The organism is Ruegeria sp. CH11 (assembly GCF_056537105.1).
The window spans coordinates 1-108,321 of record NZ_JBQFQX010000013.1; the positions used below are offsets into that span (position 1 = coordinate 1).

A 108,321-nucleotide genomic window follows, 5' to 3' on the forward strand; every position below is an offset into this window, starting at 1 on the left:
GGCGAGCCCTTCCGCCGCGACGCCATGAAAAAACCCGTCGCCGTCGCAGGTATCGAAGCTTCCGACATGACACCCCAAGTCGAGGCGTAAGCGCGTGAAGCCACTGCGCACAATTCTCGGAACTGCTGGCAGTTCCGACAAGATCATCGCCCTCGCCGAGGGCGATGATCCACGTGTTGTTGAAGGTGCTTTGAAAGCCCGCGAGGAAGGTGTTGCACGCATTATCCTGGTCGGCGACAAGGCAAGAGTAACGGCCCGACTGACCGAGCAGAACGGGCAGGATGTCGACGGGATCGACATACACGATCCGAACGGCTCTCCGCATGCCGATGCCTTTGCCGCCGAACTTCACGAACGGCGCAAGCACAAGGGCATGACGCCAGAAAAAGCCGCCCAGCAGATCACCCACCGTTTGAACTATGCGGCGATGCTGGTGCATATGGGCCTGGCCGACGGAACCGTTGGCGGCGCTGTTGAAACCACCGGCGACACCGTCCGCGCAGCGCTGCAAATCATCGGCAAAGCCCCCGGTGCGGCGATGGTATCCAGCTTTTTCCTGATGCTGTATTGCCGGGATCACCATACGGTTCAGGGCGCGCATATCTTTGCCGATTGCGGACTGGTCGTTGATCCGAACGCGCAGGAACTGGCGGAGATCGCGCGCGCCTCGGCCGCGTCTTTCCGATCGCTGACATCGGAAACTCCGCGCGTTGCAATGTTGTCCTTTTCCACCAGCGGCAGCGCCAGCCACCCGAATGTCAGCAAGGTTACCGAGGCCACCGAGATAGCTAAATCGGCCGATCCCGATCTGCTGATCGACGGCGAGTTGCAGTTCGACGCCGCTTTTGTACCGGAAGTCGCCGCCAAGAAAGCCAAGGACTCACCCCTGCGCGGAGAGGCGAACGTCTTTGTGTTCCCGAACCTCGACGCGGGCAATCTGGGCTACAAGATCGCCCAACGCATCGGCGGCGCCGAAGCAATCGGACCGGTCCTGCAAGGTTTGGCCAAACCCGCAAATGACCTGTCCCGTGGTTGCTCGGCGCAGGATGTCCTGCACATGATTGCGGTCACCGCCGTTCAGGCCCAAAACTCGGCGCCGTAGCCCGGCAGAGACGACCCACCGGGCCCGGCGTCGCGCCAATGCCCAGACCTCACAGGCCGGGCTTGTTCGGCAAAGACAAAGGATTAATGTCCCAGAGATGCCGGTAACGTTGACACCGCGATATCCAAAGAACCTACGCTCCGCGCAAACAGTCGGAACGCGGTTTACGGGTATCGCCGTTTCCGGCATCGTTGCAGCAAACGCCCAGATACTGGCCGACCACGATGCGAGCCCTGAATTGCGGCTCATCAATAGGGACATGATTGCAATAATAACAATGAAAACACTAACGATCGCAGGTCTGATCCTGACAGGGACACACGTTTTGACCTGACGCAAAAATACTAAGGGAGGCCAGATGACATTCCAGCAACCCAAGGTCGAGACCTCACCCAAGGTCTCGGACGAGGTCCGTAGAACCACATGTTACATGTGCGCCTGTCGCTGTGGCATCAACGTGCACATGAAGGATGGCAAGGTCGCCTATATCGAGGGCAACCGGGATCACCCCGTGAACAAGGGCGTTCTCTGCGCCAAAGGCTCGGCGGGGATCATGCAGGTCAACGCGCCTTCGCGTCTGCGCAAACCGCTGCGCCGGGTCGGCCCGCGCGGATCAGGTGAGTTCCGCGAGATCGAATGGGATGAGGCGATCAGCACCGCCGTTGGCTGGCTGAACGAGCTGCATGAGACCGCGCCGCAAAAGCTGGCCTTTTTCACCGGTCGCGATCAGAGCCAAAGCTTCACATCGTTTTGGGCCCAGAACTTCGGCACTCCCAACTACGCGGCCCATGGCGGGTTCTGTTCGGTCAATATGGCTGCGGGCGGCATCTACACGATGGGTGGGGCGTTTTGGGAGTTCGGCCAGCCCGACTGGGAACACACCAAACTGTTCATGTTGTTCGGCGTGGCCGAGGATCACGACAGCAACCCGATCAAGATGGGCATCGGCAAGATCAAGGCCCGCGGTGCGCGTGTGATCGGGGTAAACCCGATCCGATCCGGCTACAACGCGGTGGCCGATGACTGGGTGGGCATCACGCCCGGCACGGATGGGCTGTTTATCCTGTCGCTGATCCATGTGCTGATGAAGGCGGGCAAGATCGATCTGGATTACCTCAGCCGCTATACCAACGCGCCGGTGCTGGTGAATGCCGCCGAAGGCGCGGATAAGGGCCTGTTCCTGCGCGACGCGGATGGCAAGCCGCTGGTGATTGATCGCAAGACGGGTGAGCCTACCGCCTTTGACAAGCCGGGTGTGCGCCCCGATCTGTCGGCAACCTACGAGAAGGACGGCGTCACCCACCGCCCGGTCTTCCACCTGATGGCCGAGAAATACCTCAGCGACGATCACGCGCCCGAGGCCGTGGCCGAGCGCTGCGGCATTCCCGCCAAACGCATCCGCGCCATCGCGGCAGAGATCGCCCGCGTCGCCTTTGACGAGGCGATCGAGCTGGACCACGAGTGGACCGATTTCCGAGGGGAAACGCACAGCAAGATGATCGGCCGCCCGGTCAGCTTCCACTCGATGCGCGGCGTATCGGCCCATGCCAACGGGTTCCAGACCTGCCGCGCCCTGCACGTGCTGCAGATCCTGCTGGGCACGGTCGAGGTTCCCGGCGGCTTCCGCTTCAAACCGCCCTATCCCAAGCCGGTCGAGGCGCATCCGACACCACATGGCGACCGCCGCCCCGGGCGTCCGCTGAACGGCCCTCATCTGGGTTTTCCGCGCGGTCCCGACGATCTGCTGCTGGATGATGACGGCAGCCCTATTCGCATCGACAAGGCATTCACCTGGGAAAACCCGATGTCGGCCCACGGGCTGATGCATATGGTGATCTCGAACGCCGCTGCAGGTGATCCCTACAAGATCGACACGCTGTTCATGTACATGGCGAACATGTCTTGGAACTCATCCATGAACACCAAGGGCGTGATGGAGATGCTGACCGCCAAGGATGACGATGGCAACTATGTCATTCCCAACATCATCTATTCCGATGCCTATTCGTCGGAGATGGTGGCTTATGCCGATCTGATCCTGCCCGACACCACCTATCTGGAACGGCACGACTGTATCTCGCTGCTCGACCGCCCGATCTGCGAGGCCGACGCCGCCGCAGACGCGATCCGCTGGCCGGTGGTCGAGCCCGATCGCGATGTGCGCGGGTTCCAGTCGGTGCTGATCGAATTGGCCAACCGCATGAGCCTGCCGGGCTTTACCAACGAGGACGGCTCGCCCAAATGGACGGATTACGCTGACTATATCGTCAATCACGAACGCCGTCCGGGCATCGGCCCACTGGCCGGGTTCCGCGGCGCCGATGGCGACAAGGAAGGCCGGGGCGAGGTCAACCCCGAGCAGCTGAACCGCTATATCGAAAACGGCGGTTTCTATGTGGCGCATATCCCCGAGGGGGCGGATTACTACAAACCCTGGAACGTGGCCTATCAGGATTGGGCCGTTGGCATGGGCATCTATGACAGCCCGCAGCCCTATCTGTTCCAGCTCTATTCCGAGCCGATGCGCAAGTTCCAGCTGGCCGCCGAAGGGCACGGAGAGCGGCAACCGCCCGAGCATCTGCGCCAACGCATCAAGGACACGATGGACCCGCTGCCGATCTGGTATGAAACTGATCAGCACGGTAATGATGGCTTCACCGTCAACGCCCTGACCCAACGCCCGATGGCGATGTATCACAGTTGGGGCACCCAGAACGCCTGGCTGCGCCAGTTGCACGGGCGCAACCCGCTCTACGTGCCGACAAAGCTGATGCGCGAAAACGGGCTGCAGGACGGCGACTGGGCCAAGGTGACATCTCCGCATGGCGAGATCACGGTGCCGGTCATGGAGATGGCGGCACTGAACGAAAACACCGTCTGGACCTGGAATGCCATCGGCAAACGCAAAGGGGCCTGGGCGCTGCAGGAAGACGCGCCCGAGGCCACCAAGGGCTTCTTGCTGAACCACCTGATCCACGAACTGCTGCCAGCCAAGGGAGACGGCCTGCGATGGGCGAACTCCGACCCGATCACCGGCCAGGCCGCCTGGTTCGACCTGAAAGTGAAAATCGAAAAAGCCGATGCCCCGAGTGACGCGGAAAGCCAGCCCGAGTTTGGCCCAATCAAGTCACCTGTTGGCAGCGGCCCCAAAGATCTGGCGTGGAAGGTAGGCAAATGACCCAACTCCCCGAATCCACCGAGCGCAAGCTGGGTCTGGTCATCGACCTCGATACCTGTGTCGGCTGTCATGCCTGCGTGATCTCGTGCAAGGGCTGGAACACCGAGAACTATGGCGCGCCGCTATCCGATCAGGATGCCTACGGCGGCAACCCTTCGGGCACTTTCCTGAACCGGGTGCATTCCTACGAGGTGCAGCCCGCCGAAGGCCACGCCCAATTGATCCACTTCCCGAAATCCTGCCTGCATTGCGAAGACGCCCCCTGCGTCACCGTCTGCCCCACCGGGGCCAGCTACAAGCGGGTCGAGGATGGCATCGTTCTGGTCAATGAAAGTGACTGTATCGGCTGCGGGCTCTGCGCCTGGTCTTGCCCCTATGGCGCGCGCGAATTGGATCAGGCCGAAGGTGTGATGAAGAAATGCACCCTCTGCGTCGATCGCATCTACAATGAAAACCTGCCGGAAGTGGATCGCATTCCGTCTTGTGTGCGCACCTGCCCGGCGGGGGCCCGCCACTTCGGTGATCTTGGCGATCCCGACAGCGAGGTCAGCAAGCTAGTCGCCGAGCGCGACGGCATGGACCTGATGCCAGAACAGGGCACCAAGCCCGTCAACAAATACCTGCCGCCGCGCCCCAAGGACCGCGTCGAAGAACAGATCGACATCCTGGCTCCGCTGCTGGCCCCGGTCGCGGAAGAGCCCAAGGGCTTCCTCGGCTGGCTCGACAAGACATTGGAGAAGCTCTGATGCATCCCGCACCTTCCGTTATCATCTTCACCACCTTGTCAGGTCTGGGCTTTGGCCTGCTGTTCTTTCTGGGCCTCGGGCAACCGGACGTCTCGGGCTGGGTGGCGTTTGTTTTCTTTGCCATCGCTTATGGGCTGGCGGTCGGCGGCCTGATGGCGTCGACCTTTCACCTGGGCCATCCCGAACGGGCGATGAAAGCCTTTACCCAGTGGCGATCCAGCTGGCTCAGCCGCGAAGGCTGGTGCGCCGTGCTCGCCCTGATCGTCATGGGGCTATACGCGATCGGCGTGATATTCCTTGGACAGCGCTGGAGCCTTCTCGGCTGGATCGGCTCCCTGTTCTCGCTGGCGAGCGTGTTCACCACCTCGATGATCTACACCCAGCTCAAGACCATCCCGCGCTGGAACATGAACCTGACGCCAGCCATGTTCCTGTCCTTCAGCCTCGCCGGCGGCGCGCTGCTATCGGGTGCCGAGGCGCTGGTCCCATGGTTGTTGGCCATCGCCGGTGCGGTGCAACTTGCCTACTGGGCCAAGGGCGACCAGGCTCTGGCTGCCTCCAGCACCAATCTGGGCACCGCCACCGGTTTGGGCACCCGTGGCACCGTCCGCGCGTTCGAGCCGCCCCATACCGGGACCAATTACCTGCTGCGCGAATTCGTCCATGTCGTCGGCCGCAAACACGCGCAGAAATTGCGGGTGATCTCCTTCGGGCTCGCCTTTGTTCTGCCCTTGCTGCTGATCGTAACCCCGGTCGGAGGTGTCGCGATCAAGCACATCTTTGCCTTGCTCGCCGTAATGTCCCACCTCGCAGGCGTCGCAGTCTCACGCTGGCTGTTCTTCGCTCAGGCAGAACACGTCGTCGGCCTGTATTACGGGAAAAGATAGAAGGGGGGCTCTGCCCCGGCGTAGCAAGCCGCGCCTCCCCCGAACTATTTTCAGCCAGAAGAAGATCGGGACCAAAAAGGGCGGCGCTCGAAGTTCGATGCCGCCCTTATTCAGATTGCGGAAAGGCCTTAGATCAGCCCTGCATGCGCCATTGCCGCATCGATTGCGGATTTGGTGCTGTCTTCCAGCGTCGTCAGAGGCGAGCGAACCTCGTCGCTGCAACGGCCCAGTTTGCTGAGGGCATATTTCGCACCCACCAGTCCCGGCTCGATGAAGATCGCCTCGTGCAGCGGCATCAGTCGGTCCTGGTAGGCCAAGGCCTTGCCATAGTCGCCATCCAGCGTGGCCTGCTGGAATTCAGCACAAAGTTTCGGCGCAACATTGGCGGTCACCGAGATGCAGCCAACACCACCATGGGCGTTGAAACCAAGCGCCGTGCCATCCTCGCCCGACAGCTGGCAGAACTCTGCACCGCAGCTTGCCCGCTGTTGGCTGACGCGGGCCAGGTCGCCGGTTGCGTCTTTGACGCCAATGATACGCGGCAGCTTGGCCAGTTCGCCCATTGTTGCGGGGGTCATATCGATGATCGATCGGCCCGGGATGTTGTAGATGATGATCGGAATATCGGCGCAATCATGCAGCGTGCGGAAATGCGCCAGCAGACCTTTCTGGGTCGGCTTGTTGTAATAGGGCGTCACGACCAGCGCCGCATCGGCACCAACGGATTTGGCGAACTGGACGAATCGGATCGCTTCGACCGTGTTATTCGACCCCGCGCCCGCGATCACCGGAACACGACCCGCAGCGGTCTTGACGACCTCGGCCACGACGGTTTCGTGTTCCTCATGGCTGAGCGTCGGGCTTTCACCGGTGGTACCGACGGGCACCAGACCGGTCGAGCCTTCCTGAATTTGCCATTCCACCAGCTGTTTGAGCGTATCCAGGTCCAGCTCGCCGTTGCGGAACGGGGTGACGAGGGCTGGCATCGAGCCTGAGAACATGGGTGCGCTCCTTCAAGGTGCGAATTACGGTATTTGCGCCTCAGGACCCAAGGTTTTGCGGATTGTGAGTTGATCCCGGCGGCGCAAGGCTTATCCTGAATGGCTCTATCCTTGGTTGGTTGGGAAATGCAAGGGATGACACGCTTTCTAGCCCTGTTGATGGCGGTGATTTTGATCGTCGCGCTGCACCCTCAGGTTGCGCGTGCGGATGCGGCCGGGGATTTACGCGCCGGTCTTCATGAAATGCGCAAAGGCGATTGGAACGCGGCGCTGCGGGTGTCGGGATCACGCGGGTCGGTTTCGCGCGACATCATCGTGTGGCACTGGCTGCGCGAAGGGTTTGGTTCGTCCGGAGATGTACTGGTGTTTCTGGACCGCCGCCCCGATTGGCCCGGCCTGAACTGGCTGCGGCGCAAAAGCGAACCCGCCTTTACCGGCGCCGATCCTGACCGGGTTCTGAAGTTTTATGCCGACACGCCGCCGCAAACCGCCGAAGGGGCCCTGAACCACGCGGTTGCGCTGATGGCCAAGGGTCAGCAGGGCGAAGCACAGGCCGATATCGTTGCCGCGTGGCGGACGATGCCGATGGGGTCCGGGTTGCAGACCGACTATCTGGAGAATTTCGGCACGCTTCTGAAACCCCATCACGAGGCTCGGCTGGACCGGATGTTGTGGGACGGCCACCTGGTAAGCGCCGGAAACATGTTGCCCCTGGTCGGCAGCGATCAGCGCAAGCTGGCCGAAGCCCGGATTGCGCTGCAAAAACGCCAGCCGGGTGTGGACGCCAAGGTCAAGGCGGTGCCCGCATCTTTGGCCGATGCCCCAGGACTGGCATTCGACCGGTTCGTCTGGCGCGACAAGAAAGAGCTGGACGACAGCGCCATTGACCTGATGCTTCAACGTTCGACCGGGCCCGAGGCATTGGGCGAGCCGGACAAATGGGCCGAAGGGCGCCGACGTCTTGCGCGACTGGTTATGCGGCAGGGCAACGCCGCGCGCGCCTATGATATTACCGCAAACCATCACATGACGCCTGAGATGGGATATGGCTATGCCGATCTTGAATGGTTGTCCGGCTTTCTGGCGTTGCGCAGACTGAATGACCCGGACACTGCCGTTCGCCATTTCCAGAACTTCATCTCAGCCGTGCAATCTCCGATCTCGAAAGGTCGTGGCGGGTATTGGTTGGGCCGGGCCTATGCAGCGCAGGGAAATTCGGACAAAGCCTATGAGGCTTATGCTTTGGGCGCGGATTATCAAACTTCGTTCTATGGCCTGTTGGCGGCAGAGCAGATCGGGCGTCCCTTTGACACCGAACTGGCCAATCCCCGGCGCGCTGCGCATTGGAAACAGGCCGATTTCGCTAACTCCAGCGTGCTCGAGGCCGGTTTGCTGCTGTTGCGCGCAGGTGAGGGCAATCTGGCAGAACGCTATCTGACCCATCTGGTGGAAAGCCTCGATCCGGTGCAAGCCAATCAGTTGGGCGATCTGGTGATCGAGCTGAAGGAACCTCACCTTGCGGTCATGATCGCCAAACGCGCCGCAACCACCGGTACCGTGCTGCCAGCCGCTTATTACCCGGTGCATCCGGTGGCCGATATGGGTCTGCCCATGGCGAAAGAGATGACGTTGGCGATCGCCCGTCGCGAAAGCGAGTTTGACCCGGTGGTGGTCAGCGGCGCGGGCGCGCGGGGGCTGATGCAGGTGATGCCTGCGACGGCCAAGCTGGTGGCCAAGGAACTGGGCATTCTCAGTGGTCATCAGACGGGACGGTTGACCTCGGACTGGCAGTACAACGCCAAGCTGGGGGCCAATTACCTGTCGGGCCTGGCGGCGGATTTCAACGGCAATGTGGTCATGATGGCCGCTGGGTATAATGCCGGACCCAAACGGCCCATGTCATGGATGGATCGTTTCGGGGACCCGCGCCGAGGCGACATTGACGTGATCGACTGGATCGAGATGATCCCGTTCACCGAAACCCGCAACTACGTGATGCGCGTGGCTGAAAGCCTGCCGGTCTATCGCGCACGGTTGGGCAAGCCCGCATTGCCGGTGCCGTTTTCGCAAGAGCTGACCGGATCAACTCTGGCGTCGTTCGCGCCATAGGGTAAACAGACCAGCCGCAATCACCAGCCCGGCGCCGATGACAACCGCCGGGCGCAGGGCTTCGCCAAAGACCGAGATCCCCAGGATCGCGCTCCACATCAGGTGGAAATAGGCAAAGGGCTGGACCGCGCTGGCTTCGGCCACTTCATAACATTTGATCAGCAGACCGTGGCCAAGAACGCCGGTCACGCACAGCAGGCCCATCCAGCCCCAGTCGTGCGGGCGCATCGGCTCCCAGAACCAGACACCTATGACAGTCATTGCGGCGGCTCCGGCAACGCCGGTCCAGAAAAAGCTGGTTGCGGCGCTGTCGCGGCGGGCCGCATAGCGGGTCAACAGCCCGTAGACCGCGAACATAAATGCCGAGATCAGAGGGATCACGGCCCAGGGGTTAAAGACCCCTGCCCCAGGTTGCAGAATGATCAGCACACCCACGCAGCCCACGCCAATGGCCACCCATCTGCGCCAACCGACCCGTTCACCAAGAACCGGCCCGCTGAGTGCCGCGATCAGCAGCGGATAACAGATGAACACCGCCTGGCTTTCGATGAGGCCGAGGATCGTAAAGGCATAAACGGCGACGCAGATCTCGGTCGCCAGCAACACACCGCGTACGATTTGCAACCCCAACTGGCTGGTCCGCGCTGTTGCCTTGATCCCTCCGGTCGTGCGCAATGCCAGCGCCACGACAAACGCGGCAAAAAACCAATATCGGATCATGACCACCATGTACGTGTTGTACGCCCCCGCCAGATGGCGCGAGATACCGTCCTGCAACGCAAAGACCACTGTGGCCGCGATCATCAGCGCAATGCCTGCGCGAACGTTGTTCTGTTGCGTCATGCCTTGATCGCCCGCGTCATGTGGCGCTTGCGGCCATATCCGGGCGTTCGGGTAACGTCAAAGCCGGCCCCATGCAATCCGCGCCGTACAAAACCAGCCGCAGTATAGGTGGCCGCGGTGCCACCCTGCATCGTGTGATCGGCAACCGCCTGCATCAGGTCCGCCCCCCATAGTTCGGGGTTTTTGGCCGGAGAAAACCCGTCCAGAAACCAGGCGTCGGCGGATCCCTCCCAATCAGGCAGGGTGCGGCGCGCGTCGCCCTCGACCACCTGCAATTGCAACGTACCGAGATCGCAATGCCCTCCCTGCCAGCGCGCAAGAAACCGCGCGCTCCAAGCGGCCAGTTCCGGGAAGGCCTCCAGCGCGCGGGACATGTCCGCAGGGTCCATCGGGAACGCCTCGAAACTGGTAAAGCGTAAAGGCGTGGTCTGGCCGGTGTTTTCCCACTCGGACCAGGCGGTCAGCATGTTCAGGCCGGTGCCAAAACCAAGCTCTGCAATATGAAACCCCGGCGCGAACCGCGCGGGCAGATCGTTGCCCGCCAGGAAGACGTGACGCGTCTCTTCCAACCCGTTCTGCAACGAGTAATACGGGTCGTCGAACTGGTCCGAGACCGGAATCTGATCCTCGGTCCACGTCAAATTGGCACGCTGGTTTGCCATCGGGTATTCCTGTAGCTAGACCGCGCGACACTGAACAAGGAAATGAGGATTGGCAATGGTCGATGTGACAGTGCGTGGTGCGGGGATTTTCGGCCTGTCGATCGCCTGGGCCTGCGCCCGACGCGGCGCCAAAGTTCAGATCGTCGACCCCTACGGTGCCGGATCGGGATCCAGCGGGGGTCTGGTTGGCGCGTTGGCTCCGCATGTGCCGGAAAACTGGAACAGCAAGAAGGCGTTTCAATTCGACAGCCTGATCATGGCAGAGCCGTTCTGGAAACAGGTCGAGGCGACCGGCGGCGTGTCATCAGGTTACGGCCGGTTAGGGCGTATCCAACCCATCGCCGACGCCCGTACGCTCGAATTGGCGCGCGCGCGCGAAACCAGCGCCGAAGACTTGTGGCAAGGCCTTGCGGAATGGCGCGTCAGGTCGGTGGACGAGGTTGGAGCGTGGTGCCCGCCTAGCCCGACAGGTTTTGTCATTCACGACACACTGAGTGCGCGTATGCATCCGCGCCGCGCCTGCGCCGCGCTTGTGGCGGCATTGGGCGTCATGGGGATCGAGGTTCTCTCTGATGCCGAGGACAAAGGGCGGGTCATCCATGCCACCGGCGTCGCAGGGCTGATCGAGCTGAGTACCGCCTTCGGCAAAACGGTTGGCAACGGCGTCAAAGGCCAGGCCGCGCTGTTACGATTTGATGCGGGCGACGTGCCGCAACTGTTCGCGGATTCGATCCACATCGTGCCACATGCGGACGGCACTCTGGCCATCGGGTCAACTTCGGAACGCGACTACGACGATCCCACCAGCACGGACACGCAACTCGATGACGTGATCGAGCGCGCCATGCGTGAGGTTCCGGTTCTGCACGGGGCCGAGGTCATTGAACGCTGGGCCGGAGTTCGCCCCCGCAGCAAGAGCCGCGCGCCGATGCTGGGGGCTCATCCGCTGCAAAAGGGGCAGTTTATCGCCAATGGCGGTTTCAAGATCGGGTTCGGCATGGCCCCGAAAGTGGCCGCAGTTATGGCTGATCTGGTCCTGGAAGACCGCGACACGATCCCACCCGAGTTTCGTCCCGAAGCGTCACTCTGACCCCGCTGTCGCCTCGGCCAGCATGCATTGCCGCCCGTCGGGACCGCGCACCCAGAACGCATTCCCGTTTCGACACAAGGTTGCGGTTTCAAAATGAACAAGCGGGGACGTCGCCCGAAACGAGAACGCCGCCAATGGGCCCATCAGATCGGTTGCAAACAACATCAGCAGCTGTGCCAGCAATGGGCCATGCACGACCAGCCCGGCATAGCCTTCGACATCGCGGGCATAGTCCAGATCATAGTGAATCCTGTGTCCGTTGAAGGTCAGCGCCGAATAGCGAAACAATAGGGTTGAATCGAATGTGACTTCCTTGCGGTCGGTTTCGTCCGTTCGGGCGATGGGCGGCGTTGGCGTCGGTGCGCCCTCTGCCGGATCGTGCCGATAGACTAGGTCCTGCCATTCGCTCACGCATAACTCATCCCGCTGCCAGACCTCATGGCGCAGCGTCACGAAACCCAGCGGCCCCGACCTACCCGTCTTGGATTGCGCCTGTTCCAGAACCGACCGGCGTTGCGCCCGGGTTCCTGCCACAAGCGGCGCGTGAAATAGCAGCCGACCACCCGCCCACATGCGTCTCGGCAGGCCCATGTCCGGAATCAGGCCCTGCCCCACTTTCGGATGCCCGTCGCGCCCGAGATCATTCGGTTGCTGCGGCGACCAAAAATAAAGCCGATGAAAGAACGGCGGCAGCGGCACGCCATCGGCAATCGTGATGTCCTGCGAAAGTGCCGCTTGCAGCGCGGCAGCGCGCGCGGAGTCGATTACGTCGTGCCGGGTCTCTTCGGGCTTGCTAATTTCCATGCGGCGAGACTAGGCGGCACGCGGCGCGGTAACAAGCTGCCGGTTCAAAACCCGGCAGTTGTACGCAGCTTTTGCATCAGTGTGTGCAGGCTTTTCTCATAGCGCTCGTTGACCAGTTTGCCCTGCTCGTCAAACTCGTTGGAACTGTTGGCCAGATGAATTTCCGGGCCCTGCAGGATACAGGGCTGAAACGGCACCATGCAGGCGCGCAGGATCATCTGCGCGCGCTCGCCGCCGGCGCGGCCCGCTGCGGCGGACATCACGGCAACGGGCTTATTGGCCCACGGGTTGCCCTTGGTCCGACTGACCCAGTCCAGCGCGTTTTTCAGCACGCCCGACGGGCCTTTGTTGTATTCCGGCGTCGAAATGACAACCGCATGCGCCTGCGCAATCTGATCGGCGAGCGTCTGTACCGCTGCTGGGATGCCCTCGCCTTCTTCCAGATCACCGTCATAAAGAGGCAGGTTCAGATCGGCCTCGATAAAACTGCTAGGTTCGAACAGGCGGGCGGCTTCACGCATCAATTTGCGGTTGGTCGCATTTTGGCGCAGCGACCCGGACAGGCCAAGCAGGATCGGTTCGGACATCGGGGGAAACTCCGGTTTGTTGCGGTTACCTGTCTACACCCGGATAGGGATCAGCTAAATACCCGTTGACGCACAGTCACTGCGCGCGGGCCAGGGCACCGTATCGCAGAGCCCTGCACCCGCGCAGGTCGTGGATCAGGCGTTGCCGCTGGGGACGATGACAATCTCGACGCGGCGGTTCTGCGCTTTGCCTTCCGGCGTCAGGTTGGACGCAATCGGGTTGTTTTCACCCTGCCCGATTGTGGTGATGCGGCCAAAGCTGACGCCGTTGGCCTGAAGGATATCCGCCACCGCATTGGCACGACGAACCGAGAGTCCCTGATTATAGGCCGCATCCCCGTCACTGTCAGTATGACCGATGATCTGCACGTTCGAATTCGGGTAGTTGACCAGGTTCTGTCCAACCCGCACCAGATCTGAACGCAGCGCCGGGCGCACGGTGGCGCTGTCGGTGTCAAAGGTGATGTCGTTCGGCACTGTCACGATCAGGCGGTCACCGGCGTTGACGATGGTTATGCCGTCATTGGCCAGCTGCTGGCGCAGTTCTGCGGCCTGTTTGTCCAGTTGATTGCCGATCAACCCGCCACCGGCCGCGCCGATGGCGCCTCCGGCCAGCGCGCCCAACAGCGGATCCGAGTCATTGGCGATGGCGCCGACACCTGCTCCGACAAGACCGCCCAGAATCGCACCTTGTTTGGCATTTTGATTGGGGTCGCTGGGCAGGTTCAGGGTTCCCGGGTCCGTACAGGCCCCCAGCGCCAACGCCGAACACAGCCCCAAAGGCAGTACATACTTGGAAATGGTCATAAAATCACCTTCTGCTCCGATACCCGTTTGCCGGGTTTGCTTCGTTCGGCGCAGTATAGCATTCGGTCCGCAGGGGGTCTCAAGCAACAAATCGGTGAGATCGGCAAATACCTGCCGCCTAGGCCGCACCGTGGGATTCGATTGTATCGCTCCAGCGGTTCTGTTCCTGCCAAAGCGCCCTCAGCGGCTCGCCCTGCCCGCTAAAGTGATCATCGACCAGATCGCAGGACCAGATGCGGTCGGTTCTGAAGTGCCGGAATCCATTGCGCAACTCGCACCACCCGGCCAGCATCGTACATTCGATATGGTAGATCAGCGCAACGGGACGGATAACCCGTTCCGTGCGGCTATCATCCGAGGCCTGATAGGTGATCCGAATTTTCTGCTCGGCCCGGATCGCCTCGCGGTAGGTCGCTATGGTCACGCATCCTTTGGCCGGATCATCCAGCGGGGCGCCCCAGGGAGCGACCTGCAACCAGTCTGCGGGCGCGCGCAGCGCCTCGATCTTGCGGCACACCCGATTTGCGGCCCGTTGTAACGTGCTGTCCCCGGTGCGGGCCAGCATCGACAGACCAACCCACAAAGCCTCGACCTCTTCGGCATCAAAATTCAGCGGCGGCAGATCATAGCCGCGCCGCATCAGATACCCCACGCCAGCTTCGCCTTCGATGGGTGTGCGCTGCGCCTGCAAGGCGGCAATGTCGCGATAGACCGTGCGCACTGACACTTCGAGCTTTGCCGCCAGTTCCTCGGCCGTCACCGGCCCAGCCGATGCGCGAAGAATCTGAATGATTTCAAACAGACGAGCTGATCTGCGCATCGCCACCTCCTTATCGTCTGCTGACAGTTTAGCACATCCCCCTGACAACGTGGTGTCAGGAGCGCTTGGCCATATTGACCCCAGCTTTCAAGAAAGGAGATTGCCATGCCAAGCCGCGACAACCACGTTATGATGACCCTGAAACTGGACCGCTGTGCGCAGGATCACACCTTGCGCGGGTTCGAGATCGAGCGCGAACTGGCCGCCACCCGCAATCGCGTATCTGCGCGGCCCCGGAAACGCACCCGGCGATTTTCATTGGGGAATCTAAAAACGCTGTGGACAGCCTGGGCCTGAGATCAAAAGTCAGGCCGTGCCCGAAACTTCATCGCAATGCCACCTTCGGGGTGTTTCAGGCGCAATTCCTCGGAATGCAGCATAAGTCGGGGGAAGTCCCGGGCCGCCCCTTCAGCGTAAAAGGGGTCACCCAGGATCGGATGCCCCAGCGCCTGCATGTGTACGCGCAGTTGATGCGATCGGCCCGTCTTGGGAAACAGGCGGATGCGGGTCGTGTCACCTTCGGTCCGAACCACACGCCAGTCGGTCACCGCTGGTTTACCCGTGTCATGGCACACCATCTGGCGCGGACGATTGGGCCAGTCCACGATCAGCGGCAAGTCCACGGTACCGGTCTTAGCAGAGACTGTTCCCCAGACCCGCGCAACATAAGTCTTGCGGGTCTGGCGCTTTTCGAACTGCAACCCCAGATGTCGCTGCGCGTGCGGAGACTGGGCAAAGACCATGACCCCCGAAGTGTCTCGATCCAGCCGATGGACCAGCAACGCCTGTGGAAAAGCAACCTGTACCCGCGTTAGCAGACAATCCGCCAGATGCTCGCCCCGTCCGGGAACCGACAGCAACCCCGGGGGTTTGTTCACCACAATCAGCTGCTCATCCTCGTGCAGCACATCCAGAGGGGTCGTCGGAGGGTCATAGGTCTCGCTCATGCGCGCCTGACTAACGCAGTGCCCGACCTCCCGCAACGTCGTCCTTGCCTGATGGCAGCCATTCGGCAACTCTGCCCGCAGGCAAAGAGGAGACATCATGCACCCCACAATCGCACGCATGCAGGAAGTAGTCGCCAAAGGCGATGAAAGCTTGATTCTCGAGCTGCTGGCCGAAGATGTGCGGTTTTCACCGCCAACCTACTACAGCACCTGGACGGGCCGTGCGCCTGTGGCGGCGGTGTTAGGGCATGTCGGACAGGTGTTCTCGGACTTCCACTACCGGCGGATCATGGGCGAAGGCAAAGATTGGGCGTTGGAGTTTCAGTGCAAAGTGGGTGACCTGGACGCCGTGGGTGTCGACCTGATCACCCTGAATGACGACGGATTAATACAAGAGTTCGAGGTTGTCATGCGCCCCTACAAAACCATCGGAGCGTTGCGCGATGCGATGATGGCGCGGGTCACAACGGACCCGAGGTTTCTTGCCTTCAAAGACGCTCTTGGCTGATCATGCCAACGCTGGTGTCTGTCGATCAGGTTCTGCGTATCCCCTTGCTGCCGGTGCTTGCTGCCCAGGCGATTGCGGTGCGCCGCAATGCAACGATGATGCCGGAACCCACAGGACCACGCGAAGGGCGCGCCGGGCGCGGCCCCCGGTTGCGACTGCTGATCACTGGCGACAGTTCGGCGGCCGGGGTTGGCGCAGGCACGCAAGATCAGGCGCTGTCGGGGCAGCTGGTGGCTGCTCTGGCCCGTCACTACAGCGTTGAATGGCGGCTTGAGGCAACAACCGGGCACACGACCTTGGATACTCTGAGCCGGTTGGAGGCTCTGGAAAACACCTTTGATGCTGCGGTCACCGCTTTGGGCGTGAACGATGTGACGCGCGCCGTCACGCAGCGGCAGTTCATAGCTCAGCAAACGCGCTTGCTGAGCTATCTGACCGGTGCTCTGGGCGCGCGCCGCGTCGTTGTTACCGGAGTGCCGCAGATGAACCGGTTTCCGGCGCTGCCGCATCCACTGGCCTGGGTCCTCGGGCGGCAGGCCGCTCGGCTGGATCGGGGCTTGCAACAGGTCGCGGCTGCGTTCCCGGGCGCCCGGCATCTCTCGCTGGATCTGCCTGACGACCCCGCACTGGCCGCACCGGACGGGTATCACCCCAGTCCCAAAGCCTATAGACTATGGGCCGAGGCTGCCGCTCTGCTGCTACGTCAGGCCTGAGCTCGCATTTGCCGGATCATGGGCACGCTATAGACAACAAGAGCTGTCCAGATCAGCGGAAACGCGATCATCCGGCCGCGGTCTATTTGCTCGCCGAACACCGTGATCGCGGTAACGAAGATCATGGTCGGCGCAATGTACTGCAAGATGCCCATCGTCGACAGCCGCACCAGCTTGGCCCCGTTTGCATAAACCAGCAATGGAACCGCCGTAACCACCCCGGCCCCTACCAGCAACATCGTATCGGCGGACGCGCCTCCGAAGTACCCGGTACCGCTTGCACCCAGCCAGGTTACATAGGCCAGAGCTGGGATCAGCAGGATCAGAACTTCCAGCAAAAACCCCTGATTGGGCCCGATGGGCAACGAGCGTTTGAAAAACGCGTAAAAGCCCCAACTGACCATCAGACCCAGCGCGGCCCACGGCAGCCTGCCCGCCTCAAGCACCAGCACAAGCACCCCAAGCGCCGCCAGCCCAACAGCCATCAACTGGGTCCGGTTCAGCGGCTCTCGCAGCAAGATTGCTCCCAACGCGATGCTGAACAGCGGGTTGATGTAATACCCCAGCGCCGCATCCAAAGCTTTGCCGTTTGCAATCGCCCAGACAAAAATGCCCCAGTTCACCGAAATCAGCGCCGCTGTCAGGCAGCCCATTCCCAGCATCTGAGGGCTCCGCAGTGCTGCTTTCAGGTCTTTGGTTCGCCCAAGCGCGATAAGTAACAACCCAGCCACCGGCACGGACCAGATGACCCGGTGTGCGACGATCTCAACCGGGCCGATATGGGCCATCGCCTTCATGTAAAGCGGCAGGAAGCCCCACAAAACATAGGCAGTCACCGCCAAAGCCAACCCTTTGGGCGTGTCCACGTTCTGCGGCGATGTTTGAGGGGTCGCCATCACAGATCTCCGATTGATACCGTGTTTCTCTACGGCAAATCAGACCGGGTTGGGAACTGCGAAAACTGTGAAGCCGGTCATCAGGAATTCTGATATGTCGCACCTGTGCGCACCCCCGCCGCCCGTACCAGAAGACTGTTTCGGTACGCGCGGCAGGGACAGCGACCCACATGGTCGCGGGTCAGGTTTTGACCCGCTCGGATTTTGGGTCATACATCGGCTTCAGCGACGCTTCGGCTTTGACCTTGACACCGCAGACGTCGATCTCATAGCTCGACGCCAGCACGTCTGCCGCCTTCTCGCCGTCGCAAGGCACATAACCCAAACCTATGGCACCGCCGAGCGTGTGGCCATAGTTGCCCGAGCTCAGATATCCCACATACTCTCCGTCCCGTACGATCGGTTCGTTGTGGAATAGCAAGGGTTCGGGGTCCGTCAGCCTGAACTGAACCAATCGGGCTCTCGGACCACTTTCCTTGCGGGCGATGACCGCCTCGCGCCCGATGAAATCACAGCCTTTGTCGACCTTGACCGCAAAGCCTAGCCCCGCGTCAACGACGTGGTCTTCGCAGGTGATGTCATGCCCGAAATGTCGGAAGCCCTTTTCGATGCGGCAACTGTCCATCATGTGCATCCCGCACAGCTTCAGCCCCATCTCCTGCCCGGCTTCGTGCAGAGTTTCGAATGCGTGACCGGCCATGTCGGCAGAGACATAGATCTCCCAGCCGAGCTCGCCCACATAGGTCACACGATGTGCGCGGGCCAGTCCCATGCCAAGCTCGATCTCTTGCGCGGTGCCAAAGTGGTTGGTCGCATTCGAAAAGTCGTTGGGCGAGACCTTTTCAAGCAAGGCGCGCGCGTTTGGCCCCATGACCGCTAGAACGCCCTCACCTGCTGTTACATCTGTGATGACCACCCTGAAGTCGCCCACGTGGCGCATCATCCATGTCTGATCCGCAAGACGCGTCGCCGCCGGTGTCACCACCAGATAGGCGATCTCAGATAGGCGCGTGACGGTCACATCCGCCTCGATCCCACCGGTGCGGTTCAGGAATTGAGTATAGACGATCTTACCGTTCGGCACCGAATAGTCGCCACCGCCGATGTAGTTCAGAAACGCCTCGGCATCGGGGCCTTCGACGCGGACCTTGCCGAAGGACGACATGTCATACATGCCGACATTTTCGCGGACCGCGCGGTGTTCGGCCGCCGAGTTTTCGAACCAGTTCTGGCGCTTCCAACTGTACTTGTATTCGCGCTCTTGCCCTTCGGTCGCAAACCAATTGGCGCGTTCCCAACCGGCGATTTCACCCATGACAGCGCCCTGCTCCAACAGGTGATGGTGGAACGGCGTCCGGCGCACACCCCGGGCAGTTGCCTTTTGCAAATAGGGGAAGTGATCCGCGTAAAGCAGGCCCAAAGTCTCTTTCGAACGTTCAAACAGATATTTCTTGTTGCCCTGAAATGGTTGCATCCGGCTGATGTCGACGTCGCCCAGGTCGAAGGGCTTCTCACCTGTATCCATCCACTCGGCCAAGGCCATACCGGCACCACCCGCCGACTGGATACCTATCGAGTTGAACCCGGCAGCGACCCAGACATTGTCCATCTCGGGCGCAAGCCCCAGATGGTAGGCGTCGTCCGGCGTAAAGGATTCCGGGCCGTTGAAGAAGGTATGAATCCCGGCCTCCGCCAACATCGGCATCCGGTTCACTGCGGCTTCGAGGATCGGTTCGAAATGATCGAAATCCTCAGGCAGCTGGTCAAATTCAAAACTGTCCGGAATGCCATCCATTCCCCAGGGCTTGGCGTTGGGTTCGAATGCACCCAGCAGAATTTTCCCAGCGTCCTCCTTGTAATAGGCGCATTCATCCGGAACCCTCAGCACCGGCAGTTGTTTCAAACCATCGATGCCCTCGGTGACGATATAGAAATGTTCGCAGGCATGCAGCGGAACGTTGACGCCCGCCATGCGACCAACTTCGTGGCCCCACATGCCCGCACAGTTCACGACCATGTCACATTCGATATGACCCGAGGCGCTGCCGTCATCTGCGACCCAATCAACGCCGGTCACTTTACGTCCCTGCTTGACGATCTCGGTGACTTTCACGCGTTCCTTGACGATGCCCCCACGCTGACGCGCACCTTTGGCCAGTGCCAAGGCGATGTTCGCCGGATCACCCTGCCCGTCGAGCGGCAGATAAACCGCGCCTTTCACGTCTTCGATATTCAGATGCGGATAAAGCTCGGCCACCCGCTCGTTCGAGATTTCCTCGACCTCGACACCAAAGGCACGCGCCATTGCGGCCTGGCGATAGATCTCTTCCTTGCGCTCATCCGTCAGCGCAACAGTGATCGAGCCGCAGCGTTTGAACCCGGTGGCAACGCCGGTTTCCTCTTCCAGCGAACCGTAAAGTTCTTGGCTGTATTTCGCCAGTTTGGTCATATTCGCTGTCGCGCGCAGCTGCGCGATCAGGCCCGCTGCGTGCCAGGTGGTGCCGCTGGTCAATTGCTTGCGCTCCAGCAAAACAACATCGTTCCAGCCCTTCTTGGTCAGGTGATAAGCAACCGAGCATCCGATCACGCCACCGCCGATGATGACGACACGTGCCTTGTTGGGAAGATCCGCCATTCTGATGACTCCGCATTAGAGGTTTTCGCCAAAATGGCACGGATAGGCGACGGCAAATGTGTGAAAAACGTCAATTGCCGCGCAAAAATCACCTTTGTGCAGATTGCCGTCTCGCGCGCCTTTGGGCGACCGGTGTGACGCCGAAGAAACTCTTGTAGATTGATGAGAACCCATTGGGAAACCCGCAGGCCAATCCGATTTCACGCACGCTCATGGTGGTGTTCAGAAGCAGGTTGTTCGCCTTGGCCAGCCGCATCTCGCGATAGAACCCATTGGGCGTGGTGCCGAAAAAAGACCTGAACTTGCGCTCCAGCGAACGGTTGGACAGGCCCAGCGCTTCGACGATTTTATTGATCGGCAGAGGGTCTTCGATATTGGCCTGCATCTGTTTGATGCATTGATCCAGTTTGGCGTCGCCGGTAGCGGTGTTCTTGAAGCCCGAAAACGGTTGCAGCGACGAGAAATCCCGGATGTTTTCATGCAGCATGATATCGGCGACGGTCATTTTGGCCGGACCCGAAATATGCCTGCCGATCACGGCCAGGATGACATCGGTCGTCGCCTCCATCCCGGCGCAGGTGACCACAGCGCCCTGTTCGGTCGCAAGCGAAAGCTTCGCCTCGAACCGGGCACCGCGTTCCCGCAGGAACGAGGCGTTTTCCCAATGGGTCGCCAGATCGGCGCTGCCTTTTTCGTCGATATAGCGACTGGCGGCCTCGGCCAGCAGAAACACCTGCGCGCCGTGATAGGTATAGTTGGAAACCGTCCGCCCAAGCGACAAGTCCGGCTGATCCGGGTCCGAATTGCCGATTACAAACAAATAGTTCGCCCGCGGTCGGGCCGGAATCGGTTCGGTGGGAATTGTCGCGCAACTGCTGCTATCGACAGGTCCGCCTTTCAGCGACCGGTAGGTGTAGCTGAAGGGTGGCCGGGGACAGACCCTGTTGGCCAGACGCAGCACCTCGACCAGCGAGGCAAATTCGAGCAGCACGTATCCCGGTGCGACGAGAATATCGAAATGGATCTGTTCGCCGGTCCTTTCTGCGTTACCGAATGACGAACGGGCTTGCATGGTTGGTTTCCTCAAACAATCCTATGCCCGGCGCTGCGCAGCCGTTCGGCCAGAACCTCGATGTGGTCCGGGCCAACCTCGCAGCAGCCACCGACCAGTGTCGCGCCCTGATCCACCCAACGCATTGCGTGATCGGCATAGGCATCCGGTCCAAGATCGTGACGCCGCTCTAACGCGTCCACGGTTGGCGCGTCCTGCAAAAACCCATCCGAGATGCCGGTGAACCCATTGGCATAGGCCCCAATGGGCACTCCCATAGTCGCGATGACGGCCAGCGCAGCCGGGATCGCTTCGGGGCGCGAACAATTGATCAACAATGCCTGCGGTTTGAACTGCGCGACCAGCGGCGCGATGTCGGACAGGGCTTCGCCCGATCGCAGGCGATTGCCGTCGTCATCCAGAACGGTCAGGGCCAGCCAGACGGGTTTGCCGCAGTTCTGCGTGCCCAACAGGGTGCCTTCGGCCTCTTGCAGGGATGACACCGTTTCGATCAGAAACACATCGACGCGATGCGCCATCAACGCAACCAGTTCCGCGTATTTCGCTGCAGCATCATTCGGATCGGGGTTCAGATCGGGCCGGTAGCTGGCCAGCAACGGCCCCAATGACCCAGCGATCCTGCCGTGACCTCCATCACGAGCGCGCTCGGCCTGTGATAAGGCGGCATCGATCAGGGTCGGAAGCTGATCTTCCAGGCCGACCCTTTCAAGCCGGGACCGATGCACGGCATAGGTATTCGTGGTCGCAACCGTGGCACCGCGCCGAAAATATTCGGCATGCACATCCCCGACCAGATCCGGGCGATCCATCATGATGCGTGTGGACCACAGCGGCGTTGGCTTCTCGCCGCTGCGGTGGACCAGTTCCTGCCCGATCGAGCCATCAAGAAGTGTGATATCTGCCAAAACCAGCCTCCTTATGGAATCAAAACGAGTTTCCCCGGCAGTGCCTTGGACTGAAACTCTTTCTGAGCCTGTTCGATATCACGCAGCGGATAGGTTTTCGAGATCAACGGCCGGATGCTACCCGCATTCATCAGCCCGACCAGCCGGGCGAAGACGTCATAGCTCTGATGGGTACAGCCGTGAATCGTAATGTCGCGCAAGTAGATATCGCGCAGATCGGCCTGAACCATCGGCCCTGCGATTGCCCCTGATACCGCATAATGTCCCCCTGGCCTTAACGCGAGGATCAGGCCCGGCCAGGCGGGGCCGCCGACAACGTCTATCACGATGTCGAACATGTCCTTGGGCAGAGGCGCGTCACGGTCGAATGTGCCCTGTGCACCCTGCGCCTTGACCACCTCGGCCTTGGCCGCCCCGGTCACACCCCAGACGGTTGCCCCGCGCAGCGATGCCAGTTGCACGGCGGCCAGCCCAACACCACCCGAAGCACCCGTGACAAGGACCTTGTGCCCCGCCGTGACACCCGCGCGGCTCAGCAAATTTTCGGCAGTCCCAAAGGCACAGGGGATTGCGGCGATTTCGACATCTGACAGAGGCGAGGCGGTTACGTCATAAAGATCATCTGCCTCGACCAGACAATATTGCGCAAACGCCCCGTCGATTTCCGAGCCCAGCGCGATGAAGCCTTGCGGATTGCCCGGGCGCGGGCGCGGCAGGTTTATCGGACATGTCACCCTTTGACCTGCTTTGAACCCGGTCTCGGGTCCAGCGACCCCGACGATTCCGCACAAATCGCCGCCTTGTATGCGCGGAAAGGTCAGGGCACCGCCCCAGCCACCCGCTTCGACATCCTGATCCACGTCATCGGTCGCGCCGGTCACATCGGACGAATACCAGCCGATGCGCGTGTTGATATCGGTGTTGTTCACCCCCGCTGCGGTAACCCGGACCAGAACCTGACCGGGGCCGGGCACCGGCACGGGGATGTCCTCGCACCATTCCAGCGCCTCTGGCCCACCGTGGCGGGTCAGATAGACGCCGGACATGGTGCGCTGCTCCGACATGGTCAGGCCCGCAGCCTCTCGTTCGCGGGATCCCAGAGCGGTTGATCCTCTTGCACCACAGCGCGGCATTTCTGGCCGTAGATTTCGACCTCAAGCTCTGTCCCGGGCTGGGCGGCGTCGGTCTTGACCATGCCCAGCGCGATCGATTTGCCCACACGATAGCCCCAAGCGCCCGAGGTCGTCTCACCCACGATCTCACTATTCTGCCAGATGCAGGACATGTAGGGCGCATCGCAGTCACCGGCTTCAACCGTCAGCGTCACAAATGCTTTCTTTACGCCCTGCTGCCTTTCGTTCTGGATCGCGGCCTTGCCCGGAAAGTCCTGCGGCTTGTCCAGTTTGACAAAGCGTTCGAGACCGCCTTCCAGCAGCGAGTAATCGGTCGACAGATCGCCCTTCCACGCGCGGTAACCCTTTTCGATACGCAGCGAGTTCAGGGCATACATGCCGAACGGCTTGGCGCCTGCCGCAAGAATTGCGTCGTAAATGGCGGGCATGTCTGCGTTTTCGGCATGGACCTCCCACCCCAATTCACCGGCAAAGGATACCCGCAAAAGCGCAACCCAACCGCCTTTGATTTCGCTTTCCTGAAAACTGAGCCACGGCAGGGTCAGGTCGGCATCGCAGACCTTGGCCAGAACCTCGCGGGATTTGGGGCCGGTTACGATCAGCGTATCCATCCGCGTGGTCCAGTCTTCCAAGGTGAAGCCCGCGCCAGCGGGAATGCGGCGCTCCAGCCATTCCCGGTCGTGCCATTGCGCCGTCGCCGCTGTCACCAGCACGAACTGGTCTTCGGCCTCGCGTGTCACGGACATCTCGGTCAGAATACGCCCGCGATCATCCGAGAAATAGACCAGCCCGACTCGGCCGATCTTGGGCAGCGATCCAGCCACCAGACCGCGCAACCATTCATCCGCGCCCGGACCCTGGATTTTGAACCGGGAAAACCCGGGCAGGTCCAGCACGCCGCAATCGTCGCGCACAGCTTCGCATTCTTCCTTGATGCGCTGTTCCCACGGGCCCGAACGACCCCAGGTATGGGTCGCGTCCAGCGAGGCGTCATCGCCCGGTTTGGCGAACCAATTGGCGCGTTCCCAGCCGTTATAGGCACCCATAACGCCACCCAGCGCTTTGACTTTGTCATGCACCGGCGACAGTTTCTTGTCGCGCGCGGCAGGCCATTCATGGTGCGGGAAGTGCATGGCATATTCGTTGCCATAAACCTCCATGCCCTTTTGGTTGCAGTAATCCTGATCTGTGTAGTCGGTATAGCGACGCGGATCGACGGCCCACATATCCCATTCGGTCGCACCATCGACGATCCATTCCGCCAGCACTTTGCCGGCGCCACCGCCCTGCGCGATGCCGAAAGTGAATGTGTGCGCCTCAAACGCGTTGCTCACACCGGGCATCGGACCGATCAGCGGCAAGCCATCCGGCGCGTAGGGGATCGGACCGTTGATGACACGGCCAACCCCCGAGCTTGCCATCAGCGGCACCCGCTCCATCGCGTCGGTGACGATGTCTTCAATACGGTCCAGATCGTCATTCCACAGCTGGAACGAGAAATCTTCAGGCATCGGGTCATCCTCGGTCATCCAATGGCCCTTGCAGTTGGGCTCGTAGGGACCAAGGTTGAAGCCGTTCTTTTCCTGCCGCAGATAGTACGAAATATCCACGTCGCGCAGCAGAGGCAGCTTGCTGCCGTTTTCCTTGGACCACGCCTCAATCTCGGGGATTTCGTCTGTCAGAAGGTACTGATGGCTCATGACCATCGCGGGAACCGTGCGTCCACCGAAGGGCTTGAACCATTCGCCCACACGCTGCGCGTAGTATCCGGCAGCGTTGACGACATAGTCACACGCAATGTCACCCTTATCTGTGTGTACCGTCCAGGTTCCGTCATCGTGCTGGGTCACGCCCGTAGCCGGGCAGAAACGGATGATTTTCTGGCCCATATCGCGCGCGCCCTTGGCCAATGCCTGAGTCAACTGGGCCGGATCGATATCGCCATCGGTCGGGTCATACAGAACGCCTTCCAGGTCATGCGTTTCCAAAAACGGATAACGTTCCTTGGCTTCTTCCGGGGTCCACATCTCCATCGGGATGCCCTGATAGCGGCCCATCGCCATGGCGCGCTCGAACTCCTGCATCCGCTCTTTGCTGTGCGCCAGACGGATCGAGCCCGATACGTGGTAATTCATCGGATAGTCGACCTCTTCCGCCAGCCGAGAATACAGCTCGGTTGAATAGCGCTGCATGTTCATGATCGCCCACGAGGTCGAAAAGGTCGGAACGTTGCCAGCCGCGTGCCAGGTCGAGCCTGCGGTCAGTTCGTTCTTTTCCAGCAGCACGCAGTCTGTCCAGCCTTTCTTGGCTAGATGATACAGCGAGGAGGTCCCCACCACACCGCCACCGATAATGACCACGCGGGCTTTTGTCGGAAAATTACTCATGTGTCTTGATCCCTGTTACTGTGCCCGTCGGGGCAGATCGTCCGTGATGTCGTAATAGTCGCCCTTGTCCGCCACGAAGATGTGCTTGGCGAGCGAAAGGCCCGTGGGGTTGTCAAACGCCCCCATGGAAATCGAAATCGTGTCCTCGTCGTTATGCTGCCAGAAGAGGAACGAACCACAATGCGCGCAGAATCCGCGCCGCGCGGTGTCCGAGGCGCGGAACCAGCGCAGCGTGTCGCTGGCTGTGAAGCGCAGGTTGTCCTGATGGGTCGATGTCGACGACCAGAAATGACCCGACTGCTTGCGGCACTGACCGCAATGGCAGGCCGAAGGCGGCGACAGTTCTCCCTCGATCGCAAATGCGACCGCGCCGCAGAGGCACGAACCGGTTGTCATATGATCACCCCTTTGCTGTGGACGTGGTGCTGGCACCAAGCAACTTGCTGTAGATGATGAAACAGACCGCGATGACCCGGCGTGGTGACGAACACCCGCCAGAACAGGGCGACTATGGTCCAGACTTCAACGCTCATCAGTATACCGGCGGGGCGATGACCCAGATGGCCACAGCGGGCTCATCATACGGGTTTGCCCACTGGTAGGGTTCGTGTTTGATGCGAAAACTGTCGCCCTCTCCAACGGTGAAGCTGCGCGCACCAATGGTCAGATCCAGACGCCCCGAGACCACGTATCCGACCTCTTGCGTCGGTCGGTTGGCCGGAGTTTGCATTTTTGAATACGGTTCGAACGTGGAATGCACCATCTCGAAATCATCGGTCAGATCGGGTGACAGAAGTTCCTCGATCAATCCTTCGCGGTTCGACCCCATCGGGCGGCGTGCGCCAGCGCGCACGACATAGCCTTGTTCTTCCGCCGGGGCTGCTGAATGGGCAAACAGCATCGACATCGGAACCCCCAGGCATTGCGCAATCTGGCGCAGGTCCGAGATCGAGGGGTCCGATTTGTCACGCTCAACCTGACTGAACCACCCGACCGAACGATCCAGACGCGCGGCGATGTCAACCAGGGTCAACCCGCGCGCCTTTCGCAGCGCGCGGATGTCCGCTCCGAGTGTCGCACTTTGGGGGGCCTGGCTATTCACCGCCGCTCCGATTCTCGTGAAATTTTCTCCTCGTTTTTCACGATGGCTCGAATCGGTGAAATTTCCAAGCATTTTTTCACTTGGGTCCCTATGCCCGATTGGCTATGTCCCGGGCATGTGGATTGCAGTGATCTATCTTTGGGCAATTAACGGTCTGACTTTGCTGTGTTTCGGCTGGGACAAAGCCCGGGCAAAGCGGCGCAAACGCCGCGTTCCCGAACGCAGGTTGCTATGGCTCGCAGCGTTGGGCGGCAGCCCTGGCGCGCTGTTGGGGCGATGGCTGTTCGGGCACAAATCCCGAAAGCGCGGCTTTTCCGTCTGGTTGTTCGGGGTGGCCGCCCTACAGTTCGCGGCCTTGTATTTTGCATTCAGCTTCGGCGTATCGGCCCTAGCGCAATGACTTTGCCCTGGTGGGCGTTCAATCAGCGGAACTCGCGAACATACATCTCGGTGCTATGGGTCGAGCGTTCCGGCCAGAGTTTGAAGCCGGACTTTTGCAGAACGCGCGCCGAGGCCGGGTTGTCGCGTCCGACACCAGCAACCAGACGCAGTGACGGGCCAGACGTCAATGCGGACAAAAGCCCTTTGAGCAGCTCTGAGGCGTAGCCCTTTCCCCATGCGGATTCTGCAAACAGATAACCGATATGGACATCCGGGACTGCACCGGCATCAAGGTCTCCGGCCAACACCAACAATCCGATCAGCTGAGCGTCGCTGCTTTGGCGAACCAGCAGTATCTCGCTTTCGGCGCGGCGGGCCGCGATCCAGTCGGGCACGCCCTGATCTGTCAGGTGCATGGTTGGCGGCAAAGTCTCCAAAACGGCAGGGGTCAGCAGCGCGGCAAGCTCTTCGGTCAGCCTGCGCCTCGCTTGCGGCTCTGAAAGCTCAACGTCCCAATGCCTGACCGAAAGGCGCGGCGTGAGGAATTGGTTCGGAATCATGCGTGATCCAGCGGATTACAGAATTTTCAGAATCTAGCAGGTCCTTTGCCAAAGCAAAACGTTAGACCCGCTCGATCGCTATGGCCGTACCCTCGCCGCCACCGATGCAGATCGCGGCGACACCGCGCTGCAGATCACGGGTTTCAAGCGCATTCAACAACGTCACTATGATCCGCGCACCGGATGCTCCGATCGGATGGCCCAATGCGCAGGCACCGCCGTTCACGTTCACGATCTCGCGCGGTATACCCATTTCGTGCATGAAGGCCATGGGAACCACGGCAAAGGCCTCGTTGACCTCCCACAGATCAACATCGTTTTTGGACCAGCCGATACGATCCAGAAGTTTCTGCGCCGCAGGCACCGGCGCGGTGGTGAACAGGCCCGGCGCCTGCGCGTGGCTGGCATGACCCACAATGCGGGCACGGACCGTCAGGCCTTGCGTCTGCGCCGCGGCCGCCGACGACAGAACAAGCGCCGCCGCACCGTCCGAGATCGATGAGGAATTGGCCGCTGTCACCGTCCCGTCCTTTCGAAAAGCCGGTTTCAAGGTTGGGATTTTCTCAGGCCGCGCGGATTGAGGTTGCTCGTCTATGCTTTGCGTAAGGTCGCCTTTGCGCGCCCGAACCGTCACGGGCGCGATTTCACGGTCGAACGCGCCGCTTTGTTGTGCATTGATGGCGTTTGAGAGGGACTGCAACGCATATTCGTCCTGCGCCTGACGCGTGAACTGATAGGTTTCGGCACAATCTTCGGCGAAAGTGCCCATCAGGCGGCCCTTGTCATAGGCGTCCTCGAGCCCGTCGAGGAACATGTGATCCACCACCTGACCATGACCGATCCGCGCACCGCCCCGCATCTTGGGCAGCAGATACGGAGCGTTGGTCATGCTCTCCATCCCGCCAGCGACCATGGTGTCCGCATGGCCCAGGGCAATCTGGTCAAACGCCATCATCGCGGCCTTCATCCCCGATCCGCACATCTTGTTGAGCGTTGTCGCGGGCACGTCTTCGCCCAGACCGGCGGCAAATCCGGCTTGCCGCGCCGGGGCCTGACCCTGACCGGCAGGCAGAACACAACCCATCAGAACTTCGTCGACCGACTGCGCCCCTGCCCCCTCCAGCGCAGCGCGAATGGCTGTGCCACCCAATTCCACAGCGGCGACCCCGTCGAACATGCCTTGAAACCCACCCATCGGTGTACGCGCGGCCCCCGCGATCACAACTTCGTTCATCTGATGCCTCCCCAGCGTTTTCCTCTCTTGGATACCGAATGGTAAGAATTGCCGTCTAGCGTATTTCTACGATCTGTTTTCAAACCGCAGGGGTGGCTGTCCATGAAGCTCAGCAGCAGCATGACCAATGATGCGCAGGTGATTTCCGTTCATTGCGACCGGATAGATGCCGCAATGGCCATTCAGTTCAAGGAAGACATGCGGACGGAAACCGAAAACGACAGCCTGCGCGTGATTCTGGATCTGTCCTCGGTCGAATTCATCGATTCCAGCGGGCTTGGCGCGATTGTCGCCTCGATGAAACAGTTGGGGGATGCACGCCGTCTGGATCTGGCGGGATTGCATCCTGTCGTCGAAAAGGTGTTTCGATTGACACGCATGGATACGGTGTTCCGGTTGTTTGCCTCACTGGACGATGCGCTGGCCGCAGGTTGCCACTGACACCGGTCGGGAGTGAATAGGCGTGGCCCAAAACTGCAAAAATGGCTGCATCGACCTGAGCTTTCCTGCCACCGAGGCCGAGGCGAGCGCAGGAATCGCAGACCTCAGCCACCAGTTGATGGCGCATGGGGTTCCGACAGATCGGGCCGATGGCGTTAAGATCGCGCTGGCCGAGGCGATCAACAACGTGGTGGAACACGCCTATGCCGGGTTGATGCCCGATGAAGTGCGGATTTGCTGCCGTCTGTCGGGCGAATTTCTTGAAGTCGAGATCGTGGATACCGGCAACCCGATGCCCGGTCTTCAGCCGCCGGACGGCCCCCCGCCCACGGTCGAAGTTGCGCGCAAAGACCTGCCCGAAGGGGGCTTTGGCTGGTTCATGATTCACAATCTGGCCAGCGCAGTTCGGTATGAAAGACATGACGGGTTTAACCGCCTGTGTTTGTCGTTTCGTTTTTCCGACGCGTCGTAACGGGCACCAAATGGTCACAATAAGGCCCAGATCGAACCATTGTCGCGCCGCAAACCCCGGTCAGAAAGGCAGGGTAGCTCAGATAGCTTCCCTCGGCGCCTAGCGTCACAGCCCCCACCCAGTGAACGGCGCCGAGGACCTCCCTCTCTCTTTGAATTTATTGGACAACCCGGCATCCGGGCTTAGAGTTCGCCTGACCAATTCAGGGGACATCACAATGCGCGACCTGCATCTGCCCGGCCGATCCGAAGTTCTGTCGACACAAGGCATGTGTGCTACATCACATCCTCTGGCTGCCAAAACGGCATTGGACATCCTGGCGCGTGGCGGCAATGCCATGGATGCAGCCATCGCCGGCGCCGTCCTGTTGGGAATTTGCGAACCGCAGATGACCGGGCTTGGCGGCGATTGTTTTGTGCTGTTCAACCGCGCGGGCGAAGACAAGGTTCGCGCACTAAACGGATCTGGTCGCGCACCTGTGGCTGCGGATGCCGCGACATTGCGGGCAAGGGGGCTAACCGCCGTCCCGATCAACAGCCCAGACGCCGTGACGATCCCGGGCGCAGTGGATGCGTTTTGTCATCTTGCCGGAACCGAAGGTCGTCTGGGCCTGGACGCGATCCTGCAACCGGCCATCCACTATGCCAATACCGGGGTCCCTGTGGCTCCTCGCGTCGCATTCGACTGGGCTGAAGGCGAAGCAACGTTGCAGGGCGCTGCCCGCCAGCACTTTCTGAGCGACGGGACCGTACCGAAAACCGGTCAGGTCTTTCGTGCGCCTGGTCAGGCCGAAGTTCTGCGCCGCATCGCAAAGGATGGCAGGGATGCGTTCTATACCGGCGAAATAGCGCAGGACATGGTGGACGCTCTGACAAAGCTGGGTGGCGTTCACACGACCGACGACTTTGCCGCAACCACCTGCGATGAAACCAAGCCCGTTGGCGGCAACTACGCCGGTGTCGAATTACTGGAACATCCACCCAATGGCCAGGGCGCGACCGCGTTGCTTTTGTTGAACATTCTCTCGCATTTCGACCTGTCCGCGATGGATCCGTGGGGGGCCGAGCGTATTCACATCGAAGCCGAGGCCACCAAACTGGCCTATGACGCCCGCAACCGTTTTATCGCGGATCCCGATCACACCGCTCGGATGGCGCATTTTTTGGCCCCTGAAACAGCCGCCCGTCTGGCGGCCCTGATCGACCCGAACCGAGCGATGCCCGCCCCGGCGCCGCTGACCGAAGCTATTCACAAAGACACGATCTATATCACTGTTGTCGATCGGGACCGGATGGCCGTGTCACTAATCTATTCGATTTTTCACGGTTTCGGGTCCGGTATCGCATCGGAAAAGTACGGCATCCTGCTGCAGAACCGCGGTGCCGGGTTCACGCTGGAGGCAGGTCACCCGAACGAATTGGCGGGCAGAAAGCGCCCGATGCATACGATCATTCCTGGCATGCTGCGTCAGCATTCTCGTGTTCTGATGCCCTTTGGGGTCATGGGTGGCGCTTACCAACCGACTGGCCATGCGCGATTTGTGTCGAACCTGACAGACTTTGGTCTCGGCCTGCAGCAAAGCATTGATGCCCCTCGCGCCTTTGCGGATGGCGGCGTACTTAAAGTCGAACGGGGCTACCCCAACACTGTTCGGGAACAATTGTCCAATCTGGGGCATATTGTTGAAATTCCACCCGCGCCACTGGGCGGGGCACAGGCGATCCGAATCCGTGAAGACGGTGTTCTTGAAGGGGCCAGCGATCCTCGCAAGGACGGTTGCGCGCTGGGATATTAGCGGCGCGCCAAAGCGCCAGAGAAATCAGTTCAACTGGAAATGCAGCGGGTAGGACCCGTCCTGAAACGGACCGAACATATTGGGAATGTCGGGATGGTCCACAGGCTCACCCGATTGGTCCTCAACCAGATTTTGTTCTGAAACATAAGCCACATAGAAGGATTGGTCGTTCTCGGCCAGGAGGTGATAGAACGGTTGATCCTTGATCGGACGGCTGTCTTCGGGGATGGCCTGGTACCATTCTTCTGAATTCGAAAATTCAGGGTCCACGTCAAAAATCACCCCTCGGAAGGGATGTCTACGATGTCGAACCACCTGACCCAGGCGGTACTTGGCGTTTGTCTTCAGCATTGTCCTTGCCCCCAATGTATTTTCTACATTGTTCCGGGCCAAATTGCCAATCCTTGATCGGAGATTTCGGGAAACAGTCTGTGAACATCCTTATGACAGTGCCCGAGCGGCGCGCTTTGGAAAGTGGCAATACTGACAATTGCGCCCATTATTCTGAAACGATTGTGATTCCCTCGCAGCTCAATCTGCGCTAGAATAAAGAAAAAAGGCACGAGGCACATGAGCAGAATTCTTTTTGTACTCTTCGGGGTGCTGCTTTTGGCATCCTGTGGGGGCGGTTCGAACCAACCGCCCAGCAGATTGAACGACGCGTGCAGCATTGCGCGCGAAAAGCCGGATTATATCAAGGCGTTCCAAAAGACCGAACGGAAATGGGGCGTTCCCGTTCACGTTCAGATGGCGACGATCTATCAGGAAAGCCGCTACAAGCACGATGCGCGCACGCCGCACAAATACGTGCTGGGCGTCATCCCGATGGGCCGCCAAAGCAGCGCCTATGGGTTCAGCCAAGCGCTGGACGGCACATGGAAAGAATACCAGCGCGAAACCGGCAAACGCCGCGCCAAGCGGGATCGCATCCGCGACGCCTCGGATTTCATCGGCTGGTACATGAACAAAAGCTACGAGCGGAATGGCATCCACCCGACAGACACGCGCAACCAGTATCTGGCCTATCACGAAGGCCATACCGGTTATGCGCGCGGCAGCTATAATCGCAAGTCATGGTTGCTGAATGTGGCCGATGACGTGGATGTGCGGGCGCAAATGTATCAGGCGCAACTGGCAGGTTGCCGGTACTAAAAATAGTGGATCAGCGGTCAGCTGATCCACGTTTTTTTCCATCCGAGAACAGATTCTGATCCAGACGACCACCCTCGGTCAGTGGGCCCAGCAGAACTGTGGTCTGGGTGCCCGCGTTGTCGTGGATCACCCATTTCCGCAGTTCGACCGGGTTACTGGTGAACATCAGTTCGATGCGGCCGCTATCGGGGTTTTTCGGATCTTGCGCCGTGACTACGGTGGCGGTGCCGTCAAAGTCGTGGCCCACCACCATATTCGCCTGCCCAAGATTGACATTGCGGGCCAGCACCAGCGACAGGGGCGTACGCTTTAGCGGGTATTGCTCGGGTGGCTGGTTCGACTTGGCATCAAAGATCAGAACCGACCCCGACCGCGCCAGAACCACCGCATCATTTGGCGGATCATATTCGAACCGCATCTTGCCCGGACGCTGCAACCACAGCTTTCCGGTGCTGAGTGAACCATCGTCATTCACTTGCGTAAAGGTCGTCTGAACCGTTTTCAAACCGTTCAGGTAATTCGAAATTTGCGACAGCGGCAACTTGTCCGCCGCCCAGGCCGCAGGCGCGGCCAATGTCAAAGCAAGGGCAAAAGCAATCTGTTTCATAGGACCCAGATAAGCGTTCCGCCCTTGTTATTAAATATCCTATTGCTCGGGGACGAGGATTTCGCGTTTACCGACGTGATTTGCCCCGGAAACAACGCCTTCGTCCTCCATCTGCTCAACAAGCCGCGCAGCTTTGTTGTAACCGATGGCGAGTTTCCGCTGGATATACGAGGTCGAACATTTGCGATCCTTGATCACGATCGCAACAGCCTGATCGTACAGCGCATCCTCTCCGTTCGTGTTGCCACCGGTATTCAAGCCCAGAACCGCGTCGATATTGTCGGCCTTTTCCTCGGCCGGTCCATCGACCACGCCACTCATGTAATCCGGCGGACCGAACTGTTTCAGATGGTTGACGATTTCCTCGACCTCTTCGTCCGAGACAAACGGACCGTGGCAGCGGGTGATCTTGGCGCCGCCCGCCATATACAGCATGTCGCCCTGCCCCAGCAGTTGCTCGGCGCCCATTTCACCCAGAATGGTGCGGCTATCGACTTTCGAGGTCACCTGGAACGAAATCCGGGTCGGGAAGTTTGCCTTGATCGTTCCAGTGATCACGTCCACGGACGGACGCTGCGTGGCCATAATAAGGTGAATACCCGAGGCCCGTGCCATTTGTGCCAGGCGCTGAATGCAGGCTTCGATCTCCTTGCCCGCGACCATCATCAGGTCGGCCATTTCGTCGACGATCACGACAATATAGGGCATCGCCTCGGGCGCGAATTCTTCGGTCTCGAACATCGGCTCACCGGTTTCGTCGTCAAACCCGGTCTGGACCGTGCGGCTGAACATCTCGCCCTTAGACAGGGCATCCTTCACCCGGCCGTTGTAGCCCGCGATATTGCGGACGCCCATCTTGGACATCTTGCGGTAACGATCCTCCATCTCGCCCACGACCCATTTCAGAGCGACAACCGCTTTTTTCGGGTCGGTCACGACGGGCGACAACAAGTGCGGGATGCCATCATAGACGCTGAGTTCCAGCATCTTCGGGTCGATCATGATCAGACGGCATTCATCCGGTGACAGCTTATACAGCAGTGACAGGATCATCGTGTTGATCGCCACCGACTTACCGGAACCGGTCGTCCCCGCGATCAGCAGGTGGGGCATCTTGGCCAGGTTCGCAACAACGGACTCACCGCCAATATCCTTGCCCAAGGCCAAAGGCAGCGCGTGGTTGCCATCGCCGAAATCGCGGCTGGCGAGAATCTCGCGCAGTACCACCATCTCGCGGTTTTCATTGGGCAGTTCGATCCCGATGACCGAGCGCCCCGGCAGGGTTGAAACCCGCGCAGACAGGGCAGACATCGACCGCGCGATATCGTCGGCCAGACCGATCACACGGCTGGCTTTTAGACCCGGAGCCGGTTCCAACTCGTACATGGTGACCACAGGGCCCGGGCGGACGCTGACGATCTCACCCTTGACGCCATAATCGTCCAGCACGTTTTCCAGCATCCGCGCGTTTTCCTCCAGCGCCTCATCGCTCAGATGATGGCGCTGAATGCTGGCCGGGTTGGACAGCAAGCCTAGCGGCGGCAGTTCGAAATCGGAGTGCTTTTCCTCGAAAGACAAAGCAGGCTGCGCCTCGGCCTGTGCACGGCGTGACGGGGGCGGCGTGCGACGCACGGGCTGTGCCACGACCGGCTTACGCGGTTCGGCAACCGGGATTTTCACGGCTTGACGCGGCGGCTGTACCTGATCTGCCATCGGCGTATCTTCGAACACCGCTTCATCGTCAATATCGGGCTCGGGCGCATAGTCTTGATGAATCGGATCTTCCCATACGGGTTCTGCGTCGGCTGTCAGCATCGGCTCGGGCGGCAAGCCCGCCGACGTCATTGGCGGTTCCGGCGGCAGGTCGCTGACCGGGCCGTCGTTCAGGATCAACGGATCGGGCCCTCGCCCGCGCCCTTTTGTCAGGGGTCGGTTGGGATCATGTTCCGGTGTCATTTCACCAGCGGCAACCTTGCGATTGCGCACAGCGGCGGAGATTTTCGACCGGATGCGATCTTCGCCCGGCATCTCGTCATAGCCCTGCACCGGGTCCTGCGCCACCAGCTCGGGTTCGGGCAACGGATCCGGCCGACGGATCAGCGAGGGCATCCGCGCCAGCAAACCGGGTTTTGGCGCAGGCTCGGGCTCTTCGATCAAGGGCTCGTCAAACACCGGGTCGGCATAGGCAAGGTCATCGTCGAACTCGGCTTGAACCGGAACGGCGCGTTCGGCCTTGCGTTCAGCCCACTGGGCGCGGCGATCCCGCGCCGCCTGTGCGGTGGCCGAGGCCCCTCGGCCCAGCATGTTCATCAGCAGATCATAAGCCATCACCAGTCCCAGCAGGAATGCGCGGAAGCCGCGTTTGACGTCCGTTTTGGTGAAGCCCAGCACAAAAACGCCCAGCATCAGCATGCCCAGCGCCATGGCCAACGACATCAGTTTGACCAGGAAATGAGAGGAGATCGGCAAAAGGGTCAGCAAGGCACCCATGACCGTGTCGCCAAACAGGCCGCCCAGCCCATAGCTATGCGTTGCACGCCACGCGTCACCCGGCACCAACGTCGCTGCATAGACCGACACAACCGCGATCCAGATCGGTGCAAAGATCAGGCGGGCAATGGCGCGCTCTTCGGCGAAGTGGCCGGTAAAGCGCACGCCCCAACCGATCAGCACCAGAGCGATACCCCAGCTGCCCCATCCAACGATCATGAACAACGGCGCCGCAATCGAGGCCCCAATCCGCCCGATCCAGTTCTGCACAGGCGCATCTGTCGAGACCATCCAGTTGGGATCGTCCGGCGTGTAGGACCAGATCATCGCCGCAGCCGCCAGACCCAACAGGATCAGGGCGATCCCGATCAGTTCCTTGCTGCGCCGTTCGATGGCGGCCTGCGTGGTGCTGTCCAGCAACGGATCACGGTTTCGCGCGTTCAATGATGCCATTTTGCCCTCGTACCTCACGAATAGATGCAGTCGCGGAGCTTGATCAGCCCGCGCTGCACTTCGGTTTTTGGGGCCACCAACGCGACCCGGATAAAGTTTTCGCCCGGGTTTTGCCCCGGATCACCTTGAGAAAGATATGCGCCCGGCAGAACCCGTACTCCGGTGTCCTGCCAGACTTTCAATGCGGTTTCCTCGCCGTTATCCACCGGCAGCCATAGAAAAAACCCGGCTTCGGGCGACATGTAGCCCTGCACACCGGCAAAGACCTCGTCCGCGACGGCGTATTTCTCTTGATAGAGCGCGCGGTTTTCCTGCACGTGCTGTTCATCCGCCCAGACCTTTGCTGCCGCGGCCTGCAACGGTAGCGACAGCGGCGCGCCCGCATAGGTGCGCAATTTCTTGACGTGCTTGATCGTCTCGGGGCCGCCCGCAATCAGGCCCGACCGCAAACCGGCCAGATTCGACCGCTTCGACAACGAGTTGAACAGGGTGATGCGTTCGGGATCGGCCCCCAATTCCTGCGCTACCGTCAACACGCCGACGGGCGCAGTGTCACGGTAGATTTCCGAGTAACATTCATCTGCGAAAATGCGGAAATCATAGTGTTCGGCCAGACGGATCAGTTCGACCCAATACTCACGCGACGCAACCGCGCCCTGCGGGTTGGCAGGCGAACAAATATAAGCGACCGCAGTTCGGTTCAGAACCTCATCGGGCAGGCCCGCATAATCCGGCAGGTGTCCGGTCGCTGCTGTGGCAGGCACAAAATGCGGCTGCGCACCGACCGAAATCGAAGCCACCATATAGACCTGATAAAACGGATTAGGACACAGGACGATCGGCTGCTGGCCGTTTTTCTGTTCCGGGCACAGTGCCATCGCGGCATTATACAGCCCCTCGCGGGTGCCGTTCAGGGCCATGACATTGGCCTCTGGGTCCATCGTCACGCCATAGCGGCGCTTGATCCAGTCGGTGATGGCCCCGCGCAACTCGGGTGAACCTTCGTTGGGCGGGTATCCCTGAAACCCGGCGGCGTTTTCCATGATCACATCCGTCACCCAGGCCGGGAAATCATGGGTCGGCGCACCAATGGTCATATGAATGACGTCACCGCCCGGCTGATGATGATCCAACAGGGCGCGAAGACGCGGGAATGCATATGCCGGTAGGTCCGAAAACCGCTCGGGGAAATTCATAACAACTGCCTCAATACCGGGATCGTTTTCGCCCCGTTTTCTGGCAGATTACAGATCGAACATCCCACAGTCCAGACAAAGAGGTTCCGAATCAGGGGATTGTGGCATTCAGGCCAACGCGGATTCAGCCGCCGATCCCAACCGCAAAAGCGCTTCTTCCGAGCCCGGATACCCCAACAACATCAGCCCACAGCTTGGTGTCCCCGTCGGAAGCGTCAATGCCGCCAGCCCCATCAGATTGCCAATCCGGGTGTTACGCAGGGCCAGCAGGTTCTCGGTGACGTAATAGTCATGGTCGGACATCAGCCGCTCGAGATTGGGGGGCAGGATCGGCGCGGTGGGCGCAAGCACGGCGTCAAACCCTGCGGTTGCCGCATCCCACGCGCTGCGGCAGGCTTTGAGTTTGGACCAGGCGGCCAGATATTCCGGGCCCGATACATCCCTGCCGGCCCGGAACCGTTCGAGGATCTCGGGATACATCGCGTCGGGATTGGCCTCGATCACGTCACGCCAGAGGCCGTAGGCTTCGGTCGTGTAAAGCACTCCGGACAGGCTCATCGCATCGGCCAATTCAGGGACGTCAAGCGGTACGATCTCGGCACCGGCGGCCTTGAGCTTTTCCAAGGCGTCCTCGTAAGCGCGGCCTGGTTCATCGCGCAAGTCATCCCGCGCTACGGTCTGCAGATCCGCAAATCGACGGCCTTCCAATGACGCCCCCCGCAGATCGGCAGGGGTGCCGCCTTCAAGCAGCGCCAGCATATGCGCAGCGTCTTCGACCGATCGGGTCAGCGGGCCGACCGTGTCGAACCGCAGGCACAAAGGCACAACGCCTTCAAGGCTGAGCCGACCCGAGGTTGTTTTCAGACCAACCAGATCGTTCCAGGCGGCCGGAATTCGCACCGATCCGCCGGTATCCGACCCGATGCCACATGCGGCCAGACCCCAGGCAACCGACGCCGCTGCCCCCGAAGACGACCCCCCCGGTATCGCGCTTTCATCGTGAATACAGGGCGGCGTGGCCGTGATCGGGTTCAGGCCAAGGCCCGAGAAGGCCAGTTCGCTCATATGCGTCTTGCCCAGACAGACCGTACCCATCGCGGTTGCGTTCCGCACGACCAGAGCGTCGACGTCCGGCACCCGGCCTTTCAACAGCGCCGAACCCGCTTCGGTACCGATATCGGCGGTGTCGAACAGGTCCTTCCAACTGATCGGCACGCCGTCCAGCAGGGATCGCCGCAACCCGGATGTGACGCGATCCTGCGCGGCCTTCGCTTCGGCCATGGCCCGGTCATGGGTTACACACGCATAGATCGTATCGCGATGCGGATGGGAGTCGATGGCGTTCAGGTAGGTTTCGGTCAGCTCGACGGGATCAATCTGCCCCATGCCGATCCCCCGACCCAGATCACATGCGGTCATGGTCAACCAGTCCTGCATCCTGCACCCTCCTGACTTTCTTGCGTGTCCCGGACGGTAGCGACAGGACCGCACATGGACAATCCCGAAAGGGCGCGCATATTGCAGGGCATGACACAAGGTTCCGATATCCTGATCGTCGGCGGCGGGCTGAACGGCCCGGCGCTGGCCCTTGCACTGGCTCAGACGGGGCATTCGGTCACCGTCATCGACGCGCTGGCCGAACAATCCCGCCGGGACACCGCCTTTGACGGGCGGGCCTATGCGCTGGCGTTGGCGTCAAAACGGCTGTTGGAGGCAATCGGCGTTTGGGACCGCGTTGCCGAACACGCCCAGCCGATGTTGGACATCAAGGTCACCGATGGCCATGCAGGGGCCGGACCATCCCCGTTCTTCATGCATTTCGACCATGCCGAGATCGAAGAGGGGCCGATGGGCTACATGGTCGAAGATCGCCACCTGCGACGCGCCTTTCTGGATGCTTTGGGCGACACAGCGGCGATAACGCAGATCAACGGCAGAACCGTCACCGCACAAGACACCACCGCAACTGGTGTGACGCTAACTTTGGATGACGGGGCTTCGGTACCGGGAGGGCTACTGGTCGGGTGCGACGGTCGCGCCAGCGCTACTGCCAAGCGGGCCGGCATCAAGCGCACCGGCTGGGATTACGGCCAGACCGCGCTGGTCTGCGCCATCGAGCATGACCTGCCTCATCACGGCACCGCGCATCAGTTCTTCATGCCGCCGGGTCCGCTGGCGATTTTGCCGCTGACCGGCAACCGCAGTTCGATTGTCTGGAGCGAACGCACAGAAACCGCCCAACACATCAATGCCTTACCCAAGGATGACTACCTGCAGGTTCTGCGCCCGCGATTTGGCGATTTTCTGGGTGATATCCAATTGGCCGGAGACCGGTTTACCTACCCCCTGAACCTGACCATCGCCAATTCGTTCGTCGCAGATCGTCTGGCTTTGGTCGGCGACGCCGCACACGGGATGCACCCGATTGCCGGTCAGGGATTGAACGCCGGTCTACGGGACGTCGGCGCGCTGGCCGAGGTGGTCACGCTGGCCGGACGACGCGGCGAAGATATCGGCTCGACCCTGGTTCTGGAGCGCTATCAGGAATGGCGGCGGTTCGACACCGCGTCGCTGGCGATGGCGACAGATGTGTTCAACCGGCTGTTTTCCAACGACAACCCGCTGCTGCGCATTGGCCGTGACATCGGGATGGGCATCGTCGGATCGCTGCCGGGGCTGCGGCGCGGCTTTGTCCGCGAGGCTGCCGGACTGACCGGAGACTTGCCGAAACTTCTGCAGGGCCGGGCAATCTAGTCCAGTTCGCGCGCCTCGTCCACCAGCATCACCGGGATACCGTTGCGGATCGGAAAGGCCAGCCCTGCCGCTTTGGACACCAGTTCCTGCCGGTCAGCATCGTAATGCAGGGTCGTCTGTGTCTTGGGGCAGATCAGAGCCTCAAGCATGTGGCGGTCGAACGCATGGTCCGTTTCGGTCATTGCAGTTTCTCCTCGTTTGAACCGCCGCGCATGGCGAATTCGATCAGCGTCACCAGCGTTTCGCGCCGGGTGCGCAGGCATGGAGCCTCGAGCAGCGCCTGTTTGTCCTCGGGGTCGAAATCCAGCAGCATCGACAGGGAATTGACCAGCAATTCGTCATCGGCGTCTTTCATCGTCTCCCAATCGGTCGACAACTGCTTGGAGGCGAAAAAGCGTTCAAGCAGCAGCAGAAAACCCGTGCGGTCAAAGCCGTCATCGGTTTCCGACTTCCCCAGATCGCGATCAAACCCCTTCCACGAAACCGCGCAACGGCGATAAGGTGTGAAGCCCTCAAGCTCGGACATCACCCGGAACCGCGAGATGCCCGTCAGCGTGATCATATATCGACCGTCTTCGGTTTCGGAGAACTGCGTGACACGACCAGCGCATCCGATCTGGTGCAGCTTGGTTTCGTCGCCCTGACAGGTGTTGGGTTGAACCATACCTATCAGCCGTTCCTTGGTCTTGAGCGCATCATCCAGCATCTGCAGGTAGCGCGGCTCGAATATGTGCAGCGGCAGGCGCGCCCGCGGCAGCAGCAGCGCCCCGGGCAGTGGAAAAACAGAAACCGATTCCGGCAAATCAGCGGGATGCATCATAGCCCCAAGTCTAGCCCTGATCGGGATTTAGGCAAATATCATCGAGCTGAGTTTGCGACGTCCGTTCAAAACAACCGGATCATTGGGCTTGAGCGCATCAAAGATCGTGAAGAGTTGCGCCTTGGCGGCACCCTCGTTCCATTCGCGGTCGCGACGGAACAGTTCCAGCAATTGCGCAACCGCTTCGTCAACGTCACCGTTGGCGTGCAGCGCTTGCGCCAAATCGAAGCGCGCCTGATGGTTGTCGGGCTCGGCCTCGACCGCAGCGGTCAGTTCGCCGACCGGCCCGGCATCTGCGGCTTGCTTGGCCAGTTCCAACTGCGCATGCGCAGCTTCGATCTCGGGCGAGGACGAAATCTCGGCGGGCGCTCCGTTCAGGATGGCCTCGGCCTGCTCCAGATCATCCAAGGCGATATGCGCGCGTACAAGGCCGCCATAGGCACCCGCGTGGTTCGCGTCTTCACCCAGAATGGCTGCAAATGTCTGCGCAGCGTCCACGGCAGCCCCCTCGGCCAGCATCTCTTCGGCGGCCTGAACCGCATCCTCAAGTTGCCCGCCTGGGCTTTCGCCGCCGGTGGTTTCGATCACCCGATCGACAAAGGCCTTGATCTCGGACCCCGGAACCGCACCCTGAAACCCGTCCACCGGTTGGCCCTTATGGAAGGCATAGACCGTCGGGATCGACTGAATGCGCATTTGCGAGGCAATCATCTGCGCCTCGTCCACGTTGATCTTGACCATCTTCACTGCGCCTTTTGCGGCGGTCACGGCCTCTTCCAGCAACGGACCCAACGTTTTGCACGGACCGCACCACGGTGCCCAGAAATCCACGATTACCGGGGTTTCCTGCGAGGCTTCGATCACGTCGGCCATGAATGTGGCCTCGGTCCCGTCTTTGATCAGATCGGTGGCTTGGGCACTGTCAGCGCCGTTCAGAAGATCCATTGCATTCACTCTCTGGTTCGAAGTTGCGCCTTATATGCAACCGTCGGGCGCGGAAACCAAGGGCAGAGTTGCCCCTTTACAGATCGAAAGTCGCAAAAACCGGGGCGTGATCGCTGGGCTTCTCCCATCCGCGCGCGTCGCGCAGGATGCGGCTGGAATGGCCCGCGTTCGAGATATCGGGGGTCGCCCAGACGTGATCCAGCCGTCGCCCCTTGTCAGCCGCATCCCAATCGCGCGCCCTGTATGACCACCAACTATAGAGGTTGCCTTCGGGAATATCCTGCCGCGTGACGTCGACCCATCCGCCCGCATCCTGCGTTTCGGCCAGATGTTCAACCTCGATCGGCGTGTGCGACACAACCTTGAGCAGTTGTTTGTGCGACCAGACGTCATCCTCGCGCGGGGCGATGTTCAGGTCGCCAACCAATATGGATTTTTCGGGCTTTTCCGCGTGAAACCAGTCACGCATGTCAGTCAGATAGTCCAGCTTTTGTCCGAATTTCTCGTTCTTTTCGCGATCCGGTATGTCCCCGCCCGCCGGGACATAAAAGTTGTGAATCGTCACGCCATTTTCCAACCGTCCCGCAACGTGGCGGGCATGGCCCAGACCGGCGAAGTCCTTGTCACCGACCTCGACCATCGGCAGACGCGACAAGATGGCGACGCCGTTGTAGCCCTTTTGCCCACGCGCAACCATGTGAGTATATCCCAACTCGGCAAATCCTTCGGTCGGGATCTTTTCGACCGGCGACTTGCATTCTTGCAGGCACAGAACATCCGGAGCTTCTTCCTGCAGCAGTTTCAACACGATAGGCTCGCGCAGGCGGACCGAATTGATGTTCCAAGTGGCAAGAGTGAAGGGCATTGGGGATTCCTTTGTCGCGGTTGGCGCAGGTTAGCGTGCTGCTCAGCCCGGCACCATGCCTAATGAACGCCAGTGATGAGTTTTCAGATGCGTCCTCGGCAATCTCCAAGCGCATATGAAGTGTAGATGAATTCCCCTTTATATTCCGCAACCCACATAGAAATCCGACCGTCGGCCGCCAACATTCAAGGTATTCAAGACGGAGGAGATCATGACCAGACTTAAGACACTTGGTGCCGCTGCTCTGGCGAGCACCTTTGCCTTTGCGACCCTAGCGGCAGCCGACAGCACGCCCGACCTGCGCGGCGTTTGGAGCGGAACCCACACAGTTGCGGCCTTGCCCAACGAAAACAGCGCTGGAGCCCCGCGTTTCAACCAGTCCGAATGGGTTCTTGAGATCAAGGAGCAACAGGACAACGTGTTCTGGGGCACAAGCAAATGGAGTCGGACAAGCTCGGATCGCTGGAACGAAGGTCAGGTGACCGGCACGATCAGCCGTGATGGCTCGGGTTCTATCGCTATGGTTGAAAGCCGGGTTGGGGAAGACCGCCACGTCAATGGCTTGATCGACGCCACCTTTGAGGACGGTAAAATTTACGCCGATTTTCGCAGCCTTAACAGTGGTATAACCTACAGCACTGTTTTGGAGAATGGTAACGCAAGCTAGAAAGACCTGCTACCCAACCAAAAAAAGCCGGGCCTTTCGGCCCGGCAGTCCAACAGGGAGGTGCATGTCTTGACCCGGACATGCGCGGGTTGGGAGTAACCTATACTTGTACCCAGAGTATCACTTTGATCCGCGTCAATCCACTATAGATCAAGAAACCAGGCGATATCCGCCCGATTCTGTGACCAAAAGGCGAGCATTTGACGGATCGGGCTCGATTTTCTGCCGCAACCGGTAGATGTGTGTCTCAAGCGTATGCGTGGTCACACCCGCGTTATAGCCCCAAACCTCGTGCAACAGGACGTCCCGGGCCACCACGCCATCGGTCGAGCGGTACAAGAACTTGAGAATGTTCGTTTCTTTCTCGGTCAGGCGGATTTTGCGGTCATCCTCGGTCATCAGCATCTTCATCGCCGGTTTGAACGTATAGGGACCCAGCACAAAAACCGCATCCTCGGATTGTTCGTGCTGGCGCAGTTGCGCGCGGATACGGGCCAACAGCACCGGAAACTTGAACGGCTTGCTGACATAGTCATTCGCGCCCGCGTCCAGACCCAGGATCGTGTCGGCGTCGCTGTCATGGCCGGTCAGCATCAGGATCGGGCTTTTGACGCCCTGTTTGCGCATCAGGCGGCACAGTTCGCGCCCGTCCGTGTCGGGCAGTCCCACATCCAGGATAACAAGGTCGTAAATCGCTTCGCGCGCCCGTTCCATAGCCGAGGCACCGTCGGATGCTTCGAACACGTCGAAATCCTCGGTCATCACCAATTGCTCGCTAAGCGCTTCGCGCAGGTCTTCGTCGTCATCCACCAGCAGGATTTTCTTGAGCTGAGCCATGTGCGGTCCTCCTAAGCCTTTTCCATCACTTGCGTACAGAGAATGCAATCAGCAAGCTTTGCTGCAAGTGTCTCACGCCCTCGTGTCTGATGCAGAGGAAATGTTTCACATTTCCCCATGATCGGGGTAGGAGAATGACGAAACGTTACCGGGTAGCAGGAATGAGTCTCACTCCCGACATCACCGAATTGCTTGCGCGCGCGCGGGCTGATCTGCGCATGGGCGTTCCCGTTGTTCTGACCGACGATGGCGGTGGCAGCGTGCTGGCCGTGGCGTCGGAAACGTTGAGCCCGCAGCGTTTGGTGGATTTGCGGGCGTTGGGTGGCACGCCGGTGGTCGCCATCACCGTCCGCCGCGCGGAAACGTTGAAAGCGCGGGCCTATGACGGAGATCTGGCGCGCGTTGTCATCCCGGCAGATGCGGATCACGCCTGGGTGCAGGCGGTGGCGGATCCGTCGGACGACCTGAGCGCGCCGATGAAGGGCCCCCTGATGACCGAGCGGCAGGGGAATGCTCATCTGCATCGGATCGCGATTGCCCTAACCAAATCCGCGCGGCTGCTGCCCGCCGCCGTGGTCGCAGCGATCCCCGATGGCCCCGGCCTTGCCGCCACCCACGGGTTGACGCGCATCGACCACACCGCTGCGGCACCACATCTGGCGGATCGCAGCGCACTGCACGAGGTTGTGGCCGCACGCTTGCCGATGGAAGTGTCCGAAGCCGGTCGCCTGCACGTCTTCCGCCCCGAAGATGGCGGAGAGGAGCATTATGCCGTCGAAATTGGTCGCCCGGATCGGGATAAACCGGTTCTGGCCCGGTTGCATTCGGCCTGTTTCACCGGCGACCTGATGGGCAGCTTGAAATGTGATTGCGGTCCGCAATTGCGCGGCGCCCTGGCGCAGATGGGGACCGAGGGAGCGGGTGTTCTGCTCTACCTCAATCAAGAGGGGCGCGGGATCGGTCTGGCCAACAAGATGCGGGCCTATTTCCTGCAAGATCAGGGGTTCGATACGGTCGAAGCCAACCATCGTCTAGGATTCGAAGACGACGAGCGCGACTTTCGTTTGGGTTCGGACATCTTGAAATCTCTGGGCTTCGGCTCGGTGCGACTGCTGACGAACAACCCCGCCAAGATCGCGATGATGGAGCGGACCGGGATCGCCGTCACCGAACGTGTTCCGCTGAAAGTGGGCGAGACGGCCCATAATCGTGGCTACCTTGCGACCAAGGCCGCAAAGTCGGGCCATTTGCTTTGACGCCAGGCGACCTTGTGCTGACCCCAAGGGGCGTGCGGTTTCTGGGGCGGCTCTTTCCTTGCGCTATCGGCAAAGGCGGCCTGAGCAATACCAAACGCGAAGGCGACGGTGCCACGCCGACCGGAACGCACCGAATCGTCGGCATGTTGTATCGCGCGGACCGGATCGCGCGCCCTGCCCGTTGGGCGCGTCCGATCGGGCCCTGGGATCTGTGGTCAGATGACCCGTCGGACGAGGACTATAACCATCTGGTTCAGGCCCCATATGCGCCCAGCCACGAAAGGTTGCGCCGTGCGGACCCGCTATATGATCTGGTGCTGATAACCGATTGGAATTGGCCCAATGCCATACCCGGGTCTGGGTCGGCCATCTTTCTGCATCAATGGCGTCGCGCGGGTTATCCCACTGAAGGCTGTGTTGCCTTCAGCCGAAGCCATCTGCATTGGATTGCCCGCCAGATCTTGCCGGGCACACGGTTGATTATCCCTCAGGTTTGACGCGCGCGCCGAAGATGGCCGACCCCACACGCACATGGGTTGCCCCCAGCGCAATGGCCGATTCAAAATCACCGCTCATCCCCATGGACAGCCCCTCCAAACCGTTCCGATCGGCGATCTTGGCCAACAGGGCGAAATGCAGAGCGGGTTCCTCCTCGACCGGTGGAATGCACATAAGCCCCTTGATCGGCAGGTCCAGTCCCCGGCAATCAGTGATGAAGTTATCCGCTTCAGAAGGCAGAACCCCTGCTTTCTGATCTTCTTCACCCGTGTTGACCTGAATGAACAGATCCGGGCATGTGCCGATCTCTTGCGCCAGTCGCGCAAGCGTTTTTGCCAATTTGGGTCGATCCACTGAATGGATAGAATCACACAGCTCCATCGCCTGCCGCGCCTTGTTGGTCTGCAACGGTCCGATCAGGTGCAGATCGATGCCCGAGAAGCGCTCGTTGAACTCTGGCCATTTTCCGGCGGCTTCCTGCACGCGATTCTCGCCAAAACACCTATGGCCCTGCTGCAACACCGCTTCGACCCGGTCATTGGGTTGCACTTTAGACACCGCGATCAATTGCACGGATCCTTTTGCGCGCCCTGCAGCGGATTCGGCTTTGGCAATACGGTCGGTGATATCTTGCAGCGACATGGGGCCTCTCATTCTGCGTTTGCCGCAGCAAAACACCATGTTGGCGCAAAAGAAAAGGGCAGGTCCGAAGACCTGCCCTTGAACCTTGTGGTTCAGATCAACTTAGAAGTTGAACTGAGCACCAAAGTCGGCACGGATGCGGCCGTCGGCATCGCCAACTTTTTCACGGCCGATACCACCGCGCAGCGATGCACCGCCGCCCAGGTCGTAGATTGCGCCGATACCGTATTCCTGCGCGTCGCCGTCGGCATTACCGTCGCCGTATGCTGCAGTGATGGTGGTTGCTGCGCCAACGTTGTAAGCCAGCGACAGACCCCATGCGGTGCCGTCGGTTTCTTCACCAGCGGAGTTAACCGGCGTGTCGCCGTCGCGACCAACAAACAGAGTACCCGAGAAGTCGCCGAACTCTGCACCCAGGGTGAATACGATCAGGTCTTGATCGTCTGCACCGCTGTCACCCTCGTCGGTCTGACCATAGGCCAGAGCGGCGGTGATGTTGTTGAAGGTGTAGGTTGCGCTGATGTCCCAGCGGTCTGCACCGTCGGTTGCGTCGGTGTCATACGATGCGCCGAATGCGAAATCGCCAACTGCGTACTGGAAGAACACAGCGTTTGCACCGGTGCCGGTCGACGAATAGCCCAGGAAGTCATAGTCGATACCGGAGTACTGACCGATGAACGATTCCAGACCAGGCTCGTTACCGTAGTAGTTTGCCAAGTTGTCGAACGAACCTGCGACGTTGCCCGCGTCAACACGCAGACCGCCGAAGATGACCGAGAAACGCGCGCCGTTCAGGCCAGCTGCGCCTTGCTCGCCGGTCGATGCGTCGTCGTCAGCCTGCAGACGAACACGGCCTTCAAAGCGAACGCCACCGTCGGTTTCGGTGATGCCGTCGATGTTCAGACGGAAGCGCGAAACCAGGATGGTGTCGTCTACGTTGTCGTCGGTCGAACGGTCTTCTTGGTAGCCAATACCAAAACGGCCGTAACCGCCCAGTTTGACTTCTGCTGCAGCAACGCCTGCGGTCGCTACCAGCGCCGTCGTTGCGAAGAGAACTTTTTTCATCTTGTTTCCCTCGGTTTCAAAGGTTTTTCTACTCGACACATGCAAAGCATATGTCTCAGCACGGACACCGTTTCGCTCTTTTTGCCCCCAAAGCGCAAGCTTGGCATGAGCGACATTCCGTCATTCGGCCCAAATTGGTGCAAGGATGCCACAGTCAATTTTGCCCCCCAATCGGCGCGACGCACGGACATTTCAAAAGAATAGGCTTGTTGCTGACTGGGTCCTTGGCTAGGAGTATGCCCCAGCAAAAGCCTTACCAGTGAAACAGGACCCGCTTACAATGCGCCTGCCGACGATTTTGTCTTTGATCGTGCTGACTGCAACCCTTTCGGCTTGCGGACAGAATCGCAGCACCTCGACTGTAAACCCCAACCTCATTGGCGGCACGACGGATGAACGGGAACTGAACGATCCCAACCGGTCAACCATCTGGGATATCTTCGACCGGGGCGAGGCCGAGCGGATCACCAACGTCAACCGCTATCTGTGGACCGCCTCTCTGGATGTGCTGAACTTTCTGCCCCTGCAAGAGGTGGATCCGTTCACCGGCGTAATCGTGACCGGCTATGGCACACCGCCGGGTGGCGGACGGTCTTACCGCGCAACGGTTCATATCAGCGACCCGGCCCTTGCGGCGCGTTCGCTGTCCGTTGCATTGCAGACCAGCGGAGGCGCACCTGTAAGCGCCGCTACCACCCGCGCGGTCGAGGATGCGATTCTCTCTCGGGCCCGCCAGCTACGGATTGCGGACAACAAGTTCTAGCAACCCGCCGAAAATCACTCTATGACCACGCCGGGTTCCTACCCGGCGTTTGCATTTACGAAGGACCGCATGATGTCTCGCTACTCGGCCACCGAAATCGAAGCAAAATGGCAGGAAGCCTGGGACAAGGCCGAAATCTTCACCGCCAATCACAAGGCGGACAAGCCGAAATACTATGTGCTTGAGATGTTCCCCTACCCGTCTGGTCGTATCCATATGGGCCACGTGCGAAACTACACGATGGGTGACGTGATCGCGCGGCACAAGCTGGCGACCGGACACAATGTTCTGCACCCGATGGGCTGGGATGCCTTTGGAATGCCAGCGGAAAACGCCGCGATGGCAATCGGCGGCCATCCCAAAGACTGGACCTATGACAATATCGCCGACATGCGCGGGCAGATGAAACCTCTGGGCCTGTCCATCGATTGGTCGCGTGAGTTCGCGACTTGTGACCCGGAATATTATGGCCAGCAGCAGGCTCTGTTCCTCGATATGCTCGAGGCCGGGTTGGTGTATCGCAAAAACGCCGTAGTGAACTGGGACCCGGTCGATATGACCGTTCTGGCGAACGAACAGGTTGAAAACGGCCGAGGGTGGCGTTCGGGCGCGTTGGTGGAACGTCGGGAACTGACGCAGTGGTTCTTCAAAATCTCGGATTATTCCGAGGAACTGCTGGATGCGCTGGACACTCTGGACAACTGGCCCGCGAAGGTTCGACTGATGCAGGAAAACTGGATCGGCAAGTCGCGCGGGTTGCAATTCGGCTTTGAACGCACCGATGGCGGCGCGCCGATCACTGTCTATACGACTCGGCCCGACACGTTGTTAGGTGCGTCTTTTGTCGGTATCTCACCGGATCACCCGATTGCCAAACAGCTTGAGGCCGAAAACCCAGAAGTCGCTGAATTTGTTGCCGAATGCCGCAAAGGCGGCACCACCGAAGAGGCCATCGAAACCGCCGAAAAGCTGGGTTACGACACCGGTATCCGCGTCAAACACCCGCTGGACCCAAGCTGGGAACTGCCGGTCTGGATCGCCAATTTCATCCTGATGGATTACGGCACCGGCGCAATCTTTGCCTGCCCGGCCCACGACCAGCGCGATCTGGATTTCTGCCGCAAATACGGCCTGCCGGTGATCGACACGTTCTTTGCACTGGACGACGCAACGCCCGTCGACAAAATCGCCTTTGTGCCGCCAAAAACTGAAAAAGTCCGTTGGGTGAATCACTTTGCGGGTTTGACCGAAGCAACCGGCGACGAGGCGATCAATGCCACCGTCGATTTCGCCGAAAAGGCAGGTTGGGGCGAAGGGGTCACCAAGTACCGCCTGCGCGACTGGGGTCTGAGCCGCCAGCGGTATTGGGGTTGCCCGATTCCCGTTGTGCACTGCGACAAATGCGGCACCGTGCCTGAAAAGAAAGAGAATCTGCCGATTCAGCTGCCGTATGACGACGGCAACGGCCAACCGATCGACTTTTCGATTCCCGGCAATCCGTTGGACCGCCATCCGAACTGGCGCGACACGCCCTGTCCATCTTGCGGCGCCCCGGCCAAGCGGGAAACCGATACGATGGACACATTCGTCGATTCGTCGTGGTATTTCGCCCGTTTCACGGCCCCTCGTGCGGAAACACCCACCGATTTGGCCGAAGCCGAATATTGGATGAATGTCGATCAGTATATCGGCGGTATTGAGCATGCGATTTTGCACCTGCTCTATTCTCGTTTCTTCGCGCGGGCCATGAACATCACCGGCCACCTGCCGAAAAAAGCGATCGAGCCCTTCAATGCGCTGTTCACCCAAGGCATGGTGACGCATGAGATCTACCAGACCCGCGACGCCAAGGGCCGTCCGGTCTATCATCTGCCCGAGGATGTAACCGACGGCAAACTAGCCGACGGCACCAAGGTCGAGATTATCCCCTCGGCCAAGATGTCGAAATCCAAGAAAAATGTGGTCGACCCGGTCAGCATTATCTCAGCCTTCGGCGCTGACACCGCGCGCTGGTTCGTTCTGTCCGATTCGCCACCCGAGCGTGATGTGGAATGGACCGCCTCCGGGGCCGAGGCCGCGTTCAAGCACCTCAGCCGCGTGCATCGGATTGCGTCCGAAATCGCCGAATCGGACGTTCCGGCCAATGCCGACGATGAGACACTACTGCGCGAGATGCATAAAGCGATCCACGATGTGACCGGCGGGGTCGAATCCTTCGGTTTCAACGCCTCGATCGCCAAGCTCTATGCCTTTACCAACACGCTGGCGAAATCCAAGGCAGGCACCGCCGCCAAGCGCGAGGCGACCAAGACACTGGCGCAGCTGATGTCACCGATGACCCCGCACCTGTCGGAAGAGTTGTGGCAGATGCTGGGCGGCGAAGGACTGGTCGCAACCGCCGCTTGGCCTGTCGCAGACGAGGCGATGCTGGTCGATGACACCATCACCCTGCCGATCCAGATCAACGGCAAGCGCCGCGCGGAAATCAGCGTGGCCAAAGATCTGGACAAGGCAGAGGTTGAAAAAATCGCGCTCAGCACCGAAGCTGTGCAAAAGGCGCTGGAGGGCGCTGCACCGAAGAAAGTGATCGTTGTCCCGGGCCGTATCGTCAATGTCGTCGTTTGACCGCAGAACCTTGCTGCTGATGCCGCTGGCGCTTGCTGCCTGTGGCTTTCAGCCGGTTTACGCGCCGGGCGGGGCCGGGGCTGCTTTGAACGGCAGAGTGGTGGTTTCGGCACCCAATACGGTCGAGAGCTTTTTGCTGGTTCAGAACCTTGAACAGCAGCTGGGGCGCAGTGCCACTTCGGGCAGCGACTACAAGCTTACGGTCAGCGTCTCGACAACTACCCGCGCCGTTTCGATCACCACCTCGAATGAGACTGACCGTTATTCCATCAATGGTATTGCGCGCTATTCCCTGACATCTGACGAGACCGGGCAGGTTCTGGCGTCCGGTCAGGTGGCCGATTTCGTGTCCTACTCGGCCGCCGGATCAACCGTTTCCACGCTTGCCGACGAACGCGCCGCGACCGAGCGGTTGATGGTGATCCTGTCGGACCAGATCATTGCCCGTCTTTACACAACGCCAGGCCTTGCCTCATGAAGCTGAGCCCGCGCGAGGCCGAAGGGTATTTTGCCAAACCGGACGCGGACAAGCTTGGGTTACTGATTTATGGCGCCGACGCCATGCGGGTGGCCCTGAAACGGCAGCAGGTCCTGGGCGCTCTGCTAGGACCTGCTGCCGAAGAAGAGATGCGCCTGACCCGAATCCCCGGTGCCGACCTGCGCGGCGATCCGGCGCTGGTGCTGGATGCGGTCAAGGCGGTCGGCTTTTTCCCCGGCCCGCGCGCGGTGTTTGTCGAAGATACGACCGAGACCGCGGCCCCCGCTCTGCTAGCTGCGCTCGAGGACTGGGTCCCCGGGGACGCCCAGATCATCGTGACCGCCGGGCAGTTGAAGCCAAGCTCGAAAATCCGCAAAGCGTTCGAATCGCACCCAGCGGCCTATGCGGTGGGCATCTATGATGATCCGCCGTCGCGGGCCGAGGTCGAACGGGTTCTCAGCCAGGCGGGCTTGGGCAACACTCCCCGCGATTCGATGTCGGCACTATCCGAACTTGCGGTGTCGCTCAGCCCCGGGGACTTTGCGCAAACCGTTGAAAAGCTGTCGCTTTACAAGCGCGGTGACACAGCTGAGCTGTCCATCGAAGACATTGACGCCTGCGCGCCGCGCTCGACCGAGGCAGCGTTGGATGACGTGCTGAACACCGTCGCCGAAGGTCAGGCCGGTCAGATCGGGCCGCTGATCCGTCGATTGCAGGCGCAAGGCACGAACGGGGTGACGCTGTGTATCGGGGCGACGCGCCATTTCAGAACGCTTTACGCCTGTGCGTCCGATCCGGGTGGCGCTGCGCAAGGGATCGGCAAGCTGCGCCCGCCGGTTTACGGCAAGCGGCGGGATCGGATCCTGCGGCAGGCGCAAAGCTGGGGCGCGCCGAAATTGCAGACCGCGTTGACCGTGCTGACGGATACGGACCTGTCGCTGCGCTCGGCAGGGCAAACCGCGCCGGCGATGGCGCTGGTGGAGCGCGCCATGATCCGGCTGGCCATGCTGGCGCGGTCACGCTAGCCGCCGCGTCGCGCCCAACCCGCCGCCGACCGCCCTGCCCACCGACCGGTCGCCAGACAGGCCGTCAACAGGTAGCCACCGGTCGGGGCCTCCCAATCCAGCATCTCTCCGGCACAGAACACACCGGGCAACGCGGTCAGCATCAACCTGTGATCCAGCGCGGATCGTGCCACTCCGCCAGCAGTTGAGATCGCCTCATCCATTGGGCGCAGACCGGAATGCTGAACGGGCAAGCGCTTGATAGAGTTTGTCAGAGGCTGCGTGTCTCGTTTTACCATCTCGTGGAACAGCGCAATTTTCTGCGGCGACAGGCGCAGGGATTTTTTCAACCATTGTGACAGCGTTGTTTTGGGGGCCTTCGAAGCAATCCGCGCCAACAACATCTGCTCATCCAGATCGGGCACCAGATCGACGAAGAGAGGCGCGCCGGACCGCAGTGCCGGTGTCAACGGGTACAGCCCGCCCCCTTCCAATCCTGTAGCACTAATCGTTGCTTCACCCCGACTGTCCAAATCTCCGGCCATCCAGCGAACCGATTTCAATGCCGCGCCGAGATGGCGATGCATATGCGGGCTCCAATCCACCGAGATCGCGGAATTGGCGGGTGCAAATGGTGTAAGCCGCACGTCCTCGCGCGCCAGCATGTCTGCCCACGCCCCGTCAGACCCCAGCCGCGCCCAGCTTGCGCCGCCCAGCGCCAGAACGGTTGCGTCAGCGCGGACGCGCTGTTTGCCCTCAGGCGTGCGAAACAGCAGGTTGCCTTCATTCCATCCCAGCCAGCGCCAGCGTGTTCTGATCTGAACACCCTGCCCATCCAGCCGCGCAAGCCACGAGCGCAACAGCGGCGAGGCTTTCATCGCCTGCGGAAACACCCGACCGGTCGAGCCGGTAAATAGCTCCTGCCCCAGACCCCGCGCCCAGTTCTGAACGGCCTCGGCATCCATATCGGCAATCATCGGGCGCAGCCAGGGCTCTGCCTCACCGTAGGCGGTCATCAAGGTCTCAAACGGTTCATCCTTGGTCAGGTTCAACCCGGATTTACCCGCCATCAGAAACTTGCGCGCAACCGAGGGTTTGGCTTCGGCAACCAGAACGTCGTGACCTGCCGCAGCAAGTTCGTCCGCCGCCATCAGCCCGGCAGGGCCTGCCCCGATCACCACTGTCTGCGCCATCACCGCCCTCTTGCCTTGCCTGCGGGTCAAAGTGTTTGCTGCCATCATGAGTGATGACGTACCGATCTGCCCGCTATGCGACCGCCCGATCCCCGATGGGGGCGGCAGCCTGCACCATCTGATCCCAAAACTCAAAGGAGGCAAGGGCGGTCCAACGGTCCTGCTGCACCAGATCTGTCACAAAGAGGTTCACGCCACCCTGACCGAAGCCGAGCTCGCCCGCGAATTCAACACTATCGAGGCGTTGCGCGCGCATCCCAGGCTGGCCAAGTTCCTGAGTTGGGTTCAAAAACGTCCGCCCGGGTTCCGTTCGAAAGTGCCCGGAAAACGACGCGGGCACTAGCCGGGCAGAACCGGGTCGCCAAATGCGTCGGTCAGCGGCTGGGCCAAGCCCTCGACCTCAATCCCTCTGAAATCCGGTACCGGAGCAAATTGCGCGCCCGCAATGTGCTGAAATTCCAGCGTTGTGTAGGGGCGCTTCCACAACCACTCGCGGTTTCCAACCGACCACAGATCGCGCTCGGGCGGGTGATCATTGGTTAAGCCATAGAAATGCAGGTCAAACCCGTATGGGGCGACCTCTTGCATCGACAAAAGGCGCATCCCCAGATCGCGGCAGAATGCGTCCTCAGCGGCGATGTTACCGGTGCGCAGGGTGATCTGACCGATGCGCGCCTTGCCGAACGGGGCGTCGGGGTCCGCCGCGTTTGCCGGGCGATTACCCTCGAAATCATGTTGCAACAGTTCGATCGAGAACCCTTCGGGGTCGGACAGGTGGCACATATAGCCGATGTCCAGAAACTGAGCCGGCGCGCTGACGGCCAACCCTTTGTTGCGCAGATGTGCTGCGGCAAGATCGACATCCGGCAATGTGATGCCGATCTTCCAATATCGCTGACCACGGTCATGGGTATAGCCGCCACCGCCCGGCATCAGCAGCAAATCCGCGTCCGCACCGAGGTAGCCAACGCGCCAGTTTGCGCCTTCCTCATTGACGGACATACCCAGAATATCGCGATAGAACGCCGCCAGCGTCTCGGGGTGTGCCACTCGAAGGCGAAGGGCTGAAAGCCTCATCTGCACAACCCCGCGATGCCAGCGGCGATGTCGGGCTTGGCCGCCAAGCTGTCCGCCGCCAGATCGCGGGCCGTCGGCATCAGCGCGTCCGGTTCGACGATCCGGTCTACCAGACCAAAATCATAGGCTTGCTGAGCGGTAATCTTCTGCCCCGCCATCAGAATCAGCTTTGTCCGCGCCGGACCGATCAGCGCCGCCATGCGTTTCGGATCGGACGGTTGCGGCAAGAACCCAAGTTTCATTACCGGATAAAAAAACTTGGCCGAAGGCACGGCAATCCGCAGATCACAGGCCAGAACCATCCCGTTCGCACCGCCCGCCAGCGTGCCGTTCAATGCGGCGATCGTCAGACAGGGCAAGGCTGCGATCGCTCCTGACAGCGCCTCCCACAGATTCGAAGTGGCCAGACCGGCGCGTGCCTCTTCAAGATCAGCCCCGGCGCTGAACACGCGCCCGGCGCCTGTCAGGATCAGGGCCCGCGCTTCGGTCGCAGCCTGGGCTATGCTCACCAGCTCTTCGAGCATCGCGCTGGTCAAGGCGTTGGCCTTGTCGGAGTTGTTCAACGTGACGGTCCAGAGCCCGTCATCCCGGCAGAGATCGATCAAACCAATCCCACCCGTTTGCGGATATCGTCCTGCCGCAGCGAGATTTCGGTGCCCAGAAATTCGTCGGCATCAGGCGAACACATCCACAGCAGCGCCCGCGCGGGCCAGTCTGCGGGAATATGAACTTCCCAGTCCAACTGACTGACCGGGTTGATGCCACTGGCCTTGATCACACGCTGCATGTCGGTGGCCACGGTGCCCGGCGACAGCCCCATGGCGCGAATGCCGTGATGGCCCTCTTCCAGATGCAGACATTCGGTCAGCATCTTTGCCCCGGCTTTCGAGGCGCAGTAGTGGCTCCAGGCTTCGATCGCGTTCGAGGCAGCACCTGACGAAATGGTGATCACCGTGCCCCCGCCTGCGGCCCGCATCAGGGGCAACGCCGCGCGCATGCCGTGAAACACACCCTTGAGGTTGATGTCGATGGCCTGCCCCCAAGCGGCAACATCGGCGTTGCTCAGATGAAAAATCGGCTCGATGACACCGGCATTGCCGATCAGCACATCCAGACCGCCAAACCGGTCGACACAATCTGCAACCGCCTGTTCCACCTGCGCAAAATCGCTGACATCGCAGGCCAGAGCCATGGCGTTCTCACCCATTGCCGCCGCCAGAGCGTCGATCTGATCGCGACTGCGGGCCAGCAACGCAACATTGGCGCCGGCTGCGGCAAATACGCGCCCTGCCTCTGCGCCAATGCCCCGGCTTGCGCCCGTTATCAGCACGGTTTTGCCTTGCATGTCCATTCTTGGCACCCCTTCATTTGCGATTGTGCCCAGTCGTACCTCGCAAACGGGGAAAGGGTCCAGCCCTTGCCCCTTGACGATACCCGCGACAGGCACGACGATGCCCGGAAAATTGATCGAGAAGGGTTCTCTTATGTCTGTTTACCTACGCCGTAGCTGCGGCGCTGTTATGGCCTATGTCGTCGCGACCCAGGGCGCGCTGGCCGATCTGACCGCCAATGACGTCTGGGCCGACTGGCAGGCTTATATGGGCGGCATGGGCTATACCGTTACGGGTGAAGAAAGCACCTCGGGTGATGTGACCACCATCTCGAACATGACAATGAGCATGGTCGTGCCCGACGCGGAGAGCCAGGTGAACCTGCTTATCCCGGAAATGACGTTGACCGAAAACGGCGACGGAACGGTTCAGATCGCGTTCCCCGAAAGCTTTCCGATCACGCTCACCGGTGCCGAGGACGGCCAGAGCTATTCCGTCGAACTGCTGTACACGACAGATGCGATGGACATGGTGGTTTCGGGCACGCCCGAAGACATGACCTACGACTATAGCGCTGCAAGCGTGGGCGTAGACCTGACATCGCTGGATGTGGAAGGCGAGGACATTCCGGAAGATGCGCTGAACGTCTCGTTCAAGATCAATGACCTGACCGGAGACTCGCGGATGCAGGTCGGTGAGAACCGGAATATCAGCCAAAGCTTCAAGGCTGCTGATCTGACCTATGATCTGGCGTTTCAGGACCCCGAGTCAGGCGAAGACGGGCGCGTCAGCGGCAAGCTGAACGAACTGGATTTTTCGGGCGACACGGTGGTCCCTACCGAACTTGATCTCGAGAACATCCAGAGCATTTACGACGCCGGTTTTGCCGCATCGGGCACCTTTACCTATGGTTCCGGTGCGACCGAGGTTGCCGGGGTGTCCGAAGGCGAGTCGTTCTCGATGAGCAGTTCCTCGCAAGGCGGGCGCTTTGCGGGCAGCATAGACGCCCAGCGCGTTGTCTATGATCTGGTGCAGAACAGTACAAAGCTGGCGGTCACAACGGCCGATCTGCCTTTCCCGATCGAGATCGCGATGGAAAACGCCGGGCTGAAGTTCGAATTCCCGATTGAGGCGTCAGAGGAGATTCAACCTTTTGGTTTCGGCATGAACCTGACCGATTTCACGATGTCTGATGTGCTGTGGAGCATGTTTGACCCCGCCGAAACCCTGCCGCGCGACCCGGCCACCATTGCGCTGGATGCAACCGGAACCGCCAAGGTGCTGGTGAACTTCATGGACCCGGCCGTTGCCGAAACGCTCGAATCCGGTGAGATTGTGCCTGGTGAGCTGCATTCGCTGAAGATCAACGAATTGCTGGTCTCGCTGGTGGGTGCCAAGCTGACCGGCGATGGGGACTTTACCTTTGACAACGCCAACACCGATGAGTTCGGTGGCATGCCCGCACCCAGCGGTGTCGCAAACCTGCATCTGGCTGGGGCAAACGCCCTGATCGACAAGCTGATCGGCATGGGCTTTGTCTCGGAAGAAGACGCCTTGGGCGCGCGCATGATGATGGGTCTGATGGCCGTGCCGGGCGACGAACCCGATACGCTGAAGTCCAAGATCGAATTCACCGAAGACGGCCAGATTATTGCCAACGGTCAGCGCATTAAGTGATGACGTGATGAGGAAAGACCGTTCTGGCGGTCTTTCCCTAAGGGCCGTATCCGGAAACGGGTCCGGCCCTGTTTTCTTTCCGGCAGCAGGACTTGCGGGCCGGACAGTCCAAGGTTAGGTCCATTGGGGTCAGACCGGAGGCGACATGACACAGACACCAGAAGAGATCAGCCATGACCTGCTGAATGCGGCTCGCAAGGCAGGGGCCGACGCGGCGGATGCGATCGTGATCGATGGCACGTCTGTTTCGATTGAGGTGCGCGAGGGCGCGCTGGAACATGCCGAACGCTCTGAAGGTACCGATCTGGGGCTGCGCGTGTTTCTGGGCAAACGTCAGGCCATCGTATCCAGCTCGGACAGTCGGCCCGCGACGCTGCTGGCGATGGCCGAACGGGCGGTGGCAATGGCACGCGAAGCGCCCGAAGATCCCTTTACCGGTCTGGCCGATGCCGATCAGTTGACCTCTGGCTGGGACATGGACGTATTGGAACTGTTCGATCCCGCGCCCGAGCCCAGCGCAGAAGCCCTGATGCAGGACGCATTGGCCGCAGAGGCCGCCGCACAGGCTGTCGCGGGGGTGACACAGGTGTCCGACGCGGGGGCAGCCTATGGGACGCACCGGGTGCATCTATCTGCCACAAACGGTTTCTCGGGCGGCTATTCACGCAGTAGCCGGTCGACATCTTGTGTGGCCATCTCGGGCGAAGGCACCGGGATGGAGCGCGACTATGACGGCGACAGCCGCACCTTTCAAAGCGATCTGCGCAACCCGGTCGAGATCGGTCGAACGGCCGGTGAACGCGCGGTCGCGCGGGCTGGTGCGCGCAAACCCGAGACCGGCAGTTTCCCGGTCTTGTTCGATGAACGCATCTCATCCTCTCTGATCGGTCATCTTCTGGCGGCCAGCAACGGCGCTGCCATCGCGCGCGGGGCATCGTGGTTGAAGGACAGTTTGGGACAACAGGTCCTGCCTGAGCATTTGTCCCTGATCGAAGACCCGCATCGCCCGCGCATCTCGGGCTCGCGCCCATTTGATGCCGAAGGGTTGCAGACCCATAAGCGCGCAATTGTCGAGAACGGCATCCTCACCGGCTGGACGCTTGACCTGTCCAGCGCCCGCAAGCTTGAGATGGCCCCCACCGGCAACGCCGCGCGCGGCGTGTCGGGGCCACCGTCGCCCAGCAACTGGAACCTCAGCCTGACCCAAGGCGAACGCAGCCGCGATGACCTGATCCGCGATATGGGAACCGGGTTGCTTGTGACCTCAATGATCGGATCGACGATCAACCCCAATACCGGCGACTATTCCCGCGGCGCGTCCGGGTTCTGGGTCGAAAATGGTCAGATCAGCCACCCTGTCAACGAATGCACCATCGCGGGCAACCTGCGCGACATGCTGATGCGGATCATCCCCGCCAATGACGCGCGCAGCTATCTGTCGCGGGTGGTGCCCTCGATCCTGATCGAAGGGATGACACTTGCCGGCAACTGACCTGCCCTTGCTGATTGACGCCGCCAGACAGGCCGGGCGGATCGCAACCCGGTACAGCGGGACCTCGGCGCAGCGCTGGGACAAGCCCGACGGCGCGGGGCCGGTGACCGAGGCGGACCTGGCCGTCAATGCCATGCTCGAAGCCGAGCTGAAGGCGGCGCGTCCCGACTATGGCTGGCTGAGCGAAGAGACAGAAGACACGCAGGACCGATTGCAACACGAACGCGTGTTCATCATCGACCCGATCGACGGCACCCGCAGCTTTGCCGAAGGATCCCGCACCTGGGCGCATTCGATTGCAGTGGCCGAGGGTGGAGAAGTCACCGCAGCCGTCATCTACTTGCCGTTGCGAGACCTGTTTTACACCGCCGCCAAAGGACAGGGGGCCACCCTCAACGGTTCCGCAATTCACGTGTCCGATCCCGGCCCACTGGCTCAGGCCGAGGTTCTGGCTGCAAAACCCAATCTTCAGCCGCATCATTGGCGGGCCGGTTCGGTGCCCGATTTTCAAAGGGTTTACCGCCCGTCGCTGGCCTATCGCATGGCGCTGGTCGCTCAGGGTCGGTTCGATGGCATGCTGACCCTGCGGCCAAGCTGGGAATGGGACATCGCCGCAGGTGACTTGATACTGCGCGAGGCGGGCGGTCTGTGTACGGACCGTCGCGGCGGGCTTTTGCGGTTCAACAACCCACACCCGCGCCTGAACGGGGTCGTCGCAGCCGGGCGCGATCTGCACGCACAGCTATTTGCTCGGCTTGACCCGCATGGATCAGGGTTGCCGGGATGAGCAAGCCACGCTCACTCAGCCTTGCGGCCTACCGGGTGCTGTCCTGGGGTGTGCAGTCCGGCAATGGCACTACGGCCATGGCCCGGCCCGAAGGTGAGCTGCTATGGGTACATATCGAAAACCCGGACAGGTTGCGTGCGGTCGATGACTTCTGCCGTCAACTGCTTCCGCTACGGCCCGGATTGTCGCTGTTGCTGACCGCGCCGCCCGAGGCTGAGCTGTCCGACTGGGATGATTGCGGCGCGCCCTTGGTGTGCCTACCGTCAGAGCAGGCTGGCGTGGCGCGCGCATTTCTGGATCATTGGCGCCCCGATATCGGAATCTGGGTTGGTGGCGGTCTGATGCCCAACATCATCACCCGCGCCGAAGAACGCGACATCCCGCTGATACTTGTCGAGGCGAGCGTCGACATCAAACCCGCCCGCAGTGGACGGTGGCTGCCCGATCTAGGCCGCTATACCATGGATTGCTTTGACCGGATTCTGGCGACTTCTGAAGAAACCGCGCGGCAAATCCGGCGGTTGGGCGTTCCCAGTCACAAAGTTTCTGTCTCTGCGCCCTTGCGGGTCAGCCCAACTCCGCATCCCTGGCCCGAGGATGAGCTGATCGAGACCAATCACGCTGTTGCCGGTCGCCCGGTCTGGCTGGCGGCCTGGGTGCAAGACAAGGAGTTCATCTCGATCCTCAGCGCACACCGTCAGGCGATGCGGATGCTGCCGCGCCTTGCGTTGGTCCTGCATGTGGCCGATCTTGACGAGGTCGAACCACTGCAACGCAGGTTGTCCGCCATGGACCTGCGCTGCATCAACTGGGACGAAAGCCAGGTGATCGAGGATACCACTCAGGTCATCCTGAGTTCCAACCCCGAGGACCTCGGGCTGTGGCACAGGGTGTCGGCGGTGACTTTCATGGGCAGTTCGCTGGAACGTGGGGCGGGAGGGCGAGACCCATTGATTTCCACCGCGCTTGGATCCGCCGTGATACACGGGCCGCATGTGAACCGGCATCAGGATGCCTATGACCGCTTGGATCAGGCGGGGGCGGCGCTGATGGTGAAATCTGCCACCGAACTGGGGGACGGCGTGGTGGCGCTGTTGGCCCCGGATCGCACCGCAGACATGGCCCTTGCCGGATGGCAGGTCGTGACCGAAGGCGCGCCGCAGGTCGACCAATTGACCGAACTGGTTCAGGACAAGCTGGATGAGCGGAGGGCACAGAATGCGCGCCCCTGAGTTCTGGAACACCGGACCCGACCGGTTGGATCTGCGCGCCCGACTGCTGGCACCGCTGGGCCGAATATATGGCGCGGCGACCGCGCGCCGGGTTGCAGCGGGAACCGGGCTGAAGCCCGGCATCCCGGTGATCTGCGTCGGCAATCTGAACGCAGGCGGCACTGGCAAGACCCCCACCGCTATCTGGGTGCTGGAACAGCTGCGCGACGCGTGGCACACCCCCCATGTCGTGACGCGTGGGCATGGCGGGTCGCTGGACGGGCCGGTGCGGGTCGACCCGGCACGCCATACCGCCGCCCAAGTCGGGGATGAGCCGCTGCTGCTGGCAGCGTTCGCCGAAGTCTGGGTCGCCAAGGACCGCGCCGCCGGTGCCCGCGCCGCTGCCGAGGATGGCGCCACGGTTATCGTGCTGGACGATGGATTCCAGAACCCGTCCGTTGCCAAGGATTTCTCGATCGTCGTCGTTGACGCCGAGCGCGGGTTCGGCAATGGGCTGTGCCTGCCCGCCGGACCCTTGCGCGAACCCGTCGAGGCCGGAATGAAGCGAGCCGATCTGGTGCTGTCACTGGGCGATCCTGAGGCGCAGGCCGGTTTCGCCGCCCATTGGGGCAATGCCATCCCCGTTCCCCATGCCACCGGACAGGTGAGCGCACTGCAAACCGGGATGGACTGGACCGATACGCCGGTTCTGGCCTTTGCCGGCATAGGCCACCCGGAAAAGTTCTTTCAGACGCTGCGCCAGCAAGGTGCAAGCCTGTTGCGGGCCGAGGCGTTGGACGATCACCAGCCTCTGACCCCTGCGCTGACGACGCGGCTTGAAAATGAGGCGCGTGCGCTTGGTGCCCAGCTAGTAACAACGGAAAAAGACGCCGTGCGCCTGTCTGCAGCCTTTCGCAGAAAAGTCGTTACCCTACCTGTTCGGCTTCAGGTGACCGAGGCCGAACAGGTCAGAGATTTGTTGCTGACGGCTGCCCCGTCGCCGGAATAACTCCGGTTGTCAGGCCACCCTTTCAGGGATGGCCGATGTCAGGAATCAATTGCCCAATTCATCTTCAATCAGCTTCTTGAAGCTGTCGTAAGACTGGTTTTCGACCTTCTTGCCGTTCACCAGAAAGGAAGGGGTGGCCTGAACACCGTCGCGTTCGGCATTTTCCTGATACCAGGCCACCAGCGTCTGCGCGCGGGTGCCATCCTGCAGGCAGGCGTCAAGCTGGTCATTGTCGATGCCCGCCAGACGTCCGATCTTGCGCAGCTCTTCGACGATCTCGGCCGGACCTCCGGCTTTAGTCCATTCGGGCTGGCCTTTGTAGATCAGGTCCGAAATTCCAAAAAACTTGTCCGGCCCGGCACAACGCGCGACCATCGAAGCCCACAGGCCATAGCGGTCAAAATACACTTCGCGGTAGACGAACCTGACTTTGCCGGTGTCGATGAAATCCTTCTTGAGCTGTTTATAAGCCCCTTCGTGGAAGTTCGCACAATGTGGGCAGGTATAGGATGCGTATTCGATGATCTCGACCGGCGCGTCTTCGGCCCCCTGCACCATCTCGATGATGGTCGAGGTATCCAGGTCCGCCTCCTGCGCTTCGGCGCTGCTGATAAGCGGCGCCGCCGGGGTCGACGTTGACGTCGTCAGCCAATAGCCACCCGCGGCCACGGCGACGGCCGCACAGAGTACTGTTGCAATACGGCTCATTCTCAGCCCTTTCTTAGTGTTTCTGTCTGGATAGAACGTTGCGGCCAAGACGTTCAAGGGCCGCGCGCAAATCTTCATCATTCACATCGCGCGACACTTTGTCTGCTTCGGCGACAATTTCGGGTGATGGTTCGGGTTTGGCCGGTTTTGGTTTGTGGTCGAAACTGGCCTGCCCCTCGGCAAATCCCGTGGGTGCAGTCTGGGTGATGCGAATGCGACTGATGGCGTTGAAGCCATAAGTTGCATTGACCCGCTGCTTCAGTTGTTCTTTCTGCATCTCCAGCATCGGAGCCTGCGGCCCCGTCGTCAGCACGGTCAGCGTGGCCCCAAACCCGCCCTTCGCGTATCCGACTTTCACCGGGCGGGCAATTGCGGCGATGTCCCGCCCCACGATCTCGGCCCAATGGGTCAGCAGGCGCGAAACAGCAAAGCCCCGGCTTTCACCCGCGCGTCTGATCTGGTCATTCAGCAAGGTCGCGGTGCGTTTGAACCCGCGGGTCGAAGAACGTCTGCGTTGCATCTGGTTTCCAACTCCTGCGCCGCTATTGTAATAGGCGTGCGCCCGGGCGCCAGCGAAACCCGACAGGAAGATAGATAAAACTTGCGTGACACAGCAGAATTTGACCTGAGCGCCGCGTTGCTGGACTGGTACGACAGCCACGCGCGTGAAATGCCATGGCGCATCGGCCCGGCCGAGCGGGCGGCAGGCGTCATCCCCGACCCCTATCGCGTGTGGCTGTCCGAAGTCATGTTGCAGCAAACAACCGTTGCGGCGGTGCGCGACTATTTTCTGCGTTTCACGACCCGCTGGCCAGATGTGACGGCACTCGCCAATGCTCCTGACGATCAGGTCATGGGCGAATGGGCCGGGCTGGGCTATTATGCCCGTGCTCGCAACCTGCTGAAATGCGCGCGGGTTGTGGCCACGGAACACGGTGGAAAATTCCCCGATACATACGATGCCCTGCTGAAACTGCCGGGGATCGGTCCCTACACCGCCGCTGCCATTGCGGCCATCGCCTTTGACCGCCCCGAAACAGTGTTGGATGGGAATGTCGAACGGGTCATGGCCCGACTTTTCGACATTCACGACCCTTTGCCGGGCTCCAAGCCGATCCTCAAAGACAAAGCCGCCGCTTTGACCCCAACCACCCGGCCCGGAGATTACGCGCAGGCGGTGATGGACCTGGGCGCGACGATCTGTTCACCAAAATCACCCGCCTGTGGTATCTGCCCGGTGCGCGTGCCCTGCCAAGCCCGGACACGGGGGACACAGGCGGATCTGCCAAAGAAAACGCCCAAAAAGCCGAAACCCACCCGCTATGGCCACATCTACATTGCCCGCCGCGACGACGGGGCGATGCTGCTGGAGCGCAGACCAGATAAAGGCCTGCTGGGGGGCATGCTGGGCTGGCCCGGTTCGGACTGGTCCGACGCGCCCGAGACAGCGGCCCCGTTTGCAGCGGACTGGACCGCGCTGAGCGGTGAGGTGCGCCATACCTTCACCCATTTCCACCTGGTTCTGCGTGTCTGGACCGCCTCTTTACCTCACGGAACAACTCCGTCGGGACTGATCGTTCTGGACAAACACGACTTTCGGCCAAATGATCTGCCCACGGTGATGCGCAAGGCCCATGACCTGTGGCGCGGGCAATAGCGCATCGTCCTATCCAACAGGACGAAATATGTCCCCAAAGGACCGGAGCATCAGGATGATCACGTCAGAGACGCTGGCCCGCTGGCAAACCGCCTTGCCGTTCTGGGCATCGGTGCTTTTGATCCCACTGATCTGGATATCGGCAACCCATGGTGGTTGGTGGATCCTTCTGGTGCCCCTCTCCACCTGGTGGGCCTATGCGGTGCTTGATCACTTTGTCGGGTTGGACCTTGAAAACGCTGATCCCGAGACCCCTGACACAATGCTGCGTTGGCACATCTCGCTGACCAACGTCTGGGCGCCGCTTCAGTTCGCCACGCTTTATGGCCTGATCTGGTATGTGACACGTTCGGATGCTCTGTCTTCGCTGGAAAAGATCGGGATTTTCTTCGGAATGGGGGTCATCTCGGGCACGATCGGGATCAACTACAGCCACGAGCTCATGCACCAGAAAGGTCGGGGTGAGCGATGGCTGGCCGATATCCTGCTGGCGATGGTGCTGTATTCGCATTTCCGCTCGGAACATCTTCTGGTCCACCATCGCCATGTCGGCACGCCGCGTGACCCTGTAACAGCGCGCTATAACGAGGGATTCCATCGGTTCTACCCGCGCGTCCTGCGCCAAAGCTTGCTATCGGCCTTCCGCGCCGAGCGCGACAAGCTGGCCCGCAAGGGTTTGCCGTGGACAGGCCCCTCAAACCCGTTCTGGCGCTATTGGGCGTTGCAAGCGGCGATGCTGCTGCTGGCGCTTCTGGTCGGAGGCTGGGCCGGGCTGGCGCTGTTTCTGGTACAGGCAGGAACCGCGATCTGGCAGCTGGAGCTGGTCAACTATGTCGAACATTACGGCCTGACGCGCAAATACCTGGGGGACGGCAAGTACGAACATGTCCGGCCACGCCATTCATGGAACGCGTCGCAAAAAGCCTCGAACTGGTTGCTGATCAACCTGCAACGCCATTCGGATCACCACTACAAGCCGAACCGCCGCTTTCCGCTGCTGCAACACCATAGCGAAGACGCCGCACCGCAACTGCCCTATGGCTATCCGGTCATGACGGTCGCCGCCATGATCCCGCCCTTGTGGAGACGCGTAATGAACCCGAGGGTGCGCGCCTGGCGTCGCCGGTATTACCCCGAGGTCACAAACTGGCAACCCTATAACAAAGCCCAAAACCCTTTGCCGCGGGCGTAACCGCAGCGCGCACCAGCGCGCTGCGCGGCCCAACTGGCGGCGTGCATCTTTGATGCACAATCGCCAGGCGGGAGTGCCTCGCCTACAGCACCCAGATATCCATCGGGGTCTCGACGCCACGAACGGTTTGACCCGAGCGCTGCACAAAGCCCGACAATTCTTGTTTTGAAGGCAAGGCTTCTTTCCGGGCCTGCTCCCGTACCGCATCGCTGATGACAATTCGGGCGCCCAGATCCCGCGTCGTCGCCTCCAACTTGGCGGCCACGTTCACGGCATCGCCAATAACTGCGAATTCCAACCGGTTTGCGCCGATATCCCCCAGAACAACCGGCCCGTAATGTACGCCGATACCCACCTGTATCTCGGGATCACCGGCCCGGCGTCGGTCCAGATTCCAGCGATCGATCACCTCCACCATCGCCCTTGCGCAAGCCAATGCATTGCTTGCATCAAGCTCCGTTGGCACCGGCGTTCCGAATGTGGCCATCAGCCCGTCGCCCAGATACTTGTCCAGTGTGCCGTTGTGGCGGAACACCTCGGTTTCCATACGGGCATGAAACCCGCGCAATGCCTCGATGACTTCATAGGGGTCGCGTCCGGCCGCAAACCGGGTAAACCCGACGATGTCGATGAACAGCACGGCGATGTTCTCTTTGCGCACCTGCTTGAGCGGCTCGTCATTCTGGCTTAGCTCTTCGACCACATTGGGCGAAAAGTAGCGCGACAGATTTGCCCGCTCGCGTTCAAGACCGGCATTGCTCATCAACAGACGGTTCAACCGCTGCATGGACACGCCCAAGGTCACGGCGACCATAATAAAAACAATTACCTGCTGTACGCGCTCTGGCACCATAAAACTGTTGGGATCCAGCATTTCAGCCACATCCGGGTAGCCCTGAAGCGCCTCGGCCACACGCTCGCTGAGGCCCGGTATCGGTGTTGATATCCACCATGCCACGACCCAGCCGATGGTCCACATTCCGGCGGTCCATGTTCCCAGCGCGATAACGGTACGCCAGGAATAGGCCAAGGTACCGGCGGCCAGAATGATGAAGAAATACTGAAAGTTATCAAAGCGGTATTGCATCGCCAGAGGTCGCACATCGTCGCTGAACGGGTTGGGAACAATCATGCCCAGCGTCATGATCAGCAGATCGACAAAGATCAAAAGCAATTCGAGCCGCGATTGCCCGACGCGGCCGGCGCGGCGGATCAACCAGCCGTTTGCGCAAATCAGCAACAGGATGAAATGATACCAAAGGACTTCCCAATGGGGGTTTAGATAGATCAGCAAGATAGCCGTCAGCGCCATCGCAATCCAACGGGCGCGCACGGCAAGTTCCAGCCCTTCGCGCTTGTGTTTCTCTAACGCGGCCTCGGTGTATTTGTTGTCCAGATCAAAATTATCCGGCTGTGTCAGGAACATCCTGTCGATACGGGACGGGCTGGCGCTGGCGTCGGTCATTGCCTTGGTCTCCCACAAGGGTTGTCAGGGGCTGCCCCATGCAACCACCTCTGACACAAAAACAAAAGGCCCCGCCGAACACGGCGGGGCAAGGCTTAGTGCCTTGTGTCAGGCCACAGGCACCGGCGGTATTCAGTTATGCATTTCAGCCCTGATCTGCTGACGCAGCACATCAATCGGCACGGTTTTGCCGTCACGCTTGAAACACCAGTAGGTCCAGCCGTTACAGGACGGCGCGTTTTCAAGATGCGCGCCCACCTGATGGATCGAGCCTTTGACGTTGTCACCCACCAGCGTACCGTCGGCACGCACCTTGGCCTTGTGGCGCTGGTTCATGGAGTACAGCTCTTCGCCCGGTCGCAACATGCCGCGTTCGACCAGTTGGCCAAATGGCACGCGCGGCTCGGCACGCTTGCTGGCGCTGACCTCCAGCGCCTCGCGGTCGAACTTGCGAACCTCGGCGATGCGTTTCTCGGCCACCTTGCGGTAACTTTCCTCGCGTTCGATACCGATGAATTCGCGGCCCAGCATCTTGGCAACCGCGCCCGTCGTGCCTGTGCCAAAGAACGGGTCCAACACCACATCGCCGGGATTGGTCGAGCCGATCAGAACCCGATGCAGCAGCGATTCCGGTTTTTGCGTCGGATGCGCCTTATCACCGTTTTCATCCTTTAGGCGCTCATGCCCTGTACAGATCGGCAGCACCCAGTCGCTGCGCATCTGCACACCTTCGTTCAACGCTTTGAGCGCTTCGTAGTTGAACGTGTATTTCGCGCCCTCACGCTTGGAGGCCCAGATCATCGTCTCATGCGCATTGGTAAACCGCTTGCCCCGGAAATTCGGCATCGGATTCGACTTGCGCCAGACAACGTCGTTCAGAATCCAGTATCCCGCGTCCTGCAAGGCCGACCCCACACGGAAAATGTTATGATATGAGCCAATCACCCAAATCGCGCCGTTGGGCTTCAGCAGACGATGTGCCGCCTTCAGCCATTCGCGCGTGAACTGATCGTAAGCGCTAAAACTGGAGAACTGGTCCCAGTGATCATCGACCGCGTCCACCTGAGAATTGTCGGGCCGGTGCAACTGACCTTTCAGTTGCAGATTGTAAGGGGGGTCCGCAAAAATCAGATCAACCGACGCCTCTGGCAGACTGTTCATCGCCTCGATGCAGTCCCCGGATAGAATCGTGTTTAAAGGGAGCGCGGTTGCGCCCTTCGTCTTGATTGTGGTCATATCACTGCCTCAGTTCCACGGCGCTTTTGCGCTCATTTGGTTGAGACTAGGATGAGTCAAAGACGAATCGCCGTCAAATTCTTTTTTGAATCAGTGACTTACGATTTACTCTTGATACAAGATATTGTGGACCGGTTTAAAGGAACGTCTATGGTGTGGGGTCACACCGAGATTTCGCAGCGCCTCGCGATGCATTTTTGTCGGATAGCCTGCATTCGACTCCCATCCGTAGCCCGGATGCTGTTGCGCCAAATCCACCATCATCTGATCGCGCCAGTTTTTTGCGATGATCGATGCCGCCGCGATCGACACGGAGCGCCCATCCCCCTTCACAATTGCCTGTGACGGGATCGTCAGGCCCTTCGGAATCAGGTTGCCATCGATCAGCAGAAAGTCAGGTGCCGGGTTCAACGCGGCCACTGCGCGTTCCATCGCCAGATGCGAGGCCCGCAGGATGTTAAACTCATCAATCTCTGCCACGGATGCCTCGGCCACGACGACTTCTGCGCGGTCCCGCAATGCCGTATCCAGCGCAGTTCGACGCTTGGCCGTCAATTTCTTGGAATCGTTCAGCCCGTCGGGAATGTCGTCGGGGTTCAGGATCACGGCCGCTGCAACGACAGGTCCGGCCAACGGACCGCGTCCGACCTCATCCACTCCGGCAATGCGGACATGGCCGCGCGCAAGCAGCGCTTGCTCCAATTCAAAGTTCGGTTTTGTCATGACATTCGGCAAAGCGCGTTTCGCCCAAAACCGCAAGAGCAAAGAGGGGGTGGCCTTCGCCACCCCCTCCGGCGCGACGCTTCTGATGGCGCCGCTCCTGCTCGATATTCGCAATCAGTAGACGACGCGATAACCGTGTTGGCGCAGGCAGGCGGGTTCGTAGGCGCGTTTTACCTTTTTCCCGTTCCAGAATCCAACCTTGCACTGGTTCGGCAACCTGGAGGCATGCTTGTAGTGCTTGTTCAGACAGTTTGGTCCAAGCAATGGACGCGATTTGGAATAGGACTTGAACGTGCGCAGGCAACGTTGCGGCAGGTCGTAACGCGCGACCCTGTCCGGTAACGGACGCGGCTGATAGTGCTTCTTCTTCGCCTTCTTGTGCTTGTACTTTTTGGGTTTTTCATATTCGTAACGCGGCGCTCGGGTCACCGTTTGGGTGCGCTCCTTACGTTCTTGCTTGGAATAGTGGTGAATCGCGGCCCCGACGATGGCGATGGCGGCCAGACCGCCCAGTATGTCGCCCGCATCCGCCGCCCGCGCTTTCGAGGCTGAAATCCCGGTGATGGCCACAGCCGTGGCAACGATCAGAGCAATGAATTTCCGATGCATGATGCATGTCCTTTCAGGTGTTCTGGCGACCAGAGACGGGCCGCGTGTTTTCATGCACCAACCCTGCGACCGAGGCTTGCAGACAAGCAATAACGGCTGGCTGTTATCGGATAACGCGCGTTAAAACCCCTTGTGGTTATTGAATATCGGTCTGACCCGTGCGCAGGATGCAGCTTATGAAACCGATCCTCTCTTCTCTGGCCGTTGCGGCCCTGATATCGCTTGGGTCTGCGGCTGCGGCGGCAGGTTGCTACGCGGATTACAAAGCCAAGCAGGACAATCCGCTGCGCTTGCACTATGGCATCATGGAAGTGTCTGCGTGCGACAAAGGGAAGGCCAAGAAAGAAGTTGCCAAACGTTTGAAATCGTCCGGTTGGACATTGTTGAACGTTATGTCCGTTTTCGGGCCGGAAGGGTTGGATCAGAGGAAGGCCAATGCCGGAAAATTCTATCTCCGTTACTGAGGCGCGCCGATCGGGCGTCCGGCTGGTAGGCGCAGGTATCGCAGCGATCGTTCTGATTCTGATCACCGCCGCCATCTTTCTGTTCTGGACGCTGCCGGATGCCAATGCGTTCAATGCGCGGGTCGAACGTCTGTTCGTCGAAAGCGATCTGACCTCGCAGGCTGAAATCCGCCTGTTGGAGATCCTGGCCCAGTCCGGAACCGCCTTTGCCGACACCTTGTCCAGCTATCGAATGGTGATTTTCGTGCTGCTGGTCTTTGCCAGCGCCATGCTGGTCACCGCTCTGGTGTTTCTGGTGATGCTGGTTCTGCTGAACCGGCGCATGGCGCAGATCGAACGTACCGGGATACAGGTGACCTCGCTGTTGATCAGCCGCGAAGAAAACACCGTCTATCTGAACAACATGGATTTCCGACTGACCCCCGCTGCGATGGAGACCCTGTCGGTGCTGGCCGAATCCCGGCTGGATGACGAGGTTCTCTCGGGTGCCCAGATCGAGGCGATGATCTCGGGGCGTGATGCCGCCGATTGCGACGAAGCCGCAGGCGCCACTCGCATCAAACGCCTGCGCGATGCTTTGGGCAATCAGATGGTCAGCGAATTGCTGGTCAAGAATATCGCCAAGCGCGGCTATATGCTTTCGATTGAAAAAGACGTAATTCAGATGGTCTAGCCCGGTAAATTCTGCGTGCCGCCCCTTGGAATAATCATCAAAAGCACCCATCCTATTAAGGCCCGAGCAAGGGAGGCTGATGATGAACGTCCACGCCACGCCAAGACTCAATGGCTACGGGATCTCGGTAGAACAGCTGCAAGGTCGCGTTGCGATCTATCGCGGCGATATTCTGCTGGCGGAAAGCCACAATGCCAAAGTGATGTATGAAACACGCTTGCCGCCCGCGATCTATATCCCGCGCTCCGATCTTTGCGTTGAACTCAGCCCCGAGACCGAGTTGCAGACGTTTTGCCCTTTCAAAGGCACGGCCACGTATCACGACATAAGCCTGCCGGGTGAGCGGTTGGAAAACTCGATCTGGGCTTACGAAGACGCGTTGCCGGAAAGCTCTGCGATTCAGGGGCATATCGGCTTCATGCCGAATGCGGTCACCCATATCGATCTGGGTGACAACAAACTGCGCGATCCCGAGGATGGCAATATCAGCGGGCCGCTGATCGACTGGCTGATGCGTGGCGCGTCCGAAGCCAAAACCGCCGAAGCGTTTACCAAGGCGCTGGCTGAAAAAATGCTAGAGCATGGCATTGCGATTCAGCGCCTCAGCGTTCTGGTCTGGTCGCTGCACCCGTTGATCGCGGGCAAGCACCATATCTGGGAAAAAGACGTGGCCGAGATATCGACCAACATCCCGACCTATGAAATCCACGACCACCCTGCCTTTATCAACAGCCCGCTGCGACATGTTTCGAACGGGCTGGGTGGGGTCCGTCAACGGCTTGACGACGACCATCCCCACAACAGCTTTCCCATCATGGAAGATCTGCGTGCGCAGGGCGGCACCGACTATGTCGCCATGCCCCTGCCTTTTTCGGACGGGCGTATCAATGTCCTGACTCTGACCTGCGATCACCCCAATGGGTTCACCACCGAAAACCTCGGACTGGTGTTCGAATGCTCGACCGTCATCGCGCGGTTTTATGAAGTGTTCATGCAACGGGAGAATGCGCAGGTCTTGCTGGAAACCTACGTCGGAAAACGCACCGGTGCACGGGTTCTGGGCGGCGAAATCCGCCGCGGCGATGGCGATGACATCGATGCCGCGATCATGTTCTGCGATCTGCGCAACTCGACCAGCCTGGAAGAGACGATGGGGCGAAGCGCCTATATCAATCTTCTGAACAGCTTTTTTGAAACCGTGTCCGGCATCGTGCATCAAAACGATGGTGAGGTGCTGAAATTCATCGGCGACGCTGTTCTGGCCGTGTTTCCCGCCGAAGAGGATCCGGCCGCAGCCCGCCACAATGCCCAGCGCAGTGCCATCGAAATCGTCAACCGACTTGCCGAGGCGCGGCTGCAAGATCAAACGGATCAGTGCGACTGTTCCATCGGCCTCGCCTATGGCCGCGTGACCTATGGCAATGTCGGTTCGCAAGAACGCCTGGATTTTACGGTTATCGGTCAGGCTGCCAATGTCGCAGCAAGGCTGGGGGAATACAGCAAGACCACAGACCATAGCATTGTTGTCTCACAGGATATCCAACCGGCCTGCGTTCACGCCATTCCGTTGGGAGAGGTTGAATTGCACAACGTGTCGCAGCCGATCGCGGCCTATGCATTGCAAACCACGATGGACGACGCAGCCGCATGACCCAGCGGCGACGCTGAGTCGGCGCGAGGCCCTACGAGTTTGCGCATCAGAAAACACTCATCGTTGATACGGCACTCGAACCGCGTCGACCATTTCCAGCGCGTTAGCCGCCCAATAAGATCAACGCGGTTTGGGCGGGCGAGAATGTCGCTTGGAACTGCGCGATCTGATTGCGGGCCAAATAGGTGTCGGTCAGCTTGCTGACCGCCTCGGGTTCGGTGAATTGGGCCAGATCGTCTGAACCGGTAAGCCGGGCCAGACGTTCCTTGAACTGACCCAACTGCCGATCAAGATCGAGCTGCGCAAAAGACGAAGGCAGCCCAAGCGCTGTTTCCATCATCTTGCGCAGGGGAGGTTTCCCCATCAGGTCAAACCATTTTCGATCCGAGGTACCGTCAAGCGACGCCAGATCAGACAGGGCATGTTGTGAATAAAGCGCGAGGCGCATCGCCTCGTCCGACTGGCCGACCGCCACTTCGAACCGGGCAACCAAACTGTCATCGGCAATTTTTTCCATATTGGTGATCAGGCCGGTCTTGCGGACCGCGCCGGGTCCCAGTCCGAAAGCGCCCGAGAACTCGCGATATCGGCTGTCGGCTAGGCGGTTGGCCAACGCATCCTCGGCGCTGGTTCCGTCAGACAGGATTTTCTGAATGAAGTACCTATTGTTCAGGTCATCCTGAAGACCAAACGCGCCCAGTGCCACCTGCAACAACCGCCGGTCAGACACCAGATCTTCGGCGGTCTGCACATTGCCGATATTATCAAGAAAATAGGTCCTGTCCCGCGCGTTGACACCAGTGTCTGAGTAGCTTTGAAGTTGCGCGTCATAGGTTCGTTGCAGAAAACGCCAACCAACCAAACCACCAGCGGGGACGACCGGCTGAAAGGTCATTGGTGATATGCCATAAGCCGTTCTTCGCGCGGCAGAAGCGAGCGCAATGACTTGAGGCACTTATAGTACTGCTCGGACACCAGTGCCTCGGTCGCTTCGGTCAAGACACGTCGGCTGTCTGAGTCGGTGAAAACCTGACTCAACTCCTCGACCCGGCGCAACAATTGCTGGCGCGCCTGATCGGGTTCAGTGTCCCCGGACAAAACAAGTTGAGTGGCATAGCAGACCCGGCGCACTGGCGTGTTGACCTCATCGGGGTGGATCGCATCGCGCAGCCGAAGAACATTGGCTTGCGGCGTCATGATGGAAAAGCGGCTGCGGCGATCACCGTTTTCGATGACAACGCCGTTGATCAGCACCCGCTCTTTTGGTGCAAGTTTCAGGACCAACCCGCTCATCACGCACCTCGCATCTGCCGCAGGCCCCGGAGCACCGCCATGTTGATTTCCAGTAGTGGCTCGACAACGGCATTGTTGCTCAGAACCTGACTGCTGTGTTGCTCGGTGAACTCGGCAAGATAGAAAATTCGGGCGCGCAGATCGTTCGGCAGCGCATTGTCGGCATCCGAAACCCCGCTGGCCAACACGTTCCACAAACGCCGGTTTTCATGCAACGCATGCACAAATCCGCCAAAATCAGTTGCTTTGCGGGCCGCGGCGGCCTTGAGTTTATGTGTGATTTTCGAGATCGCTTCGTACTCGGTGTCGCGCGGCGTTCGCGTTGGAGCTGCGGTCTGGGCGTAAGCGCGTTGAGCATAGATTTGAGGTGTCACAAAAAGTCCTTCCAAGCGTCCATCAGTTGTCCGTCAAGATCGGGGCGCGAAAGCCGCGCCCCGATTTGGTGCCGAGATTACCGGAACAGTGACAGGATCGATTGCGGCGCCTGGTTCGCAATCGACAGCGACTGGGTGGCCAGCTGTTGCTGAACCTGTAGCGCCTGCAAACGGGCCGAGGTCTCTTCCATGTCGGCGTCAACCAGCGAACCGATCCCGGATTTGAACGAGTCGGTGAGATTCGAGATGAACTCTTTCTGCGTCTCGATCCGACCCTGCGCCGATCCGAACGCAGCCGCGGCGTCGATCGAGGTGTCGATCAGTGTTTCGATGGTTCCCAGCGCAGCGGCCGCACCGGCATCCGTTGAAACATCAATTGAACTGAGCGCCCCCAGACCGCCCGAACCGGCATTTGTGAACTGGGCGGAGACAGAGATATCCTGATCCGCATCAGCGCCGGCTGCCGCTGCACCAGTTGCAAAGGACAGGGTGTTTGGAGCGCTTGACGAGTCATAGTCAACAGCTAGACCGGTGATGCCAAGCGCATCGATCTGGTTCTTCAGGCCAACAGCGACCAGCGCGTCCGTGTAGTTCTCGTCATAGGTCCCAGACGGATCGAGATCGCTGTCTTGGATCGTATAAGACACTTCCTGATCGCCAACTCTGATCGAAACCCGGTCGCCAACCTCAAAGTTGTCGGTCGAGCTGTCGATGAGAATGTCCCCGGTGCCAGCTGTCCGGTCCATGGTGAAGCCCGCAACATCATTGTCTGTTGTCGCGCCATCGGAACCGGCAAGAACACCTTTTGCCGTGTAACCACCGATCGACAAATCCTGGCTGGAAACCGAAATGGAAGAAGCGGTAACCGCGCCGGTATTGTCACGGTCCAACGAGGACAGAATGCTTGCGCCGGCGCCCCCGCTTACCAAATTGAGGCCGTTGAACTGCGCAGCACCAACAACCGATTCGATCTGATCGCGCAACGCGGTGACATCGTCATTGATCTTTGCCCGATCAACGTTGTCCTCCTGCGCCGCGACAATCTTTTCCTTCATCTGGTTAAGCAAGTCGGTCACTGTTTCCGAAGCGTTCCTGGCCACGGCAACCGTCGATTCACCCAAGGCCAAGCTGTCCTTGATCGCGTTGAAGCCCTTTACGTCCGATTCCATGACTTTCGAGATCGCCCAGACGGCGGAATTGTCCTTGGCGGTGGCAACGTCCTTACCGGTCGAAATCGCGTTCTGGGTCTGCGCAAGGTTCTTGTTGACCGATTTGAGCGTCTGCAACGCAACCATTGCACCGTTGTTCGTCAGAATGCTGGACATGTTTGTCATCCTTCTTTCATGCGGACGCGTTTGGCGCCCATGTTCACCCCACCGAATTGGCAGGCATTCTGTCGTTCTGACCTGTGCGCCTTACCCTTCGGATTGCGCGCCACCTGCTTGATCAGGTGCAGGGCCACCTTTGCCCTTCATCCCCTAACGGAGTGCTAAGATGCGAAGCCCTAAAACCTTGGATTTGAATCAAACCAGACCTTAGGCGCGCCGTTCCAACTTGGCCGTGCCCCGCATCGGGTATCCGCTGCGTTGGCCGGTGGCATCATAGGTGCTGAATTCCTGCCTGACCCGTCGCAGCTCGGACATGCGGTTGGCGACTGCGCGAATCCCTTCGGCGGCGCTGTTCAGAAGTTCCTGGTTCCGCGTCAGTTTCTTTTGCAAAGCGACCAGCTGTGCGCTGTCGATGACCTGCAATTCATTAAGTGCCCCGATCAGCTTTTCCTTTTCGGGCAGCATGGTGTCCAGTTGATCTAGATTGCCCTCGACAAGCGCGGACCGCTCAAGATCCAGCACCTCTTCCAGCGCCTTGATAAGATCATTCGGCATCCGTTTTCTCCATCATTGCTGTTATCAGGATTTCAGACAGCCCGACGCCGCCGGATAGCGCCAGTTGACGCGCCTGTTGCTGAACCAGGAATGAACCGAACTGGTCTTCGCCCGCGCCGCCACCAAACGACTGGCTGGTCTTTCCAAGCCCTGCGGACTTGAGCATCTGAGCCAGAAAAGTTGCCTCCAACTCGATCGCAGCCGATTGCAAGGCAGGTGGAACGTCTGGTTTCTGCGCCAAAGGCGCGCCGGGTAGAATTTTCATCGGGTTCTCTGAAATTTGCTTCGAACTTTCTCGATCAAACCGGAAAGCAGTTAAAAAAAACGTAACTTCCTCAGGGCAGGTTTCAGGGGAACAAACGGAGTCGGAGTAAGAAATGCCCAACCCGGTGACTGGCGCACTTATGGTATCGCAGACCGGCGCTGCGCCCGGATCTGCACGCGCGGATACAAATGGCGAAAGCAGCGAATCCGGATTTCTGGATATTCTGAACATGATCGCAGCGGGGCCTCAGCCAGATCAGAAAACGCCAAGTGAGGAGCCTTTGGAAACGGCCGTCGACGTGCCCGACGAAACGGTCGAAATCGAAACCGTGGCGTCTGAAACGACAGAAGGCCAGGACATCCCGATTGCGCCATTCACCGCGCCGCCAATCCCGGCGGAGTCAGTAGGAACTGAGAATGAGCCGCCTTCAGCCAATCCTTCTGTGCACATGGTGGGTCCTGTTGAGGCTGAAGATCGGTCTGCGCCATCGACCCGGCAAGACTTCGTCCCGGATCAGCGCGCGACCGTCCGCGAGCCGAGCGCTGATCTGCAACAAAGTCCAAAGGCGCACGCAGCTGATACCGTTCAACACGCCGTCGTCTTGCGCACGGCTGAGCGCGGTTTGCAAGAAAAGGCCCCGGCCGATCAGGTCGCTGAAATACGCAGCGCGGCTTCTGAGTCCGGATCAGTGTCACCTGAACGGACAGATACGCCAAATACGCGGCAGCAATCAGTACTCGCAAACGCGGTTGCATCCCAATTGAACATGGCCGTTGCAAAACCCGCAGCTGACCAAACGGACCCACCGCCCGAAGCACCGTTCGAATTGATGGGTGAGGCCAGAGAGGGTGGTCTGCCTTCGACCGGGCGTGACATTCCGCAAACGTCAGGTGCTATCGCACCGCGACCTGAAATCGCGCGATCTATTGCCGGGCAGCTGGCGGCAACCATTACCGCAAAGCCCGGCGCAGGTGAGTTTGAAATCGCCCTGAACCCCGAAGAACTTGGGCGCGTGTCGATCTCGTTGGGCGGGCGAGAGGATGGTCTCCACCTGATGATTACCGCCGAACGCGCTGAGACCCTTGAACTGATGCGGCGGCACATCTCGGTTTTGGCGGCCGAGTTTCAAAAGCTCGGCTACGGCGATCTGTCCTTTGACCTCGGCATGAGCGGAGAAAACCCGCGCGATTTTGAAAAGTCGCATGCGAGCGAATCCGTTGCGGCGGATTCGCCTGAAAACCCCGAGGAAACCGCTCCGCCCGCTTATCAGACCGGCCATGATGGCGGTCTAGACCTGAGGCTTTGATCAAATGATTACCAATGTTAACTCTGCCGCTGCCTCGACAGGTTCGACTGCCAATAACCCCAATGCAAAGACGTCTGCCCTGACATCGGACTTTGAGACGTTCTTGCGTATGCTGACCGCTCAGGCCCGCAATCAGGACCCGCTGGAACCCCTGGATTCGTCGGAATATGCATCTCAGTTGGCGCAATTTTCGATGGTCGAACAGCAGGTTCAGACCAATGGTCTTCTGGCGGATCTGGCCAGGGCAATTGGTGTCAACGATCTGCACCAGCTGTCCAGCTGGATCGGTGCAGACGTACAGGCCCCGGCGGATTTTCTGTTCGGCGGCACTCCGGTCGAGGTGGAAACCCGCGCCGCTGTCGCCGCCGACCGTGCGGAGCTGGTCATCCACAACTCAAACGATACCGAGGTTACCCGGATACCGGTGCCGATCGACAGCACCGAGTTTACCTGGGACGGCGCCGGCAGCACAGGCGCTGCCGTGCCCCATGGCGTCTATTCCGCAACTCTTGAAAGCCACAAGGGGCGGCAATTACTGACAAGCACACCCGCCGCAGTTTTCAGCCGTGTGGTTGAGGCGCAGATTAGCGACGATGGGGTCACGCTGAAACTGGACAGCGGCGCGACGGTACCGGTTGATTCTGTGCGGCAGATTCGCAAGGGCGCTTGATCTGACGGTCAGGCCGGTCCAATCCTTGGCAAGCTTCGATTCGCCCAACAACCTGGTGCCGCCCTGACCGACCTGTTGCAACCTCCACCTGAACTTGTCAAACGGCTGAGCCATCAGGGTCTTATCGAAGCGCCTGCCCGGTTCGAAACCTTGTATGGCGGGCGCAGCAATCAGGTCTGGAAGGTGCTTGGCGGCGCCAACGACACCGTATTGAAGTTGTACAACACCACGCTCGAAAACCCGTTGTTTCGAAACGATCCCACGCTCGAAGCTGCCTGCCTACGCGCGCTGAAGGACACTGGCTTTGTTCCCAATCTGCGGGCCACCGGATCGGATGCGCGAACCCATTGGGTGCTTTACGATCACGCGCCGGGTACACCCTGGCAGACGGCGGTGGAACCTGTCGCACATCTGTTGCGCAGCCTGCATGAGATGACCGTTCAGATTGACGCCCCCGATGGTTGCGACGGCAGCGATGCTCTTGCGGCGCATGGTGCAAACATCCTTGGGAATTGCCAACCGGCAGGCAGGCAGGCGCTTGAACAGCGCATGCCGACATCGCAGATCGCACCCAACCATGACCTCTGTTTGATCCACGGCGATCCGGTCGCTGGGAACATTCTGGCAGATCGCTCTGGTTTGACACTGATCGACTGGCAATGTCCCGCCCTTGGCGACCCCTGCGAAGATCTCGCCCTGTTCCTTTCGCCCGCCATGCAACATATTTATCGTGGAGCACCCCTGACCCAAGCCGAGATCAGGCAATTTCTGGTCGCCTATGGCAAGCCGGATATCACCGAACGCTACCTTGCATTGCGCCCGTGGTACGCGTGGCGGATGGCCGCCTATTGTCTGTGGCGGACCGAAAACGGAGCGCCGGATTATGCCGCTGGTCTGGACCTGGAACTGGCAACGCTTTAGCGCGTCATTGCCCCTTTGCGCCGCGTTCGACGCGTCCCAAGCTTTGCAGATCTGTACCTAAGTTTCGTCCGGGGAATGATAACCCTGGCTCCAACTGCTTTCGTATTCTCCCAGCACGCGCGACAAGTCCAGCAGGGACGCAAACAGACGGGCGTAGACATCCCGCGACATCAACGGCTGATTCTCGTCCAGCACCTGCACAAGCTGGACCACGTCCGAGGCAAACGTATCGTAAACCTGCTTGTCCGCAGGCGTCGGGTCCAACGTCCAGATGTTGCGCTTGTCGTAGTATTGCGCTGGCCGGGGTTCGTCATCAATCATGGGGTGACCTCATCGCTTTGAGGCCCATTTGGGACGGATCAGACCATGCGCAATAGCATTGGCAATTCGTCACAAGAATCTGGCAAGCAAGACCAAACGATTCCCTCTATGGCTCCGAAACAAAGCCAATCGTTCGGCCCACCCGCAAGGTTTCAGCGCAACTGTTCCAGAAGCCTGAGACTGGCATACCCATCGGGCAAAAGACCCTGCGCCAGTTGGTAGTCGCGCACGGCATCGACCGTGTTCGGACCGGTGCGCCCGTCGATACCCTGCGTGTCAAACCCTGCCTCGGTCAGACGTGTCTGCAATTCCTTTTTTTCGGAAAAGCTCAACACCCGATCGCCACGCGGCCAGTCAGCCTGAAACGGGACGCCTCCGGACAGTCGGTCAGAAAGATGGCCGATGCCAATCACATAGGCATCGGCACCATTATAGGCCTCAATCACTTTGAAATTGTCAAAGATCATCAGCGCGACGCCCTGTCCGCCAGCGGGCAGCAGAATGGCGGCGCGCCCGTGATCTGGCACGGGCCGACCGTGCAGATTAAATACCCCAAGCGCGGCCCAATCCGAGGGCATCAGCGTGTGGTCCCGTCTGGCGGTCGCATAGTCGAACCCGTCCGGCAGCCGAACCTCGACACCCCAGGGTTGGCCTTTGACCCAACCGTGCCGCGCCAGGTAGGACGCAGCCGAGGCCAACGCGTCGGTCGGGTCGTCCGACCAGATATCACGCCGCCCGTCACCGTCGAAATCAACCGCGTGATCCAGGTACGAAGTCGGCATGAACTGCGTATGCCCCATCGCGCCCGCCCAACTGCCGATCATGTCGGGCGCGCTGACATCTCCGGCCTGAACGATTTTCAGCGCCGCGATCAACTGTGTCTCAAAAAACTGTGCCCGTCGCGCATCAAAGGCCAGCGTTGCCAGTGACCGGATCGTCCGGTTGCTCCCCCGAAACCCACCGAACGAGGTTTCCAGTCCCCAGATTGCGGTCACAACCTCTTTCTCGACGCCATACTGTGCCTCGATCCGGTCCAGAACCTGCCGGTGCTGTTCCAGAGCGGCGCGCCCGTCAGAAAGCCGCCGGTCCGAGACTGCGGAATCCAGATATTCCCAAATCGGTTTCGAAAACTCGGCCTGATTTCTGTCCCGCTTGATAACGTCCCAATCATAGGTCAGGCCCGCCAGGGCGTGATCCAATGTATGTTCGGATATCCCTTGCGCCTGCGCGCGGGCTCGGAAAGCCCCAAGCCACGCCTGAAATCTTGCATTCCCTTCAGCCGACACGCGCCGCACCTCGTCCGCAGGCCGTGACACCGGCCGGATGGAAACCACCACAGCGGCCGAGGCCAATTGGACCTGAGCGCCTATCTGTTTGGGAACTGGCCATATTTTCGATTCTGATACGTCCGCCTGCACGATGGATGCCCATAATGCAGCGGTCATAACGCCGCCTTTGCATAGTCGCATTCCGATTTTTCCTGAGTACTGCTCAACCTCAGGATAGCGCAAAACCGTGTTTTCTCAAAACACTCAGGCCGGGTTTTCCTGCTCTCTTGCTTCGCGGTCCGCGCGAATGCGTTCCAGCGCCGCGCGCAGCAATGAAACACGATTTGGTCTGAAGCTTTCATCCGTGACGGACATGTCGCGCATTCGGTCCAGACGAAACACGCGAAAGTCCTGACGCAAATGACACCAGCTGAGCAACACGCTGGCCCGGTCCATGTAGACGATACTCAACGGGTTCACCCGGCGTTGCGTGTCATCCCCCTTGGCGTCGGTATAGGCAAACTCGACCGCACGCTCGTCCCATGTGGCCTGACGCAGATCGGCAACCTCGATCCCCGGCAGCGCGGGCCGGTCGAACCGAGTGGCGGTCAGGACCGCATGGCTCAACCGGTGGGATTGGCGCTGCGGCAGGCGTCCCTGCAATTTGCGCAAAGCGGTACCGGCGGCCTCGGACAGGGCCGGATCACCGATCAGTTGCGCCTCGCGCAGGCCCAAAACCAGGGCCTCCAACTCGTCATCCGTGAACCCGAGAGGCGGCAGAGTCGAGTCTTCGATCAGCGTGAACCCGAACCCGGCCTCACCATCGATGACCGCACCAAGCCCGCGCAATGTGTCGATATCGCGATGTACCGTCCGGGCGGATACGCCCAGATCCTGCGCCAGCTGCGCGGACGTTTTCGGCGAAGGGCCGGAACGCAGGGCTTGCATGAGTTGGAACAATCGGGCGGTTCGGGACATAACGCAGACTAGACTAACCCTAATGACAATTTCTGTCATCAGGCCGAGATACTCAGAGCGCATCCCGTTCATGGAGTTTCCAATGCTGACCTTATTGACCTTCCCCGCCGCCTTTGGCCTGTTCAGCGCTAGCCCGTTTTGCGTGAAGACCGCCCTCATGTTGCAGAAATCCGGGCAACGTTGGCAGAGATCCGACATGCTGGATCCGCGCAAGATGCCGCACCAAAAGCTGCCGGTGCTGCGTACCCCTGAACGCCTCTTGCCCGATAGCGATCTGATCCGCGATTGGCTTGAAGCCCAAGGTGTGAGTTTTGACGCGGGCCTGACCGACATTCAAAAGGCCCACGCACGCGCACTAATACGAATGGCCGAGGAACATTTGTACTTCCACATCGTTCAGGACCGCTGGGCGAATGATGAGGTTTGGCCTGTTTTGCGCGATACGTTCTTTACGTCGATCCCGACGCTGATCCGCAAGCCCGTTTCCAATTCGATCCGCAAGGCGGTTGTCAAAGGGCTATCGTTTCAGGGCGTCGCGCGGTTTTCCCCGGCAGAACGCGCGGATCGGTTGGAACGTGATCTGGAGGCGATTTCGGCCTATCTCTGGCAATCGTCATTTCTGATGGGTGAACAGCCGACCTCGGCCGATATGAGCGTTGCTCCGATGCTGGCCGCGATGCGTGCCACGCCAGCAGATACCCCCCTGACCCGAAGGATCAAACAGGATACCTTGTTGAACAGCTATGTGGACCGGATGGAAAAGGCGATCCCGCTGTCATGACCCCGTTTGATGACCCCAAAGTTGCCGCGGCCTTTGACGCGTTGCCAGACATGGCCCGCCCCGGTGCGTTGCGCCTGCGCGCGCTGATACTCGACACTGCGGGATCATTGCCAAAGGCGCAGCCCCTCAGGGAAGAGCTACGATGGGGTCAGCCAGCCTATCTGGCCCCCAAAGGGTCGACGATCCGGCTGGGCGGGCACAAATCTGCGGCGTTTGCCCTGTTCGTGCATTGCCAAAGCCGCTTGATGGGTGATTTCACCACCGCTTTTCCGGGCGAGGACCGGATTGATGGCAACCGGGCCGTTCTGTTCGACGACCCGGACCAGATCGATGCAACCCGTCACGGATGGCTGGTTGCCCGGGCGTTAACCTATCACCTCTGACGGCGCTTGCGTTCGACCTTGCGCTTGATCTTGTCCTTCTTGCGCTTGGTGCTGACCGCCTTGCGCCGTGCACCGCGTTTGGCGGGGCCGCGCCCGCGCGGCAGGGCCTGATCGTCGATGGATAGCAGCTCCAGCTCCAATCCGCCGGTGACCGGTGTTGCTTCGGTCAGTCGTACGGTGACGCGTTGGCCGATAGCGATGATCAGGCCGGTATCTGATCCCATCAAGGTTCCCGCTTCGCGGTCAAAGTGAAAGAACTCCCGTCCCAGGGATCGCACGGGCACCAGCCCGTCCGCACCGGTTTCGTCCATCTTCACGAAAGCGCCGAACCGCGCGATACCGCTGACGCGGCCCGTGAATTCGTTGCCCACCCGCTCGCTGAGGTATGCTGCCAGGTAGCGGTCAGTGGTATCGCGCTCAGCCATCATGGACCGTCGCTCGGTATCTGAGATATGGGTCGCGGTCTCTTCCAGGCGCGCAATCTCATCCTCGGTCAGCCCGTCCTTGCCCCAGCCATGGGCGCTGATCAACGCGCGGTGCACGATCAGATCCGCATAGCGCCGAATGGGTGAGGTGAAATGTGCATAGTTGCGCAATGCCAGCCCGAAATGGCCGAAATTTTCGGGATTGTAATAGGCCTGCGCCATCGATCGCAGGGTCGTCAGGTTGATCAGTTCCGCATCTTCGGTCCCGGCGGCGGCATTCAGCAACGCATTCAAATGCCGGGTTTGCAGCACTTGCCCCTTGGCAAGATTTAGGCCGGCTGCCTGCGCCGTTTCCCGCAGACTTTCCAGTTTCTCGGGCGCGGGCTCTTCGTGAACGCGGAACAGCAGTGGCCGTCGCTTGGCAATCAGGGTTTCGGCGGCGGCGACATTGGCAAGGATCATGAATTCTTCGATCAGCTTGTGCGCGTCCAACCGATCGCGGAACGCCACGCTGGTGACCTCGCCCGCATCGCTAAGAACGATTTTGCGTTCCGGCAGGTCCAGTTCCAGTGGCTGCCGCGCGGCGCGGGCCTTTTTCAACGCTGCATAAGCCGCGTAGAGCGGTTTCAGCACCGTCTCTAACAACGGCCCGGTGCGGTCGTTTTGGGTGCCGTCGATGGCCTCCTGCACCTCGGTATAATGGAGCGAGGCAGCAGAGCGCATCAAGCCGCGTACAAACCGGTGACCGATCTTGTTGCCATCGGCGTCGATCTGCATCCGCACAGCGATACAGGCGCGCGGCACGCCTTCATGCAGCGAGCACAAATCGCCCGACAGGCGATCCGGCAGCATCGGCACAACCCGGTCCGGGAAATAGCTGGAGTTGCCCCGCTTGCGCGCCTCACGATCCAGGGCAGAGCCCGGTTGCACATAGGCGGCGACGTCGGCGATTGCGACCCAAATGACATGCCCGCCGGGGTTTTTCGGATCGTCATCGGCATGGGCGTAACAGGCATCATCATGATCGCGCGCATCAGCAGGGTCGATGGTCAGCAGCGGCATGTCGCGCAGATCCTCGCGCCCTTTCAGGCCAACGGGTTTGGCCTTGTCGGCCTCATCAATCACTTTGTCGGGAAAGTCGTCGGGAATGCCGTGCTGATGGATCGCAATCAGCGAGACCGCCTTGGGCGCGGTTGGGTCGCCCAGCCGTTCGACAATCCGCGCACGCGGCAGGCCCATGCGGTTCTTCGGCCCGGCCTGTTCGGCTTCGACAAGTTCTCCGTCCCTGGCGCCGTGCACAGCGCCCTCGGGCACCAGCCACTCGGTTGAACTGGCCTTGTCGATCGGCACGATCCGCCCACCCTCGGCCCCTTTGCGGAAAATACCCACAAGCTTGCGCGGATTGGTTCCGATCCGACGGATCAGACGCGCCTCATAATTGTGGTCTTCTTCCTGCACCACGGTCAGGCGGGCCAGAATGCGGTCACCCTCGCCCAGCGCCGGATCGCTGGCACGGGTGATGAGCAGCACAATGGGCTCGACCCCCTCGCCATGCCACTCCAGCGGGCGGGCAAACAGATCGCCATCGGCATTCGGGGCCTTAACCTGCAACACGCTGACCGGCGGCAGGCGGTCCGGATCACGATAGCTGCGCTTGCGCTTTTCCAGATGCCCTTCTGCCTCAAGCTCTTTGAGGATGCGCTTCAGGTCGATGCGATCTGCGCCCTTGATGCCAAAGGCCTTGGCGATATCGCGTTTCGAAGTCAGGGTGGGGTTCGCCGAGATCCAGTCCAGGACCTCCTGCTTGGTGGGGATGCGAGTCATATCTTCGGCGTATCACGGGTCTACGACCGCGTCATGACCAAAATGCCTCAGGGATTCAGATCGGCCGCCGTGTCCACGTCGCGCAGGTGATCCAGCAGCGTCACCCGGACGCCCGGGATCGAGGCCAGCGTGTCCCCCAGCGCGTGTTCGGTGGACCAGCGGACATCGCGAAACAACCCGCGCGGCAGCGCGTCTATACGCTGTGCACCTACCAGCCAATAGCCCCCATCCGGCGCAGGACCGAACACCATCTGTGCCCGCCCGAGCGCAGCAAAGGCGCGCGCGATGTGAGGGCGTGATATGCCGGGAATATCGGCCCCAATCAGGCAGACCTGGCCTTTGGGCATGCCGCGAAGCATGCGGCCCATGCGATCGCCCAGATCGCCCCGACCCTGCGCGGCGCGCGGCAGGTCGGCTGGCCAGATGCGGCTGGTCAGACCTTCCCGATCCGGTGAAACCGCCAGCACGATTTGCCAGCGCGGGTCCCGCAGACGCCGGATCAGGGCGCGGGTCTGGTGGCGAAACCACCACGCCGCCCCTACCATGCCGATGTCGCGACCCAGCCGGGTTTTTACCCGTCCCGGGCGCGGCTCTTTCACCATGATGACAAGCGTGCGCTGCATGGATCAGGCGAAATAGTCTCGCAGTATGCGCGTATATATCGCCTTGAGCTGCATTATCTGCGCCACCGGAACGCATTCATCGACCTGGTGCATGGTCCGACCGACCAGACCAAATTCCACCACCGGGCAGTGGTTCTTGACGAACCGGGCATCCGAGGTGCCACCGGTCGTAGACATCTCGGGTCGGACACCCGTTTCCGCCTCGACCGCCTGCGCCACCAGATCGGACAGGGGCCCGGGTGGGGTCAAAAAACTCTCGCCCGAGATCTTGATCCTGACATCAATCTCTACGCCGTAGGCATTGGCCACAGTCTTGGCCTCGGCGCGCAACCAATTGCTCAGGCTGCCGCCCGAATGCAGATCGTTAAAACGGATGTTCACCGCCCCGCTGCATTGCGCCGGGATCACATTGGTTGCGGCGTTTCCGGTGTCGATTGTCACAACCGCCAGCGTCGAGGCATCAAAATGGTCGGTCCCGGTATCCAATTCGTGACTGGCCAGACGATCCATCAGCCGCGCCATGGCAGGCAGCGGGTTTTTGGCCCGGTGCGGATAGGCCGAATGTCCCTGCACCCCGGTTACGGTGAACCAGGCGGTCATCGATCCGCGACGGCCGATCTTCATCATCTCGCCCATCGTGTTGGGGCAAGTCGGCTCGCCCACCAGACACACAGACATCTGCTCGGATGCGCTGGCCATATAGTCCAGCAATGCCGTGGTGCCATGCTCGGCATCCGCCTCTTCATCACCGGTGATTGCCAGGATCACGGCCCCATCGGGCGGCGTATCCCGCACGAAATCCATTGCCGCCGCCGCAAAGGCCGCGACACCGGATTTCATATCCGTCGCCCCACGTCCATACATCACACCGTCGCGGAGTTCGGCCCCGAAGGGCGCCGCGGTCCAGGCAGCCTCGTCACCAACCGGCACAACATCGGTGTGACCGTTGAAGCCAAAGCTGCGTGCGTGGCCCTTTTCGCCCCAACGCGCAAACAGATTGCTGATGCCACCACGATCGACGCGGGTGCAAACGAACCCTGCACCGGACAGAAGTTCCTCGAGCAGAACCAGCGCACCACCTTCCTCGGGTGTGACCGATGGGCAACGGATCAGATCGGCCGTCAGTTGGATAGGGTCAGTCATAATGCGCCTCGTTTTCGGATCAGGACCGTTGTTCGCGCACAGATTCAATGAATTGACCCGATTGCCAACCCCGACAGCGCAAAATTTCTGGTGATTTGTCTAAAGTTCAACGCTACCACACCAGGAAAATCAACGCCGTTGACCCAGTGTCCGCCTTGCCGTGCATCACCCAATTGAGTTACAGCGCCGCGAAACAGGTTTTTTGACAATGATGCGCGTATTCTTCGCCCTGATCTGCCTGACCTTCTCGGTTCTTGCCCAGCAAAGTCAGGCACAGACGCTGACGGTGACAACAGTTACCCGTCCTCCGTTTTCCTATGTCGAGGACGGCGCCGAAACCGGGTTTTCCATGGATCTGCTGGCCGCCTTGGCCGAGTCGCTGAACTGGGACTATGAAGTGCGTCGCGTCACAAGTTTTGGCGAAATGCTTGGGGCCGTTCAACAGGGCGATGCAGATCTGGCGATCGCCAACATTTCGATCACCGCATCGCGCGAGACGATGATGGATTTCAGCCAGCCGATCTTTGAGGCTGGTTTGCAGATCATGGTGCCCTCGGACGCGGCGCGCAGGCCATCGCTGTTGCAGGCGCTGCTTTCGCGCGAGCTGTTCATCGCGATAGGTCTCGCCTTTGCCATTCTGCTGGGCGGCGGCATGCTGATGTGGGGATTTGAACGCCGCGCGCAGCCCTATTTCGACCGCAAGCTGAACGAGGCCTGGTTTCCCTCCTTCTGGTGGGCGCTCAACCTGGTGGTCAATGGCGGGTTCGAGGAGCGGATGCCGCGCACGCCGTTTGGCCGGTTGCTGGGGGTTGTGCTGGTGGTGTCATCCCTGTTCATCGTGTCGGTCTTTACCGCCCGGATCACTTCGGTCATGACGGTGGATGCGATCACCGGCAGCGTGAATTCGGTCAACGACCTTTATGGCAAAGAGGTCGGCACCATATCCGATTCCACTGCTGCAAGTTTCCTGAACCGGCGCGAGATCGAGTTCACCGGCTATCCCGGCCTGCAGGAAATGCTGTCCGCGTTCGAACAAGAAGAGTTGAACGCGGTGGTGTTCGACGCACCAATCCTGTCCTATTACGCCTCGCACGAAGGCCGGCGCATCGCGACAATGACGGGTGGCGTATTCCTGCGCGAGAATTACGGGATCGCCTTCCCGACGGGTTCACCCCTGGTTGAGGACGTCAATCAGGCGCTGCTCGCCTTGCGTGAAGACGGCACCTATGACGAGATTTACCGAAACTGGTTCGGGATGCAGAATTAATCCTCATCCCCGAAGAACGGGGTCATCTGCGCGACGATGACGGCGTTTTCGTCCAGCGCCCGCTGCATCAGAGCACGTTCGTCCGGGTCGATGTCATGCCCCTGCGCCTCGCGCTCGGCCAATGTGCCATAGCCGGTCACATCGAGCGGAGCCGTATCGGCCTGTTTCAGGATCGCCACGGTTTCGCGCACCGCTTCGGCCTCATCGACACCGCTGGCAAAACACATCAACGCCGCCCCGGTCGCCCCTTCGGGCAAGCCGTCACCGTCCTTGCGGCCAATCTGGACCAGAAGGGTATAGACCTGCTGGCGCGAGGGTTTTTTCTGCTTTTCCATGGAGAGGGGCCTTAGCGGTGCGGGCGGGCGCGGTCAAGTTTGTGTCGCAGTTGATAGAGATGTCCGCTCCGAGCCCAACCTGTACCCTGGATTTTATTGCTGCATGCGCTTGCAGCAGTAACGACACTGCAACTGCCGAATACCTTGTGCGGCCAAGCAGCGGAAAAAACTGTCATTCATGCAAATAGCAGCGATGCTCGCGGCGGCGGCTCACAGTTCGCTCAACAAAACCGTCCTTCACTTCATCCGCAACAGCTATCGCCTAGCTGAATTGGTGGACACGGGACCGTGGCATATGAACAGTAAACACAACAGTCGCCTTCCAACGGATTCAAAACTGTTTTGCACGACTTGCATTCATAGAACCACTGGCAAGCATCCGTTGGCATTTGCTCGGTTTCACTGTGGCCGCACTTCGGGCAAATCAGGGTGCTTTCTAGGACTACAGTTTGTTTTGTCATAGTCTCACATCTGCATGATCAGGTAATCGTTAATCCATGGCTCGTTAAACACAACGACCCAACCCACGCCGGTGATTGGAGTCGTTCCTGCAAGCCACCATTTCAACGTCGGCAAGGAACCGCGCCGATAAGATACCATCCATGATATCACGACGAACGCCGTTGACATCGTCAGCACATAGTAACTCGCTGCGGCAACCTTCCCAAAGATTGCCAACCAACTGCCACCCAGCCCCAGTAACATCATCGTCATGGGCAAAACGCAGCAAGTCGCGACGCCAAGCGCTGATAGCGATCCCAAATAGCTGAGGCTAAGGTACTTCTGCATTCTGTTTCCCTGATGGACTACGTCGCGCGGAGTTGTAGAGACAACAACCTCTCGTTTAACTTCTGTAGCCACTACAGGATCAAGACAGGAAATCTCACATGTTTGCGATTGGGGAGGCATCCCGGCAAAGCGGTGTCGGAATTGATACTATCCGCTACTACGAACGCGAAGGGACCGTGCCGAAACCAGAAAGGGCATCGAATAATCGACGCATGTACTCCGCGCACGATGTTGGACGGCTTCGTTTTCTAAGGAAGTGCCGAGACATGGGTTTTTCGCTTGCCGATGCAAAGGTGCTTCTCAACCTATCCGAAGGTGATAGCGAGGATTGCCAATCCGTTAAGGAACTGGCCGAGCTTCATATCTCCAATGTGCGTATGAAGATAATCGAACTTAAGCGATTGGAGGCCGCCCTGAATGAACTTACGGCCAACTGTAACATCGGGAACGTTTCTTGCCCGATGCTTGCGCAGATACGGACCTACTAATGGCACTTTGAGGCTCGCAGTCGCCCTATGCCAACGCAGCATGACCCAAGATTCGGGCCGCGCAGAATCTACCGTTCGTTAGAGAGGTCAACTCGTTGATTTAGCAATGTTTCAATCACTCAATGAACATTTGTGCCTTGCCGCGGTGTTCTTGAAGCACGCGGCGATTTCGGACAGTGAGCCCTACCTGCCGTGCCTGAGCAATCAATTTGCTGCATACGCATTCGGCAGGTTTTATCGGAAGCCGACCTCTGATTTCCGAACCACAGAGCAATGGTTCTGCTTATCTTTGTCCCAAATTGGGCTGGGCAGACTTAGATCTTCTGTTGCTTTCCGTTGTATCAAGGCTTGTATCGTGTGTACTCGAAGTCCATATACACAGGGCTTACGTTTTTCTTTTTCGACCTGCTGTCTCCCAAACTCGGCGTTCAGTCTTTCGATTCAGACCGACCACGCCGAGTCGCCGCAATAATGCGGGCGGCAAGTATTAGGAGACTTCCACCATGGCAAATGGCACAGTAAAATGGTTCAACTCGACCAAAGGTTTTGGCTTTATCGAACCTGAAGATGGCAAGCGCGATGTGTTCGTGCATATCTCAGCACTTGAGCGTTCCGGCATCAGCGAATTGAAGGACGGCCAGAAGGTCACTTTTGACGTCGAAGCTGGCCGTGACGGGCGCGACAGCGCCGCCAATCTGGCACTGGCCTGACCTTTTACGGGCACCCTTATGGGGTGCCCGTTTGCACAATGGGCTGCTAAAAGCCCTTGGAGAACAAGTCAGTTGCAACAGCAGGAATTGACCCGGGCGCTCGCGCAATACCGTGTGCCCGATACGAAGCGTAGCGTTATTGAACTGACAATCACTGTCATCCCCTTTTTCGCGCTATGGGGCGCAGCGTGGTTTGCGCTATCCCTTAGTATCTGGGTCACTGTTCTATTGGCCATCCTGAACGCCGCATTTCTGGTCCGTATCTTTATCATTATGCATGATTGTGGTCATGGATCCTTCTTTAGAAACCGCACCGTTTGCAATTGGACCGGCCGGGTTCTGGGTGTTCTCGCCCTGACACCCTATGACGTCTGGCGGCAAAGCCATGCGATTCACCATGCCTCAACCGGTAACCTTGATCGGCGTGGTATGGGTGACATTCCTACATTGACCATTGAGGAATACCTGAAACGGAATTGGTTCGGGCGTGCCGCTTACAGGTTAATCCGGAACCCCTTCTTCCTGTTCTGTATCGTACCGGTCTACACGTTCTTTTTTCAAAATCGCTTGCCCTTTGGTTTCATGCGGTCAGGCTGGCTGTATTGGGCAAGTGCAATGGGAACAAACGCCGCGATTGCGGTGGTCCTGGCTCTGATTTTTTGGACCGGAGGCCTGGATGTACTGGTTTTTGTATTCCTTCCAACCATGATCGTCGCCGCATCGATTGGTATTTGGCTATTCTATATTCAACACCAGTTTGAACACACGACTTGGGAGCGGGAAGAAGTGTGGAATCTTCAGAACGCCGCATTCTATGGAAGTTCTCACTACGCCCTGCCAGGCATCCTGCGGTGGTTCTCTGCCAATATCGGTGTGCACCATGTTCACCACCTTGCCAGCCGCATACCGTTTTATCGGCTAAACGAGGTATTGCGTGACCATTCCGAGTTGGAAAATTGCCAGCGTATTACTCTATATGAGAGCCTTCATTGCGCACGATTGCATCTTTGGGATGAAAAAAGTCAACGTCTGCTGACTTTTTCCGAGGCTTTGTCGAACGCCAATTCCAATAGGCATCTAGTGTAGCCTGGCGCGCACCAAAAAGGCTTCGACAGTATCACCGCCGAGGGCGCGAATGGCCTCTAGTCGGTGAAGGCCTTCAATCAGCACGAACCTCTTGTTGTCCGCGCGTATCTGGATCGGGGTCTTCTGGCCGTTCTTCAGAATATCTTCGGCCAGCGTCAGGACTTTTTGCTGATCAAGTGTTTTTGCACGCTTCACAGGTACATAGATCAGGTCGAGCGGGTATGGTTTCTTCTCCAGCATAAGCTACGTGTGCAACCTTTCGTGCATTTGTACCGGTTCAGAGTTCTCTACAAAAGCGGGGGCTGGAACGTACGTCATAGAACCGAACGAACAGCGTCGCGCAGTTCCTGATGCATAATCCAAGTTGCTGGCTCATCGTCACTTTCGATGTGAGAAAATGCCAGGACCTGAGCGGCGCCATCATTCTGTACCGATCCGGCTTCGGGTAGGTCCAGTTCCAGATATTCTGCGATCAATAGTCCGATTTTCTTGAAAACCTTGATGGAGGCCTCGCGTGATTTGTAACCGGCTGCCTGAGACAAGTGACCAATGGTCAGACCTTCCCTACCTGCGATAGTAAGTGCTTTGAGCATTGTGACCTGCGCAGGGGTGAGCCTGATCTGGCGCAATGCCTCTGCATATTCTCTTGCACTGGGAACGAGCGTGCCGGAGTTTCCTTCCAAACGTCGTTGACCGCTACGTTTCCTGTCTCGTTCTTCGAGAATTCCTTTTAAGGCTTCAATGGCCAACTCTGGTGTTTCACCAACTGCATCGGCAATCATTGCCTGCGTTTTAGCTGGTGGCTTGGGGAATGCGCGCGCAACGCTGTTACCGCTCAGAATGCCGGCCTTAATCAAGTACTTGCCAAACTGTTCCTCAATCACACCGGCTACGTCAGCGTTCCGCGACTTACGAACACTGCGTTCCTGAAATGCTCTTTGTTCTAGGTCGCGAATTGCCGATTTTGGGTGTCGGAGGCTAACCTGAGGGGTGCTTTTACGCATCAGAGAAACACCACCACAATTATGGCCGCAACAATCACCGCCAATGCGACAAACATCTTTATGCTGTAGGACCAGCGTTGCGCCTTTTCGGCTTTGAGTATTTTACCCAGGTTTTCGTCAATCGAGTTATGGTTCACGGATTCGTCCTTCCGGATATGTCAGGCGGTATTGGTTCCCACCAACCTATTGTCGCGGCACATTTTCGGTGCACTTATCGTTCTGTCGTGTAAACGGCCGATTACATTCCCAACCATCACCTCTTCGATTCAAGTGAGCGTTTGAAGGGATAAGGATCGCAACGCACCTGTCCCGGTTTGCGCGAAAACCACGTTCGCATTTCCATCCGGAATACGTTTCAGGTGCAAGATATGCATGCTGTGGAACAGCCACAGGCTCACAACCGCTCTCCGCTGCCCTGTAACCTCTGAGGCACACCCAACCATCCGCGCTGTTTTTGTTAGTCAGGCGGCCGTTGCTCGGGACATTAATCGCAACACAATCCTGATCCTCCTTACGAAATCCCCAGTTGCAGTGTATTTCCTGCACGCCAAACCGGGTTTCGACGTACCCATTTTGAGGTGCCATCACTTCTTCACAGAGTTCCCCGACACGCTGGAACAGCCGATTGCACTCCCACTGATCTCCGGTTGATGCAAGATAGGCATTTTCAGGAACTCTTATTTCCTCACAGAGTTCTCCGACATTCTGGAAACCGTGATTGCATTCCCAGCCGCTACCATAGGAGCTACCCGTCAAATATGCGTTTTCTGGTACGTCTGTTCTTTGGCAGGATCCGTTCTTGTTTTCGAAACCTTCGTCACAAACAGACCCATCGGCATTGCCCGCGACCTGGGCGGGAAGCTGCGTTCCGGAGAGCAACACCAAGAGTGTCGGGATCAAACAAAGAATGCAGCGCGTAAACACGATGAATGACTGATTGAAAAGGAGCCTGAGACCTGATCTATCGGGCATCAAACACGCAATTTAAAAGCCATGTGCAGTTCATACGGCGCCTTCTTTCATGGTTCACGCGATGACTGGGGCTTGTCAGGTGACAGTTGCGAATGCTTGCGAGGAACGAGCTCATAGCGAAGACCCCAGCGAAACCCGTTCCTATGCTGGGGCACATGCTACAGTTATTCTGAAGGCCATTGGATCATCGAAGCCGGCAGCATCGCGGCGACGAGTAACTTTCACCAATGCACTTTTGTGGTCCTTAGCCAGAATAGAGTCAAGGAAGTTTCCCTTGTCGCAATGCAAGTACCGCCAGGGCAGGTAGTTTTTGAAACTGCCGGTGACCAAGATCCTTGGTGAACTACCGAAAGAAATTGTCTGGCCTGAGTGCGGCGAAAGAGGAGTATGTGATCAAGGCTTCCCCGTGACTATGAATGACTGGCCTGATAACATTGGCTGCAACGCAGCGATTTTCGCGCCGCTTCTGCACAAGTACTCGCGGCGTGATCAAATGGCCGCTCGGTCCCGCACCCTGTAAATTGCGCCTGAGCCGAGAAAACTGTGCTGCGAGCGTACGCAACAAGATTTTGACACTTCCGCTCAGGGCACGCTACGTCCCACTCCTGCGTAAAAGAACTAGAACCACTATGGATTGGCGACCGACAGCGCCGCTCGCCAAACTGTCTCAGATGTCTATGCGCTCTGCAATGCTTAGCGCGTCTTCCAATTCAACGCCCAGGTATCGCACGGTGCTATCGACCTTTGTGTGCCCAAGCAGAAGTTGGACCGCGCGGAGATTTCCTGTCTTGCGGTAGATCTCAGCTACTTTGGTTCGGCGAAGCGAATGCGTGCCATATCCGCTCGGTTCCAATCCGATTGCGGTCACCCAGTCTCGAACCAGCCTGCCATACTGGCGCGCCGAGATGTGTGGTCGATCATGGAATCGGCTTGGAAACATGAACCGGCTAGCAAACATTTCCGGTGATTTTACCCATACCAATACAGTTTCTCGCGTGTTTTCCGTCAGTTCGAATTGAACAGATCGCTTGGTTTTGCTCTGGATCACCGAAACACGCTCACGGACGCGATCGTCTTTGACAAGATCGGTCACAGCGAGTTTGACCAGATCGCAGCCGCGTAGCTTGCTATCAATCGCGACGTTGAACATTGTGAGATCACGCAGATTTCCAGAAAGTTCGAGCCGGGCACGGATCGCCCAGACCTGTTTTGGGAGTAGCGGTCGTTTCTGACCGATGATCCGCCCCTTGTTCCAAGCTCTGGGTTTTGGGGTGACTGCAGGTAGTTGGACTCTTGGCATATTTTGCACTCCGATCCACCCTCCGCACCCAAGCAACAGCACCGCGCTGACCACCGAATAGTACAAGCGGCGTGAATGCCTGCTGTCCGATTATGAATACTGGCACGGTTTAAGTGTGTGCATTAGGCGGCTTGAGCCCATATCACTACGCATAAGAACGGTTCGAGTCCAAACCGCGCGTACGCTTCGTCTTCAGCACCGATTACCGATCGGGTTCCACGTTAAAAGGCCCGGGTCAGCACCAATAAGATAAAATGAGATATGATCAGAAAAGCTGGTAAGACCGGCGTCAGGTTATCAGCGACGCCGAGCTAACCCAGGGCTTACTGATACGCCATTTCGCCACGCGCTCAACCCCTTGCAGCGTCGACAAATCCGCTCTCCGAACCCTTCGCTCCAGAATGGCGTTCTGCAACGAAGACACGGGCGTTCTTGCGGCACGTCATTGTGGGCGCGAGCCATGATCGTATCTGCGTCGTTGTCGAAGTCTTCCATCAGTTCTTAGCCTCGATTTCTGTTTTGGTTTATACAGCGACTGGAAAAGAAAGTTCCGAGCCCTAAGCCTTGAGATTGAAGGAGCTGCCTGGTTCAGACTGTCCGATGGGACGGCCTGTAATCCGAGGGGTTTTAATAGGACGAACTGGCATTCCTTCGTTCTCAGCAGCTTGGACAGCGAAAGCATACCGAGAACCGCTTGTGCATCCTCGTGGTATGGCTCGTTGATCTGATGATCCGTCGTCTGCCTCAGAAATGAGCGACTCCGAGTAGAGGTGCCGAAGTTGAGTCTCAGACACACCATCCGCTTCCATAATCAATTGCACCATGGGATCGGCCAAAAGTTGGTCGAGCAAGAACTGCGACAACTGCTTTGAAGACAATTTATCCTTTGCGCGGGCTCTCTCCAAATCAGTAAGAGAAACGGTCAAGGTTCGCGCCAGACCGGGGTGAGATTTCCGTGGAAGCAGAAAGATTAGCACTGATGCTTTCCAGGCTTCTGGATCCAAATAATCTGGTGGTGCGGAAAGCTCAGTTTCTATGTCGTATTCGCCCGCCGGGAGTAATTCGTCAAAGCCAGGGAAAGTAAACGGCCTGGAAAAGACTGCGATTGTCTTGCTGATTAGTTGGTTCATTTGGGTAGTTCTCCTTTGCTGATACCGCTCGCTCGGAGATGTAAACAAGAACAAGCCACCCGCTCCCGGCAGGGTATTATCAGTTTTGAGGTTTAGGCTTTGATTTTTCGGGGACGGCGTCCTGCCCTTTCGACGTCACTTCTTTTTTTGACGCGTCCGCATCGTTTTCCTTCAGTGCGGCAGCCGCTCTGGTCGTCAGGTCTTTGAAAGACATCATTTTGATCCTTTGATTGTCCGCAACACCCACGAGCCCAGATAGGGTGTGAAAAGTGAATGCGGCTACATCCAATATAGGGATTGGGTGCCTCATTTACTACGTAAAGCCGTAGAATAAGACGGGTGGCTGAAGCAGAACCGAGGCGGCGGCAACCCTGGCGCGCTACTTTCGCTTCGAATATGGGCGATCAGTGTTCGCTGGGGTGCAGTCAACCAATGCGCCATCACCATGGAAGACTTTTGCTACATCAGGTGCAGCCATGCCGCGCGAGAGCGCGCTATAGTTCAATTTCAGCTTTACCTCGCCACCAGGGCGAAGCATACAATTGGTGTTTTCAACAACGATATGATCACTGGTGGCTCCGACGAACGTGACGCCAGCAGGGAATATTAGACCCGCTGCATCGGTGTCCTGGAGTCCAATGCCAAGGATCGACCGAGTTTTCGAAGGACTGTCTAAAGTCACACACTGCATAGAAGGTATAGGATAATTCAATTGCAAGGAATTTGGATTTGATTTGATCTTCGTTTCGATCACTTCCGCCCAAAGCGTGAAAACATCTGTGTAAAGCCCGTCGATCGCGTACCCCGAAACGGGATCGGTACCCAGCAGGATGGCCTCACCCAGACGCAGGTTGTTGATTTTTCCGGTCGCCCCCTTGCCAAGCGCCCATGGCAAACTGGCAGAACCGCCGCCTGACACTGTTTCCAGAGCGGGTCCACTTGCAAGTTCGGTGTCGGCGGCGAGCGACGAAAGCAATTCCATTGCTCCTGCAGAGGGTGCCACATGACCCAGACAGGCAAAATTTGCGCCAATCCCCTTCAGAGAAATCCCTTCCATTCTAAGAATTTGAGAAACAGTGCCCTCAAGGTGTTCAGGCAAGATGCCCTCCCGCATATCCCCCATTTCTACCATCAGGATAATATTGTGAGTAATGTTCTTCCCCAGCGCCTCGATGGCCAGGCTGGCGATAATGTCCATCTCAGTGTTGAAGCTGACATCGCAGTTATCAAGGACTTGCGCGACCTGGCTCAGCATGGGCGTTCGGATCAAGGATATGGAGCACGAGATTCCAGCATCGCGCATACGCATGATATTGCTGATCCGCGCGTCCGCCAGCCCTGTCGCGCCACCTTCAAGCATAGCATTCGCAATCTCAGGATGACCGCAAACGGCTTTTGTCACACCTGTCACCGTAATTCCGCGGGGTCTAAGGTGGTCGACCAGGAACCGTGTGTTGTACCGAATTTTGTCCAGATCAACGTCGATACGCAGCTTGCTCATTCAATCGTCGTAGCACGTACGGGTTGCAAGCGCGGAAAGGCAGATAGAACCATATTCACCAAGTTTTTTGGAGGACGGTTCAATGCGTCAGTGACCGGGAGATACAATTTGCAGTTGTAGTCTGTGATGGCCTTTGAAATCTCAACATCATTCATTCCTTCATGGTTGATCGTCATGCCAATTACCTCTGTGTTCGCAAAAGCCTCGATCAGGGTGATCTCATCGCAAGGGTCGGGCATAGTCATGTTGGGGAAATCACATCGACGTTTTCGTTTAGGCGCGTGTTGAAGAATAACTGCATGTGGCTGACTGCCTCGCAGAATGAAGGCTGATGTGCAAAAAGCCGGATGGCTTAGCGCGCCCTGGCCCTCGATCACTATTACATCCGGGTGCTCACCCTCGGATGCCGCAACGACAGCGCGCTCAAGTTCGCCACAACAAAATTGCGGCGGCACCGAATCCATCGCGACACCATACTTGGCGCCCTGCATCAAACCAGTTTGGCCGGTGCCGACCAAAACTGTTTTGATCCCATGCGCGTTAAGTGCGCCTGTCAGGATTGTCGCGGTTGTACGCTTTCCAATTGCACAATCGGTGCCGAACACCGCGATGCGGATCGCCTGGACGTCTCCAATACTGCCATCTAACAGGCGCAGGTCGGGATTTGGCCGCGGCTTGCGAATGTCGCGTATCGTGACATCGTGAATTTTGGCAAATCCGGCGAGCTCCTTGTCATCGCTAAGAAATTCATGCAGCCCACTGACGATGTTCATTCCGAGCGTTATCGCATCCACAACAACTTCGCGATCCTCAAGGGACATTCTGCCGCTGGCCGGCGCCATTCCGTAAATAAACGTGTCCGGGATCGTAGCTTCATTAGCGACGGCGGCATCAAGATCATCGAAGATGGGAACCTGATTTGCGACATTGTCAAGCACTTTGCCACTGTCACAACCGCCATACGTGCTGTCGATCACCGAAAGAACGCGATAGGCCTGTGAATGTCGAACGAGACCATTAGCCGTCTTGCCATCGATCTTTGCGAAGTTTCCTTCGCAATACACAATTGCAGTCGGTGTATCTGTCACAAGTGTCTTGCGGTGAAGCTCTGGAAAAACTGCTTGTTCAGGCGGCAGCTTTTGCGCATCGCTGGCAATGAACTGCTTGGCATCCGACGCAATGGGTACGGGTTTCATATTTGTTCCTTTTTAGATTGTGAAACGCGCGTCCTTGGTAAGGACGGGCAAAAATTGTGAAGTTTGGGAAAGTGGGCTTTCTGTCTGAATTCTCACTGGTTCAGAACACACAGCCCTTCTGATCGATGATAGTTTTTGTGGCATTGCCACCCATTGCCGGATCGGTCGATATGGGCATTTGCCGGTAGCTCGATTGCATTGCAGCGATCACCGGACGCCTCGTAGCCACGTTCGCATTTCCATCCAACTCCATGGATCGCGTCATCGTAGAAAGCATTTTCAGGCACAAAGACGGCATCGCATCGTCCGTCGCGCTCAAAATACCCACGCTCGCACGTCCAGGGACGCCCGCTGGTTGATGCGTTCAGAAAAGCGTTTTCCGGCACCGCTACTGCCACGCATGCTTCTCCGTTTTTTTCGTAGCCACGGTTGCAACGCCATGCAGATCCATAAGTGCTATTCGTCAGGTAAGCATTATCCGGCACCACGATTTTCTGGCAGCTATCGTCTACTCTTGTGTATCCACGCAGGCACCGCCACCTCTCACCTGATGGATCGAGATATCCACCTTCAGGCACAATCACTTCAGTGCATGAGGTGCCGCCAACTTCAACAAAGCCGTGCATACATGCCCACCCTGAGCCGTAGGTTCTGTTTGTGGGGTAGGCATTTCCCGGCACGACAATGGCAACGCATTCTTCGCCATCCAACCGATAGGACAAATCGCATTCCCAACCGTCGCCATATTTTTTGGGATGCGCATTATCCGGGATCGAATTTGTTTCGGCCGATGCGGGATTTGATGAGATAAAGGAGCCCGCCAAGCAGCTGAAAACGCCGACAAACAGCGCCGTCATAAAGTGAGAGTAAAACCAGTGCTGATTTTTTCGATTTGTCCTGGTGCAAACGGCGTTGTCCGAATGTTGAGTGATTGAGTTACGATCCATCCAGGTTCAGCCCCTCAATGCAGGCCTGTGCCAGATCTTTGTTGGGGGTTTGGGATCCCGGTACCGTTGCCCAGCCGGCTGCCATAACGGCATCCTTTCGCTTGAAAGAAGAAGCTTCTTTGATCGTTGTTATTTTTTCGGCGCGTTGGGTGTCAGTTCTCGCCATGTCGACGCAGATCGGAACCAACGCAGCGATTACATTGTCGCGGGACATGGCGTTGGCCATCTTGTCCGCGTTACTGCCGGTCATCCATCCACCCCAAGAAAATCCAACTACGCCTACGAAAACTCCTCCGATCAGGGCGCCGTAGATTCCGGGTTTAAGCCATTCGGGCGTGTTCATAATCTATTCCTCCTGCGGGGAAAGCGCCGCATCGCTGTCATTGTTAGATGTGGCCAAGGTTTGGTCTTGCTTGAGCGCCAGTTCAAAATCTTCTGGGTCAATTGGGCGCATTTCCGTGCGACCTGGCTTGCTGCCTTTGCCCTGAACTGTCAGGTAGGTTCCGGTTCTGCGATATGCTTCGAAACTCAGGCCCTGTAGTAGTTCTTCTTCAACAACTACTTCATACTCGCCTGCAGGAAGTTCATCCGGGTAGCCGGACAAAGAGAACGGATTTGAAAACGTCACCAAAGAACTGGACGATCTCGTGCTCACCTTGGTCCTCCATATAGTTTGTTGGATCTTCCCCGCGCAGTCTGCCGCGGTACACGCTCGTAAGCGCCGCGGTAGTACTGGCGTTGTGATTTAGAATAATGTGCAAATGGCAGACGCGCGCTGATCGATGTTAGTCTGCGGCCAATGACCTGAGATTTTATTGGAATCTCAAATGCATTTGGTGCCCGAGAATCCGGTACTGCCAAAAATTGACTAACCTGCGTCAGTGCAACGATGTTTGGATTCCGGCAACGTGATGTGTGTTGGCGGGATATTTGCTGGCGTGTTCTTAACGAGTATTTGAGAAGCGCAGGAAATCCAGTACCGCAATCGGACTGTATTTATCTTGCGCTTCTTTTTCGGTGAAATCCAAAATCTGCCGAAGCGAATGGCGTCTCTAACCAGGCAACTATCATCAAAATCCCGGCATCGCTGAAGGGGTGAACCTATTGCTTCAACAGTGGCCCGGCCTGATCCAGATAAGTGGGGTCAAAACCGGCCAACGTCACCAGTCCGTCATAATCATCAAATGCCACTTGCCCGGATTGAAAAGTAACCAACCCCTTCTCCCGCAGTTGCCGTAGGACACGATTAACATGCACGGCACTCAGTCCCAGCGCATCGGCAAGGTGGTATTGTGTCAGGGGGCAAGTGTATCCCGTCTTGTTTGCCATCCCGACCTGAGTCAGCCTCACACCAAGTTCCAAAAGAAAATGCGCCATGCGCTCACCCGCATCTCGCCGTCCTATGTTGACCAGGTGCTCAACCACCATCGCTTCATCTCGAGATACCGCCCAAAGAATTGCTGTCGCCAGCCGGGGCGTCTGCGCAAATGCTTCCAGGAGATCATCCACTACTACTTCAATGGCTTGGATTTCCATGATTGGTTCTATGCTGTGATCCGAGGTGTGCAACAGAACGCTTCGCAAGCCCAGAAAGTCACCCGGTATTTGGAAATCGACGATCTGACGCGACCCGTCAGTCTGGGTTTTGTAGGAACAAACCCAGCCCGAGGCCAGAATGTAGGCCGCCTGCTCTGATTGCCCTTGATGCACAAGGTCACGTCCGGCTTCAAAGGTTCTGCGACGCTTGTGCAGGCGTGCCAATACCGCAAGTTCAACCTCAGTCAGAGCGACGAAGTTTGAAAGCTTTCGGGTGAGTGGACTATTTTTGATAGTGCGCAAGTGTTCTTCCTTCATCGATGAGCAGCCCGCGAAACTATCCGACGCCAAGACTGCTTTCGATCAGTTAAGTATACAGCAATCTATGCCAGTATGGTGCAATTCATCGTGGCGCTTCCATGCTTGGACGCCTGTTAGAAAAGGACGTCTACCATGGCTGACCGGCAAGACCATTCAGGAATGGCCGCACTCTCAATTTGTGAAGCGCTTTTGCTTGCAATTAAAGATCGTGAGCTTCTGCCCGAACATGAAATTGTGGGAGTTCTGCATGACGCAGCTGCTGCCCACGAAACAGCAGTCGGCAATAACGATGAAAAGGACATGCACCAGGCCGCCGCAGTTCTGATAAACAAGATCATTGCTTCCGGCTATCGCGTTCGGCAGTAACGTTAATTTCCTGTCAGAAAAACAAGATTACGCTTGTCAAAAAAGCATAACAACAAATAGAAGCACTATTGGTGCCTCGTTCCTGATCAATTCAAACACGAAGCAGGAACCAAAGTTCCAATCTCTGCAATATCTCGACTTTATGAAAAATTCCACGACCGCGACATACTCCCTCTTCCTCGCCACCTGCATGAGCCATAACGAGAATTTGCTTACTGGCTGAAGGCCCGCATGGCCTGTCCTGCTGCACTGCCAGCGACAACGCAAACGTTGGCTTTGTTCGGCGTCTAAGCTGCTGATCCTATGTGCCGCGAAACTAGAGTTTGATAGTATCGCATCATCATAGCTTTGAATGACCGGTCTGGCGACAACAGCTGCAACGCAGCGATGAATGTGCTGCGACAGCAAATCAATGCTGCGTCAGCAATTGCCGCAATCGCACAAGTCCGGTTTGTCCGCAGAGCAGACGCTTCAAGCGCGATGCTCCTTAGCTAATAACACTAAGACATACCAAAACCCCGGTGATTTTCAACCGGGGCTCTGCATGTTCAGATGTGCGTTTCAATCAGTCCCGCAGCAGCTCGTTGATGCCGGTTTTCGAGCGCGTCTTCTCATCCACACGTTTGACGATAACCGCGCAGTAAAGACTGATATTGTTCTTGGAGGGCATCGAACCGGCCACGACCACCGAATAGGGTGGCACTTCGCCATAGGTCACTTCGCCGGTTTCGCGATCCACGATCTTGGTGGATTTGCCGATGAACACACCCATCCCCAGAACCGAGCCTTCGCGGACGATGCAGCCTTCAACCACTTCCGAACGCGCGCCGATAAAGCAGTTGTCCTCGATGATGGTCGGACCCGCCTGCATCGGCTCCAAAACGCCGCCGATGCCGACGCCGCCCGACAGGTGGACATTCTTGCCAATCTGCGCGCACGACCCGACCGTGGCCCAGGTATCGACCATGGTGCCTTCGTCCACATAGGCACCCAGGTTCACGAATGACGGCATCAGCACAACGCCCGGCGCGATATAGGCCGATTTGCGTACGACGCAGTTCGGAACTGCGCGGAAACCTGCGGCCTGCCACTGGTTCTCACCCCAACCGGCGAATTTGCTGTCGACCTTGTCCCACCAGCCGCCAGCCTGCGGGCCGCCGTTCTGGATTTCCATGTCCTTGATGCGAAAGCCCAGCAATACGGCCTTTTTGGCCCACTGGTTCACATGCCAGTCACCGCTCTCCTGCTTTTCCGCCACACGCAGCGAACCGCTGTCCAGCGCGTTCAGGGTATCCTCGATCGCCTCGCGCTGTTCGCCTGTGGTGGCTGGGCTGATGGTGTCGCGCGCCTCCCAGGCGGCTTCGATGGCGGCTTCTAGTTGCGCGTTGGACATTGAGGGGCTCCCTACAGACTCTGTTCACGTTGGTCTTGCCTATACGCAAGCGAAAGACTGGCTGCAATGCGACGCAGAAGGCACAAATTGCGGCTCAATGCCCGAGACTCAGACCGGCAAAGGATCAGGAGAGATGTTTCCACCACAGATCAGAACCGCGACGCGTTCGCCGGGCGCAGGTCGGTAAACCCCGGCCAACAGCGCGGCCAATGCGGTTGCACCCGCCGGTTCCACCAGAATCCGATGCGCCCGCCAAAGGGTCTGTTGCGCCTGCAGAATGGCCGCATCGCTTACCAGCACCGATGTCACGTCCTGCGCCAGATCAAAGCAGATCGACCCGATCCGCCGCGCGCCCAGCGCATTGGCCGCGACGCCTGAAACAGAAACATCCACCGGCGCACCCGCCTGCAGGGCGGCATTCAGCGCGCAAGAGGTTTCGGGCTCGACCGCAACAACCTTGCGCGCGCCCTGCAACCAGGCCAGAGCGCCCGCAATCAAGCCACCGCCGCCAACCGCAATCAGAACGGTATCCGCTTGCAAACCCTGCGCCTCCCATTCGGCAAAACAAGTGCCCTGCCCGGCCACGGTGGCTGGCGCGTCGTAGGCGTGGATCTGCATCGCGCCTGTGGCTTCTTCGTGGGTCTGTGCCCCGGTCAGCGCGTTTGCGTATTCGCCGGGCACCACGCTCAGATCCGCGCCGGTCTGTTCGATCAGGGCGATCTTGGACGGCCCGGCGATTTCCGGGACAAAGATCTTGGCCGGGTGGCCCAGCGACCGCGCCGCATATGCCGCCGCAGCACCATGATTGCCGCCGGATGCGGCCACCACACCGGCCTTGGGCACATCCTGGCTGAGCAGCGTGTTGAACGCCCCGCGCGCCTTGAAGCTGCCGGTGTGCTGCAGATGCTCAAGCTTCATCTCGACCGGATATTCCAGCCCCAAGGCGCGGCTTTCCATCACCGGAGTGACCTGCGCGTAACCGTCGATCCGCGCGGCGGCGGTTGAAATCTCACTCTTCCAGTTCATTCTTGTTCTTCCGTGTCTGGCGCTCTGCCCGCGAACCCTATAGCTGTTTGGAAAACACGCAAGCAGGGATCGTTGCCCCATGAGAGAAGACCGCCTCAGCCCCTTCCGCGACGCGCAGACCGACCGTTCGACCGCAAGCGAGGTGCCGGACACGCCGCAGACACGTTCATCCGCCTATCGCCTTGCCTTTGCCGATGACGATTTCCTGTGCCGGGATGAACTGCGCCCAGTGCGTCTGCAACTGGAGTTGCTGAAGCCCGAAATGCTGATGACCGAGCGCCAGATCGCCTCGACCATCGTGATGTTCGGCGGCGCGCGCATTCCGGAGCCCGAGCAGAAACACACAGCGCGAACCGAAACGCTGGCGGGGCTGTCGAAATACTACGACGAAGCGCGTGAGTTCGCCCGGCTGATGACCGAGAAGTCCAACGAGACAGGCGGCCGCGAGAACGTGATTGTCACCGGTGGTGGCCCCGGCGTGATGGAGGCGGGCAATCGTGGTGCGCAGGATGCGGCTGGCTGTTCCATCGGTCTGAACATCGTACTTCCGCACGAGCAGGCACCGAACCTGTACGTTACGCCCGAGCTCAGCTTCAACTTTCACTATTTCGCCATTCGCAAGATGCATTTCCTGATGCGCGCCCGCGCCATCACCATTTTCCCCGGCGGCTTTGGTACGATGGACGAACTGTTCGAATCGCTGACCCTTATTCAAACCGGCCGGATGGATCGCGTGCCCTTCCTGCTGTTCGGGCGCGAGTTCTGGGAGAAGGTCATAAATTGGAAGGCTCTGGCCGACGCCGGGACCATCTCGGACGAGGACCTGGACCTGTTCCGCTTTGTCGACACCGCGCAAGAGGCGGTGGACATCATCGAAAACTGGGAACCCGCCCCGCCGCGCGACGAAATCCCGGGGCGCTGAGCGATGGCCCCGAAACCCGGAGAAATGTTGCACCTTCGCGGCAACGCGCTGAACAAGGGCGATCCGGTGGCGTTGCCCCTGACGCAAAGCAGCATGTTCCACCTGCCCGGCGCGCCCGACGGGCATTCCACCTATGGTCGCGTAGACAATCCGACATGGGTGCATCTGGAGCATGTGCTGTCTCATCTCGAAGACGCGCCCTGCCTGTCGTTTCCATCCGGCATGGCGGCAATCTCGGCGGCGCTGTTTGCGACCGTGCAGGCCGGTTCTCGTATACTGATCCCATCGGACGGTTACTACGTCACGCGCCTGCTCGCCGACCGTTTCCTCTCGCGTCTGGGTGTCGATGTTGAAGAGCGTCCGACGACAGCATTTGCCGATGGCGGGTTTGACGGGTTCGATGTTGTCTTTGTCGAAAGCCCTTCGAACCCCGGGCTGGACATGATCGACCTTGCCGCAGTTGCCACAGCTGTCCGCTCGGCTGGGGGCATCACGATTGCCGATAACACAACCATGACGCCGCTGGGCCAACGCCCATTGGATCTGGGGATCGACGTTGTTGTGTCGTCTGACACCAAAGCGATGGGCGGGCATTCTGACCTGCTGATGGGCCATGTCGCCAGCCGTGATGCACACATCATGGAACGGGTCGAGGAATGGCGAAAGGTCAGTGGTTCGATACCGGGACCCCACGAAGCTTGGTTGCTGCATCGAGGACTGGAAACGCTGGATGTCCGGTTTGACCGGATGTGCACCTCGGCTCAGGTTCTGTCCGAGCGGTTGGCGGCGCATCCGGTCGTGGATCAGGTCCGCTACCCCGGCCTTCCGGGCGACCCATCGCACACATTGGCGAAAGCCCAAACCGCGCGGTTTGGTTTCTTGCTGTCCCTGACACTGGAAAGCGAGGACAAGGCCGAGACGTTTATCAACGCCTGCCCGATGCTGCGCCCGGCAACGTCTTTTGGTGGCGTCCACAGTTCCGCCGAACGCCGCGCGCGCTGGGGCGACGACGTGGACCCGGGATTTGTCCGTCTTTCAGTCGGATGCGAGCCGGTTGAAGAGCTTTGGCAGGCTCTCAGCAACAGCCTGAACGCGCTGTGACTATTTCTTAGGTTCGCGCAGTTCGGTGAACACATAGATCGGCAACACAATGCTGCCGATCAGCGCCCCCAGCCAGACCAGCAGAGTCGCCGCCAACAGGTTGGAAACACCCCCGATGGTCAGCCCTGCGGTAATCAGATCGGTCACCAGCAGGCCAACAAAGGTGACAATCAATGCGATCCCCCCTTTCAGCGCAGGCGCTTTCTTTTCGCCCAGCTTGAGGATCAGCGGCTCGGCAATCAATTGCACCACGGTGAAGACGACCACCACAATGATGAACGAGATCGGCTTGATCGCGAAGCCCGTCAGCAGCAATGACGCAAGCAGCAACCCCAGGGCATTACCGGCCAGCAAGGCCAGAGCGGACTTAATTCGGCGCGACATGCAGGAACCCTCATGTGATGTAACAATCTGACTTATGCAGATATTACCAGATCATTTGGTTTTGGCGAGGAATTTCAAAAGGCTCTTCCTTTTGACCGGTTGAAAACGCATGATAAAATACATTCATCAAGATCAGACAGCCCCCGACCCGCGAGAGTGAGATGAGCGACGATCCCTATTCCGTGCTTGGCGTCGCAAAAGACGCCAGCGCCGCCGACATCAAGAAAGCCTATCGGCGCATCGCCAAGGATTGCCACCCCGATCTGAAACCCGGAGATGCCGAAGCCGAGGCCAAGTTCAAGGCTGCTGCTGCAGCCTATGACTTGCTGAAAGATCCCGAGACGCGGGCGCGATACGACAAGGGCGAGATTGACGCCTCGGGTCAGGAACGGCCGCAGCAACACTATTATCGCGAATATGCCGAGGCCGCCGGGAACCCCTATCGCGGGCGTCAGGCGGACCCCGATGACATGTCTGACATCTTCGCTGAATTCATGCGCGGTCGCGGCGGCTATGGCCAACGCAGCCCCGAATTTCACGCGCCCGGTCATAACCTGAACTACTCGCTTCAGATCAGTTTTCTGGATGCCGTTTTTGGGGCCAGCCAAAAGCTGACCCTGCCCGATGGCGACCGGATCGAGGTCAAGATTCCCGCCGGGATCACCGATGGCCAGACTATCCGCCTGCGCGGCAAAGGCGCGCCGGGCTATGGCGACGGACCGGCTGGCGATGCGCTGGTTACGGTTTCGGTGGCAAAGCACCCCGTCTTCGACCGCCAGGGTGACGACATCCACATCTCATTGCCGATCACGATTGATGAGGCGATCCTGGGCGGCAAGGTCCCCGCGCCGACAATTGACGGCGGTGTCAACGTGACCGTTCCGGCGGGTACAAGCAGCGGCAAGACCCTGCGGCTGCGCGGCAAGGGGGTTAAGAAGCGCGGCTCTGCAGATCGCGGGGATCAGTTGATCGAACTGACCGTCACCCTGCCGGACACCAT

117 protein-coding genes (1 of these 117 only partly in view) are annotated in these 108,321 nt (G+C 59.2%); 47 read left to right on the plus strand and 70 right to left on the minus strand.

Annotation, left to right across the window (positions count from 1 at the left end; translation table 11 throughout):
- The first annotated feature begins 94 nt into the window (after positions 1 to 94).
- The 4 genes from pta to ACR0LX_RS17195 all read left to right on the plus strand — a co-directional run bounded on the left by pta (position 95) and on the right by ACR0LX_RS17195 (position 5,913).
- Complete coding sequence (pta, locus tag ACR0LX_RS17180; protein ID WP_480784767.1) at positions 95 to 1,102, plus strand: phosphate acetyltransferase; 1,008 nt, start codon at positions 95 to 97, stop codon at positions 1,100 to 1,102.
- Between the two features lie 358 nt (positions 1,103 to 1,460).
- Complete coding sequence (locus ACR0LX_RS17185; protein WP_480784768.1) at positions 1,461 to 4,280, plus strand: molybdopterin oxidoreductase family protein; 2,820 nt, start codon at positions 1,461 to 1,463, stop codon at positions 4,278 to 4,280.
- Positions 4,277 to 5,026 carry a 4Fe-4S dicluster domain-containing protein gene (locus ACR0LX_RS17190; RefSeq protein WP_480784769.1) on the plus strand — a complete coding sequence of 250 codons (750 nt, stop codon included), beginning with the start codon at positions 4,277 to 4,279 and terminating at the stop codon, positions 5,024 to 5,026. Before ACR0LX_RS17185 ends, ACR0LX_RS17190 begins: the two co-directional genes overlap by 4 nt.
- Positions 5,026 to 5,913, plus strand: coding sequence for a dimethyl sulfoxide reductase anchor subunit family protein (locus ACR0LX_RS17195; RefSeq protein WP_480784770.1), 888 nt, complete (start codon positions 5,026 to 5,028; stop codon positions 5,911 to 5,913). Before ACR0LX_RS17190 ends, ACR0LX_RS17195 begins: the two co-directional genes overlap by 1 nt.
- A gap of 128 nt (positions 5,914 to 6,041) precedes the next feature.
- Here ACR0LX_RS17195 and dapA read toward each other — a convergent pair whose 3' ends face one another.
- Entirely contained in the window at positions 6,042 to 6,914 is an 873-nt protein-coding gene (dapA, locus tag ACR0LX_RS17200; protein ID WP_480784771.1) for a 4-hydroxy-tetrahydrodipicolinate synthase, read from the minus strand.
- Between the two features lie 135 nt (positions 6,915 to 7,049).
- On the opposite strand from dapA, the gene ACR0LX_RS17205 reads away from it, so the two are divergent.
- Entirely contained in the window at positions 7,050 to 9,023 is a 1,974-nt protein-coding gene (locus tag ACR0LX_RS17205) for a lytic transglycosylase domain-containing protein (RefSeq protein WP_480784772.1), read from the plus strand.
- Here ACR0LX_RS17205 and ACR0LX_RS17210 read toward each other — a convergent pair.
- Complete coding sequence (locus ACR0LX_RS17210; protein WP_480784773.1) at positions 8,997 to 9,866, minus strand: DMT family transporter; 870 nt, start codon at positions 9,864 to 9,866, stop codon at positions 8,997 to 8,999. The two genes, ACR0LX_RS17205 and ACR0LX_RS17210, sit on opposite strands and share 27 nt — an antisense overlap.
- Positions 9,863 to 10,528: a tRNA (5-methylaminomethyl-2-thiouridine)(34)-methyltransferase MnmC2 gene (mnmC2, locus tag ACR0LX_RS17215; RefSeq protein WP_480784774.1), complete on the minus strand. Its 666-nt coding sequence runs from the start codon at positions 10,526 to 10,528 to the stop codon at positions 9,863 to 9,865. Before mnmC2 ends, ACR0LX_RS17210 begins: the two co-directional genes overlap by 4 nt.
- Before the next feature lie 55 nt (positions 10,529 to 10,583).
- Here mnmC2 and ACR0LX_RS17220 point away from each other — a divergent pair, with 55 nt between their 5' ends.
- Positions 10,584 to 11,618: an NAD(P)/FAD-dependent oxidoreductase gene (locus ACR0LX_RS17220; protein ID WP_480784775.1), complete on the plus strand. Its 1,035-nt coding sequence runs from the start codon at positions 10,584 to 10,586 to the stop codon at positions 11,616 to 11,618.
- Here ACR0LX_RS17220 and ACR0LX_RS17225 read toward each other — a convergent pair.
- The 4 genes from ACR0LX_RS17225 to ACR0LX_RS17240 all read right to left on the minus strand — a co-directional run bounded on the left by ACR0LX_RS17225 (position 11,610) and on the right by ACR0LX_RS17240 (position 14,636).
- Entirely contained in the window at positions 11,610 to 12,422 is an 813-nt protein-coding gene (locus tag ACR0LX_RS17225) for an HTD2 family dehydratase (protein ID WP_480784776.1), read from the minus strand. The genes ACR0LX_RS17220 and ACR0LX_RS17225 overlap by 9 nt on opposite strands.
- A gap of 44 nt (positions 12,423 to 12,466) precedes the next feature.
- Complete coding sequence (locus ACR0LX_RS17230) at positions 12,467 to 13,009, minus strand: NADPH-dependent FMN reductase (RefSeq protein WP_480784777.1); 543 nt, start codon at positions 13,007 to 13,009, stop codon at positions 12,467 to 12,469.
- 135 nt (positions 13,010 to 13,144) lie between these two features.
- On the minus strand, positions 13,145 to 13,816 hold the full coding sequence (locus ACR0LX_RS17235) for a YiaD family glycine zipper/OmpA-like lipoprotein (protein WP_480784778.1): 672 nt from the start codon (positions 13,814 to 13,816) through the stop codon (positions 13,145 to 13,147).
- A gap of 118 nt (positions 13,817 to 13,934) precedes the next feature.
- Positions 13,935 to 14,636, minus strand: coding sequence for a helix-turn-helix transcriptional regulator (locus ACR0LX_RS17240; protein WP_480784779.1), 702 nt, complete (start codon positions 14,634 to 14,636; stop codon positions 13,935 to 13,937).
- Positions 14,637 to 14,741: 105 nt separating this feature from the next.
- On the opposite strand from ACR0LX_RS17240, the gene ACR0LX_RS17245 reads away from it, so the two are divergent.
- On the plus strand, positions 14,742 to 14,933 hold the full coding sequence (locus tag ACR0LX_RS17245; protein ID WP_480784780.1) for a hypothetical protein: 192 nt from the start codon (positions 14,742 to 14,744) through the stop codon (positions 14,931 to 14,933).
- 2 nt (positions 14,934 to 14,935) lie between these two features.
- On the opposite strand, the gene ACR0LX_RS17250 is transcribed toward ACR0LX_RS17245, so the two are convergent.
- Positions 14,936 to 15,583, minus strand: a complete 648-nt coding sequence (locus ACR0LX_RS17250) for an RluA family pseudouridine synthase (RefSeq protein ID WP_480784781.1) — start codon at positions 15,581 to 15,583, stop codon at positions 14,936 to 14,938.
- A 97-nt stretch (positions 15,584 to 15,680) separates the two neighbouring features.
- Between ACR0LX_RS17250 and ACR0LX_RS17255 the strand changes: the two genes are divergently transcribed.
- Positions 15,681 to 16,091, plus strand: coding sequence for a nuclear transport factor 2 family protein (locus ACR0LX_RS17255; protein ID WP_480784782.1), 411 nt, complete (start codon positions 15,681 to 15,683; stop codon positions 16,089 to 16,091).
- Positions 16,092 to 16,093: 2 nt separating this feature from the next.
- Entirely contained in the window at positions 16,094 to 16,804 is a 711-nt protein-coding gene (locus ACR0LX_RS17260) for an SGNH/GDSL hydrolase family protein (RefSeq protein ID WP_480784783.1), read from the plus strand.
- Here the strand turns inward: ACR0LX_RS17260 and rarD are convergent.
- The 8 genes from rarD to ACR0LX_RS17300 all read right to left on the minus strand — a co-directional run bounded on the left by rarD (position 16,795) and on the right by ACR0LX_RS17300 (position 26,934).
- Positions 16,795 to 17,700, minus strand: coding sequence for an EamA family transporter RarD (gene rarD / locus ACR0LX_RS17265; RefSeq protein ID WP_480784784.1), 906 nt, complete (start codon positions 17,698 to 17,700; stop codon positions 16,795 to 16,797). The genes ACR0LX_RS17260 and rarD overlap by 10 nt on opposite strands.
- A 181-nt stretch (positions 17,701 to 17,881) precedes the next feature.
- A complete protein-coding gene (locus tag ACR0LX_RS17270) occupies positions 17,882 to 20,335 on the minus strand; it encodes a GcvT family protein (protein ID WP_480784785.1) in 2,454 nt (817 codons plus the stop codon).
- 88 nt (positions 20,336 to 20,423) lie between these two features.
- Entirely contained in the window at positions 20,424 to 21,407 is a 984-nt protein-coding gene (locus tag ACR0LX_RS17275) for a GlxA family transcriptional regulator (RefSeq protein ID WP_480784786.1), read from the minus strand.
- An 11-nt stretch (positions 21,408 to 21,418) separates the two neighbouring features.
- The gene (locus ACR0LX_RS17280) at positions 21,419 to 22,312 is read right to left on the minus strand and encodes a homocysteine S-methyltransferase family protein (protein WP_480784787.1); all 894 of its coding nucleotides are present in this window, start codon (positions 22,310 to 22,312) and stop codon (positions 21,419 to 21,421) included.
- An 11-nt stretch (positions 22,313 to 22,323) separates the two neighbouring features.
- Complete coding sequence (locus tag ACR0LX_RS17285) at positions 22,324 to 23,376, minus strand: alcohol dehydrogenase family protein (protein ID WP_480784788.1); 1,053 nt, start codon at positions 23,374 to 23,376, stop codon at positions 22,324 to 22,326.
- 2 nt (positions 23,377 to 23,378) lie between these two features.
- The gene (locus tag ACR0LX_RS17290) at positions 23,379 to 25,832 is read right to left on the minus strand and encodes a GcvT family protein (protein ID WP_480784789.1); all 2,454 of its coding nucleotides are present in this window, start codon (positions 25,830 to 25,832) and stop codon (positions 23,379 to 23,381) included.
- A gap of 15 nt (positions 25,833 to 25,847) precedes the next feature.
- Complete coding sequence (locus ACR0LX_RS17295; RefSeq protein ID WP_480784790.1) at positions 25,848 to 26,228, minus strand: GFA family protein; 381 nt, start codon at positions 26,226 to 26,228, stop codon at positions 25,848 to 25,850.
- 136 nt (positions 26,229 to 26,364) lie between these two features.
- A complete protein-coding gene (locus ACR0LX_RS17300; protein WP_480784791.1) occupies positions 26,365 to 26,934 on the minus strand; it encodes a helix-turn-helix domain-containing protein in 570 nt (189 codons plus the stop codon).
- 127 nt (positions 26,935 to 27,061) lie between these two features.
- Between ACR0LX_RS17300 and ACR0LX_RS17305 the strand changes: the two genes are divergently transcribed.
- A complete protein-coding gene (locus ACR0LX_RS17305; RefSeq protein ID WP_480784792.1) occupies positions 27,062 to 27,334 on the plus strand; it encodes a DUF1294 domain-containing protein in 273 nt (90 codons plus the stop codon).
- A gap of 22 nt (positions 27,335 to 27,356) precedes the next feature.
- Here ACR0LX_RS17305 and ACR0LX_RS17310 read toward each other — a convergent pair whose 3' ends face one another.
- Together ACR0LX_RS17310 and ACR0LX_RS17315 are read right to left on the minus strand one after the other, a co-directional pair.
- Positions 27,357 to 27,875 carry a GNAT family N-acetyltransferase gene (locus ACR0LX_RS17310; RefSeq protein WP_480784793.1) on the minus strand — a complete coding sequence of 173 codons (519 nt, stop codon included), beginning with the start codon at positions 27,873 to 27,875 and terminating at the stop codon, positions 27,357 to 27,359.
- A 61-nt stretch (positions 27,876 to 27,936) separates the two neighbouring features.
- On the minus strand, positions 27,937 to 29,109 hold the full coding sequence (locus ACR0LX_RS17315) for an acetyl-CoA C-acyltransferase (protein WP_480784794.1): 1,173 nt from the start codon (positions 29,107 to 29,109) through the stop codon (positions 27,937 to 27,939).
- A 102-nt stretch (positions 29,110 to 29,211) separates the two neighbouring features.
- Here ACR0LX_RS17315 and ACR0LX_RS17320 point away from each other — a divergent pair, with 102 nt between their 5' ends.
- The 3 genes from ACR0LX_RS17320 to ACR0LX_RS17330 all read left to right on the plus strand — a co-directional run bounded on the left by ACR0LX_RS17320 (position 29,212) and on the right by ACR0LX_RS17330 (position 31,817).
- The gene (locus ACR0LX_RS17320) at positions 29,212 to 29,550 is read left to right on the plus strand and encodes an STAS domain-containing protein (protein ID WP_480578521.1); all 339 of its coding nucleotides are present in this window, start codon (positions 29,212 to 29,214) and stop codon (positions 29,548 to 29,550) included.
- A 22-nt stretch (positions 29,551 to 29,572) separates the two neighbouring features.
- Positions 29,573 to 30,022 (plus strand): ATP-binding protein, encoded by a 450-nt coding sequence (locus tag ACR0LX_RS17325; protein WP_480784795.1) that lies wholly within the window; start codon positions 29,573 to 29,575, stop codon positions 30,020 to 30,022.
- A gap of 217 nt (positions 30,023 to 30,239) precedes the next feature.
- Positions 30,240 to 31,817, plus strand: coding sequence for a gamma-glutamyltransferase family protein (locus ACR0LX_RS17330; protein ID WP_480784796.1), 1,578 nt, complete (start codon positions 30,240 to 30,242; stop codon positions 31,815 to 31,817).
- Between the two features lie 24 nt (positions 31,818 to 31,841).
- Here the strand turns inward: ACR0LX_RS17330 and hspQ are convergent, their stop codons facing one another.
- Entirely contained in the window at positions 31,842 to 32,168 is a 327-nt protein-coding gene (hspQ, locus tag ACR0LX_RS17335) for a heat shock protein HspQ (protein WP_480578527.1), read from the minus strand.
- 219 nt (positions 32,169 to 32,387) lie between these two features.
- On the opposite strand from hspQ, the gene ACR0LX_RS17340 reads away from it, so the two are divergent.
- Complete coding sequence (locus ACR0LX_RS17340) at positions 32,388 to 32,969, plus strand: transglycosylase SLT domain-containing protein (RefSeq protein ID WP_480784797.1); 582 nt, start codon at positions 32,388 to 32,390, stop codon at positions 32,967 to 32,969.
- Between the two features lie 10 nt (positions 32,970 to 32,979).
- Here ACR0LX_RS17340 and ACR0LX_RS17345 read toward each other — a convergent pair whose 3' ends face one another.
- From ACR0LX_RS17345 to ACR0LX_RS17360, 4 genes are all read right to left on the minus strand, one after another.
- Entirely contained in the window at positions 32,980 to 33,576 is a 597-nt protein-coding gene (locus ACR0LX_RS17345) for a LolA family protein (RefSeq protein WP_480784798.1), read from the minus strand.
- Between the two features lie 39 nt (positions 33,577 to 33,615).
- Positions 33,616 to 36,519: a DNA translocase FtsK gene (locus tag ACR0LX_RS17350; protein WP_480784799.1), complete on the minus strand. Its 2,904-nt coding sequence runs from the start codon at positions 36,517 to 36,519 to the stop codon at positions 33,616 to 33,618.
- Positions 36,520 to 36,533: 14 nt separating this feature from the next.
- Positions 36,534 to 37,715: an aminotransferase class I/II-fold pyridoxal phosphate-dependent enzyme gene (locus ACR0LX_RS17355; protein WP_480784800.1), complete on the minus strand. Its 1,182-nt coding sequence runs from the start codon at positions 37,713 to 37,715 to the stop codon at positions 36,534 to 36,536.
- Between the two features lie 108 nt (positions 37,716 to 37,823).
- On the minus strand, positions 37,824 to 39,152 hold the full coding sequence (locus tag ACR0LX_RS17360; protein ID WP_480784801.1) for an amidase: 1,329 nt from the start codon (positions 39,150 to 39,152) through the stop codon (positions 37,824 to 37,826).
- Between the two features lie 54 nt (positions 39,153 to 39,206).
- Between ACR0LX_RS17360 and ACR0LX_RS17365 the strand changes: the two genes are divergently transcribed.
- Positions 39,207 to 40,469, plus strand: a complete 1,263-nt coding sequence (locus ACR0LX_RS17365; protein ID WP_480784802.1) for an FAD-dependent monooxygenase — start codon at positions 39,207 to 39,209, stop codon at positions 40,467 to 40,469.
- Here ACR0LX_RS17365 and ACR0LX_RS17370 read toward each other — a convergent pair.
- The 4 genes from ACR0LX_RS17370 to ACR0LX_RS17385 all read right to left on the minus strand — a co-directional run bounded on the left by ACR0LX_RS17370 (position 40,466) and on the right by ACR0LX_RS17385 (position 43,099).
- Positions 40,466 to 40,651, minus strand: coding sequence for a Trm112 family protein (locus ACR0LX_RS17370; protein ID WP_480578541.1), 186 nt, complete (start codon positions 40,649 to 40,651; stop codon positions 40,466 to 40,468). The two genes, ACR0LX_RS17365 and ACR0LX_RS17370, sit on opposite strands and share 4 nt — an antisense overlap.
- Entirely contained in the window at positions 40,648 to 41,289 is a 642-nt protein-coding gene (locus ACR0LX_RS17375) for an LON peptidase substrate-binding domain-containing protein (protein ID WP_480578543.1), read from the minus strand. Before ACR0LX_RS17375 ends, ACR0LX_RS17370 begins: the two co-directional genes overlap by 4 nt.
- Positions 41,290 to 41,316: 27 nt before the next feature.
- Complete coding sequence (trxA, locus tag ACR0LX_RS17380; RefSeq protein WP_480784803.1) at positions 41,317 to 42,234, minus strand: thioredoxin; 918 nt, start codon at positions 42,232 to 42,234, stop codon at positions 41,317 to 41,319.
- Positions 42,235 to 42,310: 76 nt separating this feature from the next.
- On the minus strand, positions 42,311 to 43,099 hold the full coding sequence (locus ACR0LX_RS17385; protein WP_480784804.1) for an exodeoxyribonuclease III: 789 nt from the start codon (positions 43,097 to 43,099) through the stop codon (positions 42,311 to 42,313).
- Positions 43,100 to 43,310: 211 nt separating this feature from the next.
- Here ACR0LX_RS17385 and ACR0LX_RS17390 point away from each other — a divergent pair, with 211 nt between their 5' ends.
- The gene (locus tag ACR0LX_RS17390) at positions 43,311 to 43,766 is read left to right on the plus strand and encodes a hypothetical protein (protein ID WP_480784805.1); all 456 of its coding nucleotides are present in this window, start codon (positions 43,311 to 43,313) and stop codon (positions 43,764 to 43,766) included.
- 150 nt (positions 43,767 to 43,916) lie between these two features.
- On the opposite strand, the gene ACR0LX_RS17395 is transcribed toward ACR0LX_RS17390, so the two are convergent.
- The gene (locus ACR0LX_RS17395) at positions 43,917 to 44,603 is read right to left on the minus strand and encodes a response regulator transcription factor (RefSeq protein ID WP_424831655.1); all 687 of its coding nucleotides are present in this window, start codon (positions 44,601 to 44,603) and stop codon (positions 43,917 to 43,919) included.
- Positions 44,604 to 44,764: 161 nt separating this feature from the next.
- Here ACR0LX_RS17395 and ribA point away from each other — a divergent pair, with 161 nt between their 5' ends.
- Entirely contained in the window at positions 44,765 to 45,859 is a 1,095-nt protein-coding gene (ribA, locus tag ACR0LX_RS17400) for a GTP cyclohydrolase II (protein WP_480784806.1), read from the plus strand.
- Entirely contained in the window at positions 45,856 to 46,356 is a 501-nt protein-coding gene (locus ACR0LX_RS17405; protein WP_480784807.1) for a L,D-transpeptidase family protein, read from the plus strand. The genes ribA and ACR0LX_RS17405 overlap by 4 nt, the downstream gene beginning before the upstream one ends.
- On the opposite strand, the gene ACR0LX_RS17410 is transcribed toward ACR0LX_RS17405, so the two are convergent.
- Both ACR0LX_RS17410 and ACR0LX_RS17415 read right to left on the minus strand, forming a co-directional pair.
- Positions 46,340 to 46,999, minus strand: coding sequence for a YggS family pyridoxal phosphate-dependent enzyme (locus ACR0LX_RS17410; RefSeq protein WP_480784808.1), 660 nt, complete (start codon positions 46,997 to 46,999; stop codon positions 46,340 to 46,342). The two genes, ACR0LX_RS17405 and ACR0LX_RS17410, sit on opposite strands and share 17 nt — an antisense overlap.
- 102 nt (positions 47,000 to 47,101) lie before the next feature.
- On the minus strand, positions 47,102 to 48,064 hold the full coding sequence (locus ACR0LX_RS17415) for a porin (RefSeq protein ID WP_480784809.1): 963 nt from the start codon (positions 48,062 to 48,064) through the stop codon (positions 47,102 to 47,104).
- A 280-nt stretch (positions 48,065 to 48,344) separates the two neighbouring features.
- On the opposite strand from ACR0LX_RS17415, the gene ACR0LX_RS17420 reads away from it, so the two are divergent.
- The 4 genes from ACR0LX_RS17420 to holA all read left to right on the plus strand — a co-directional run bounded on the left by ACR0LX_RS17420 (position 48,345) and on the right by holA (position 52,955).
- A complete protein-coding gene (locus ACR0LX_RS17420; protein WP_480578559.1) occupies positions 48,345 to 48,827 on the plus strand; it encodes a DUF3576 domain-containing protein in 483 nt (160 codons plus the stop codon).
- A 72-nt stretch (positions 48,828 to 48,899) separates the two neighbouring features.
- Positions 48,900 to 51,452, plus strand: coding sequence for a leucine--tRNA ligase (leuS, locus tag ACR0LX_RS17425; RefSeq protein ID WP_480784810.1), 2,553 nt, complete (start codon positions 48,900 to 48,902; stop codon positions 51,450 to 51,452).
- A complete protein-coding gene (lptE, locus tag ACR0LX_RS17430) occupies positions 51,439 to 51,930 on the plus strand; it encodes an LPS assembly lipoprotein LptE (RefSeq protein ID WP_480784811.1) in 492 nt (163 codons plus the stop codon). The genes leuS and lptE overlap by 14 nt, the downstream gene beginning before the upstream one ends.
- Complete coding sequence (holA, locus tag ACR0LX_RS17435; RefSeq protein ID WP_480784812.1) at positions 51,927 to 52,955, plus strand: DNA polymerase III subunit delta; 1,029 nt, start codon at positions 51,927 to 51,929, stop codon at positions 52,953 to 52,955. The genes lptE and holA overlap by 4 nt, the downstream gene beginning before the upstream one ends.
- On the opposite strand, the gene ACR0LX_RS17440 is transcribed toward holA, so the two are convergent.
- Positions 52,952 to 54,127 (minus strand): TIGR03862 family flavoprotein, encoded by a 1,176-nt coding sequence (locus ACR0LX_RS17440; protein WP_480784813.1) that lies wholly within the window; start codon positions 54,125 to 54,127, stop codon positions 52,952 to 52,954. The genes holA and ACR0LX_RS17440 overlap by 4 nt on opposite strands.
- Positions 54,128 to 54,173: 46 nt before the next feature.
- Between ACR0LX_RS17440 and ACR0LX_RS17445 the strand changes: the two genes are divergently transcribed.
- Entirely contained in the window at positions 54,174 to 54,470 is a 297-nt protein-coding gene (locus tag ACR0LX_RS17445; RefSeq protein WP_480784814.1) for an HNH endonuclease, read from the plus strand.
- Here ACR0LX_RS17445 and ACR0LX_RS17450 read toward each other — a convergent pair.
- Genes ACR0LX_RS17450 through ACR0LX_RS17460 form a run of 3 tightly spaced genes read right to left on the minus strand, consistent with a single transcriptional unit; the run spans position 54,467 to position 56,555 of the window.
- Complete coding sequence (locus tag ACR0LX_RS17450; protein ID WP_480784815.1) at positions 54,467 to 55,204, minus strand: VOC family protein; 738 nt, start codon at positions 55,202 to 55,204, stop codon at positions 54,467 to 54,469. The genes ACR0LX_RS17445 and ACR0LX_RS17450 overlap by 4 nt on opposite strands.
- A complete protein-coding gene (locus ACR0LX_RS17455) occupies positions 55,201 to 55,809 on the minus strand; it encodes an enoyl-CoA hydratase/isomerase family protein (protein WP_480784816.1) in 609 nt (202 codons plus the stop codon). The genes ACR0LX_RS17450 and ACR0LX_RS17455 overlap by 4 nt, the downstream gene beginning before the upstream one ends.
- Positions 55,806 to 56,555, minus strand: coding sequence for an SDR family oxidoreductase (locus ACR0LX_RS17460; protein WP_480784817.1), 750 nt, complete (start codon positions 56,553 to 56,555; stop codon positions 55,806 to 55,808). The genes ACR0LX_RS17455 and ACR0LX_RS17460 overlap by 4 nt, the downstream gene beginning before the upstream one ends.
- Positions 56,556 to 56,688: 133 nt before the next feature.
- Between ACR0LX_RS17460 and ACR0LX_RS17465 the strand changes: the two genes are divergently transcribed.
- The 5 genes from ACR0LX_RS17465 to lpxK all read left to right on the plus strand — a co-directional run bounded on the left by ACR0LX_RS17465 (position 56,689) and on the right by lpxK (position 62,711).
- Positions 56,689 to 58,212: a DUF2125 domain-containing protein gene (locus ACR0LX_RS17465; RefSeq protein ID WP_480784818.1), complete on the plus strand. Its 1,524-nt coding sequence runs from the start codon at positions 56,689 to 56,691 to the stop codon at positions 58,210 to 58,212.
- Positions 58,213 to 58,357: 145 nt separating this feature from the next.
- On the plus strand, positions 58,358 to 59,704 hold the full coding sequence (locus ACR0LX_RS17470) for a TldD/PmbA family protein (RefSeq protein WP_480784819.1): 1,347 nt from the start codon (positions 58,358 to 58,360) through the stop codon (positions 59,702 to 59,704).
- Positions 59,691 to 60,491: an inositol monophosphatase family protein gene (locus ACR0LX_RS17475; RefSeq protein ID WP_480784820.1), complete on the plus strand. Its 801-nt coding sequence runs from the start codon at positions 59,691 to 59,693 to the stop codon at positions 60,489 to 60,491. The genes ACR0LX_RS17470 and ACR0LX_RS17475 overlap by 14 nt, the downstream gene beginning before the upstream one ends.
- Complete coding sequence (locus ACR0LX_RS17480) at positions 60,488 to 61,723, plus strand: 3-deoxy-D-manno-octulosonic acid transferase (protein ID WP_480784821.1); 1,236 nt, start codon at positions 60,488 to 60,490, stop codon at positions 61,721 to 61,723. Before ACR0LX_RS17475 ends, ACR0LX_RS17480 begins: the two co-directional genes overlap by 4 nt.
- Entirely contained in the window at positions 61,710 to 62,711 is a 1,002-nt protein-coding gene (gene lpxK / locus ACR0LX_RS17485; RefSeq protein WP_480784822.1) for a tetraacyldisaccharide 4'-kinase, read from the plus strand. The genes ACR0LX_RS17480 and lpxK overlap by 14 nt, the downstream gene beginning before the upstream one ends.
- Positions 62,712 to 62,756: 45 nt before the next feature.
- On the opposite strand, the gene ACR0LX_RS17490 is transcribed toward lpxK, so the two are convergent.
- Both ACR0LX_RS17490 and ACR0LX_RS17495 read right to left on the minus strand, forming a co-directional pair.
- Complete coding sequence (locus tag ACR0LX_RS17490; protein ID WP_480784823.1) at positions 62,757 to 63,419, minus strand: DsbA family protein; 663 nt, start codon at positions 63,417 to 63,419, stop codon at positions 62,757 to 62,759.
- A 13-nt stretch (positions 63,420 to 63,432) separates the two neighbouring features.
- Entirely contained in the window at positions 63,433 to 63,939 is a 507-nt protein-coding gene (locus tag ACR0LX_RS17495) for a DUF721 domain-containing protein (RefSeq protein WP_480784824.1), read from the minus strand.
- Between the two features lie 81 nt (positions 63,940 to 64,020).
- Here ACR0LX_RS17495 and mutY point away from each other — a divergent pair, with 81 nt between their 5' ends.
- Both mutY and ACR0LX_RS17505 read left to right on the plus strand, forming a co-directional pair.
- The gene (gene mutY / locus ACR0LX_RS17500; RefSeq protein ID WP_480784825.1) at positions 64,021 to 65,076 is read left to right on the plus strand and encodes an A/G-specific adenine glycosylase; all 1,056 of its coding nucleotides are present in this window, start codon (positions 64,021 to 64,023) and stop codon (positions 65,074 to 65,076) included.
- 55 nt (positions 65,077 to 65,131) lie between these two features.
- Positions 65,132 to 66,268 (plus strand): alkane 1-monooxygenase, encoded by a 1,137-nt coding sequence (locus ACR0LX_RS17505; RefSeq protein WP_480784826.1) that lies wholly within the window; start codon positions 65,132 to 65,134, stop codon positions 66,266 to 66,268.
- An 82-nt stretch (positions 66,269 to 66,350) separates the two neighbouring features.
- Here ACR0LX_RS17505 and ACR0LX_RS17510 read toward each other — a convergent pair whose 3' ends face one another.
- The 3 genes from ACR0LX_RS17510 to ACR0LX_RS17520 form a co-directional block, all read right to left on the minus strand.
- Positions 66,351 to 67,733 (minus strand): adenylate/guanylate cyclase domain-containing protein, encoded by a 1,383-nt coding sequence (locus ACR0LX_RS17510; protein ID WP_480784827.1) that lies wholly within the window; start codon positions 67,731 to 67,733, stop codon positions 66,351 to 66,353.
- A 132-nt stretch (positions 67,734 to 67,865) separates the two neighbouring features.
- On the minus strand, positions 67,866 to 68,969 hold the full coding sequence (locus tag ACR0LX_RS17515; protein WP_480784828.1) for a DNA methyltransferase: 1,104 nt from the start codon (positions 68,967 to 68,969) through the stop codon (positions 67,866 to 67,868).
- A 105-nt stretch (positions 68,970 to 69,074) separates the two neighbouring features.
- Positions 69,075 to 69,692: a ribonuclease HII gene (locus ACR0LX_RS17520; protein WP_480784829.1), complete on the minus strand. Its 618-nt coding sequence runs from the start codon at positions 69,690 to 69,692 to the stop codon at positions 69,075 to 69,077.
- On the opposite strand from ACR0LX_RS17520, the gene ACR0LX_RS17525 reads away from it, so the two are divergent.
- Entirely contained in the window at positions 69,691 to 69,813 is a 123-nt protein-coding gene (locus ACR0LX_RS17525) for a hypothetical protein (protein WP_480784830.1), read from the plus strand. The genes ACR0LX_RS17520 and ACR0LX_RS17525 overlap by 2 nt on opposite strands.
- On the opposite strand, the gene ACR0LX_RS17530 is transcribed toward ACR0LX_RS17525, so the two are convergent.
- On the minus strand, positions 69,807 to 70,301 hold the full coding sequence (locus tag ACR0LX_RS17530) for a hypothetical protein (protein WP_480784831.1): 495 nt from the start codon (positions 70,299 to 70,301) through the stop codon (positions 69,807 to 69,809). The two genes, ACR0LX_RS17525 and ACR0LX_RS17530, sit on opposite strands and share 7 nt — an antisense overlap.
- 176 nt (positions 70,302 to 70,477) lie before the next feature.
- Between ACR0LX_RS17530 and ACR0LX_RS17535 the strand changes: the two genes are divergently transcribed.
- The 3 genes from ACR0LX_RS17535 to ACR0LX_RS17545 all read left to right on the plus strand — a co-directional run bounded on the left by ACR0LX_RS17535 (position 70,478) and on the right by ACR0LX_RS17545 (position 73,089).
- Positions 70,478 to 70,765: a hypothetical protein gene (locus ACR0LX_RS17535; protein WP_480784832.1), complete on the plus strand. Its 288-nt coding sequence runs from the start codon at positions 70,478 to 70,480 to the stop codon at positions 70,763 to 70,765.
- Positions 70,737 to 71,438, plus strand: a complete 702-nt coding sequence (locus ACR0LX_RS17540; RefSeq protein WP_480784833.1) for a winged helix-turn-helix domain-containing protein — start codon at positions 70,737 to 70,739, stop codon at positions 71,436 to 71,438. Before ACR0LX_RS17535 ends, ACR0LX_RS17540 begins: the two co-directional genes overlap by 29 nt.
- An 82-nt stretch (positions 71,439 to 71,520) precedes the next feature.
- A complete protein-coding gene (locus ACR0LX_RS17545; RefSeq protein ID WP_480784834.1) occupies positions 71,521 to 73,089 on the plus strand; it encodes a DUF427 domain-containing protein in 1,569 nt (522 codons plus the stop codon).
- Positions 73,090 to 73,192: 103 nt separating this feature from the next.
- Here ACR0LX_RS17545 and ACR0LX_RS17550 read toward each other — a convergent pair whose 3' ends face one another.
- The 6 genes from ACR0LX_RS17550 to ACR0LX_RS17575 all read right to left on the minus strand — a co-directional run bounded on the left by ACR0LX_RS17550 (position 73,193) and on the right by ACR0LX_RS17575 (position 76,904).
- The gene (locus ACR0LX_RS17550; RefSeq protein ID WP_480784835.1) at positions 73,193 to 73,984 is read right to left on the minus strand and encodes a DUF1217 domain-containing protein; all 792 of its coding nucleotides are present in this window, start codon (positions 73,982 to 73,984) and stop codon (positions 73,193 to 73,195) included.
- Complete coding sequence (gene flbT, locus ACR0LX_RS17555) at positions 73,981 to 74,382, minus strand: flagellar biosynthesis repressor FlbT (protein ID WP_480784836.1); 402 nt, start codon at positions 74,380 to 74,382, stop codon at positions 73,981 to 73,983. Before flbT ends, ACR0LX_RS17550 begins: the two co-directional genes overlap by 4 nt.
- The gene (flaF, locus tag ACR0LX_RS17560) at positions 74,382 to 74,756 is read right to left on the minus strand and encodes a flagellar biosynthesis regulator FlaF (protein ID WP_480578615.1); all 375 of its coding nucleotides are present in this window, start codon (positions 74,754 to 74,756) and stop codon (positions 74,382 to 74,384) included. Before flaF ends, flbT begins: the two co-directional genes overlap by 1 nt.
- A 77-nt stretch (positions 74,757 to 74,833) precedes the next feature.
- On the minus strand, positions 74,834 to 76,081 hold the full coding sequence (locus ACR0LX_RS17565; protein ID WP_480578617.1) for a flagellin N-terminal helical domain-containing protein: 1,248 nt from the start codon (positions 76,079 to 76,081) through the stop codon (positions 74,834 to 74,836).
- A gap of 210 nt (positions 76,082 to 76,291) precedes the next feature.
- Complete coding sequence (locus ACR0LX_RS17570; protein WP_480784837.1) at positions 76,292 to 76,639, minus strand: flagellar biosynthesis protein FlgN; 348 nt, start codon at positions 76,637 to 76,639, stop codon at positions 76,292 to 76,294.
- A complete protein-coding gene (locus ACR0LX_RS17575; protein ID WP_480578621.1) occupies positions 76,629 to 76,904 on the minus strand; it encodes a rod-binding protein in 276 nt (91 codons plus the stop codon). The genes ACR0LX_RS17570 and ACR0LX_RS17575 overlap by 11 nt, the downstream gene beginning before the upstream one ends.
- Before the next feature lie 112 nt (positions 76,905 to 77,016).
- On the opposite strand from ACR0LX_RS17575, the gene ACR0LX_RS17580 reads away from it, so the two are divergent.
- The 3 genes from ACR0LX_RS17580 to ACR0LX_RS17590 all read left to right on the plus strand — a co-directional run bounded on the left by ACR0LX_RS17580 (position 77,017) and on the right by ACR0LX_RS17590 (position 79,801).
- Positions 77,017 to 78,210 (plus strand): flagellar hook-length control protein FliK, encoded by a 1,194-nt coding sequence (locus ACR0LX_RS17580; protein ID WP_480784838.1) that lies wholly within the window; start codon positions 77,017 to 77,019, stop codon positions 78,208 to 78,210.
- 4 nt (positions 78,211 to 78,214) lie between these two features.
- Positions 78,215 to 78,880: a flagellar hook capping FlgD N-terminal domain-containing protein gene (locus ACR0LX_RS17585; RefSeq protein ID WP_480784839.1), complete on the plus strand. Its 666-nt coding sequence runs from the start codon at positions 78,215 to 78,217 to the stop codon at positions 78,878 to 78,880.
- Positions 78,881 to 78,955: 75 nt separating this feature from the next.
- Entirely contained in the window at positions 78,956 to 79,801 is an 846-nt protein-coding gene (locus tag ACR0LX_RS17590) for a phosphotransferase (RefSeq protein ID WP_480784840.1), read from the plus strand.
- Positions 79,802 to 79,858: 57 nt separating this feature from the next.
- Here ACR0LX_RS17590 and ACR0LX_RS17595 read toward each other — a convergent pair whose 3' ends face one another.
- The 3 genes from ACR0LX_RS17595 to ACR0LX_RS17605 form a co-directional block, all read right to left on the minus strand.
- The gene (locus ACR0LX_RS17595; protein WP_480784841.1) at positions 79,859 to 80,122 is read right to left on the minus strand and encodes a hypothetical protein; all 264 of its coding nucleotides are present in this window, start codon (positions 80,120 to 80,122) and stop codon (positions 79,859 to 79,861) included.
- Positions 80,123 to 80,274: 152 nt separating this feature from the next.
- Positions 80,275 to 81,591: a lytic murein transglycosylase gene (locus ACR0LX_RS17600; RefSeq protein WP_480784842.1), complete on the minus strand. Its 1,317-nt coding sequence runs from the start codon at positions 81,589 to 81,591 to the stop codon at positions 80,275 to 80,277.
- Positions 81,592 to 81,654: 63 nt separating this feature from the next.
- Positions 81,655 to 82,368 carry a helix-turn-helix transcriptional regulator gene (locus ACR0LX_RS17605; protein WP_480784877.1) on the minus strand — a complete coding sequence of 238 codons (714 nt, stop codon included), beginning with the start codon at positions 82,366 to 82,368 and terminating at the stop codon, positions 81,655 to 81,657.
- A gap of 82 nt (positions 82,369 to 82,450) precedes the next feature.
- Here ACR0LX_RS17605 and ACR0LX_RS17610 point away from each other — a divergent pair, with 82 nt between their 5' ends.
- Positions 82,451 to 83,149 (plus strand): glutathione S-transferase family protein, encoded by a 699-nt coding sequence (locus ACR0LX_RS17610; RefSeq protein ID WP_480784843.1) that lies wholly within the window; start codon positions 82,451 to 82,453, stop codon positions 83,147 to 83,149.
- Positions 83,146 to 83,532, plus strand: coding sequence for a DUF1801 domain-containing protein (locus ACR0LX_RS17615; RefSeq protein ID WP_480784844.1), 387 nt, complete (start codon positions 83,146 to 83,148; stop codon positions 83,530 to 83,532). The genes ACR0LX_RS17610 and ACR0LX_RS17615 overlap by 4 nt, the downstream gene beginning before the upstream one ends.
- On the opposite strand, the gene rnr is transcribed toward ACR0LX_RS17615, so the two are convergent.
- The 3 genes from rnr to dapE are packed head-to-tail and all read right to left on the minus strand — an operon-like array spanning position 83,523 to position 87,547.
- Positions 83,523 to 85,781 carry a ribonuclease R gene (gene rnr, locus ACR0LX_RS17620; RefSeq protein WP_480784845.1) on the minus strand — a complete coding sequence of 753 codons (2,259 nt, stop codon included), beginning with the start codon at positions 85,779 to 85,781 and terminating at the stop codon, positions 83,523 to 83,525. The two genes, ACR0LX_RS17615 and rnr, sit on opposite strands and share 10 nt — an antisense overlap.
- A gap of 47 nt (positions 85,782 to 85,828) precedes the next feature.
- Positions 85,829 to 86,404 carry a TIGR04282 family arsenosugar biosynthesis glycosyltransferase gene (locus tag ACR0LX_RS17625; protein WP_480784846.1) on the minus strand — a complete coding sequence of 192 codons (576 nt, stop codon included), beginning with the start codon at positions 86,402 to 86,404 and terminating at the stop codon, positions 85,829 to 85,831.
- A 3-nt stretch (positions 86,405 to 86,407) separates the two neighbouring features.
- Positions 86,408 to 87,547: a succinyl-diaminopimelate desuccinylase gene (dapE, locus tag ACR0LX_RS17630; RefSeq protein WP_480784847.1), complete on the minus strand. Its 1,140-nt coding sequence runs from the start codon at positions 87,545 to 87,547 to the stop codon at positions 86,408 to 86,410.
- Positions 87,548 to 87,755: 208 nt separating this feature from the next.
- Between dapE and ACR0LX_RS17635 the strand changes: the two genes are divergently transcribed.
- On the plus strand, positions 87,756 to 88,814 hold the full coding sequence (locus ACR0LX_RS17635) for a transporter substrate-binding domain-containing protein (RefSeq protein WP_480784848.1): 1,059 nt from the start codon (positions 87,756 to 87,758) through the stop codon (positions 88,812 to 88,814).
- Here ACR0LX_RS17635 and ACR0LX_RS17640 read toward each other — a convergent pair.
- From ACR0LX_RS17640 to ACR0LX_RS17650, 3 genes are all read right to left on the minus strand, one after another.
- Positions 88,811 to 89,149: a hypothetical protein gene (locus tag ACR0LX_RS17640; RefSeq protein ID WP_480784849.1), complete on the minus strand. Its 339-nt coding sequence runs from the start codon at positions 89,147 to 89,149 to the stop codon at positions 88,811 to 88,813. The two genes, ACR0LX_RS17635 and ACR0LX_RS17640, sit on opposite strands and share 4 nt — an antisense overlap.
- Positions 89,150 to 89,391: 242 nt before the next feature.
- On the minus strand, positions 89,392 to 89,610 hold the full coding sequence (locus ACR0LX_RS17645) for a GDCCVxC domain-containing (seleno)protein (RefSeq protein ID WP_254446079.1): 219 nt from the start codon (positions 89,608 to 89,610) through the stop codon (positions 89,392 to 89,394).
- 4 nt (positions 89,611 to 89,614) lie between these two features.
- The gene (locus ACR0LX_RS17650; protein WP_480784850.1) at positions 89,615 to 89,938 is read right to left on the minus strand and encodes a hypothetical protein; all 324 of its coding nucleotides are present in this window, start codon (positions 89,936 to 89,938) and stop codon (positions 89,615 to 89,617) included.
- A gap of 98 nt (positions 89,939 to 90,036) precedes the next feature.
- On the opposite strand from ACR0LX_RS17650, the gene ACR0LX_RS17655 reads away from it, so the two are divergent.
- The 3 genes from ACR0LX_RS17655 to ACR0LX_RS17665 all read left to right on the plus strand — a co-directional run bounded on the left by ACR0LX_RS17655 (position 90,037) and on the right by ACR0LX_RS17665 (position 92,222).
- Positions 90,037 to 90,426: a MerR family transcriptional regulator gene (locus ACR0LX_RS17655; protein WP_480784851.1), complete on the plus strand. Its 390-nt coding sequence runs from the start codon at positions 90,037 to 90,039 to the stop codon at positions 90,424 to 90,426.
- A 503-nt stretch (positions 90,427 to 90,929) separates the two neighbouring features.
- On the plus strand, positions 90,930 to 91,136 hold the full coding sequence (locus ACR0LX_RS17660) for a cold-shock protein (RefSeq protein WP_170430361.1): 207 nt from the start codon (positions 90,930 to 90,932) through the stop codon (positions 91,134 to 91,136).
- Between the two features lie 72 nt (positions 91,137 to 91,208).
- Positions 91,209 to 92,222: a fatty acid desaturase gene (locus ACR0LX_RS17665; protein WP_480669782.1), complete on the plus strand. Its 1,014-nt coding sequence runs from the start codon at positions 91,209 to 91,211 to the stop codon at positions 92,220 to 92,222.
- Here ACR0LX_RS17665 and ACR0LX_RS17670 read toward each other — a convergent pair.
- The 12 genes from ACR0LX_RS17670 to ACR0LX_RS17725 form a co-directional block, all read right to left on the minus strand.
- Positions 92,214 to 92,462: a ParB N-terminal domain-containing protein gene (locus ACR0LX_RS17670; RefSeq protein WP_170452343.1), complete on the minus strand. Its 249-nt coding sequence runs from the start codon at positions 92,460 to 92,462 to the stop codon at positions 92,214 to 92,216. The two genes, ACR0LX_RS17665 and ACR0LX_RS17670, sit on opposite strands and share 9 nt — an antisense overlap.
- Before the next feature lie 74 nt (positions 92,463 to 92,536).
- Positions 92,537 to 93,226, minus strand: coding sequence for a hypothetical protein (locus ACR0LX_RS17675; protein ID WP_170743318.1), 690 nt, complete (start codon positions 93,224 to 93,226; stop codon positions 92,537 to 92,539).
- Entirely contained in the window at positions 93,226 to 93,363 is a 138-nt protein-coding gene (locus tag ACR0LX_RS17680) for a hypothetical protein (protein ID WP_170743319.1), read from the minus strand. Before ACR0LX_RS17680 ends, ACR0LX_RS17675 begins: the two co-directional genes overlap by 1 nt.
- A gap of 1,502 nt (positions 93,364 to 94,865) precedes the next feature.
- The gene (locus ACR0LX_RS17685; RefSeq protein WP_170743320.1) at positions 94,866 to 95,498 is read right to left on the minus strand and encodes a tyrosine-type recombinase/integrase; all 633 of its coding nucleotides are present in this window, start codon (positions 95,496 to 95,498) and stop codon (positions 94,866 to 94,868) included.
- 557 nt (positions 95,499 to 96,055) lie between these two features.
- Positions 96,056 to 96,628, minus strand: a complete 573-nt coding sequence (locus ACR0LX_RS17690; RefSeq protein ID WP_480784852.1) for a hypothetical protein — start codon at positions 96,626 to 96,628, stop codon at positions 96,056 to 96,058.
- A 79-nt stretch (positions 96,629 to 96,707) separates the two neighbouring features.
- Positions 96,708 to 96,842: a hypothetical protein gene (locus ACR0LX_RS17695; RefSeq protein WP_269149748.1), complete on the minus strand. Its 135-nt coding sequence runs from the start codon at positions 96,840 to 96,842 to the stop codon at positions 96,708 to 96,710.
- Between the two features lie 165 nt (positions 96,843 to 97,007).
- On the minus strand, positions 97,008 to 98,129 hold the full coding sequence (locus ACR0LX_RS17700; protein ID WP_480784853.1) for an alanine/ornithine racemase family PLP-dependent enzyme: 1,122 nt from the start codon (positions 98,127 to 98,129) through the stop codon (positions 97,008 to 97,010).
- The gene (locus ACR0LX_RS17705; RefSeq protein WP_170576373.1) at positions 98,126 to 99,325 is read right to left on the minus strand and encodes an N-acetyltransferase DgcN family protein; all 1,200 of its coding nucleotides are present in this window, start codon (positions 99,323 to 99,325) and stop codon (positions 98,126 to 98,128) included. Before ACR0LX_RS17705 ends, ACR0LX_RS17700 begins: the two co-directional genes overlap by 4 nt.
- Before the next feature lie 92 nt (positions 99,326 to 99,417).
- The gene (locus ACR0LX_RS17710) at positions 99,418 to 100,272 is read right to left on the minus strand and encodes a hypothetical protein (RefSeq protein WP_170452331.1); all 855 of its coding nucleotides are present in this window, start codon (positions 100,270 to 100,272) and stop codon (positions 99,418 to 99,420) included.
- The gene (locus ACR0LX_RS17715; protein WP_170452329.1) at positions 100,262 to 100,615 is read right to left on the minus strand and encodes a hypothetical protein; all 354 of its coding nucleotides are present in this window, start codon (positions 100,613 to 100,615) and stop codon (positions 100,262 to 100,264) included. The genes ACR0LX_RS17710 and ACR0LX_RS17715 overlap by 11 nt, the downstream gene beginning before the upstream one ends.
- A 3-nt stretch (positions 100,616 to 100,618) precedes the next feature.
- On the minus strand, positions 100,619 to 100,927 hold the full coding sequence (locus ACR0LX_RS17720) for a hypothetical protein (RefSeq protein ID WP_170452327.1): 309 nt from the start codon (positions 100,925 to 100,927) through the stop codon (positions 100,619 to 100,621).
- A gap of 446 nt (positions 100,928 to 101,373) precedes the next feature.
- Positions 101,374 to 102,126: a Crp/Fnr family transcriptional regulator gene (locus ACR0LX_RS17725; RefSeq protein ID WP_170499212.1), complete on the minus strand. Its 753-nt coding sequence runs from the start codon at positions 102,124 to 102,126 to the stop codon at positions 101,374 to 101,376.
- Positions 102,127 to 102,261: 135 nt separating this feature from the next.
- Between ACR0LX_RS17725 and ACR0LX_RS17730 the strand changes: the two genes are divergently transcribed.
- Positions 102,262 to 102,495 carry a hypothetical protein gene (locus ACR0LX_RS17730; protein ID WP_170743324.1) on the plus strand — a complete coding sequence of 78 codons (234 nt, stop codon included), beginning with the start codon at positions 102,262 to 102,264 and terminating at the stop codon, positions 102,493 to 102,495.
- A 565-nt stretch (positions 102,496 to 103,060) separates the two neighbouring features.
- Here ACR0LX_RS17730 and dapD read toward each other — a convergent pair.
- Together dapD and ACR0LX_RS17740 are read right to left on the minus strand one after the other, a co-directional pair.
- On the minus strand, positions 103,061 to 103,888 hold the full coding sequence (gene dapD / locus ACR0LX_RS17735; protein WP_480784854.1) for a 2,3,4,5-tetrahydropyridine-2,6-dicarboxylate N-succinyltransferase: 828 nt from the start codon (positions 103,886 to 103,888) through the stop codon (positions 103,061 to 103,063).
- A 108-nt stretch (positions 103,889 to 103,996) separates the two neighbouring features.
- Positions 103,997 to 104,914 (minus strand): threonine/serine dehydratase, encoded by a 918-nt coding sequence (locus ACR0LX_RS17740; protein WP_480784855.1) that lies wholly within the window; start codon positions 104,912 to 104,914, stop codon positions 103,997 to 103,999.
- Between the two features lie 79 nt (positions 104,915 to 104,993).
- On the opposite strand from ACR0LX_RS17740, the gene ACR0LX_RS17745 reads away from it, so the two are divergent.
- Positions 104,994 to 105,836 (plus strand): LOG family protein, encoded by an 843-nt coding sequence (locus tag ACR0LX_RS17745; protein WP_480784856.1) that lies wholly within the window; start codon positions 104,994 to 104,996, stop codon positions 105,834 to 105,836.
- Positions 105,837 to 105,839: 3 nt separating this feature from the next.
- Positions 105,840 to 106,937, plus strand: a complete 1,098-nt coding sequence (locus tag ACR0LX_RS17750; protein WP_480784857.1) for a cystathionine gamma-lyase — start codon at positions 105,840 to 105,842, stop codon at positions 106,935 to 106,937.
- On the opposite strand, the gene ACR0LX_RS17755 is transcribed toward ACR0LX_RS17750, so the two are convergent.
- A complete protein-coding gene (locus tag ACR0LX_RS17755) occupies positions 106,938 to 107,321 on the minus strand; it encodes a hypothetical protein (protein ID WP_480784858.1) in 384 nt (127 codons plus the stop codon). It lies immediately after the preceding gene.
- A gap of 161 nt (positions 107,322 to 107,482) precedes the next feature.
- Here ACR0LX_RS17755 and ACR0LX_RS17760 point away from each other — a divergent pair, with 161 nt between their 5' ends.
- Positions 107,483 to 108,321 carry the 5' portion of a DnaJ C-terminal domain-containing protein gene (locus tag ACR0LX_RS17760; protein ID WP_480784859.1) on the plus strand. It continues 79 nt past the right edge of the window, so only the first 839 of its 918 coding nucleotides appear in the window; its start codon is at positions 107,483 to 107,485; the stop codon falls past the right edge of the window.

Excerpts from the sequence above, each read along its gene's own strand:
- ACR0LX_RS17185 (WP_480784768.1), top strand. The coding sequence starts at position 1,461 with ATGACATTCCAGCAACCCAAGGTCGAGACCTCACCCAAGGTCTCGGAC.
- ACR0LX_RS17190 (WP_480784769.1), top strand. The coding sequence starts at position 4,277 with ATGACCCAACTCCCCGAATCCACCGAGCGCAAGCTGGGTCTGGTCATC.
- ACR0LX_RS17195 (WP_480784770.1), top strand. The coding sequence starts at position 5,026 with ATGCATCCCGCACCTTCCGTTATCATCTTCACCACCTTGTCAGGTCTG.
- dapA (WP_480784771.1), bottom strand. The coding sequence starts at position 6,914 with ATGTTCTCAGGCTCGATGCCAGCCCTCGTCACCCCGTTCCGCAACGGC.
- ACR0LX_RS17205 (WP_480784772.1), top strand. The coding sequence starts at position 7,050 with ATGACACGCTTTCTAGCCCTGTTGATGGCGGTGATTTTGATCGTCGCG.
- ACR0LX_RS17210 (WP_480784773.1), bottom strand. The coding sequence starts at position 9,866 with ATGACGCAACAGAACAACGTTCGCGCAGGCATTGCGCTGATGATCGCG.
- mnmC2 (WP_480784774.1), bottom strand. The coding sequence starts at position 10,528 with ATGGCAAACCAGCGTGCCAATTTGACGTGGACCGAGGATCAGATTCCG.
- ACR0LX_RS17220 (WP_480784775.1), top strand. The coding sequence starts at position 10,584 with ATGGTCGATGTGACAGTGCGTGGTGCGGGGATTTTCGGCCTGTCGATC.
- ACR0LX_RS17225 (WP_480784776.1), bottom strand. The coding sequence starts at position 12,422 with ATGGAAATTAGCAAGCCCGAAGAGACCCGGCACGACGTAATCGACTCC.
- ACR0LX_RS17230 (WP_480784777.1), bottom strand. The coding sequence starts at position 13,009 with ATGTCCGAACCGATCCTGCTTGGCCTGTCCGGGTCGCTGCGCCAAAAT.
- ACR0LX_RS17235 (WP_480784778.1), bottom strand. The coding sequence starts at position 13,816 with ATGACCATTTCCAAGTATGTACTGCCTTTGGGGCTGTGTTCGGCGTTG.
- ACR0LX_RS17240 (WP_480784779.1), bottom strand. The coding sequence starts at position 14,636 with ATGCGCAGATCAGCTCGTCTGTTTGAAATCATTCAGATTCTTCGCGCA.
- ACR0LX_RS17245 (WP_480784780.1), top strand. The coding sequence starts at position 14,742 with ATGCCAAGCCGCGACAACCACGTTATGATGACCCTGAAACTGGACCGC.
- ACR0LX_RS17250 (WP_480784781.1), bottom strand. The coding sequence starts at position 15,583 with ATGAGCGAGACCTATGACCCTCCGACGACCCCTCTGGATGTGCTGCAC.
- ACR0LX_RS17255 (WP_480784782.1), top strand. The coding sequence starts at position 15,681 with ATGCACCCCACAATCGCACGCATGCAGGAAGTAGTCGCCAAAGGCGAT.
- ACR0LX_RS17260 (WP_480784783.1), top strand. The coding sequence starts at position 16,094 with ATGCCAACGCTGGTGTCTGTCGATCAGGTTCTGCGTATCCCCTTGCTG.
- rarD (WP_480784784.1), bottom strand. The coding sequence starts at position 17,700 with ATGGCGACCCCTCAAACATCGCCGCAGAACGTGGACACGCCCAAAGGG.
- ACR0LX_RS17270 (WP_480784785.1), bottom strand. The coding sequence starts at position 20,335 with ATGGCGGATCTTCCCAACAAGGCACGTGTCGTCATCATCGGCGGTGGC.
- ACR0LX_RS17275 (WP_480784786.1), bottom strand. The coding sequence starts at position 21,407 with ATGCAAGCCCGTTCGTCATTCGGTAACGCAGAAAGGACCGGCGAACAG.
- ACR0LX_RS17285 (WP_480784788.1), bottom strand. The coding sequence starts at position 23,376 with ATGTCGGAGCAGCGCACCATGTCCGGCGTCTATCTGACCCGCCACGGT.
- ACR0LX_RS17290 (WP_480784789.1), bottom strand. The coding sequence starts at position 25,832 with ATGAGTAATTTTCCGACAAAAGCCCGCGTGGTCATTATCGGTGGCGGT.
- ACR0LX_RS17295 (WP_480784790.1), bottom strand. The coding sequence starts at position 26,228 with ATGACAACCGGTTCGTGCCTCTGCGGCGCGGTCGCATTTGCGATCGAG.
- ACR0LX_RS17310 (WP_480784793.1), bottom strand. The coding sequence starts at position 27,875 with ATGATTCCGAACCAATTCCTCACGCCGCGCCTTTCGGTCAGGCATTGG.
- ACR0LX_RS17315 (WP_480784794.1), bottom strand. The coding sequence starts at position 29,109 with ATGAACGAAGTTGTGATCGCGGGGGCCGCGCGTACACCGATGGGTGGG.
- ACR0LX_RS17320 (WP_480578521.1), top strand. The coding sequence starts at position 29,212 with ATGAAGCTCAGCAGCAGCATGACCAATGATGCGCAGGTGATTTCCGTT.
- ACR0LX_RS17330 (WP_480784796.1), top strand. The coding sequence starts at position 30,240 with ATGCGCGACCTGCATCTGCCCGGCCGATCCGAAGTTCTGTCGACACAA.
- hspQ (WP_480578527.1), bottom strand. The coding sequence starts at position 32,168 with ATGCTGAAGACAAACGCCAAGTACCGCCTGGGTCAGGTGGTTCGACAT.
- ACR0LX_RS17340 (WP_480784797.1), top strand. The coding sequence starts at position 32,388 with ATGAGCAGAATTCTTTTTGTACTCTTCGGGGTGCTGCTTTTGGCATCC.
- ACR0LX_RS17345 (WP_480784798.1), bottom strand. The coding sequence starts at position 33,576 with ATGAAACAGATTGCTTTTGCCCTTGCTTTGACATTGGCCGCGCCTGCG.
- ACR0LX_RS17350 (WP_480784799.1), bottom strand. The coding sequence starts at position 36,519 with ATGGCATCATTGAACGCGCGAAACCGTGATCCGTTGCTGGACAGCACC.
- ACR0LX_RS17355 (WP_480784800.1), bottom strand. The coding sequence starts at position 37,715 with ATGAATTTCCCCGAGCGGTTTTCGGACCTACCGGCATATGCATTCCCG.
- ACR0LX_RS17360 (WP_480784801.1), bottom strand. The coding sequence starts at position 39,152 with ATGCAGGACTGGTTGACCATGACCGCATGTGATCTGGGTCGGGGGATC.
- ACR0LX_RS17365 (WP_480784802.1), top strand. The coding sequence starts at position 39,207 with ATGGACAATCCCGAAAGGGCGCGCATATTGCAGGGCATGACACAAGGT.
- ACR0LX_RS17370 (WP_480578541.1), bottom strand. The coding sequence starts at position 40,651 with ATGACCGAAACGGACCATGCGTTCGACCGCCACATGCTTGAGGCTCTG.
- ACR0LX_RS17375 (WP_480578543.1), bottom strand. The coding sequence starts at position 41,289 with ATGATGCATCCCGCTGATTTGCCGGAATCGGTTTCTGTTTTTCCACTG.
- trxA (WP_480784803.1), bottom strand. The coding sequence starts at position 42,234 with ATGGATCTTCTGAACGGCGCTGACAGTGCCCAAGCCACCGATCTGATC.
- ACR0LX_RS17385 (WP_480784804.1), bottom strand. The coding sequence starts at position 43,099 with ATGCCCTTCACTCTTGCCACTTGGAACATCAATTCGGTCCGCCTGCGC.
- ACR0LX_RS17390 (WP_480784805.1), top strand. The coding sequence starts at position 43,311 with ATGACCAGACTTAAGACACTTGGTGCCGCTGCTCTGGCGAGCACCTTT.
- ACR0LX_RS17395 (WP_424831655.1), bottom strand. The coding sequence starts at position 44,603 with ATGGCTCAGCTCAAGAAAATCCTGCTGGTGGATGACGACGAAGACCTG.
- ribA (WP_480784806.1), top strand. The coding sequence starts at position 44,765 with ATGAGTCTCACTCCCGACATCACCGAATTGCTTGCGCGCGCGCGGGCT.
- ACR0LX_RS17410 (WP_480784808.1), bottom strand. The coding sequence starts at position 46,999 with ATGTCGCTGCAAGATATCACCGACCGTATTGCCAAAGCCGAATCCGCT.
- ACR0LX_RS17415 (WP_480784809.1), bottom strand. The coding sequence starts at position 48,064 with ATGAAAAAAGTTCTCTTCGCAACGACGGCGCTGGTAGCGACCGCAGGC.
- ACR0LX_RS17420 (WP_480578559.1), top strand. The coding sequence starts at position 48,345 with ATGCGCCTGCCGACGATTTTGTCTTTGATCGTGCTGACTGCAACCCTT.
- leuS (WP_480784810.1), top strand. The coding sequence starts at position 48,900 with ATGTCTCGCTACTCGGCCACCGAAATCGAAGCAAAATGGCAGGAAGCC.
- lptE (WP_480784811.1), top strand. The coding sequence starts at position 51,439 with ATGTCGTCGTTTGACCGCAGAACCTTGCTGCTGATGCCGCTGGCGCTT.
- holA (WP_480784812.1), top strand. The coding sequence starts at position 51,927 with ATGAAGCTGAGCCCGCGCGAGGCCGAAGGGTATTTTGCCAAACCGGAC.
- ACR0LX_RS17440 (WP_480784813.1), bottom strand. The coding sequence starts at position 54,127 with ATGGCGCAGACAGTGGTGATCGGGGCAGGCCCTGCCGGGCTGATGGCG.
- ACR0LX_RS17445 (WP_480784814.1), top strand. The coding sequence starts at position 54,174 with ATGAGTGATGACGTACCGATCTGCCCGCTATGCGACCGCCCGATCCCC.
- ACR0LX_RS17450 (WP_480784815.1), bottom strand. The coding sequence starts at position 55,204 with ATGAGGCTTTCAGCCCTTCGCCTTCGAGTGGCACACCCCGAGACGCTG.
- ACR0LX_RS17460 (WP_480784817.1), bottom strand. The coding sequence starts at position 56,555 with ATGGACATGCAAGGCAAAACCGTGCTGATAACGGGCGCAAGCCGGGGC.
- ACR0LX_RS17465 (WP_480784818.1), top strand. The coding sequence starts at position 56,689 with ATGTCTGTTTACCTACGCCGTAGCTGCGGCGCTGTTATGGCCTATGTC.
- ACR0LX_RS17470 (WP_480784819.1), top strand. The coding sequence starts at position 58,358 with ATGACACAGACACCAGAAGAGATCAGCCATGACCTGCTGAATGCGGCT.
- ACR0LX_RS17480 (WP_480784821.1), top strand. The coding sequence starts at position 60,488 with ATGAGCAAGCCACGCTCACTCAGCCTTGCGGCCTACCGGGTGCTGTCC.
- lpxK (WP_480784822.1), top strand. The coding sequence starts at position 61,710 with ATGCGCGCCCCTGAGTTCTGGAACACCGGACCCGACCGGTTGGATCTG.
- ACR0LX_RS17490 (WP_480784823.1), bottom strand. The coding sequence starts at position 63,419 with ATGAGCCGTATTGCAACAGTACTCTGTGCGGCCGTCGCCGTGGCCGCG.
- ACR0LX_RS17495 (WP_480784824.1), bottom strand. The coding sequence starts at position 63,939 with ATGCAACGCAGACGTTCTTCGACCCGCGGGTTCAAACGCACCGCGACC.
- ACR0LX_RS17505 (WP_480784826.1), top strand. The coding sequence starts at position 65,132 with ATGATCACGTCAGAGACGCTGGCCCGCTGGCAAACCGCCTTGCCGTTC.
- ACR0LX_RS17510 (WP_480784827.1), bottom strand. The coding sequence starts at position 67,733 with ATGACCGACGCCAGCGCCAGCCCGTCCCGTATCGACAGGATGTTCCTG.
- ACR0LX_RS17515 (WP_480784828.1), bottom strand. The coding sequence starts at position 68,969 with ATGACCACAATCAAGACGAAGGGCGCAACCGCGCTCCCTTTAAACACG.
- ACR0LX_RS17525 (WP_480784830.1), top strand. The coding sequence starts at position 69,691 with ATGACATTCGGCAAAGCGCGTTTCGCCCAAAACCGCAAGAGCAAAGAG.
- ACR0LX_RS17520 (WP_480784829.1), bottom strand. The coding sequence starts at position 69,692 with ATGACAAAACCGAACTTTGAATTGGAGCAAGCGCTGCTTGCGCGCGGC.
- ACR0LX_RS17530 (WP_480784831.1), bottom strand. The coding sequence starts at position 70,301 with ATGCATCGGAAATTCATTGCTCTGATCGTTGCCACGGCTGTGGCCATC.
- ACR0LX_RS17535 (WP_480784832.1), top strand. The coding sequence starts at position 70,478 with ATGAAACCGATCCTCTCTTCTCTGGCCGTTGCGGCCCTGATATCGCTT.
- ACR0LX_RS17540 (WP_480784833.1), top strand. The coding sequence starts at position 70,737 with ATGCCGGAAAATTCTATCTCCGTTACTGAGGCGCGCCGATCGGGCGTC.
- ACR0LX_RS17545 (WP_480784834.1), top strand. The coding sequence starts at position 71,521 with ATGAACGTCCACGCCACGCCAAGACTCAATGGCTACGGGATCTCGGTA.
- ACR0LX_RS17550 (WP_480784835.1), bottom strand. The coding sequence starts at position 73,984 with ATGACCTTTCAGCCGGTCGTCCCCGCTGGTGGTTTGGTTGGTTGGCGT.
- flbT (WP_480784836.1), bottom strand. The coding sequence starts at position 74,382 with ATGAGCGGGTTGGTCCTGAAACTTGCACCAAAAGAGCGGGTGCTGATC.
- ACR0LX_RS17565 (WP_480578617.1), bottom strand. The coding sequence starts at position 76,081 with ATGTCCAGCATTCTGACGAACAACGGTGCAATGGTTGCGTTGCAGACG.
- ACR0LX_RS17570 (WP_480784837.1), bottom strand. The coding sequence starts at position 76,639 with ATGCCGAATGATCTTATCAAGGCGCTGGAAGAGGTGCTGGATCTTGAG.
- ACR0LX_RS17575 (WP_480578621.1), bottom strand. The coding sequence starts at position 76,904 with ATGAAAATTCTACCCGGCGCGCCTTTGGCGCAGAAACCAGACGTTCCA.
- ACR0LX_RS17580 (WP_480784838.1), top strand. The coding sequence starts at position 77,017 with ATGCCCAACCCGGTGACTGGCGCACTTATGGTATCGCAGACCGGCGCT.
- ACR0LX_RS17585 (WP_480784839.1), top strand. The coding sequence starts at position 78,215 with ATGATTACCAATGTTAACTCTGCCGCTGCCTCGACAGGTTCGACTGCC.
- ACR0LX_RS17595 (WP_480784841.1), bottom strand. The coding sequence starts at position 80,122 with ATGATTGATGACGAACCCCGGCCAGCGCAATACTACGACAAGCGCAAC.
- ACR0LX_RS17600 (WP_480784842.1), bottom strand. The coding sequence starts at position 81,591 with ATGCGACTATGCAAAGGCGGCGTTATGACCGCTGCATTATGGGCATCC.
- ACR0LX_RS17605 (WP_480784877.1), bottom strand. The coding sequence starts at position 82,368 with ATGTCCCGAACCGCCCGATTGTTCCAACTCATGCAAGCCCTGCGTTCC.
- ACR0LX_RS17610 (WP_480784843.1), top strand. The coding sequence starts at position 82,451 with ATGCTGACCTTATTGACCTTCCCCGCCGCCTTTGGCCTGTTCAGCGCT.
- ACR0LX_RS17615 (WP_480784844.1), top strand. The coding sequence starts at position 83,146 with ATGACCCCGTTTGATGACCCCAAAGTTGCCGCGGCCTTTGACGCGTTG.
- rnr (WP_480784845.1), bottom strand. The coding sequence starts at position 85,781 with ATGACTCGCATCCCCACCAAGCAGGAGGTCCTGGACTGGATCTCGGCG.
- ACR0LX_RS17625 (WP_480784846.1), bottom strand. The coding sequence starts at position 86,404 with ATGCAGCGCACGCTTGTCATCATGGTGAAAGAGCCGCGCCCGGGACGG.
- dapE (WP_480784847.1), bottom strand. The coding sequence starts at position 87,547 with ATGACTGACCCTATCCAACTGACGGCCGATCTGATCCGTTGCCCATCG.
- ACR0LX_RS17635 (WP_480784848.1), top strand. The coding sequence starts at position 87,756 with ATGATGCGCGTATTCTTCGCCCTGATCTGCCTGACCTTCTCGGTTCTT.
- ACR0LX_RS17640 (WP_480784849.1), bottom strand. The coding sequence starts at position 89,149 with ATGGAAAAGCAGAAAAAACCCTCGCGCCAGCAGGTCTATACCCTTCTG.
- ACR0LX_RS17645 (WP_254446079.1), bottom strand. The coding sequence starts at position 89,610 with ATGACAAAACAAACTGTAGTCCTAGAAAGCACCCTGATTTGCCCGAAG.
- ACR0LX_RS17650 (WP_480784850.1), bottom strand. The coding sequence starts at position 89,938 with ATGCAGAAGTACCTTAGCCTCAGCTATTTGGGATCGCTATCAGCGCTT.
- ACR0LX_RS17655 (WP_480784851.1), top strand. The coding sequence starts at position 90,037 with ATGTTTGCGATTGGGGAGGCATCCCGGCAAAGCGGTGTCGGAATTGAT.
- ACR0LX_RS17660 (WP_170430361.1), top strand. The coding sequence starts at position 90,930 with ATGGCAAATGGCACAGTAAAATGGTTCAACTCGACCAAAGGTTTTGGC.
- ACR0LX_RS17670 (WP_170452343.1), bottom strand. The coding sequence starts at position 92,462 with ATGCTGGAGAAGAAACCATACCCGCTCGACCTGATCTATGTACCTGTG.
- ACR0LX_RS17675 (WP_170743318.1), bottom strand. The coding sequence starts at position 93,226 with ATGCGTAAAAGCACCCCTCAGGTTAGCCTCCGACACCCAAAATCGGCA.
- ACR0LX_RS17685 (WP_170743320.1), bottom strand. The coding sequence starts at position 95,498 with ATGCCAAGAGTCCAACTACCTGCAGTCACCCCAAAACCCAGAGCTTGG.
- ACR0LX_RS17690 (WP_480784852.1), bottom strand. The coding sequence starts at position 96,628 with ATGAACCAACTAATCAGCAAGACAATCGCAGTCTTTTCCAGGCCGTTT.
- ACR0LX_RS17695 (WP_269149748.1), bottom strand. The coding sequence starts at position 96,842 with ATGTCTTTCAAAGACCTGACGACCAGAGCGGCTGCCGCACTGAAGGAA.
- ACR0LX_RS17700 (WP_480784853.1), bottom strand. The coding sequence starts at position 98,129 with ATGAGCAAGCTGCGTATCGACGTTGATCTGGACAAAATTCGGTACAAC.
- ACR0LX_RS17705 (WP_170576373.1), bottom strand. The coding sequence starts at position 99,325 with ATGAAACCCGTACCCATTGCGTCGGATGCCAAGCAGTTCATTGCCAGC.
- ACR0LX_RS17710 (WP_170452331.1), bottom strand. The coding sequence starts at position 100,272 with ATGGATCGTAACTCAATCACTCAACATTCGGACAACGCCGTTTGCACC.
- ACR0LX_RS17715 (WP_170452329.1), bottom strand. The coding sequence starts at position 100,615 with ATGAACACGCCCGAATGGCTTAAACCCGGAATCTACGGCGCCCTGATC.
- ACR0LX_RS17725 (WP_170499212.1), bottom strand. The coding sequence starts at position 102,126 with ATGAAGGAAGAACACTTGCGCACTATCAAAAATAGTCCACTCACCCGA.
- ACR0LX_RS17730 (WP_170743324.1), top strand. The coding sequence starts at position 102,262 with ATGGCTGACCGGCAAGACCATTCAGGAATGGCCGCACTCTCAATTTGT.
- dapD (WP_480784854.1), bottom strand. The coding sequence starts at position 103,888 with ATGTCCAACGCGCAACTAGAAGCCGCCATCGAAGCCGCCTGGGAGGCG.
- ACR0LX_RS17740 (WP_480784855.1), bottom strand. The coding sequence starts at position 104,914 with ATGAACTGGAAGAGTGAGATTTCAACCGCCGCCGCGCGGATCGACGGT.
- ACR0LX_RS17745 (WP_480784856.1), top strand. The coding sequence starts at position 104,994 with ATGAGAGAAGACCGCCTCAGCCCCTTCCGCGACGCGCAGACCGACCGT.
- ACR0LX_RS17750 (WP_480784857.1), top strand. The coding sequence starts at position 105,840 with ATGGCCCCGAAACCCGGAGAAATGTTGCACCTTCGCGGCAACGCGCTG.
- ACR0LX_RS17755 (WP_480784858.1), bottom strand. The coding sequence starts at position 107,321 with ATGTCGCGCCGAATTAAGTCCGCTCTGGCCTTGCTGGCCGGTAATGCC.